Raw genomic sequence first — 98,683 nt, 5'->3', positions numbered from 1 at the left:
CCTTCCTTGACCGCACGTTCGAACCAGGGTTGGGCTTCGACGAAGCGGCCACTTTCAATCAGGGCGTTGCCGATGATTTTCCCCTTCCGTGCCGAAAGGTCGTGCTCGGGCGTGGCCCAGCGATCGCAGGTTGGACGGTAGGCCATCAGGAGGGCCACTCGGTCGGGCTGGTTGGGGTTGTTGGCAATGCCTTTGCCGATCGCGAGCAGTTGGCGGGCGAAGGCGGGGGCGAGGGCGGAAAGAGGTTCCTGGAAGGGAGCAGCGGCGACGGAATCGCGTAGGAAGGCGGCGAACAACTGGTGCATGCGCAAGGCACGCTCACCGGGCTGTATCAGGTGCCGGTCAAAGGTGGCACCCAGGGCGTCCCTGAATGTTGCGTCGGACCACTGGCACGCGGTGACCAAGCCTTGGCGAAGGTCGTTTTCCGGCAGGTGTTGGGGGTCGAAAAACTGGGAGGCGACGTGTAGCAGCAGGCGCGCGTCGGGATCCAGCTTGTCATACACGCCTTGAAAACTGAGGCGTGCGGGATCGCATATTCCGTCCCGCTCGGCCCGGCCCAGGCGGCCGCGCTGCTGGTCGGCCTTCAGGCTGGCCGCCACGGGCACGATCTGAACCGGTAGCCCTTCGGCCTGTCTGGCAAGGGGGGTGCCAAACTGGTTGGCGACTTCCTCGCCCGCGATTTCCCGCACCAGGGAGACGGCATCGGCCTCGGTCAGGGGGGGAACGTCGATTGCCTCACCCAGAAAATTCCAACGCTCGAATGTCGAGGTGATCAAGATGTGTGCCGGATTCCGGGACCCGGGCAGCCAGGGGCGCACGCTGTCTTCGTCTGGTGCATTGTCGTAAATCAACAACACCGGCCGGTCGGTCAACCGGGGCAGAATGAAATGGGCTTGGTCTTTGATCGGCAGGTCGGCGGGGGCGCTCAGGCTGGCCCCGTCGCGGGCCTGACGGACAAGATCAAGGGCGAGAGCGTCGGGCGTGGCTGCATCCAGGAAAAAGGTGCCCCCGGGGTAGCGGTCTCCATGCCGACGCCCGTATTCCCGGGCCAGTTCGCTTTTGCCCACCCCCGGCGGGCCGTGCAGGATAACCACGGTTTGGGTGTGCGGAGCGTTCAAGCGTTCACTCAGGGTTTTCAGAAGGGCCTCACGCCCCACGAAGGGCAGGGTCCCGCGCGACGGGATGGTACTGCCGCGCCGTTCCGTGGACGGGGCCGGATTCGGCGGCGGGGACGAAGGGGGATCCGGCGGGGTGGGGCGTTCCTCCTCCCAGAGGGTAAAAATCCTGGTGCCGCTGGCGGAGTGGGGGAACAGGCCGGGGTCGTGGCGCCATGTCGGGCGCGAGTCGTCGGTGTAGCGGAGGGGAAAAACCTCCACGCCGTTGCCTTCCAGGCGGCCGTACAGGGCGGTATTGGGCCACTGTCGGGTTTGATAGGAAGCCCCGGCCCCCAGGCGCAGGAAGGTGCTGGTGCCATCCCCACCCTGGAAGGCCTTGTTCTTGTGCAGGTGGCCGTGCAGAAGCACATCGATGCTGTCGAGCAACGCGGCCTCAATGGCGTTGGCTTCCTCGTCGTGCAGCCACTCCAGCGGGTGATGAAGCAGGGCAATCCGCAGCACCCGCGCGACCCCTTGCGCCTTCAGGGCCTCGGTTTTCTGGATCAGGGTTTGCGTGGCATCGTCCAGGCAGCGCCGGCCGATCCACAGTTTGCCGTGGTCGTCGTCCCCCTTGCAGAACAAGGCGCTGTTGAGAGGCAGCACGACAATTCCGTGATCGCCCACGCGCAGGCTTTCAACCGGGCCACAGGTGGAGTCGGTCGGGTGCGCGCGCACGCCCTGGAAATAACGGTTGTACCACTCAAGGAACGCCCCTTGCTTGCTGGTCAGGTGCGGCTTGGGATGACCGGGCTTGAAATAGCCGACGGAGTCGGTTTCCGAGGCCAGGGTCCGCGCCAGTCCGAGGCCGAGGGAGCGGTTGACATCGTGGTTGCCGGGCACGACGAACAGCCGCTCCTTGCCGATCCCGGCCGCCTTCAGCAGGGCATCCAGAAACCCATTCACCGCCTCATACTCGGGGCGGGTGCCGGTGCTGGCGATGTCGCCGGTGGCGAAGATCAGGTCGGGCTGAAGTCCCTTTTCCTTGATATGCCAGGCAACCGAGTCGACCAGGGCGTTTAAAACGACATCGCGATCATACGAATCGCCGCCCTTGAAGTGAAAATCCGACACATGCAGCCAGGTCAGGGTCATCGCAACCGCTTTCGTCCCGCTGAAAGGCAAGGGGTCCGGGGCCCGTGGCCCCGGCGGGGAGCGGGGCAGAGCCCCGCACTTTTTGGAGTATTTTCCGCTCTTTTTCCCTTGTCGAGACTTTTGCACGCCCAAGGGACGGCCCACCGTGCCACGGGGCAGGGCGGGGGGTGCCAGCCCCACCATCGGGCGAACAAGCGTGGCCCGCGTACCATGAGGGGTTGGCCGGGGCCGGGAAATCGGGTACGTTTTACGCATGCGGATACCAATTAACGTCCGCGTTAACGAAACCGGGGTCAACCCCGGGCCTGAACAGGGAACAACGGTGATGAGCGAAACGGAAAAGCGCCTGCGCGAGGCCTTGCCGCGCCTGGATCGTCTGGGCGCGGTGGTGCGTCTGGATCTGGGGGCGGCGGGGTGCTGGCGGGTGGATGCCCGCGCCAACGCGCAGATGCGCGAGGAAGACGAGGCCGACGAAGACGACCTCGACGGCGTGGCCTGCACCGTGCGTTTGTCGGCCGATACGTTGGAACGGGTGATGGAAGGGCGTCTTGATCCGGTGCTGGGGTACACCCTGGGCAAGATCAAGGTCGCGGGCTCGCGCGGGGTGGCGCTGAAGCTGGTGGGGGCGCTCGCCTGAGCCTTTCCAGGCGCCCGGACTGGTTCGGTTCGTCCGGGTTCCTGGCCTCCATCGAAGGACGCGGCCGGACGCGTGTCCGCATATTTCAGCGAACGTAAACGTCATGTCGTTGACGTTCGCGTAATCAGAGGGTAGGATCATCCACAACAAACGGTGACCCTCGACAAGAAGGGCACCAAGGGAGGACGGACGATGACCACGGACCCAATGCGCGCGGCCTCGGGCCGGCAGGGGGGCGGTGTGCCCTGGGGGAAGACGGCGGGGCTGCTGGCGGCCGGGTTGCTGGCCTGGGCCGGCGAGGCCGAGGCGTCGGGCTTCCAGCTGCGCGAGCAAAGCTCGGAAGGCCTGGGCAACGCCTTCGCCGGTTCCACGGCCAAGGCCTATAATCTTTCCACGATTTTCTACAATCCCGCCGGCATGACCCGGCTTTCAGGCAACCAGACAGCCGGCTCGGCGACCTGGATTGCCCCGGTGGCCCACTTCAGCGGCCAGAACATCCGGGGTGGGGTGGCGACCTCGGGCGGCATGGGGGGCGATGCCATCCAGGATGCGGCCGTGGGCGCCTCCTATCTGATGTGGGACGCGCACCCCGACTTCAAGATGGGCCTGGCCCTGACCGCGCCGTTCGGTCTGCGCTCGGAGTACGACAAGGATTGGGTGGGGCGCTATCATGCCCTGCAAAGCGATGTGACCAACATCAACCTGAGCCCGTCGCTGGCCTACCGGGTGAACGAGCACCTGTCGGTGGGTGGCGCGGTTCAGCTGGCCTACACCGAGGCCACCTTGTCGCAGGCTCTCAATCTTTCGGCGCTGGGCATGGCCGACGGGCGGGCCACGGTCAAGGGCCACGACGTGGCCCCGGGCTTTGATATCGGCCTGTTGTACGAGTTCACCCCGGCCACCCGCGTGGGCGTCAACTGGCGCTCGCAGATGAGCTATACCCTGGAAGGCAAGGCCAAGTACCGGGTGCCGGCGGCGCTGGCCGCGGCGGTCCCCACCTTGCGCACCGTGGATGCCAAGGCCGACCTGACCACCCCCGACACGGTGTCGATGGGCATTTATCACGAGGTCACGCCCGACTGGGCGGTGATGTCGGATATCGCCTGGACCAACTGGTCGACGTTCGACGAACTGCGCGTGAAGTACGAGGACGGCCGCCCCGACAGCGTGACCGATGAAAGCTGGCATGACACCTGGTTTTTCTCGCTGGGCACCACCTACCGGGTGGCGGAAGCGCACAAGGTGCACTTTGGTGTCGCCTACGACCAGACTCCGGTGTACGACAAGTACCGCACGGCGCGCATTCCGGACTCGGATCGGTATTGGATCTCGGCCGGCTATACCTACGACATGGGCAACGATAACAACGTGAACGTGGGCTACACCCACATTTTCGCCGACACCGCCAAGATCAACGAAAGCAGCAGCACCGCGGGCACCCTGTCGGGCAAATACGAAAGCCACGTTGACATCTTCAGCGCCAGTTTTGTGTGGAAGTTCTGATCAATACGGGTCATCCGATCATAAATCTGGATTCGTACACGAAATAAGGAAGGGGGAGGGGAGGGTGTTTTCTCCCCTTTCACCCGACCGGTTTCTTGCTTCTTCTCGCCCCTTCGGGGAAAGCCCCGCCCCTTGACGAGGTGCCCGTGAGATGATCGCCTTTCCAGCCGCCTCTTCCGTTTCGCCACTGGCGCCGTTTCGCACCGTGGATGCCCTGTTCGACGAGGCCGCGCGCGCCTTTCCCGAGCAGCCGGCCATCGATTTCCTGGGTCGGCACTACACCTACCGCGAAACCGCAACCTTGATTGCCCGCATCGCGCAGGGCTTGCAGCACCTGGGGGTGCGCAAGGGCGTGCGCGTGGGGCTGTGCCTGCCCAACACGCCTTATTACGTGGCCTTTTACTACGCGATCTTGAAGATCGGCGGCATCGTCGTGAACTACAACCCGCTGTATGTCGAGCGGGAGTTGCGCCACCAGATCGAGGATTCCGGCACCACCATCATGGTGACCCTGGACCTGCGCCAGATCTACCCCAAGGTCGCCGCCTTGCTCGACGAGACGTGCCTGGAACGGATCGTTGTGTGCCCGATGAGCGGAATTTTGCCGTCGGTCAAGGGGTTGCTGTTCTCGGTTTTCAAGCGCTCGGAGCTGGCCGACATCCCGTCGGACCTGCGCCATGTGGTGTTTGACCGCCTGATCGCCAACGAGGGCCAGCCGCGCCCGGTGGCGGTGGATCCCCTTAACGACGTGGCGGTGCTGCAATACACCGGGGGCACCACCGGCGTGCCCAAGGGCGCCACCTTGACCCACGCCAACCTGAGCGCCAACACCGAGCAACTGTTTCGCTGGATCCCCTCGGTGGACGCCGGACACGAGCGCATGCTGGTCGTGCTGCCCCTCTTCCATGTGTTCGCCATGACCGTGGCCTTGAACCTGGGGGTGCGGGTGGGGGCCGAGTTGATCCTGGTGCCGCGCTTCGACCTTGAGCAGGTCATGAAGCTGATCGCGCGCCGGCGGCCCACCTTGTTCCCCGGCGTGCCCACCTTGTACACCGCCATCAACGGCGCCATGGGCTCGGGTACCTGGGATCTGTCGTCGCTGAAGGTGTGCATTTCCGGAGGCGCCCCCCTGCCGGTCGAGGTGCGCAAGCAGTTCGAGGCGCAAAGCGGCTGTTCCCTGGTCGAGGGCTACGGCCTCTCGGAGGCCTCGCCGGTGGTCACCTGCAATCCCCTGGATGGCGAGGCCCGCACCGCTTCCATCGGGTTGCCCCTGCCCGAAACCGAGGTCGAGATCCGCGACCCCGACGCGCTCGGCCGTCGCCTGGGCCCCAACGAAAAGGGCGAGCTGTGCACGCGCGGGCCCCAGGTCATGCAAGGCTACTGGCAGCGTCCGGCCGAAACCCGCGATGTCCTGACCGAGGACGGCTGGTTGCGTACCGGCGACATCGGGTATTACGACCAAGACGGGTTTTTCTATCTTGTTGATCGCATCAAGGACGTGATCTTGTGCGGGGGCTACAACGTCTATCCGCGCATCATCGAGGAAGCCCTGTACCGGCACCCGTCGGTGGCCGAGGTGGTGGTAATCGGTATTCCGGATCCCTATCGCGGCCAGGCCCCCAAGGCTTTCGTGCGGCTGCGCGACGGCAAGGAGGCCACGCCCACCAGCCTGCGCGAATTCCTGAACGATCAGCTTTCGCGCATCGAAATGCCCAAAACCATCGAGATCCGCGACAGCCTGCCCAAGACCATGGTCGGCAAGCTGTCGAAGAAGGATCTGGTGGCCGAGGAAAAGGCCCGCGCCGCCGGGGAGCCCCTGTAAGGCGGGCGTCCTTTCCCCCCCCATCCTTCCGGATCTCATGCTTTCGATCGACGGAGATCGTCCATGACGACTAGGCCGCCTTCGTTTTTCCATGGTATCAAGGTGACGTGCAGGGAAGTTTTCTTCCCTGAAGGTCAAGGCACGACGGAAACTCGAAAGACACGGGCGCATGGACAAACTGGTTTCGATCACCGAGCTGGCCCAGGAGTTGGGGGTTACGGCGCGCACCATCCGCTTTTACGAGGACCAGGGGTTGCTTTCCCCGCAACGGGTGGGAGGCACGCGGATTTATGGCCCGCGCGACCGGGCGCGCATGATCTTGATCCTGCGCGGCAAACGGTTGGGCTTTTCGCTCAAGGACATCAAGGAATACCTGGATCTGTACGACTCCGACGCCACGCAGGTGGGGCAGTTGCGCGTGCTGCTGGCCAAGGTGCAAGACCGGATCGGGCAGCTGGAAGAACAATTGCAGACGGTGCAAACGACCCTCGACGAGCTGCGCGACATCGAACGGGCCAGCCTGGACGCGCTGGAAGCCAAGGGGATCCTGGCGGACAGCGACGCCTAAAGCCCCTTGCGTTAAAAAACGGGGTCTGGGGCCCCCCGGCCCCAGCGGGGACTGGGGCAGAGCCCCAGGGAAGAAACACCCCTCCCTTGCCCCGGAAAAACCGGGCAAGGACCCGCCCTCTTTGCGCAAGCCGTCCTCGAACAACGCGCCCTTGGGGCCGTGCGCGCGGCTTTCGCCCTCTTTCCTTGAATCACAAAACAAAAACGGGGTCCCGGGATCTGTTCCGGGCCGGGCCGGACCGTGCGCCCAAAGGCCGGTGGCCGTCCGTTTTTCGTAATCCCCCGATGCCCTTCCGGGCTCAAGCAGTGGAGACGTGTCGATGACGAAGGTGGTTATCGCCGGGTACGTGCGTTCGCCGTTCACGCCCGCGAAAAAAGGCGACCTGGCCTCGGTTCGCCCCGACGATCTGGCCGCCCAGGTGATCGCGGCCCTGGTGGCGCGCTCGGGCCGCCCCGCGAGCGAGATCGAGGATCTTTGGCTGGGCTGCGCCTTCCCCGAGGGCGAACAGGGCCTCAACGTCGCCCGTCTGGTCGGGCTGCTGGCCGGTTTGCCGCAGTCGGTGGCGGCGATCACGGTCAACCGGTTCTGCGGCTCGTCGATGAGCGCGATCCATGGCGCGGCCGGCGCCATCGCCATGGGGGCGGGCGAGGCCTTCGTGTGCGCGGGTGTTGAAAGCATGAGCCGGGTGCCGATGATGGGCTTCAACCCGCTGCCCCATCCCGACCTGGCCCAGCGTCTGCCCGGAGCCTACATGGGCATGGGCGAAACGGCCGAGAACGTGGCCGAGCGCTGGTCGGTGTCGCGCGCCGACCAGGAGGCGTTCGCCGTGCGCTCCCACCAGCGCACCGCCAGCGCCCAGGCCGCCGGGCATTTCGACGACGAAATCGTGGCGATCGCCAGCAAGAAAGGCCCCGTGAGCAAGGACGGCTGCCTGCGCCCCGAAACCACGCAAGAAGGGCTCGCGGCCCTGGCGCCCGCCTTCCAGGCCGATGGGGTGGTCACCGCCGGCACCTCGTCGCCGCTGACCGATGGCGCGGCGGCCGTTCTGGTGTGCTCGGAGGACTACGCGCGCCGGCACGACCTGCCGATGCTGGCGGCGATCAAGGCGATTGCCGTGTGCGGCTGCGACCCCGAGGTGATGGGCATCGGCCCGGTGGGCGCGACCCGCAAGGTGCTGGCCCGTGCCGGACTCACCGCCGACCAGCTCGACGTGGTGGAACTGAACGAAGCCTTCGCCAGCCAGGCCCTGGCCTGCATGCGCGAGCTGGGCCTGTCGAGCGAGCGGGTCAACCTGGATGGAGGCGCGATCGCGCTCGGCCATCCCCTGGGGGCCACCGGCGCGCGCCTGGTTGGCAAGGCGGCCAGCCTGCTTAAGCGCGAAAAGGGTCGTTACGCCCTGGCGACCCAGTGCATTGGCGGCGGTCAGGGCATCGCCACGTTGCTGGAGGCCATGTAATGACCGAGATCCGCTCCGTTGCCGTTCTCGGGGCCGGGGTCATGGGGGCGGGGATCGCCGCCCAGGTGGCCAACGCCGGCATTCCCGTGATGCTGCTGGACATCGTGCCCGAAGGCGCCGCCCCCGAGCGGCGCAGCCAGTTGGCCGAGGATGCCCTGGCCCGGATGATGAAAACCGATCCCGCGCCCTTCATGAGCAAGGCGGCCGCGCGGCTGGTGACGCCGGGCAACATCGAAGACCACTTCGAGACGTTGTCGCAGGTTGATTGGATCGTCGAAGCGGTGATCGAGCGCCTGGACATCAAGCAGGCCCTGTATGCCCGCCTGGAAGCGGTGCGCAAGCCGGGCAGCGTGGTGTCGTCCAACACCTCGACCCTGCCGCTCGCCACCCTGGTCGAGGGGCTGCCGGCCTCGTTCGCCCGGGATTTCCTGATCACCCACTTCTTCAATCCGCCCCGCTACATGCGCCTCCTCGAGGTGGTGGCCGGACCCGACACCCGTCCCGAGGCGGTGGCGGCGGTCACCCGGGTGGCCGACCACGCGCTGGGCAAGAGCGTGGTCGCGGCCAAGGACCGGCCGGGGTTCATCGCAAACCGCCTGGGGGTGTACTGGTTGCAAGCGGCGGTGGTCGAGGCCGTGGACCAGGGCCTCGCGATCGAGGACGTGGACGCGGTGATCGGCAAGCCCATGGGCATTCCCAAGACCGGGGTGTTCGGGCTTCTGGACCTGGTGGGCCTGGACCTGATGCCCCACGTCACCAAGAGCCTGGCCGCCGCCCTTGATCCCCAGGACCCGTTCCATGCCCTCAACCGGCCCATGCCCGCGATCGAACGCCTGATCGCCGACGGCTACACCGGGCGCAAGGGGAAGGGGGGCTTCTATCGCCTGAACAAGGCGGAGGGCAAACGCAAGGAAGCCTTTGACTTCACCACCCAAACCTTCCGTCCGGCCCGCAAGGCCGACGTCCCGGCCCTTGCCAGCGCCGGCCGGTCGTTGAATGCCCTTTTGGAGCATCCGGGCCCCCACGGCACCTATGCCTGGCGGGTGATGGGGCGCACCCTGGCCTATGCCGCCGCCCTGCTGGGCGATGCCGCCGACACGGTGGACGCCATCGACGAGGCCATGCGCCTGGGGTACAACTGGAAGTATGGCCCCTTCGAGCTGATCGACCGCCTGGGCGCCGACTGGCTCCGGGGGCGCCTGGAAGCCGAGGGCTGGCCGGTGCCCGAGGCCCTGCGCGTGGCCGCCGGGCGCTCGTTCTACCGGGTGGAGGACGGCCGGCGCCAGCGCCTGGACCTTGACGGCCAGTATCGCGACGTGGTTCGCGCGCCCGGCGTCTTGTTGCTGCAAGACATCAAGCTGACCTCGCAACCCATTATGAAAAATGGGTCCGCCGCCCTTTGGGATATCGGCGACGGGGTGGCCTGCTTCGAGTTTACCAGCAAGATGAACAGCCTTGACGCCGACATCATGGACCTGTTGGGCAAGGCGCTGCGCCGGGTGAAGCGCGACTACAAGGCGCTGGTCATCTACAACGAAGGAACGAATTTTTCGGTGGGCGCCAACCTGGGGCTTGCCCTGTTCGCCGCCAACATCGCGGCCTGGAGCGAGATCGAGGCCCTGGTCGCCCAGGGGCAGGAAACCTACCAGGCGTTGCGCGAAGCCCCGTTCCCGGTGGTTGGCGCGCCCTCGGGCATGGCGCTTGGGGGTGGCTGCGAAATCCTGCTGCACTGCGACGCGGTCCAGGCTCACGCCGAAAGCTACATCGGGCTGGTGGAAGTGGGGGTGGGATTGATCCCGGCCTGGGGCGGGTGCGCCACCATGCTGGAACGCTGGGCCACCTTGGGCCGGCTGCCCAAGGGGCCGATGCCCGCGATTGCCCGGGTGTTCGAGATCGTGAGCACCGCCACGGTGGCCAAGTCGGCGGCCGAGGCCAAGGACCTTTTGTTCCTGCGCCCCACCGATGGCATCACCATGAACCGCGATCGCCTGCTGGCCGACGCCAAGGCCCGCGCCCTGGCCCTGGTCGAGGGCTACACCCCGCCCGAGGCGCCCAGCTACACCCTGCCCGGGCCGACGGCGCGCACCGCCATGGGGCTGGCCGTGACCAGCTTCCGGCGCCTGGGCAAGGCGACCCCCTACGACGAGGTGGTGGCGGGTGCCCTGGCGGCGGTGCTCTCGGGGGGCGATACCGACGTGTTGACGCCCCTGGACCGCGACGCGGTGCTGGCCCTGGAGCGCTCCCACTTCATGCGTTTGGTGCGCACGCCGGGCACGCTGGCCCGGCTGGAAAGCATGCTGATGACGCGCAAGCCCCTGCGCAACTAGGTCCCTTTATCAAGGACAGGAAACACACCCATGGCCAGCTACAGGGCTCCTTTGCGCGACATGCGCTACGTGTTGTACACCCTGATGGGCGGGGAAGAGCTGTCTTCCTTGCCCGGGTACGAGGAATTCACCCCCGATCTGATCGACCCGGTTCTGGAAGAGGCGGCCAAGCTGTGCGAGGGGGTCCTTCACCCCCTCAACCGCCCGGGCGACGAAGCGGGGTGCGTGTTTGAAAACGGGGTGGTGCGCACGCCCTCCGGTTTCCCCGAGGCCTACGCCACCTTCCGCGAAGGCGGCTGGACGGCGCTCAGCTGCGATCCCGCCTATGGCGGCCAGGGCGTGCCCCACATGGTCGCCACCTTGGTCGAGGAAATGATCTGCTCGGCCAACCTGTCGTTCGGCATGGTGCCGGGGCTCAGCTACGGCGCCTATGTCGCCTTGCATGAATTCGGCACCGAGGACCTCAAGGCCGCCTATCTGCCGGCCCTGGTCGATGGCACCTGGACCGGGACCATGTGCCTGACCGAACCCCAGTGCGGGACCGACCTGGGATTGGTGCGCACCCGCGCCGTGCCCCAGGAGGATGGCTCCTACCGGCTGACCGGCACCAAGATTTTCATTTCGGCCGGCGAGCACGACCTGGCCGAGAATATCGTCCATCTGGTTTTGGCCCGCCTGCCCGACGCCCCCAAGGGGGTGAAGGGCATCAGCCTGTTCCTGGTGCCCAAATTCCTGCCCGATGCCCAGGGCCGGCCGGGACCGCGCAACGGGGTGTCGTGCGGGGCGATCGAGCACAAGATGGGCATCAAGGCCTCGCCCACCTGCGTGATGAACTTCGACGACGCCACCGGCTGGCTGGTGGGCGAGCCCCACAAGGGCCTGCGCGCCATGTTCTCGATGATGAACGCCGAGCGTCTGTCGGTGGGCGTGCAGGGGCTGGGGCTGGCCGAGGCCGCCTACCAGGGGGCCGTGGCCTACGCCCGCGAGCGCGGGCAGGGGCGATCGCTCGCCGGAACCAAGAACCCCGACAAGGCGGCGGATGCCATCATCGTGCATCCCGACGTGCGCCGCATGCTGCTGATCCAACGCGCCACGGTGGAAGGCTGCCGCGCCCTGGCGCTGTGGACGGCGCGCCACCTTGACCTGAGCACCCATCACCCCGACCCGGTGGCGCGCGAGGAATCGGCGGATTTCGTCGCCCTGATGACCCCGGTGGTCAAGGCGCTGATGACCGACATGGGCTTTACCTCCACCAACCTCGGCGTGCAGGTGTTCGGGGGGCACGGGTACATTCGCGAGCACGGGATGGAGCAATACGTGCGCGATGCCCGCATTGCCCAGATCTACGAAGGCACCAACGGCATCCAGGCCCTGGATCTGGTCGGGCGCAAGCTGGGCGCCCACGCGGGGCGGTATCTGCGCCGCTTCTTCCACCCCGTGGGCGCCTATATCGAGGCCCACGGCGAGGAGGAGCGCCTGGCGCCCTTCGTCACCCCCCTGGCCAAGGCCTTCGTGCGCCTGCAACAAGCGACCGCCCAGGTGGCGCGCGCGGGTCTGCGCGATCCCGAGGAGGCGGCGGCGGTGGCGAGCGATTACCTGCGCCTGTTCGGCCTGACCGCGCTGGGCTTCTTGTGGGCGCGCATGGCCGAAACGGCGCTTGAGCACCAGGGCGACGATGCCGACGGCTTCCATGCCGCCAAGCTGGCCACCGCGCGCTTCTACATGGACAAGATGCTCCCTGAAACGGGGGCCTTGTTCTCGGTGATCATGGCCGGGGGCGCGTCCATTGGCGCCCTGGACGAAGCGGCCTTTTAACCACCGCCTCCCCACGCGGCCGGCCCTTCCTCCAACGAAGGGCCGGCGTTCGCGGCGGTTCCCACTTTTCGGGTCTCATTCTAGGAAAACGCGATGTCTCTCTGGCTGCGCCTGATTCGGGTTTTTCTTGCCGGCCTTGCCGGAAAATCCCTCGATTTGTACGGGCTATCATCCTTGTTTTTCAAGGTGATGCCAACCGATCTTGATGTAAACATTCACATGAATAACGCCCGCTATCTTGCCTTGATGGATCTGGGGCGGGTCGATCTGATCGTGCGCACGGGCCTGTGGCGCCTGGTCTGGCGCCAGCGTTGGCAGCCGGTGATCGGGGGGGCGGTGGTCCGCTTCAAGCGCCCCTTGCGGCCCTTCCAGCGTTTTCGCCTGGAAAGCCGCCTGCTGTCGTGGGACGAGAAGTGGATTTACATTGAGCACCGGGTTTTGACCGACGCCGGCCTTGCCTGCCAGGCGGTGGTGCGGGCCGGGTTTGTCGGCGCCAAGGGGCTGGTGGCGCCGGCCGAGGTGGCCCGGGCCCTGGGCCAGGAGGCTCCGCCGCCGCCGCTTCCCCAGTGGGCCGGCTCGTGGCGCGACCTGGACGCCAGCATGAACGCCACCGCCGCCTGAGTGCCCGCGCCGCCTGAGTGCCCGCGTCCCCTTAGCCTGGAAGCCTCAGGGCCCGCCGTTCTTGGGCATGGCCTTGAGATGGGTCCCCACCTTCATGTCCTCGCGCAGGATATGGCGCATCAACCAGTCTGAAACGAAATCGAACATTTCAAGCAGATTGAAGGTGTCGGGCGCTTCCTGGAAACGGGCCTCGAATTCGCGCAGCCGGCGGGCCAGGCCATCATGCATGGCCTTGTGGCGCTCCATGTCCGGGAAACGGGACAGGCGCATCAGGCGTTCCTCGGTTGCGAAGTGGTATTCGGTGTACTCGATCAAGTCACGGAACAACGTGGGCATCGACTCGCGGGGCGTGTTGCCCCGAACCACGTCATGCAAGGCATTGAGCCGGTCGAGCAGGGTGCGATGGTCTCCATCAATAGTGGCGTTTCCCACGCTCATCTTATCGGACCAGGTAATCAGCGCCATCGAACACCACCCTTATGTCTGTCGAAATCAACCAGACTCACCCCTTCTCATCAAGGGTACAGCAAAACATAAACCCTATAAATCGTCGACGACGGACTATTTACATCTTTTGAGTGAATCAACCTTGGCTTATGCAAAAAAGGTCTTTACAGAGCCACGCCGATGCGCGACATTGTGCATCGCAGCATGGCAAGTACGCAGGTCCTTGCGGCCATGTTGGCTTTCTTGGACGTTTCCTCCCTAGACTCGGGCCGCGCTTCGGCGCGGCCTTTTTTTGTCCGGGCAAAGGGAGGAAGGCAAGACCCTTCCGACGTATTTCAGGGACATTGAAGACCCGCTTCGGGGAGCGCCGGAGCCGGGACAGAGTGGCTTGATAGGATGCGATATAGGGTGCACACTCCATGGGTTTCCAGACCCATGGGCGTCCTTTTGCGATGGGATGTCGCGGGGTCGGGCGGTCACGGTCCAGGTGCCTGAAAAAAGAGCTCTGTTTCCAGGAGTGGCGTTTTCCTGCGCTTCCGGGGGCAGGGAAGGGATGCGTTTTTTTGCGCGTGGATCGAAAAGGCATTATAGTGTCCGCTTGCGGCGCAGATCGGGCGATGTCCGGACCAGAACGGTGACGGCACACGGCGGAAGGAAGCACTCTCCCCATGGTTTGGAACGACGATAACATCGAGCAGCTCAAGCGGCTGTGGGCCGAGGGCCTGACCACCGGCGAGATCGGCAAGGAGCTTGGCGTCTCGAAAAACGCCGTTGTGGGCAAGGCGCATCGCCTGGGCCTGAAAAGCCGCCCTTCCCCCATCAAGCGCGGTGCGAAAGAGGCGAAGCCCGAACCGAAAATTCGCTCCCTGGTGGATCTGTCCGCCCACACCTGCCGCTGGCCCATTGGGGATCCACGCGATCCGGGCTTTCATTTTTGTGGAAAGCCGACGCTTCCGGGCAAGCCCTATTGTGCCGAGCACGCCGCCATTGCCTATGTGAGTTCCAACCGGTCCAAGGATGAAGACGCCGCCTGAGGGCGTGCCCTCCTTGGTGCTCCCCTTGTCCTTTCGCGCCTCCCCGTAAAAGGGGAGGGGGCCTTTTCCCGTGAGGGATGCGCGCACGTCCGCTTGCGGACGAAACGGCCAGTCGGATACAATAGAGAACCTTGGTCTTTATCGAAGCGTCTCCCGAGGGGAGGCGTCCTTCATGCCAACCTCACGATTCTTCCTCCTGTCGAAGGCGCCGACGACCCCTCGTCGCCCCTGGTCTGCTAGCGAAGGCACTACAACGGATGTCAATGTTCGGACGCAAGCCCGAGGATCGGGCCGAGGCACCGCCGGGAGACACCCTTTCCTCGCCGTCAGAAAGCGGCGCGGCCCAGCCTTTCAAGCCCTTGACCCCCCATGTCCCCGCCTTCGACCCTTCCGTGGCCCCGGTGTTCACCCCGGCCGCATCCCTGACCGCATCCATCGTGCCGCCGCTTTCCCCTCTCACGCCGTCTCGTCCGCTGCCCGCGCCCGCTCCTTCGTCTGTTCCAGGATCGGGACAGACGGGGCCTGTTTCGGGCGGGGCGCCCCCCCTGGCGGGCCCTCCTTCGGTTCTTCCGCCGTCGGTCCCCCTGCCACCGGGACCGGGAGGCGAGGCGACGGCCGCACCGCTCAAGCCGTTTTCCAAACGAGGCATACCCATGGCGACCCGCCCCACTCCCCCTTCACACAAGCAGCCCGAGGTTCCGCGCCGGGTGCTCGACCTCGCGGGCCCTGGCGCGCGGCGGAGCGACTCGGCGGCGGACGATGGCAAGCGGCTGGTGGTAGGCCGGGAAATCCGGGTCTCGGGGGAAATTTCCGCCTGCGATCATCTGGTGGTCGAAGGGAGCGTTCAGGCCAACCTGAACAACGCCGATATTCTTGAGGTCGCCGAAGGTGGTGAATTCAAGGGATCGGTCAACATCGGCGAGGCGATCATCAGCGGCCGCTTCGAAGGCGAGATGATCGCCCAGCGCCGGGTGGTCTTGCACAGCACCGGCGAGATCCTGGGCAAGGTGCAGACCGTGGCCCTGGTCGTGGAGGAAGGCGGCCGCCTGAAGGGCGCCGTCAGCCCCCTGGAAGGCTCCGACGCGTCCTGACGCCACGGAAGTCCGGCCTTCCCTTCGACCCGGGAAGACGGCTCCACGCAGTGAACGAACCAGAAGCGGGGCGTCCGGCCCCGCTTTTTTTGCGCCGGCGTTTTTGTCAAGCGACCGCCTTGGCGTCGAAAAGGCACACATCGGCGATCACGCATCCGGCGCAAGCCGGGGCGCGGGCCTTGCACACGTAGCGGCCGTGCAAGATCAGCCAGTGGTGGGCGTGGCGCAGGCGGGCAGGGGGAACCACCTTTTCCAAGATGGCCTCAACGGCCAGGGGCGTGCGCCCGGGGGCGAGGCCGGTTCGGTTGCACACCCGCAGCACATGGGTGTCCACCGCGATGGTCGGCTGGTCAAAGGCGATGTTAAGCACCACGTTCGCCGTCTTGCGCCCCACCCCGGGCAGGGCCTCCAGGGCGGCGCGATCGGCGGGCACCTGGCCCTGGTGGCGCTCGATCAGCAGGCGCGACAGGGCCATGACGTTCTGGGCCTTGGTGTTGAAGAGGCCAATGGTGCGAATGTGCTCGCGCAAGCCCTCCTCGCCCAGGGCCAGCATGTGCTCGGGCGTGTCGGCCACGGCGAACAGGCCGCGCGTGGCCTTGTTCACGCCCTTGTCGGTCGCCTGGGCCGACAGCACGACGGCCACCAGCAAGGTAAACGGCGTCGTCCAGTCCAGTTCGCCCCGGGGGTCGGGCCGGGCCTCGGCCAGGCGGTCGAACAAGGTGGCGATCTGGTCGGGCGACAGGCGCGTATCGGTCATGGGTCCTCCCCTGGGCGGGAACGGGCGGATAGGGTACTATTTTTTCTTACACCAGGATCGGATCGGGGGAATACACCATGCACGCCAGCCCTGCACCGGCGCCGCTCGGGGAAGAAGGTCTCGCGCCCCAGCCGCTGCACGATCTCGTCGCCTTGCGCGATCCGGCCGACGAGCCACGCGCCCCCTTTGCCTTGCTCGTGGGCGAGCATGAAACGCCGTTCGGGCGGTGCCTGCTGGCCTTGAACGGGCAAGGGGTCCTGTGTCATCTGAGTTTTCTCTTCTCGGGGGGCCCGCTGCCCGATGGCGAGGCGGCGCGGGCCGCCTTGCGGGCCCGCTGGCCCCGGGCCACCGTGCACGAAGCGCCCGAGGCCACGGCACCGGTTGCCGCCGGCCTGTTCCATGCCCCGCCGGGGGCGCCGGGGACCCGCCGGCGGGTGGCGGTGGATGGCACGCCCTTCCAGCGCCGGGTGTGGGAAGCCCTGGCCCGTATTCCTCCGGGGTGCCGGGTTTCCTATCAGACCATCGCCAACGCGATTGGCCAGCCCGCCGCCGTCCGCGCCGTGGGGCAGGCGGTGGGGGCCAATCCCGTGACCCTGGTCATTCCCTGCCACCGGGTGGTGCGGGCGTCGGGCGACCTGGGGGGGTATTACTGGGGGCCCGCGCTCAAGCAGGCGCTGCTGGCGTGGGAAGAGGGCCAGCAGGGGGCGTGATCCAGCCGCCGCCCATCATCCAGGCGCCCGTGTCCTCGTCGGGGCCGTAGAACACCGCCGCCTGTCCCGGGGCCACGCCAAAGGCCGGGGTTTCCAGGTCCACCCGCGCGTCCAGGCCGCCCGCGCTCCCGGCGGGCAGGGGGTGGACGGTGGCCGCCACCGGTGGCGCCGCGTTGCGGATCTTGACCCGGACAGGGGTGCCGTTCAGAGCCGGCCCCGGCCCCGGGCCCAGCCAGTTGAGGGCGCGGAGCCCGAACGAGCGGCAGGCCAGCGCCTCGCGCGGGCCCACCACCACCCGCCGGCCCTCGGGCTCCAGGGCAACCACGTACAAGGGCGGACCGCCGCCCAGCCCCAAACCCCGGCGCTGGCCCACCGTGTGGTGAATCAGGCCCCGGTGCTCCCCCAGGACCCGCCCCGTGGTGTCCACGATCGGGCCGGGCTGGCTTGCGTCGGGGCGCAGCCGCGCCACCAGGCTGGCGTGATCGCCCTGGGGGCAGAAGCACAGGTCCTGACTGTCGGGCTTGCGCTCGACCGGCAGGCCCAGGCGTCCGGCCAGGGCCCGGGTTTCGTCCTTGCCCGGCATCGCCCCCAGGGGAAAGCGCAAGGACCCCAGCACGGCGCGGGGCAGGGCGAACAGGAAATAGCTCTGGTCGCGGTGGGTATCGAGGGCCCGGCGCAGGCACGGCCCCTCGGGGCCGTCGCTCAGGCGCACGTAGTGCCCGGTGGCGAGAAGATCGGCTCCCTTGTCGCGCGCGGCCTCCAGAAGGGTGCCGAACTTCACCTCGCGATTGCATACGGCGCAGGGCAGTGGCGTTTGCCCCTCGGCATAGCTGTCGGCGAACGGGCCGACAACGGATTCCTGAAAGCGGGCGGCCAGGTTCAGAACGTGGTGTTCCAGGCCCAGGTGATCGCAGATGCGCCGGGCATCGCGCACCGCGCCGGCGCTGGCCGGGCCCAGGTCCATGGTCAAGGCGATGACATCGAAGCCTTCGGCGTGCAGCAAGGCGGCGGTGACGGCGCTGTCAACGCCGCCCGACAGGGCGACGGCAACCCGGCGGCGGGACGAGGGGGAAGACATGGGGGCAAGGCTCTCCAGGCCAGGGGGGGGCATTCATCCGCTCCCGGACGAAGCCACCGGTCGGGGGGACCACCGCAAGAAAGGCCTCCGGCATGGCCGGGCGCCTCCCCCCGCGGCGACGAAACCATCCCCCCGAAAAAAAGCGGACCAGGGGCGGCCGGGCCCTGGGTCGGTGCCCGGCCGCGGGCGTCCCTCAGTCGGCGCGATCGAGGCTCATCCGCCAGAAATCGGCCTCCAGGCGGGTGGCCTCGCGGAAGGTGCGGATCAGGTCCGGCATCCGCCCCACGCCGCCGCGCCGGGCCATCAGATCGTCGAGGGTGGCCACCGAGGCCCGGGCCACATCCCCGTAGGCCTCGCCGGCGTACTGGTCGATCCATTCCCGGTAGGGATGATCGGGACCGGACAGGGGCTTGAGGGCCAGACCGATTTCCGCGTACCCCACCATGCACGGGCTCAAGGCCACGTACAGGTCCAGAAGATCCCCGGAGAGCCCTTTTTCAAGGACATAGCGGGTGTAGGCCAGGGTGGCGCGTGATTCGGGCAGCGCCTCCAGCTCGCTGGCGCCCAGGCCCCAGCGTCGGCAAAAGTCAACGTGCAGGCCCATTTCGTCGAGAATCGAGGCCATGCCCAGACCGGCCGCGCGCAGGGTTTCCAGGTTCTCGGCCTTGAAGGCGGCAAGCCCGTAGGCGCGCGCGAAGTGAATCAGGAACAGGTAATCCTGTCCCAGATAATGACGGAAGCACTCCTCGCGCAAGGTGCCCTCGCCCATCTGGCGCACGAAGGCGTGGTCGATGTACGCGGTCCATTCGGTCAGGCAGGCGGCGCGCAGGCGGGCGAACAGGCTGCCGGCCGGGGCAAGCCCCGGCACTTCCTCTCCTGGATAGCGTTTCATGGCAAAGACATCCTCTCGCGTGAAAGCAAACGCGACCGGCCGGGGCCTTGGGGGTCAGGAACGGCTGTCGCGGGTTTCGGCGGGCAGACGCACGGTCAGGCCGTCCAGTTCCTCGGTCATGCGGATCTGGCAGCCCAGGCGCGAGGTCCGGGTCAGGCCGAAGGCCAGGTCCAGCATGTCTTCTTCTTCCTCGCGGGCCTCGGGCAGGCGGTCGATCCATTCGGGATCGACGATGACGTGGCACGTCGAGCAGGCAAGCGACCCTTCGCAGGCCCCTTCCAGGGGAATCTCGTTGCCGTGCGCCGCTTCCAGGACCGACAGTCCGACCGGCACCTCGACCTCGGTGCGCGAAGAGCCATCGGGGCTGATGAAAATAACCTTGGGCATGCCTGTTCCTTTTCGGGTGGGGGAAAACCGGGGGGTGCGTGGCGCACGCTATAGCGCCCCCGGCCGGCCCGGGCAAGAGGACCGCACAAGGGGAGGCGGGGCAGGGGTTTGACCCAAGGGCCTTTTCGCAAGGAAGGCGCGGGCGGAGGGGCAAAGAGCGCGACGGCCCGTTCACCCCAGCACGGTATCAAGGACCATCATCAACGCAAAACCCAGCATCAGGCCCAAGGTGGCCGGGGTCTGGTGGCCGTTGCGGTGGGTTTCGGGAATCACCTCGTGCGAAACGACAAACAGCATGGCACCGGCCGCCAGCCCCAGGCCCACGGGATAGGCGATGGCAAGACCACTGGACAGGCCCAGGCCGACCAGGGCGCCGGCGGGTTCCATCAGGCCCGTTGCCCCGGCCAGCAAGGCGGCCTTGAACACGCCAATGCCCGCCGAGCGCAGGGCCATGGCCACGGCCAGCCCCTCGGGAATGTCCTGGATGGCGATGGCGCTGGTCAGGGGCAGGCCCACGCCCAGGTCGCCGCCCGCGAAGCTGACGCCAATGGCCATGCCCTCGGGCAGATTGTGCAAGGTGATGGCCATCACGAACAGCCAGACCCGGTTCAGCCGCTCGGGCGCGGCGCCACACGGGCCGGTCTGCGGGTGGGCGTGGGGGGTCAGGGTATCAAGGCCCATCATCAAGGCCGCGCCCAGGCCCAGGCCCAGGACCACGGTCAGGGCCCCCAGCCAGTCGTTGCCGGTCAGGCGTCCGGCCGCTTCCAGCCCCGGCAGGATCAGGGAGAAGGAACTGGCGGCCAGCATCATGCCGGCGGCGAAGCCCAGCATGCTGTCCTCGGCCAGGGTGGAAAGACGGCGCAAGACGACCGCCCCCAGGGCACCCAGGGACGTTGCCACGAACCCGGCTCCCCCGCCCAGCAGCCCCCAGGCGGGCATGCCGTCCCCGGTGGCGCGCACCAGGTCCCAGACACTGCTGATCATCAAGACGATGATCGCCAGCATCGCGAGGGCCAGGGCCAGCGAGGTCAGGGGGTGGGCCAGGGCCTGGCGGCCAAGGGCCACGCGAAAGGAAGAGGGGGTGGGGGCGGAGGCTTCCATGCACTCGACTCGCTCAAGTTCTCTTAAAGGGCGCCCCCAGGCGGGGCCATCACCATCCTAGCGCGGTGTTCAGGCGGGGGAAACAACGCCGGATCTGCTTGCCATCTGGTCAGGGGCGCCGCCGGCGATTATGAATGCGCCAGGGGCCCGTCGTGGCCGGGGATTTCCCCTTGCCCGCTCCCCCCCCGTCCTTTTTTTCGCTTCTTCCCGTGGCAGAGTGTGACCTTGCGCATGGATCAATCACGACCCGCCCCGGCCCCCGGGCCCCATCGCCTGGCCCTGGAGGGCATCGTCAAGCGCTTTGCCGGCGCCGTCCTGGCCAATGACCATATCGACCTGGCCCTGAGGCCGGGTGAAATCCATGCGCTGCTGGGCGAGAACGGCGCGGGAAAAAGTACCCTGGTCAAGATCATCTACGGCGTTCTTCACGCGGACGAGGGTCGCGTGCTCTGGGAAGGCCAGCCGGTGACCATCTCCAGCCCGGCCCGGGCCCGGGCCTTGGGAATCGGCATGGTGTTCCAGCATTTTTCCCTGTTCGAGTCCCTGACCGTCACCGAAAACGTTCAACTGGCCCTGGATGGCCGGCAGGGCGAGAACCTGGCCCAGGCCATCGACGAAGTGGCCGGCCGCTACGGCCTGGCGCTCGATCCCAAGCAGCGCATCTGCGACCTGTCGGTCGGCGAACGCCAGCGCGTGGAAATCGTGCGCTGCCTGCTTCAGAACCCCCGCCTTCTGATCATGGACGAGCCCACCAGCGTGCTGACCCCGAGCGAGGTTGAAAGCCTGTTCGTGACCTTGCGCCGGCTGGCCGGGGAGGGGGTTTCGATTTTGTACATCTCGCACAAGCTCGACGAAATCCGGGCCTTGTGCCATCGGGCCACCATCTTGCGCGCGGGGCGCGTGGTGGGGGCGTGCGACCCCGCCACCACCAGCACCCGCGACCTGGCCCGCCTGATGATTGGCGAGGACCCCGGAGCCCTGGAGCGCCGCGATCCCCCGGTCTGGCCCCACGCCGCCGGCGACGAAGCGCCCCGCCTGGAGCTGGAGCGTCTGTCGATGGATGCCGAGTCGCCTTTCGCGCCCCCACTGACCGACGTGTCGCTCAAGGTCCGCTCCGGCGAGATCGTGGGCATTGCCGGCGTGGCCGGCAACGGCCAGGGGACCTTGCTCGCCGCCCTGTCGGGCGAGCACCGCGCCCCTCGGCCCGAGGCGGTGCGGGTGGATGGCGTGGCCGTGGGCCACCTGGGGCCGGCGGCCCGGCGCGATCTGGGGCTGGCCGTGGTGCCCGAGGAACGTCTGGGCCGGGGCGCGGTGCCCGAGCTGTCGCTGGCCGAGAACGCCTTGCTTTCCAGCTACCGCTCCGGGGCCCTGGTCCGGCGTGGTCTCATCGACCGCACGCGCGCCCATGGCCTGGCGCGGACCATCATCGAGCGCTTCGGCGTGCGGGCCGGGGGCTCGCGCGCGGCCGCCGGCAGCCTTTCGGGCGGCAATCTTCAGAAGTTCATCATCGGCCGCGAGTTGCTGCAAAAGCCCCGGCTGCTGATCGCCAGTCAACCGACCTGGGGCGTGGATGCCGGCGCGGCGGCGGCCATTCACCGCGCCTTGCTTGAGCTGCGCAACCAAGGGGGCGCGTTGTTGATCATCAGTCAGGATCTGGACGAACTGTTCGCCATCGCCGATCGCATCGCCGTGTTGTGCGCCGGGCGCCTGTCCGCCACCCGCCCGGTGCACGAGGTAAGCCTGGAACAGGTCGGCCTGATGATGGGCGGCCTGTTCGATGATGTCCCAACGCCCGCTCCGGAGGCCCGCTCATGAAGATGTTCTTGCATCTGGAAGCGCGGGGCGAGCCATCGCGCCTGTGGATCTGGGCCGCCCCCCTGATGGCGGTTTTCCTGACCCTCGCGGTGGGGTCGGCATTGTTCGCGGCCCTGGGCAAGGATCCCCTGCAGGCGCTGAACGGCTTTTTCATCATGCCGGTCAGCACGTTGTATGGCGCGACCGAGCTTTTGGTGAAGGCTGCGCCGCTCGCCTTGATCGCGGTGGGGCTGGCGGTCGGCTTTCGTGGCGGGGTGTGGAACATCGGCGCCGAGGGCCAGCTGACCCTGGGCGCCATCACCGGCGGCGGGCTGGCCCTGGCCTTGGGCGCGGTGGACAGCCCCCTGGTGCTGCCGGCGGTGTTGCTGGCGGGCGTGCTGGGCGGCATGGCCTGGGCCGCCATCCCCGCCTTGCTGCGCACCCGCTTCCACGCCAACGAGATCCTGACCAGCCTCATGCTGACCTACGTGGCCCAGCTGCTGCTGGGCTGGCTGGTGCATGGGCCGTGGCGCGATCCCCATGGCTTCAATTTTCCGGAAACCGCGCCCTTCAGCCCCCACGCCATCTTGCCCGTGCTGCTGGAAGGCACCCGCCTGCACCTCGGCATTCCCCTGGCCGGGGTGGTGATCCTCGCGGTCTGGGCCCTGCTGGCGCGGGGGTTCATCGGCTTTCAGATCAAGGTCATGGGGCTGGCGCCCCGGGCCGGGGCCTATGCCGGATTCCGCCAGAACCGGCTGGTGTGGTTTTCGCTCCTGCTCTCGGGGGGGCTCGCGGGGCTGGCCGGCTTTTCCGAGGCCGCCGGCCCCATCGGCCAGCTTCAGCCGGCGTTGTCGCCCGGCTATGGCTTCACCGCCATCATCGTGGCCTTCCTGGGCCGCCTGCACCCGGTGGGCATCGTGCTGGCCGCCTTGTTCATGGCCCTGACCTACCTGGGCGGCGAAACCGTGCAGCTGTTCATGGGCCTGCCGCTGGCCGTCACCGGGGTGTTCCAGGGCCTGATCTTGTTTTTCCTGCTGGCCTGTGACGTCCTCATTCTTTACCGCGTGCGGGTGGGGCGGCGCCCTGCTCCGGGAGTCTCCTGACCATGGAACCCACGCTTGCTTCCTCCCTGGCCGAGGCCGGGGCCGCCGCCACCGCCCTGATCGGGGCCATGGCCCGCGCCGCCACGCCCCTGGCCCTGGCCGCCACCGGCGAGCTGGTCACCGAAAAGGCCGGTGTCTTGAACCTCGGCGTCGAGGGCATGATGCTGATGGGCGCGGTCAGCGCCTTTGCCGTCACCGTTGCCACCGGCTCCCCCGTTCTGGGCCTTGGCGCCGCGATCGGGGCCGGCATGCTGATGGGGCTGGTGTTCGCCGGCCTCACCTTGTCGCTGCGCACCAACCAGGTGGCCACGGGGCTGGCCCTGACCTTGTTCGGGGTCGGGCTTTCCGCCTTTGTCGGGCGGGATTTCGTGGGCACGCCGCTCACCGCCCTGCCGGGTCTGTCGATTCCGGGGCTTTCCGATCTGCCGGTGCTGGGGCCCTTGCTGTTCGGCCACGATCCCCTGGTCTACCTCTCGGTGGCCCTGATTGCCCTGGTGTCGTGGTTCCTGGGCCGGACTCGAGGCGGGCTGATCGTGCGCGCGGTCGGCGAAAACCACGATGCCGCCCACAGCCTTGGCCACGACGTGCTTCTGGTCCGCTATGGGGCCGTGCTGTTCGGGGGCGCCCTGTGCGGTCTGGCGGGGGCTTACCTGTCGCTGGTCTACACGCCCATGTGGGTGGAAAACATGACTGCCGGGCGGGGATGGATCGCGCTGGCCCTGGTGGTGTTCGCGACCTGGAAGCCCTGGCGCGTGCTGCTGGGGGCGTGGCTGTTCGGGGGCGTGACCATCTTGCAGCTTCACGCCCAGGGGCTGGGGGTCCAGATCCCGAGCCAGTTCCTGTCCATGCTGCCGTACCTCGCCACCATCCTGGTTCTTGTCCTGATCTCGCGCGACGCCATGCGCGTGCGCCTGAGCGCGCCCGCGTGCCTGGGCAAGGCCTTCCATCCGGAGCACTAACCCGTCCCGGGGGCGGGGATCTTGTTCGGACCCCCCCGCCCGCCGGAGGCTTGCAACAAAGGGGAACGCCTGTGAAAAAAACTCTCGTTGGCCTGATGAGCGCGGCCGCCGTGGCCGTGGGCCTTGCCGCCGCCGGGGGGGCAAGCCCGGCCGTGGCCGCCGACCCCCTCAAGGTCGGCTTCGTTTACGTGGGACCCGCCAGCGATTTCGGTTGGTCCTATCAGCACGACGTGGGCCGCAAGGCGGTCGAGGAAGCCTTCGGCGACAAGGTGCAAACCGCCTTTGTCGAGAACGTGCAGGAAGGCGCCGACGCCGAACGGGTGATCCGCCAGTTCGCCGCCTCGGGCTTCGATCTGGTGTTCACAACCTCGTTCGGGTTCATGAACCCCACCTTGAAGGTGGCCCAGCAGTTTCCCAAGGTGAAGTTCGAGCACGCGACCGGCTACAAGCGCGCCGACAACGTGGCCACCTACGCCGCCCGTTTCTATGAAGGGCGCTACGTGATCGGCGTCATCGCCGGCCTGATGACCAAGTCCAACACCATCGGCTATGTTGCCTCGTTCCCGATTCCCGAGGTGGTCAGCGGCATCAACGCCTTCACCCAGGGCCTGCGCAGCGTCAACCCCAATGCCCAGGTCAAGGTGATCTGGGTCAACTCGTGGTACGATCCGCCCCGGGAACGCGAGGCGGCCGAGACCCTGGTGGCGCAGGGCGCCGATGTCTTGTCGCAGCACACCGACAGCCCGGCCCCGATCCAGGTGGCCGAGGAAAAGGGCATTCATGCCTTTGGTCAGTCCACCGACATGCTGCGCTTTGGCCCCCATGCCCAGTTGACCGCGATCGTCGATAACTGGAGCGACTACTACAAGAACCGGATCCAGATGGTGATGGATGGGGCCTGGAAATCGGAAGACACCTGGGGCGGCCTGGCGAGCGACATGGTTCACCTGAGCCCCTACAACACCAACGAACTGTCGCCCGAGATCGTGGCCAAGGCCGAGGAAGCGCGCACGGCGATCGTCAACGGGACCTTGCACCCCTTCGATGGTCCGCTGGTCAACCAGGCCGGCGAAACGGTGCTGCCTGCCGGCCAGTCCCTGCCCGACGAAAAAATCCTGTCCATGGACTGGTACGTGCAAGGGGTGCAAGGCGAGCTGCCGAAGTAACCCCCAGGGCCATCGGGGGAACCGATTGCCCTGGCGTTTTTTCGCTGCCCTCAAGCGCTGGCCGCGCACTTCGTGCGCTTGATTCGCGCGGCGGGAGCCGCGGCGGACGGGAGGAAGGGAGCTTCCTCCCGTTTTTTTTCGCGGGCATGGGGCCCTTTGGTTTTTGTTGCGACCCTGGGCGCGGCGGGGTCATGATGGCCCCATGCTCCGACTGGATCCCGATCGTGTCAGCGCCCTGATTCGCGAAGTGGTCGATGCCGAGGTTCTGCCCCGGTTTCGTCACCTGGGGCCCGATGACATCCACACCAAAACCTCGCCCACCGACCTGGTGACCGAGGCCGACCTGCAAGCCGAGGCGGTCCTGACCCGCCGGCTGGCCGATCTGCTGCCCGGCTCGCGCGTGGTCGGCGAGGAAGCCATCCACGCCGACCCGGCCGGCCTCGACGTGCTCGACGGATCCGACCCGGTTTGGATCATTGATCCGGTGGACGGGACCGGCAACTTCACCCGGGGCAATCCGCTGTTTGCCTGCATCGTGGCCCTGGCCTGGCGCGGCGAAACCGTGATGGGCTGGATCGATCATTGCGTGGAACGGCGCACGGTTCGGGCCGAGCGGGGAGCCGGGGTGCGCTCCGGCACCGATCCCACGCCCGTGCGTCTTGCTGAGTCGACGCCGTCCCGTCTTGCTGATTCCGCGCCGTCCCGGCTTGCTGAGTCGATGCCGTCCCGGCTGGCCACCTTGCGCGGGCAGGGGGGCGGGCGGCCGGTGCTGGCCGCGCTGGCGCCCCATGTGGCCCGGATCGACCGGACCGGCAGCGCCGCCCACACCTATCTCAGCCTGCTGGCCGGGCGGGCGGACTTCGCGGTTTTCACCCGCCTCAAGGTTTGGGACCATGCCGCCGGGGTTTTGATGTACCGGGAAGCGGGCGGGGTGGCGCGTCTGGTTTCGGGGGAAACCTATGTCCCCACATGGCGCGCCGGCATGCCCTTGATGGCCCCCGACGACGCCACATGGCAGGCGCTGGCCGCCCTGATCCCGGCCCCGTTGCGGGTTCCCGCCGCCAGAACGTGAAAAAGCGTCAGCGCTCTTCCTTGGGCGGCAGGGCCATGTGGGTCATGTCGACTTCCAGGACCGGGCGTTCGCTTTGCAGGTTGATGTCCCAGTCGTAGATCCAGAACCGTTGAAAGCCGCGCGGTGTTGCGTTTTTGGGATTGCCGCGCAGGGGGCGGGCGTCGGTGACCACGCGCAGCTTGCCCGAGAAACTGAGCCCCGAAGCCAGGATCTGGTCGCGCTGGGACGGGCGCAGGGGCTGACTGCGGACCATGGCCCGTCCGTCCTCGAAGGTTTCCAGGATGATCAGGGCATCGGTGCGGCGCAAAAAGATAACCTGCTCGCGTTCGCCCAGATGGCCAACCTTTTCATAGCGGACCTTGAAACGGCCGCCGCCCACGGACTGGATTTCCTTGAACCCCTCATCCCGGCTGAGATCGCGTTTCAGGACCTCGATTTTTTGCGCGAGCTCGGGGCCCGAGAGCCCCTTGTCGCGGATCTCCTGGGCCAGCGGCGCCCAAAGCAGATCGCCCTTGTAGGAAAGGGCGTAGTCGCCATTGCGGGCCAGCCGGACCTCGGCCAGGAACTGGTCGGGCATCCAGCACGAGGCGAGAACCAGCACGGCCATCAGCGCCCCGGCCAGGCGGGCCAGCCGGGCAGGGGGGCTTGATCTCATCCTCAGGCCAGACCGGTCGTGGGGCTGCGCTCCCGGCGCTTGGCATCCCGCCATAGGTCTTCCATCTCCTCCATGGTGGCGGTGGCGGGGGTCTGGCCCCGGGCCGCCAGTCCGGCCTCGATATGGCTGAAACGGCGTTCAAACTTCGCGTTGGCGTGGCGCAGGGCCGTTTCCGGTTCAATGCCGATCTTGCGGGACAACTGGACAACCACGAACAGCAGATCGCCCATTTCGTCTTGAACCCGATCGGGAGTCGCCCCGTTGGTCAGCTCATCTTGAAGTTCTTGCACCTCCTCGTCCAGCTTTTCAAGGACAGCGGCCGGGGTGGGCCAGTCGAAGCCGACCCGGGCCGCCCGCTGCCCCAGTTTGTGGGCCCGGGTCAGCGCGGGCAAGGTGCTGGCGATGCCCGCCAGCGCGCTCACGGGGGCGTCCCCGTCGCCCTGCGCGCGGGCCTTGCGCTCCCTGGCCTTGAGGTTTTCCCACGCCCTGGTCTGGGCCGCGGCATCGGGGACGGCCGCGTCGGGATCGTCGCCGAACACATGGGGATGGCGGCGGATCAGCTTGGCGCCGATGGCCTCGGCCACGGCGTCGAAGTCGAACAGACCCGCTTCCTCGGCCATGCGGGCGTGGTAGATGACCTGCAACAGAAGATCGCCGAGTTCGTCGCGCAGCTCGTCGGGCGAGCCGCGCTCGATGGCCTCGACCACTTCATAGGCTTCTTCCAAGGTGTGGGGGGCAATGCTCTGGAAGGTTTGGGCCACGTCCCAGGGACAACCGCCCTGGGGATCACGCAACCGGGCGAGAATGGCCCGCAGGCGTTCGACGGGAGACGACGTCATGAATCCTGGCCTTGTGCGTATTCGGAAGAACGAAGCGGTCGGCGCAGCCGGAGCGAACGAAGGGCATCCTTCCGGCCGGGAGCGAAGGACGGGGGAGGGGGCCTCGCGCGCTCACCCCCGCGAACGACGCCCCCAAGAAAGGAGTTTCCTGCTTTACGGGGCCAGGGTGGGGCCCGGGGTGGTGATGTAGGCGGGCAGGGCGAAGGCGGCCGCGTGCAAGGCGGGCGTATAGTAGCGGCAGGTCAGTCCGGCGGCCTCGACGCGCCGGGTCAGGACCTCGGCCGGCGGCACGCGCCGGGTGTCGTCGTCGCTGGCCCAGCCCAGGGTCATCACGCCCCCCACGTAGGTGGGCACGCCCAGGACATAGGCGCTGGCGTGGGCAAAACTTTCGCGCATGTTGGCCTGAACCCGCCCCAGTTCCCCGGGCTGGACAAAGGGCACCCCGGCCTGGACCACCAGGATTCCCCCGGGGGTCAGGCAGCGCTTGCATCCGGCGTAGAACGACGCGGTGAACAGCCCCTCGGCGGGGCCGGCGGGATCGGTGGAATCGACCAGGATCACGTCGTAGCGCTGGTCGGTTTCGGCGACGTGGCGAATGCCATCCGCGATGATCAGACGGGTACGCGGATCGTCGAAGGCCCCCGCGCTGACCATGGGCATGTATTCCAGGCCGCGATCGACCACGGCGCGATCGATTTCCACCATGGTGGCTTCCTCGACCGAGGCATGGCGCAAAACCTCGCGCAAGGTGCCCCCGTCGCCGCCGCCGATGATCAGCACCCGGCGCGCGGCCCCGTGGCCGAACAAGGGCACGTGGGCCATCATCTCGTGGTAGACGAATTCGTCGCGCTCGGTCAGCTGGGTGACGCCGTCCAGCATCATGACCCGCCCGAAGGTGGGGTTCTCGAAAATCACCAGGTCCTGCACATCGGTCTTTTCGCGGTACAGCACGCGGGTGACCTTGAAGCCTTGGCGCCAGGAGGGATGGAGGGTTTCGTTTTGCCAGTCGTCGGTCATGGCGCGGGCTGTCCTTGTTCTCGATGCCAGGAAGGAAGGGAAAACCGGAAGGACCCGAAAAACGGGCGGGTAAAGCGGGAATCGTCAAAAGCCCGGCCCGTGAGGGCCCATCCAAGGGGGAGGAAACCCCAAGCGGCGGTCCGGCGCAACCCCGCACGCGTCCTTGAGCATGGGGTGAGGCCGGAACGCAAGACGGGTTCTCTTCATGACAATTTCCCTCAAGGTCTCAAAAGGCCTTGCGTCGCTCTCAAAAAGGGGTAAGGTCCCCGTCCGTAGACAGCGCACCTGACCCGGGATGATCATTGGGGGGTGCGTTTGTTTTTAGTTCAACCAATCACGAGGCTTGTTCCGCACGAAACAAGACCCTTCGGGTTCAACGCTGGTTAGAGGGATCGGTATCATGCGTAATGCATCCCCCCAATTGGCGGTGAATACTGAAGCAGAGGCCCGCGAAGCCCGAGCAGAGGTAAGATCCGTTCCGTCCGTCTCCCTCAAGGTCGTCTCCGACGCCGTTCCCTTGAGCGATGAGAGGTTAGACCATTTTATTTCCGAAAATGGCCTGACATTCGCGGGTAGACATCTCATCTTGGACCTGTGGCATGCCACCGGCCTGGATGATATTGATCTCATCGAACGTACCATGCGCGAAGCCGTCGAGGTGGCCGAGGCGACCTTGCTGCATATCCACCTGCACCATTTTTCGCCCAATGGCGGGGTGTCGGGGGTGGCGGTTCTCGCGGAATCGCACATCAGCATCCACACCTGGCCGGAGTGTGGATACGCGGCACTTGACCTGTTCATGTGCGGCAACGCCCAGCCCGAAAAAGCGGTGCCGGTGTTCCGCCAGGCCTTCAAGGCTGGTCACGCCAATCTTTCCGAGCACAAGCGCGGCATGATGTAAGCGACCGTTCGCGGTCGCGCGCGTCTCGCGTCGTTCTGTTTTCGTTGAGCGACCCCGGTGCAGGGGGGCCATGCGGTCCACCCTGTCCGCCGCTTCTTCCCTTATTGCTCTTCCGGCACCTCTCGCGCCGACCGGTGCTCCCTGCTTGGGGCCGGCGACCGGAGACCGGGCTTCCCTAGTGGAGAGTCCGATGCGTTCCCATGCCTTGCGTGTCGAACCGCCGTCCGTGGCGGTCCCGTCGTGCTGCGCGCCGCTCCCCGGCGCCCTGGTCGAACCCACCGCGCTGAGCGACGAACGTTGCGCGGCCCCGACCTTGTCCCTGGTGTCGGCGCCGCCCCAGTGGGTGGCCCCGGGAATGACCGAAAAAATGGCGGCTTTCCTGGCCCAGGAGCCGGAAACGCCCTGCCTGGTGGTTGATCTCGACGTGATCGAGGACAACTATCGTCGCCTGCGCGGCGCCTTGCCCGCCGCCGAGGTCTACTACGCGGTCAAGGCCAACCCCGCCTTGCCGCTGCTGGCCCGCCTGGTGGGGCTGGGCTCCAGCTTCGATACCGCGAGCCTGCCGGAAATCGACATGTGCCTTGATGTCGGGGCCGATCCCGCGCGCCTGTCGTTTGGCAATACCATCAAGAAGGCCCGCGACATCGCCGCCGCCTACGAGCGGGGCGTGCGTCTGTTTGCCTTCGACGCCGAGGAAGAGCTGGAAAAGATCGCCCGCCACGCGCCGGGCTCGCAGGTGTTCTGCCGCCTGTTCGTGGACAACAAGGGCGCCCAGTGGCCGCTCTCGCGCAAGTTCGGGTGTTCGGCGACCATGGCCCGCGACCTGCTGCGCAAGGCCGACCGCCTGGGGCTCGACGCGCATGGGGTGTCGTTCCATGTCGGCTCGCAGCAAAACGATCCCGGCCAGTGGGACGTGGCGCTGGCGCAGGTGGCCGACCTGTTCACGGCCCTGGCCGCCGACGGCGTGAGCCTGGGCATGGTCAATCTGGGCGGCGGACTGCCCACGCCCTACGGCGCGCCGGTCATGGATGTGAACGCCTACGGCACCCGGGTGATGGCCGCCGTCGAGCGTCTGTTCGGGGGGCAGACCCCGCGTCTGATCGTCGAACCCGGCCGGTACATGGGCGGCAACGCCGGCATCCTGGAAACCGAGGTGGTCTTGGTGTCGCGCAAGGACGACGCCGACGATCGGCGTTGGGTGTACATTGATGCCGGGCGCTTCAATGGCCTGGCCGAGACCGAGGGCGAAGCGATCCGCTATCCCATCGTCACCAGCCGCGACGGCGATCCGGAAGGGCCGGTGATCCTGGCCGGACCGACCTGCGACAGCGTCGATATCCTGTACGACAAGAGCGGCTGTCGACTGCCCTTGTCGCTGAAGGCCGGCGACCGCCTGCGCCTGTTGTCGGCCGGAGCCTACACCACCACCTATGCGTCGGTGGGCTTCAATGGGTTCGCGCCGATTCGCGCACACTACCTGTAGCGCCTCCTTTTCTCGTCAACAAGCCGACGGCACACCCGTCCAAATTGCCTCATTGAAGGCCCAAATCCTCAAGCGGTGCTCCCGGCTTTCCTTTCCAAAAGGGTCCGGGCGCACCGCTTCTTCATTTTTGGCCCTGTCTTCTTGTTGCCGTTCTCCCCCCCTCCCATCATCATGGACGGGGGTGGGATGTTCGTGTCACCCAACGGACACTTGACCGCCCACTTCTGAACCCGACCCGAATCGGGAATGTTTCCAACAAATAATGAAAATCTGGGAGGGACTCCATCAATGGGGGAGGCGATCACCGTGACGAATGGATTTGGCCACCTGGACGGGGACGACGAATACGAGGCCCTTCGCGAGTTTCACGGGTTGGACCAGAATGTCGTCCGGACGCTCAAGGAAATTGGCCGATCCCTGGAACCCCGCCTGGAAGGGCTGGCTCAGTCGTTTTACCGCCGCTTGCAGGAAAACCCCACCATGGCGGCCAAGATCGAAAAGGCCGGTGGGCTCGAACGCCTGATGAAAATCCAGCAGGACCACTGGCAGGCCCTGTTTTCCGATCCCGTGGGGCCGGAGCAACGCGAGCGCGCCCAGCACATCGGGCGCGTGCATGAACGCATTGGCTTGGGAACCGAATGGTTCATCGGCGCGGCCCTTGTCCAGGCGGAATTATTCCTGGGAGCTCTCCTGGAACGGACCCGCCGTCCGGCCGAGGCGCGCACGGCGATGGACGCGGTTTTGCGCATGCTGTTTTTCGACCTGGGGCAGTCGGTCAGTGCCTACGAGCACCGGGGAGTGGCGTCCCTGTTCGAAAGTGAAATTCTTACCATTTCCGACATGCTGGAACGCGAGGCGATCAGCACCGTGGGTGAAATTGCCCATAAGTCGGCGCGTTTCAACCAGATTGCCCGTCAGGTTGCGATGCGCTCCCAGGAACTGGACCACATCGCCGCGGATCTGGCCCGGACGGCCACCGAGGTTGCCTCGGAAATTCAGGTCATCGCCTCGGCGGCCAGCCAGATGCAAACGTTGGGCAGCGCGATCGGGGTCCAGATCGACGCCTCGTCGGAAGCCTCGCAACGGATGCTGGAAAGCGCCCACCGCGCTTCGGATACCGTGTCGGGCCTCAGCGAGGCGGCCAACCAGATCGCCGACGTGGTGCAACTGATCCGTACCATCGCCGCCCAGACCAAACTGTTGTCCCTGAACGCCACCATCGAGGCCGCCCGGGCCGGGGAAGCGGGCAAGGGGTTCGCGGTGGTGGCCCAGGAAGTCAAAAGCCTGGCCACGCAGACCGACGCCAGCATCGGCGATGTGTCGGCCCGGGCTTCGGAAATCCGCCAGGGAACCTTGTCCACCGCCGAGCGTATCGCCGAGGTTTCGGGCTCGATCGCCGACATGGAGCGGGCCGCCTCCGACATCGCGCAGGCCGCCCGCGAGCAGCGGGCCGCCGCCGAGGAAGTCGCGGCCTGCATGGCGGGCGCGGCGAGGGGAGCCGGCACGGTGGCCGAGCGCATGCGCGATGTCGCGCGCCAGGCCGAGGCCAACAACGGCAGCTCCGAGGTTCTGGAAGACATGTCGGCGGCCTTGAACCAGGACATGCTGCAAATGCGCGACCGGATCCAGGGGATCGTGCGCACCTCGACCGTGCACGGGGCCCATGTCCGGGTCCCCGTCGCCATGCCGGCCCGGATCGGGGGAGGTGCTCCGCTCGATACCGACGCCTTGCCGGTGATGGTCATCGATTTGTCCACCGCCGGCGCCTTGATTCGTCCCCCCAACACGCACGAGGTCAAGGCCTGGCCCATGGGCACGATCCTGGCCCTGGAGATCGCTCCGCTTTCTTCGCTGGGCCTCATTGAATGCCGGGTTCTGATGCCCTCGGGCGCGGCCACGCATGTGCAGTTCACCAGCCTGACCCCGGCGCAACGCCAGGACCTGGGCCAGGCGCTTCAGGTGATCAAAACCCGCGACGAGCGCATGGCCGCCCTGGGGCGCGAGGTCGCGGCCGAGGTGATCCGTCGCTTCGAGGAAGGGCTGGCCCGCAAGACCCTGGACCGCGACGATCTTTTCGACGAGGCCTACCAGGCGGTGCCAGGGAGCGATCCGCCCCAGGTCACCACCCGGTTCTGCTCGTTCACCGATCGGGTGTTGCCCGATCTCCTGGACGGAACCTTGACCCGGGGCGAGGATATCGTGTTTTGCTGCGTGTGCGATCGCAACGCCTATATTCCCACGCACAACAGCGTGTACAGCAAGCCGCAACGGCCCGGTGATCCTGTCTGGAACACCGCCAACAGCCGCAACCGGCGCATTTTCGACGACCGGGCGGGCCTGCTCGCCGCCCACAACCGGGAACCGATGTTCTTCCAGACCTATGAGCGCAACATGGGGGGCGGCAAGATCGTCTATCTCAAGGAAGTGGACATGCCCATCATGGTGGGGGGCGAGCATTGGGGCTCCGTGCGCCTGGCCTATCGCGGATGAAAAGGGGATCCAAGAACCCTTGATTCAGCGTTCGCCACGGAAAAGGGGGCTCGCTTTTCTTGAAACGATAAACCCGGGCAAAGGAATCCAGGGTCTGTCCGCTTCAACGTGAAACGGACAGATTCCAGGGTTTCTTTGCCGCGCAACAGAGCGTTGGAAAGGAAGGGACCCGACCGCCTGTGTCAGCCCCGGGGCGGATACCGAGTTTTAACGATCCCGGTTTAAACAAGGCCAAGCCCCTCGACAGAGGGCCTTCCGGTTTCTTTATTTTCTTCCTTGGCGCCACAAAGGCCGTTGTCATCATGATGCCATCCCTTGCTATGCGCGTGCCGGGTGTTTTGGCCTTGATTCTCTGGGTCGGGATCGGCCCGCTTGGGGCCGCGCCCCCCGATGGTCAGGAGCCCGACGCCCTGAACCCGGACGATCTGGAAATCACCGTGACCAACGCGACCCCCCTGGATCTGATCGAGGTTCGGGTGGCGCCGGTGGGCAGTGGTGCCTGGGGTGATAATCTCCTTGAAGGCAGCCTGCTGCCCGGGGCCGGAACGGAAGCCCCCGTTGTCATCAAGGGGGGAGCCCCGGTTTGCGATTATGATGTTCGAGGGGTTTTCGAGGATCAAAGCGCGCAAGAAGAGCATGCCCTGGATCTGTGCGACCTCGGGGGATATACCTTCGAGTAGAAAACAAAAAAGCACCGGCGCGCGTTGCTCTCACGCCGCGCCCGCCTGGCCCCATCCCAGGCCGGCGGCAAGCGGCAGCGAAACCACGAAGGTGCATCCCGGCCCGTCTTCGTTGCCTCTCACTTCGATCGAACCGGATTGCTGTTCGATCAGTTTCTTGCAAACGGCGAGGCCCATTCCGGCTCCGGCGGCCCGCGCGGCGCCGGCTTGCAGGCGATAAAACATCGAAAAAACTTTCTTGCGGTCGGCGGCGTCGATGCCGATGCCGTTGTCCCGCACGGAAACCACGGCCATGCCCTGGCTTACCACGCACTTGATGTCGATCTTCAAGGGGCGGTCGCGGTCGCGGTACTTCACGGCGTTGCCGACCAGATTCTGAAAAACCCGTTCGAACGCCGATTCATTGCCCCAGATGCAGGGCAGGGGCCTGCGAATGAAAAGCTGCGCGTCGATCTCGGCCAGGGCCGGAGCCAGCACCCCCGCCACCCCCGTCAGCACGGTTTCCAAGGCAACCACCGCCGGCGTGCCCATCTCCCGGCCACAGCGGGCGTAATCCAGGAGATCCTCGATCAGGCGGTCCATGCGGTCGGCGCCCTGGGTGGCTTCCCGCACGAATTCACCGGCCTCGGTTCCCAGGCCATGCCCCATCCGACGCACAAGAAGCTGGAGATACGATTTCACCATGCGCAAGGGCTGGCGTAAATCATGGGAAATCGCGTAGGCAAACTGCTCCAGCTCATCGTTGATGGATTTTAATTGTGTTTCCTTGGCCTTGAGCGTGGAGATATCAGAGAAAAGGCCGACATAATAAACGAGATCATCTGATTTATCCCTGACCTCGTTAATGGTGATAAGCTCAGGATAAACTTCCCCTGATTTTCTCTTGTTCCACATTTCACCATGCCAGAAACCTCTGTTTTTTAGCGTATTCCAGAAATCCCGGTAAAAATCCTTGTCGTGATATCCCGAAGACAAAACGCGAGGTGTCTCGCCCACCACTTCCTCGGGCGTGAAGCCGGTCAGGGCGGTGAACGCGGGATTAACCCGGATGATGCGTTCATCGGCGGTGGTGACCAGAACCGCTTCGCCGCTCGCTTCCAAAACCGTATCGGCCAGCTGCGCCCGTTTTTCCGCCAGGATGCGCGAGGTGATGTTCAAGTGAGAGATCACCACCCCTTGGGAACCACGCCGCAACGGTGTGGCCTGCATCAGGAACCAGCGTTCCTCGGTGGGCGAATGGCAGGGGTATTCCCATTCAAAATAGGAAAGCCGGCCCTCCAGAACCGCCCGCAGACCGTCGCGCACGTGGTCGGCGTCGTTTTGATCGACTCCCTTGACCGACTTGCAGACCTCCAGGTAGTTAATGCCGCGCCAATCCAGATCCTTCGACCCACCGTTGGCGCACCCAAATTCAATCCAGGGCTGATTGACGTAAACAATGCGCCCTTCATTGGTGACGACGACCAGGCTTTCCGGGATCGCATCCAGGTATCCGGCCAGCCGCTCCGTTTCGGCGTTCGGCGCCACGCCGGGGGTGAACGTCACCGTAAGCCCGCCGGGGAGAAAGGGGAGGGGAGCGATCACCACCTGCACCCAGGTCTCGCTTTCGTCGGCCGCCCGAACCAGGCGCGCGCTGGTCTGGCCGGTTTCGCGAACCCAGGCGCAGGCCTCGGCAAACCCGGGATCATCCAGGCCCGCCGACGCTGCCCCCAGCCGGGATCCAGGCACAAGAGGGCCAAGCCATGACGGGGAAGACAGCACGTCTTCTCCGCCTTGAATGCGATCGTGTGCATCCACATAAACGACGCGGACCGACATGCAGGCCTGTTCTCCCGATTTACAGCCTTGGGCAAGAAAGACGGTTCCGGGCTTCCCCCGGGGATCCAACAGCCAATCGCGCCATTTTACCTCGTTCACTCTGACGAAGCATAGGGCGCGCGTCTTTTTCCTCAGGGCACGGGCCAAGGCCTTGAAAAGGCGTGTCGTGCCGTTTTCCGGGGGGCGTCACGTTGTCGCATAATGTATATTATGAATACCAAAGCCTTCGGCGCCGGCGAAGGCCGATCAAAAGGCCCGCATATAACTACCATGGCAAATGCATGCGTCGGCGGCACCGAATCCCTCCCGATCGCCTACCATGGTAGATGCAGGTTTTTCGAAGGAGGGCAACGGCAGAAACGACGGCAGACAGGCGTTGGCTGGAAAACCAACCCCGCAACACGGCATGCAGAGGAAAGCGACCCGTTCCGTGGCCCGTGGCCACAAACGGCGGTTCGGCGACGACTTCGTGTCATCCGTTCTTTTCACGGAACAGACCAGTCCGGCGGAATCGAGGGATCCCGCTTGTTGCCTGGTCCAGGGAGCAAGAACGCGCCCCCGTCGCCTCTGGCCGCCGATGAGACGCCTGCACATGTGGTTTCCGATGTGGGTTTCCGAGACCGGAGATCCAGGAAACCCAGGTTCGGGAAGCTCCTGGCCATCCCGACCGGAAAGGCGGTCTGGTCTTGGCCGCCCTTGTTGTTCCGTCTTCTTGTTCCGTCCGGCACGGATTGGGCAGACGGGAAGGGGTTCCCCCCCCTTTCCCGGCTGCCCTCCCCTCCCCTTTTTTCGACCAGAGCCCCTTTTCGGGTCTCACTCTGATCAGGGGGAATAAAGATCCCGGTCGCGCTGGTAGACCGATCGGTACAGATCGAGCAGACGGCGCACGTCTTGATTCAGGGCGGCATGCTGTTCCAGAGCCATGAGCATGAAGGTTGCAAATGTCACCGCCTCCCCCTTGCCTCGCAACCCCTCGCGTTCGGCAAGATGGGACAAGGAATCATGCACAAATGTGCGCGCCATGACGTTCAGCTGTCGTTTGATCGCGTGGTTTTTCTGGCGCCAGCGCATCTGACTTTCTTTTGAAGCCATTGATGCCCCCTTCCCGTTCTGGTGAAACCCTCCGCTTTTTGATCCTATCTTGACGTCCGTTAATAAAAGATCTCTACTATCCCGAAAACACCCCTTGAAGCGCTTTGCCGCCTTTGCGCACCAGCTGGACGTGCGGTTTTCCGGTCCTGCTTTTTCTCGTCAAAGGGGCGGGGCGCTTGAAGAAGCGCTGGCCTGCCGGACTTGGATGAAACCATGATCGAAAGGCGCCAGGACCCGGCCCCCTTTCCTTCCCTTCCCTGCATGGGCGGAACGCTTCCTGGTGGTAAGGCCGTTTTTGTTTTTCCCGTCGTGTCCGCAGGGGAATGCATGCGAAGGGCGGCGCGATGGCCGTTCCGGAAAACAAAAAGGGGATCGTTCCTTGTTGGGGCGTAGTGGGGACTATTCTTTAGGGATTTTTTATATAAAAACAATCAAAACGTCCGTGCATACACGATATGGATATGACGGAAAACGTCACACTCATGATATGGAATCAAGAAATGTCTCAAAAGCGATATTTTTAGATAAAGCAATCCTAGGTAAATAGTCGCTTCCGCCCCCGGCCTTGTAGCCGAAAGGGGCCGGGGCTTCCGGCCCCAGCGCTTTTCCGGTCCGTCGAAGGGAAGTCAAACGCGGCAGCCAGGCGGCAGCCGGCCGACGTCGGCCGGATCCAGACGCACGCGCACATGGGCCCGGGTTTCGTCGTCCCGGCGCGCCAGAACTTCGCCCTTGCGATAGAGCCAGGCCAGGGTTGCCCCGTCTTCCAGCGCAATCGCGACATCCACTTCCACGCGGGCCTCGGCCAGGCGGGCGTCGATTCGGGCCAGCAGAGCCTCGACCCCCTCCCCGCTCACGGCGGAAAGCAGGACACAGTCGGGGGTCGCCCGCACCGAGTCCCACATGGCGGCCCGCGCCTCGGGCCCAAGCCGATCGATTTTGTTAATGGCCTCGATCAGACCGCGCTCGACCGAAGCATCCAGATCCATGCCGCGCAGAACCGCTTCGACGTCGGCCTTCTGGGCTTCGGTGTCGGATCCCGAGCCATCCCGAACATGAACAATGACGTCGGCGGCTTGCACCTCTTCCAAGGTCGCGCGGAACGCCGCCACCAGTTCGTGCGGCAGGTCGGAAACGAATCCCACCGTGTCCGACAAGATCACCCGACGCCCGGACGGCAGATCCAGGGCCCGCATGGTGGGGTCCAAGGTAGCGAAAAGCATATCCTTGGCCAGGACCCCGCCCTCGGTCAGGCGATTGAACAAGGTCGATTTGCCGGCATTGGTATAGCCAACCAGGGCGACCACGGGATAGGGCACCCGCTGGCGCGCGGCGCGATGCAGGCCCCGGGTGCGGCGGACTTCTTCCAGTTCGCGTTTCAAGCGGACGATGCGCTCGTCGATCAGGCGCCGGTCCAGCTCGATCTGGGTTTCTCCGGGGCCACCCAGGAAGCCACCCCCCCCGCGCTGGCGTTCCAGGTGCGTCCAGCTGCGCACAAGCCGCGAGCGTTGATAGGAGAGATGTGCCAGTTCAACTTGCAACTTGCCTTCGGCGGTGCGGGCCCGTTCGCCAAAAATTTCCAAAATCAGGCCGGTGCGGTCGATCACCTTGCACGACCATTCCCGCTCCAGATTGCGCTGCTGGACGGGAGAAAGCTGGGTATCGACCACCACCAGCCCGATTTCGTCGGCCTCGACCCGTTCACGCAGGCGCTCGACCGCGCCACCGCCCAGGCAGGTGGCGGGCACGATCCGGGTCAGGGGGACCAGCTCGGTTGCGACAATTTCCAGATTGATGGCCAGCGCCAGGGCGGCCGCCTCCGCGAGGCGTTCCTCGGGCGCGCGTCGCCCGGGCGGAGCCTTGCGGGGATAAGGGTGAACGACGACCGCCCGCATGGCGGGCGGCGGTCCTTCATATTCAAAGGCTGGATGAGACACCCGGATCAGACCCCGGCCTCGGCCTCGTCCCGGGTAGGTTCAAACAACTGCACCGGAGCCGATGGCATGATGGTTGAAATAGCATGTTTGTAGACAAGCTGAGTGTGCCCGTCGCGGCGCAGCAACAAAGAAAAATTATCAAACCAGGTCACGATTCCCTGAAGTTTGACACCATTGACCAGGAATATGGTGACCGGAGCCTTATTCTTGCGGATATGGTTCAGAAACACATCCTGAACATTCTGGTTTTTTTCGGCCGGCATGGAACGCCCTCTCATGCTCTCGTTATTGTCCCAAGGGGGTTCCCCCTCCGGGATTGTCGCAATGCGGCAAAAGCCGCCGGTCCCTGTGGTATCACCGTTTGACTGGTTTGCAAACGGTTCCGGTCCAGGGGCCGGCGGGAAAAAAGGATCAACCTCCTCGCCCGTCCCCCCTTCAAAACACTCTCACCGATCGGGAGAAGAAGAGGACGGGAGCGGTTCCCCCGTGCCCAGACGATCGAGCAGGGCCCGCAACGCCCCGCACCCATTCACATGCGCATGAGGAGGGGTATCGGCAAACTCACCCGGACGGGGCGGCTCGGGACGCACGAGGATTCCCGTGCAGCCCAGGGCCGCCGCGCACGCCAGGTCCACGTCGCTGTCGCCCACGAACCAGACCGTCGGCCCGGGGGCAAGCCCCGAGGGCGCCAGGGCCATGTACCCGGGATCGGGCGCCGGTTTGTCGCGGGGCGCGTCGCCGGCCCCCACCAGGGCATCGAACACGGAGGTCAGGCCCAGCTGGGCCGCCTCGATCCGCAGGAAATCACCGGTTTTGTTGGAAACCACGGCCAGGCGCACGCCCTGCCCGGCCAGGGTTTCCAGCAACGCCCGGGCGTTGGGAGTCAAAGCCAGGCGCTCCAGGTGGATGGCCTTGAAGCGGGCGAAAAAGATGTCGCGCGCCTCCTCCCAGCGGTCCTTGAACAGCTGCGGGAAGGCATCGCGCATCGAAAGGCCCACCCGTTCCCGGGTTTCCTCCAGCGACCATGCGGCCTGCCCCATCGCCACCAAGGTGGTGTTGAGGGCATCGTGGATGCACGGCCAGCTGTCCACCAAGGTGTTATCCCAATCGAACAAGATCGCCTTGGGCTTCTCCAACACCCCAGCCGGGGGCTCAGTGACCATACCACTTCGGTCCGCTGAGGGAATCGAGGTATTCAATGTAACAGGCGCGCAGGGCCTTGGCCAGGGGGCCCGGCCGGCCGTCGCCAATCACCGCGTCGTCCACCCGGACCACCGGCATGCAAAACGAGCTGGTCGAGGTCAGGAAGACTTCCCGCGCCGTCTTCGCTTCGTCGAGGGTGAAGGAACGCTCCTCGACCGGATAGCCGCGTTCAACCGCGAGGTCGCGCAAGCGATGACGGGTAATGCCGGGCAGGATGTCCTGCCCCAGGGGGCGCGTCACCAGGGCGCCGGCCGCCGAAACGATCCAGGCGTTGGCCGAGGAACACTCGCTGACCAGGCCGTTGGCGTCCACCAGCAGCGCCTCGAAGCCTCCCAGTTCGTGGGCCTTTTCCTTGGCCAGCACGTTGGGGAGCAGGGAAACCGACTTGATGTCGCGCCGGCCCCAGCGGATATCGGGCTGGCTGACCACCGACACCCCGCGTTCGGCCACCTCGGGACGCGGCCCCAGGCCGGCGCGCGCGGTCATGACCAGGGCCGGCGGCGTGCCGTCGGGGGGGAAGAGGTGGTTGCGCGGCGCCACCCCCCGGGTGACCTGGACGTACACGGTGCCATTGGTGATGCGATTGCGGAAAACCACCTGGCGCGCGATGAAGTCAAGGGCGGCCCTGCTCATGGGCGCGTCGATTTCCAGTTCGGCCAACGAGCGTTCCAGGCGCATCCAGTGCCCTTCGGCATCAACGGGACGCCCCTTGTAGATGGCCATGACCTCGTAGACGCCATCGGAAAACTGGTAGCCCCGATCCTCCACGTGAACCATGGCCTGGCCGTGCGGCACGTACTGGCCATTGACATAGGCAATGCGCGACATGGGCGCGGACTCCTCTTGTGACCTGACGGTGAAGCGTTCGGGCAACCGGGTTCCCTCGCCGTCGCGCTTCGATTCGTGATCCCGACACATCCTTACGAACCACGGACCCGGATGGTTCGCCCCGCCCCCGCTCCGCTGGAGAGCGGCGAGGTCCTGTTTTTTAGAAAAATTCCAGGCGAACCGAAAACAGCTTTTCCACCTTTTTGATGGCCGCCGCCGTGGCGAACAAAATGATGCGGTCCCCGGCCTGGACAACCGTGTTGCCGCGCGGACTGATCACCGCGTCGCCGCGCACCACGGCGCCCAGAAGCACCCCCGTGGGCAGGTTGATGTCCTTGAGCGGCTTGCCAACCAGGGGGGATGTTTCCAAGGCGTCGGCTTCGATCAGTTCGCCAAACCCTTCATGCAGGGAATGCACCGAGTGGATACGCCCCCGGCGCACGTGCTGCAGGATCTTGGAAACCGTGATGGCCCGGGGATTGACCACCACATCGACCCCCAGCGAGCTGACCAGGGTATTGTAGGTGCTTTTGTTGATCAGGGTAATGGCGCGCTGGCAGCCATAGCGCTTGGCCAGGAGCGAGGCCAGCACGTTGGTTTCGTCCTCGTTGGTCACCGCGATGACCGCTTCGGTCTGTCCGACCCCGGCTTCCTCCAGAAGCTCGGGATCCAGGCCGTCGCCCACCAGAACCGTGGTGCGACCGGTCAGCGTGCTGGCCACCAGGTGCGAGCGCTCGCGGTTGATCTCGATCACCTTGGCGGCAACCTGGGGAAAGTCCCGCTCCAGGGCCTGGGCCAAGAACAGGCCAATGTTGCCGCCGCCCAGGATCAGGATGCGCCGGGCCGCGCCCTCCTCGTGGCCAAAGGCGGACAAGGCGCGCTCGGTCCGGTCCGAGGCCACCACGAAGTAAACCTCGTCGCCCGGCAGCATCTGGTCGTCGGCGCTGGGCACGTTGGCGCGGTCGTTGCGCACGATGCCCACGACCACGATGTTGAGATCGGGAAACAGCTGGGTGAGCTGGCGCAAGGGTGTGTGCACCACCGGGGTACGCTCCGTGCACCGAACCCCCATCAGGCGCACCCGGTCGTTGGCCAGGGGAATGACATCCATGGCCCCGGGCACCAGCAGGCGCCGGGTCACCGCCCGGGCAACCTCGATTTCCGGGCTGATGATCACGTCAATGGGCATGTTCTCGCGCGAGAAGAGATTGGCCCAATGCGGCTGAAGGTAGCTCTGGTTGCGCACGCGCGCCATCTTGGTGGGCACGTTGAACAACGAGTGCGCCACCTGGCAGGCGACCATGTTGACCTCATCGGCGTGGGTCACCGCGATCAGCATGTCCGCGTCCTCGGCCCCCGCCTGCTCCAGGACCGTGGGCAGCGAGGCGTGGCCGACGATTGCCTGAACGTCCAAGGCGTCGGTCACGCTGCGGATCAGGTCCGCGCGCTGGTCGATGATGGTCACGTCGTTGTTCTCGGCCGCCAGATAACGCCCGATGGAAAACCCCACCTGACCCGCGCCGCAGATGATGACCTTCATCGCTTTCCTTTCCCTGCCCTTTTTTTCGGATCCTTGGGCCCCGGGCCGTGCCGGGCCCGTCCACAAGACGCGCGCGCAGGTACCGCACGCCCTTTATCCGGATGAGAGGAGACCCCCGCCGGGATCCATGGGCCTTCCCGATCCCTGGTTCGATAAGGCGGGGTCGATCGGACGACAAGAGATACCATTATATAGGGGAGGACGGGCCGAGCCAAAGGGCCCGCCGGTCCCGTGCCCTATCCCCGGGGCCGGTCGATTCCGGCAACCCCCAGGGTCTTGAGTTTACGATGCAGCGCCGAGCGCTCCATGCCGATGAATTCAGCCGTGCGCGACACATTGCCGCCAAAGCGGGTGACCTGGGCAATCAGGTAATCCCGCTCGAACATCTCGCGTGCCTCGCGCAGGGGCAAGGCCATGATCTCGCCCGAACGGTCCAGGCGCAGGGAATCCGGGGCCACGGCGGTGATCTCGACCGGCAGCATGTCGGCCCGCACCGGCTCGCGCGGATCCCCGGGCGCCATGATGATCAGCCAGTCCATGACGTTGCGCAACTGCCTCACATTGCCCGGCCAGTCATAGGCCTGCATGGCGGCCAGGGCATCCTCGCCCAGGGGCCGCGGCACCAGTCCCGCGGCCGAGGCGGCCCGCTCCATGAAGTGGGTGGCCAGGAGCCCGATATCCTCGCGGCGCTCGCGCAAGGCCGGCAGGCGCAAGGGCACCACGTTCAGGCGGTAGAACAGATCCTCGCGAAAACGCCCTTCGTTGATTTCGCGCTGCAAATCCCGGTTGGTGCTCGCGATCACGCGCACATCGACCCGGACCCGCCGCCCGCCGCCCAGGCGCTCGAAGGTCTGGTCTTGCAAGATGCGCACGATCTTGCCCTGGGTTTCCAGGGGCATGTCGGCAACCTCGTCAAGCAGCAAGGTGCCGCCGTCGGCCTGCTCGAACAAGCCGATCTTGCGCGGGCCGTCGCCGTCGCCCCACTCGGTGCCCAGCAGCTCGGCTTCCATGCGGTCGGGGTGCATGGCCGCGCAGTTGACCACGACCAGGGGGCTGGCGGCCCGGGGCGAGCGGGCATGGATCATGCGCGCCACCACTTCCTTGCCCGTGCCCGGTCCCCCGGACACCAGCACCCGCGAGCCCGTGGGCGCCACCTTGTTGACGGTCTGGATCACCTGCTGCATGGCCGCCGAGGTGCCGATCAGCGACGTTTCCGGTCCGGCGCGCAGGCGCAATTCGGCGTTTTCCCGCTTGAGCCGGGCGGTTTCGATGGCGCGCTGCACGATCAGCAACAGGCGATCGGCCTTGAAGGGCTTTTCGATGAAATCAAAGGCGCCTTGCTTGATGGCGCTCACCGCCGTTTCGATGGTGCCGTGGCCGCTGATCATGACCACGGGCAGCAGCGGGAAATCGCGCTTGAGGAGCTTCAGCACCTCCAGCCCGTCCAGACGGCTGCCTTGCATCCAGATGTCCAGGACGACGACCGAGGGCACGCGCTCGTCGATGGCGCGCAGGCAGGAATCGGCGTCCAGGGCCTCGCGGGTTTCGAACCCCTCGTCCTCCAGGATGCCGGCCAGCATCATTCGGATGTCTTCCTCGTCGTCGACGATCAGAATATCATGGGCCATGGACGGACAGGGTTTGCGCGGACACGGAAGCAGCCTCCGGCCCTCTCTCGGACGAGACGGCGGGCGGGGCGGACGGAACGGTTTCTGGCGGCAAGGACCGCGACAACGGCAAGGTCATCGCGATGGCGGCGCCGCCCCCGGGAGCGTTCTCCAGTATCAGATCTCCTCCATGGTCTTCCAGGATTTTCTTCACAATGGCAAGGCCCAGCCCGGTTCCCTTCGAGCGGGTGGTAACATACGGTTCGGTCAGACGGTGCGGCTCCATGTCGGGAGGAAGACCACGCCCGTTGTCGATCAAGATGACCGTCGCCCAGTCCCCCGAAACACTCAGCAGGACCCGCACCACCCCCGGCACCAGCGGCGGCCCGCCCTCGGCCGGACGGTCGCGTCCCTCGATGGCCTCGACCGCGTTTTTCAGGAGATTGGTCAGCGCCTGGGTGATCTGGCGGCTGTCGCAGGCCACCCAGACCGGGGTATCGGGCAATTCCGTTTCAAAACTGATGCGGCCATAGGCGGTGTGCTGAAGGAAAACGGCCTGTGACACGATGTCCACCAGGTCGGCCGTGCGAATTTCGGGGGCGGGCATGCGGGCAAAGGCGCTGAATTCATCCACCATCTGGCCGATGTCGCTGACATGGCGGACAATGATGTCGGTGCATCGCGCGAAGGTTTCCGGATCCTCGGTGATCTGGCGCAGGTACTTGCGCTTCAGGCGTTCGGCCGACAGCTGAATGGGGGTCAGGGGGTTGCGGATCTCGTGGGCAATGCGCCGGGCCACGTCGGCCCATGCCGCCTTGCGCTGCGCGGCCTGCAGTTCGGTGATGTCGTCGAAGGTGAAGACAAACCCGGTCACCCCGCTGTCGGCGTGCTCGGCCGCCACCCGCACCAGCAAGGTGGCGTGGCGCCGGGTGGCGGTGGTCACCTCGATTTCCTGTTCCACCGGACGGTCGGGGCGCTGCCCCGCGTCGTTCAGCAGGTCCCCGAAAGCGGGCAGAATGGCGCCGATCGGATGGCCGATCCACAAGTCCAGGTCTTCGTCCAGCAAGGCCTTGGCCGACGGATTGGGCAAATTGATGCGCCCGGCGGCATCCACCCCGATCACCCCGGCCGAAACCCCGGCCAGCACGGTTTCGGTGAAGCGCCGGCGCTCGTCCAGTTCCTCGTAGGCGGCCATCAGGCGCCGGTGCTGGCTTTCCAGGCGCACGGTCATGCGGTTGAAGGCCCGGCCCAGCAAGGCCACCTCGTCGCTGGCGATGATTTCCGGCACCCGGACCGCCAGATTGCCCTCGCGCACCTTCTCGGCCGCGTCGATCAGTTGCATGATCGGACGGGCCAGCCGGTTGGCGATGCTCATGCCCACCCACATCGCCCCCAGCAGCAAAAGCAGCGACACCACCACGGTGCTGAGAAAATAGAGGATTTGCAGCTGCGCGCTCTGGTCCTTGAAGGTCATGTACTCGCGCACGGCCGCGTCGGCCTTTTCGATGTGATCGCTGACCGTGGGATCGACAAAGCGCCCGACATATAAATAGGTGGAAGGCTGGGCCAGCTCGACCAGGGCCCGCACCCGGTCATTGGCCTGCCCCGGCAGCACCACCACCTCGCCCTTGTTCGCCTGTTCGATCAGGAACGAAGGCACCTGCTCGAAGCGCAGCGAAATCGTGTAGCCCGCCCGCCCGATCACCGTGCCATCCCCGGTGAAAACCACGACTTCCGACAGGTTGCGCAACACCGACTGCGTGCCCAGGAACTGGTTGAGCACCTGTTGATTGGGAAGCCGCCGCCAGGCCCGGTTGAGGTCATTGGCCATCAACGCGGCATCGCCGGCGATGGCATTCATGTGGGCCTTCAAGAAAGCCTCGGCAACCTCCTGGGATTCCTCGACGGCCGTCGACACCTTGTCGTCGAACCAGCTTTCAAACCCCACCTGGAAGACCAGGGCGGAAAACACCGCGAGCACGATGGCCGGCACGATGGCCACCGCGCTGAACAGCACCGTCACGCGCACATGCAAACGCGAGCCCGCCGCCCCGGTGCGCCGTTCGCTCCACAGCCGCACGCCGGCCCGGACCACCAGGACCCCCAGTATCAGGAAAATAACCAGGTCCAGGTTCAGCAAGGTCAGCAGGGTGATCGAGGTGGGCTCGGGGGTGGACAGAAAGTAGAAGGTCCCTCCCCCGCTGGCCAGCGCCGCCAGGAACAGCACCAGGGCAAGGCGGCGCCCCAGATGCTTGCGCCTGGCCCACACGGCCAGACGCTGCAGCCGGCGCTTCAGGCGCAAGCGGCGCCGGCGCTTCGAGGCCGGCTCGCTTTTGTCCGGGGTAGGGATCCGAACCTCCCTTGTGTTTGTTCAAGATCTGCGTGCCCATGGGTCAAGCACAAGACAAGTGTAGGGCAACCCCGGGCCCGAAGCCAAGCCTTGAAAAACCATCGCCCGGAGCCGTGTGCTACCCTTTCATGCCCCGAACCACCTGGATATCCAGGTCCCGGATTTTCTTGCGCAACGTATTCCGGTTCAGCCCGAGAAGATGAGCCGCCTTGATCTGGTTGCCCCGGGTTGCTTCCAGGCACAGGGCGATCAAGGGCCGTTCCATTTCGCGGGTGATACGGTCGTGCAGGCCCGGCGGAGGCAGGGCGTCGCCATGGGCCGCGAAATAGTGGCGCAAATGACGTTCGACCATGGCCGAAAGTCCCTCGGCGGTGGCTTCGTCGTCGCTGCCCGGGGCCGGGGTGGCCTGGGACAGCTCGGCCTCGATCACGTCCACCCCGATCACTTCCTGGGAGTACAAGGCCGCCAGGCGCCGCACCAGGTTTTCCAGCTCGCGCACGTTGCCAGGCCAGCGGTGACGCTTGAGGCGTTCGATCGCCGCCGGCTCCAGGATCTTGACCGGCAGCCCCTCGCTGCCCGCCGCCTGGGCAAAGAAATGGCGGATCAGCTCGGGGATGTCCTCGGTGCGTTCGCGCAAGGGGGGCAGGCGCAGGGGCACCACGTTCAGGCGATAGTAGAGGTCCTCGCGAAACAGGCCCTGATTGATCAACTGGCGCAGGTCGCGGTGCGTGGCGGCAACGATGCGCAGGTTGACCCGGATGGCCCGCTGTCCGCCCACGCTCGTGTATTCACTTTCCTGCAAGACGCGCAGCAGACGGGTTTGCGCCTCAAGGGGCATGTCGCCGATTTCGTCCAGGAACAAGGTCCCGCCGTCGGCCTGCTCGAAGCGCCCGGGCACGCGGGTGTGGGCGCCGGTGAACGCACCCCGTTCATGGCCGAACAGCTCGCTTTCGATCAGATCGCGGGGGATGGCGGCCATGTTGACGGCGACGAACGGCCCGTTGCGCCGCTTGCCGTAGTCGTGCAGGGCCCGGGCCACCAGTTCCTTGCCCGTGCCCGACTCCCCGTTGATCATCACCGTGAGGTCGGTGTTCATCAACCGCGCCAAGGTCCGGTAGGTTTCCTGCATGGCGGGCGAGCGCCCGATCAGGGGCAGGCGTTCCTCCTCCTCGACCTCGTCGGGATCGGCGCCCACCGCCGCCCCCTTGGGCAGCGACAGGGCCCGGCGCACGACGTTGACCACCTCGTTCAGGTCAAAGGGCTTGGGCAGGTACTCAAACGCGCCGCGCTCGGTCGCCTTGACCGCCGTCAGCAAGGTATTCTGGGCGCTCATGACCACGATGCGCAGGTCGGGGCGGATTTTCTTGATCCGGGGAATCAGGTCCAGGCCGTTTTCATCGGGCATGACCACATCGGTGATGACCAGATCCCCCTGCCCGTCCGCCACCCACGTCCACAAGGTCGAGGCGGTTCCGGTGCTGCGCACCTCGTGCCCGGCCCGGGTCAGGGCCTGGCTGAGGACGGTACGGATTCCACGGTCATCATCGGCAACAAGAATTACAGACATGCGTCTTCACTTTCCGGTCAGGCTTCATGCGGGGGGCGGGGCCGCTTCTCAGGCCAGCGCCGCCGGCTCCCGCGCCATGGGCAAGATAATGGTGAACACCGTGCGCCCTGGCTGGCTGTCGAACTCGATGATTCCCCCGTGGTCGTTGACGATCTTGGCGACCAGAGGCAGCCCCAGGCCACTGCCCTTGGGCTTGGTGGTGACAAACGGATCGAACAGATTGCCGCGAATGTCGTCGGGGATGCCCTCGGTGCCGTTGTCACGCACGCTGATGACCAGGGGCAGGTCGGTCACCTCGCCCCCTGGCACGCGCAGGCGCAAGCCGTGCTGGTAGGCGGTCGAGAGCGTGATCTCGCCGCCCATGCGGGGCGTCGCCTCGGCGGCGTTCTTGACCAGGTTCAAAAACACCTGCACCAGCTGGTCGCGATGGCCAAACACCGCCGGCAGCGACGGATCATACGATTCAATAAAGCGCACATGGCGGGCAAAGCCATTTTCGGCCACCATGCGCACGTGTTCCAGCACCCGGTGAATGTTGACCGCCTCGCGGTCCAGTGGCCGGTTCTCGGAGAAAACCTCCATGCGATCGACCAGGGCCACGATGCGGTCGGTTTCGTCCAAGATCAGGCGCAGCAGCTGGCAGTCCTCGGGCGGGCGGCCGGTTTCCAGAAGCTGGGCGGCCCCGCGAATGCCCGAGAGCGGGTTCTTGACCTCGTGGGCCAGCAGGGCGGCCATGGCGGTGACCGACCGGGCCGCGTTGCGATGGCTCATCTGCTGGCCGATCTTGAGCGCCATCGATAGTTCATTGAGGGTCAGGGCCACCCATCCGTCGTGTTCCACGATGGGGGAGACCTGAACGGTCAAGGTGCGCGGCCCCGTGCGCGGGGTATCCAGCGGCACCCCGTACTCGGAAAACGGAGAATGATTGCGCCGGACCTTTTCCACCAGCCCGAACAAGGGGTTATCGGCGGGAATGAGGTCGCGCAGCGGCAGGCCCAGCAGGTGGGGCGACGTGGCCTCGAACATCTGTTCGCCGGCGGCGTTGACAAAGACCACCGTGTCGCGGTCGTCGATCACAAGGATGACGGCGGCCACGGCGTTGAGAACCGCGCCGGGATCGATGCCCGGAAGGCTTGGGCGCGGGCTGGCTTTACGGCGAAGGGGGGAGGACTTCACCATGATCAGCGTCCCTTTTCCTGGCGCAAGGCGGACCGGGCCGGGGCTTGCAATCCTTCTCGCGGTTGGAAGCCCTCTTGCAGCTGCGCAAGGCAGTCCAGGGCCTGGTCGGGGGTGCGCGCGTTCATGTAGGACGCCCGCCAGCCTTCCGCCCCCAGGAACGAGGCCGTGTACCAGATCATATGCTTGCGCGAAACCCGCACCCCCAGGTCGGGCCCGTAATGGGCCACCAGGGCGTGCAGATGATCGCGCATGAGAGCCAGGCGCTCTTCCAGGGCGGGCGGGGCGGGCTCGTCGGTCCGGCCCTCGGCCAGGTGACGGGCGATGGCGCCCGGCAGCCAGGGGGCCCCCAGGGCGGCCCGGCCGATCATGACCGCGTCGGCGCCCGACACGGCGAGGGCCTGGCGCGCATGAGCCACCGAGCCGATATCGCCGTTCACAATGACCGGCAGGCGCACGGCCTCCTTGACCGGACGCACCGCCGCCCAGTCGGCGCGCCCCTCGAAACGCTGGGCGCGGGTCCGGGCGTGCACCGTCACCCAGGCCGCCCCGGCCGCTTCCGCCAGACGCGCCAGGCGGGGGGCGTTGCGGCTTTCGTCGTCCCAGCCCAGGCGCATCTTGACCGTGACCGGCACCGAAACCGCGCCCACGACGGCTTCCATCAGGCGCCCGGCCAGGGCCTCGTCGCGCATCAGGGCCGCGCCGCCCAGGCCGCCCACCACCTTGCGGGCCGGACAGCCCATGTTGAGGTCGATCACCCGGGCCCCCCGGGCCTCGGCCACCCGCGCGGCCTCGGCCAGGATGGCGGGATCACGGCCCAGGAGCTGGACGGCCAGGGGCTCGTCCTCGTCATCCATGGGGGGAACGCGCGAAGACGTGGCGCGGCAGGCGGTTCGTGCCGGGGGGGTGTCTTCCACCGGGGCGCGGAACAGCCCGCGATCGCGCCCGCGCAGCAGTTCGCCGCCGGCCACCATTTCCGTCCAGGCCAGCGGGCAGCCGAAACGGCGGGCCAGGCACCGGAAGGGGCGGTCCGTGATGCCGGCCATCGGGGCCAGCGAGACAAGGGGAACGGAGGGGGAGAGGATCTCGGACAACGCTACCATGTGCGGACCACCCTTACGGAACTCTGATCATTCCGTAGGCAATTGCACAAATCCCTGTCGCCGTCCAGGGATCAGGAGGGGCAAAGGGGCCTGCACAGCCCCTTAAAGCACAAAGTCGGTGAGAAACTTGATCCCCGGGAAGGCAAGCGTTAGCAAAAGGTAGGCAAGCATCAGCACATGGGCGCCCAGCCGCCCCCGCACGCCCCAGCGGGCCCGGGCGAACAGTAATCCCGCGATCAGGGCAAAAACCGAGAAAGACAAGACCGTCTTGTGGTCAAAGACCACCAGATGACCACTTTCCACGTACTGAAGGCCCATGCCGGTCACCAGCCCCAGGGCCAGGACTCCCTCGCTGGACAGCAACAGAAGATTACCCAGATCATCGGCCTCGGCCGCCGCTGGCAGGCGCCGGGTCAGCTCGGTGGGGCGCTTGGCCTTCAAGGCGCGCTCCTGGATCAGGCCCGAGACCGAGGCCATGGCCGCGTTGGTCAGCAGGCCATAGGTGATCAGGGCCACGGCGATGTGCAGCATGGTCCAAAAGGGTGGCGCGGCCGTGACAACCATCACCCGGGCGTTTTCGGCGCCGGCCCACACATTGGCCATCAGCCCCAGGCCCATCAGGTAGGGCAGCAAGATGGGAACCATGCGCCAGGCGGCGGTCCTGATCACGCACAAGGCAAGGTAAAGCGTGAGCGCCGTTGCGATGCTTGCCCATAACGCATTGGAAAATCCCGTGTTCCATCCCCCATTGAGCGTGGCGGGCACCAGGGCGACGCTCAAGGCGCCGACGGTCGCCAAGATCAGGGCAAGCCAGAACACCCCGTCGCGCCGGGGTGGGCGGCGCAAGGGCGTGAGAGCCGCCGGCACCAGGCTGGCGAGGGCGGCGACGTGCAAAAGGGCGATGAATCCGTTCATGCCCCAGACTATACAGCCGCCGCGAGGCCAAAAACAATCGCCTGCCCTTGGCGGGGCTGCTAGGGTGGCCCCCCCGCAGGAGACGGGAACGACACGAAAACACGGGCGAGGACAGGAGAAGACCCGATGGTCAAGGTAGCGGCGCTGATCGTGGCGGCCGGACGCGGCACGCGGTTCGGGGGCGACTTGCCCAAACAGTATCTGACCTTGGGCGGCCGGCCCGTCTTGCGCCATTCACTGGCCCGATTCGCCGCCCACCCCGATGTCGCCGTGACTCGAGCCGTGATTCATCCCGACGACCGTGATTTGTACGATCAGGCGGCCCAGGGTCTTGCAACCCTCCTTGAGCCGGTTCCCGGCGGGGCCGAGCGCCAGGATTCGGTGCGCCTGGGCCTGGAAAGCCTGGTTGAGCACACTCCCGACGTGGTTTTGATCCATGACGGCGCGCGCCCTCTCATCGACGGCGCGCTGATTGACCGCGTGATCGCGGCCCTGGCCGAACACCCGGGCGCCATTCCCGCCTTGCCGGTGGCCGATACCTTGAAGCGCGGCGCCGGGGGACGGGTGGGGGAAACCGTCGATCGCTCGGGACTGTGGCGCGCCCAAACCCCGCAAGGCTTCCGCTATCCCGACCTGCTGGCCGCCCACCGCGCCGCCGCCGGACGCACCTTGACCGACGATGCCGCCGTCCTGGAAGCAGCCGGGGGCACGGTGGCCCTGGTCGAGGGGGCCGAGGAAAACGTCAAGATCACCACCCCGATCGATCTGTCCCGGGCCGAGGCCCTGTTCCGGGGGCCGGGCGAACCGCGCATCGGATCGGGCTTCGATGTCCACCGCCTGGGGCCGGGCTCGTTCGTCACCCTGTGCGGGCTGGAGATTCCCCACGATCACGGCCTGGTTGGCCATTCCGACGCCGACGTGCCCATGCACGCGTTGACCGACGCGCTGCTGGGCACCATCAACGCCGGCGACATCGGGCGCCATTTCCCGCCGTCGGACATGCGCTGGAAGGGCGCGGATTCGGCCATTTTCCTGGCCCATGCCGGAGCCCTGATCACCGCCCTGGGCGGGCGCATCGTCAACGTGGACATCACCATCATGTGTGAGCGCCCCAAGATCGGGCCCCACCGCGCGCGCATGGCCACCCGCCTGGGCGACATCCTGGGCCTGTCCGCGAGCCGGATCTCGGTCAAGGCGACCACCACCGAAACCCTGGGCTTCACCGGTCGCGAGGAAGGCATCGCCGCCCAGGCCACCGCCCTGGTCATGCTGCCTTTCTAAAGTTTGTCCGGGAAACGCGGACGGCCCTGAAACGCATCACGCACGAGGAAAGGGAAAGGGAAGAGGGGCCGACTCCCCTTCCCTTTCCTTCCCGCCGCCTGTCTTGCCGGGCAGGACAAGACGGAGACGACCTCAATGCCCCCATTCAACGGTGCGCACCGTGCCACCGGTGGCCGTGGGATGGCGGGTAAACACCAAGGTGGCGCCGCCCGCGACCGGTTCATGGACCGGCGTGGTGGCCTTCAGCTTGGTTTCCCGCCATTCCCGGCACCACGTTTCCAGGCGGTCGCGGGCCTGGGTGAAATGGCCGGTGGCGGCGCAGGTGCGCAGCAGCTCAAGGAAGGTATGCCCGGGCACCAGCCCTTCGGCACTGCCCGGAAGGAAGGTTGCGGTGCGCTCGTTGGCGATGACCAGACGGTCCTCGGCATCGAACACCATCAGGCCAACCGGAAGGGCATCGATTGAATCGTTGAGAATTGCCAGCATGCGCAAGGCAAGCTGGTGGCTTTGGTGTTCGTCGGTGATGTCCGAGGCCACGCCGCGATAGCCCAGGAACACCCCTTGGGCGGAAAATACCGGCTTGCCGCTCACCCGGAGGTGGCGCCCCGGCGCGAACGCGACCTGGTAGAGGAAATCCTTGAACGGCAGGTGCTGGGCCATCTGCTCGTCCAGCCAGGCGAGCCGGACCGGGTCGATTTCGGGCGCGGCGATGTCGCGCCGCGTGCGGCCCAAGAGCTGTTCCGGCGCCACCCCCAGGCATTGGCGCACCCGGTCCGAGACCCAGATGAAGCGGTGTTCGGGGTCGGATTCCCAGAACCAATCCCCGGCGACTTCGGCGAAATCGCGAAAGCGGGCTTCGCTTTGCGCCAGTTTCTCGGTCACCTGGTAGCGCTCCAGGGCGAAAACCACCGCGTTGACAATATGGCGGCGTTTATCCACTCCCTTGATCAGGTAATCCTGGGCGCCGGCCGCCATGGCCTGCTGCGCCTGCTCCAGGGTATCGGTGCCGGTCAGCACGACCACGGGACGCTTGAAGCGGGCCATCAGCGCCCGGACCGTCTCGGTCCCGCCGGAGTCGGGAACGTTGAGGTCGGAAAGCACCAGATCGACGGCGTCGGGGGAAACCGCCAGGGCCTCGGCCAGGGTTCCGGTCACCTGACAGCTGAGCCGGGGCGCGGTGTTGCGCACCAGAAAGGTGGTGATGAGCGACGCGAAAACCGGATCGTCTTCCAAGACCAGGATTCGCAAAGCAGGGGCCGATGGGTCGGGGACGGACATCTCGCGAACTCTCCTCACGCCTTGCGGTAGATGACGGTCGAGGGGCCCCACTGGGCCTTGAACAAATTGGGGTCGTCCGGCACGTCGGTGGGCCCGAACACGGCGTATCCGCCGGGTCGCAGGGCGTGGCAGATCAGCCGGTAGGCGTGGTTCTTGCCCCATGCATTGAAGTAGATCAGAACGTTCCGGCAAAAGACAAGATCAACGCCTTCGATCGCTGGTTGGGGTGAAAGCAGGTTGAACTGGCGAAAGCGCACCAGGGAACGGATATCGTCGCGCACCCGCCATGAGTTCACGCCGACCAACGGCCCCTCGCTGCGCGGCAGGGCCACGAAGTAGCGCCACAGGCCCGTGGGCAGATTGCGAAACGCGCCCATGCCGTGGTCCTGGTAGACGCCCTCCTGGGCGCGGCGGACCGCCTGGCGCGACAGGTCGGTGCCCAGGACATCAATGCTCCAGCGCCGGGGAGCGCGCACGGTGCCGTCGGGTTCCAGGGAAGCCTCGCCGGCGTCGGCCAGGGCGAGCAAGGCCAGAATGGCCAGGGTGTAGGCCTCCTCGCCCGTGGAGCAGGCGGCCGACCACAACCGCAATCGCGGTGCCGGGACGCGGCGCTGGCTTTCGATGACCTCGGCGAACGCGGTGCGCCGGGCGAAATCGATCTGGTTGGGATCACGCATGAAGTAGGTTTCGTGAACCGTCAGCATCTCGACCAGCGACAGCCATTCGGGATCACTGGCGTCCTTGTGCAGCAGGCGATCCGCCCACTCCCTGAGGGCCGGGGGCGGAATGGGCGCGACGACCGCCGCGAGTTTGGCGCGCACCGAATCATTCACGGCGATTCCCACCCGCCGGCACACTTCCGCCGCCAGCCAGTCGACGAAGCCTCCCACCGACTGGGCCGTTGTCGTCGTGCCCGCTCTCCCGTCCGCCGGCAGGGGCGGCAGGACAGGGGAAATCGGGCGAGGTGGTGGCGCCGGGACGGAGGGCTGCAAGGCGCCCCGCATCAAGGCGAGTTTTTCTTCCAGGCGACGGGAGGGCGAATCATTCATGGCTGGCTCTCCCCCCCGTCCTCGGCGCGGGACAGTGCCACCCCGACCTTGAGACACAAGGCTCCGGGCACGCCCTCCTCGTTGACCGCCACGCCGTCGAACCAGTCGGCCACGGAGTCGGGAAGGCCCCCGGGCAGGGGATGAAGGGTTTCCTCGTCCAGGCACACGAGGGGACCGACGTGGCTGGGCGCCAGGATGCCCGAATGCCCCGTGAAGTCGTCCATGACCAGGGCGCAACTCTCCCGGGGGCAGTCGGAAGCCGGCTTTTCCCCCAGGATCCGGGCCAGGTCGATCAGAGGCAAGATCCGCCCGCGCCACAGGGTATGCCCCCTGGCCCAGACGTCCGCCGGCAAGGCCACGACGGCTTGCACCTGGCGCGCGTCCACGAGCACCTTGTATCGTCCCGCCGTGACCTGAAGGTATTCGCGCATCCCGTTTTCCTTGTTCGGGGGCCGCCGGACGATGCCGGCAACCCGGTCAAAGCGGATCAGGCTGGATGTCCAATGCCCTCTGTTTGTTGTGTTTTTCCCTTATCTCCTTTGCGAATGCCGGTCTCGGCGCGTCCCTCGGCCAAACGGAAGAGATCATCCCCGTCCAAGATCAGCACCACGGTTCCATCCCCCGCGATCGAGGCCCCGCCGATGCCCGGAATCGCGGCAAGAACGGGGGGGATCTCCTTGACGAACAAGTCCTGACGCCGGTGCAGGCGATCGACGGCCAGGCCCAGCCGGTGACGCCCGTTGTGCAGGATGACCAGGGGCCGTTGCGAGAAGGATCCCGGCGTGGTGGCTGTCTCGCTGGAAAACCCCAGAAGGTCGGACAAGGAAAAAATGGGCATGGTGGCCTGACGCAACAAGATCGCGGGGCGCCCGCGCACGGTTTGCGTTTCCTCCGGGCGGATCTGGTGGATCTCGGCCAGGAAGCGCTCGGGAATGGCCAGGGTTCGCCCCCCCGCTTCCACCAGCAGAACCTTCTGGATCGCCGCCGACAGGGGCAGGACCAGGATAAAGGTGCTGCCCTGCCCGGCCCGGGTCTCGATGGTCATCGTGCCCCCCAGGCGCTGCACGTTGGAGCGCACCACGTCCATGCCCACGCCGCGCCCCGACAGGGCACTGACCGTTTCGGCGGTTGAAAAACCGGGGTCGAAAATAAAGGCACTCACGGCCTCGTCATCCAGGTGCGGCGCATCGGCGGCGCTGACCAGGCCGCGCTCGACGGCGCGTTCCCGGATCCGAGCCAGATCAAGGCCTCTGCCATCATCGGTGATCCGGATTTCCACCCGGTTGCCCCGGCTGAGCGCGCTCAAGCGCACCGTCGCCGGCACGGGCTTGCCCCGGGCGGCCCGTTCGTCGGGGCGTTCGATGCCGTGGTCAATGGCGTTGCGGACCATGTGCATCAGGGGGTCCATCAACAAATCCAGCATGCCCTTGTCGATGCGAACCTCGGCGCCCTCGGTTTCCAGGCGGACCTGCTTGCCGCAGGACTGGGCAACGTCACGCACCACCCGGGGAAACCGGTTGAACACCGTTTCCAAGGCCACCACCCGCAGGTCCAAGGTGGCCTCCTCCAGACGGACCACCGCGCTGCCCAGCTGCTCCTCGCACGCCTCCAGGCCCGCCCAGGCGCCTTCCAGGGTTTCCAGCCAGCCCAGGGCCGGCCCGCCCGCCAGGGAGGACGCGCGGATGGCCTCGCCCAGGCGGCGCAGGGCCTGGGCGGCCCCGGCGCCCCGGGTCGCCGTGCGCATCATGTTGCCCAGGGTGACCAGCTCGCCGACCTGGGCCATCAGGTGATCAACGGTTTCTCCGCGCACCCGCATGACCCCGGCGGCGCGGCCACTGGGCTGGGCGGCGGGAGCCTCCTCGGGAGGGCGGGCGGCGGGTCTGGCGGCGGCGGTGGCCGCGGGCGCCTCGGGACGGATCAGGCAAGGACGGATGCGCAGGCGCCGGCCCTCGGGATCCAGGGCCTTGATCCCTTCCTCCACCGCCGGCGGGGGCGCGCTGGACACCACCAGGAACTCGAACCAGGTGCCTTCGCCCTTGAACACCGTGCGGTTGGTGATGGGGGTGCACTGGGCTTTCAGCCACTCCACGAAGGCCATCGCCAGGCGCTCGTCGCCTTCGAGATCGGCCAGGATCTCGTAAATCTGATGGCGGCCCTGTTCCACCGCGCTCACCAGATCGTGAATATTCTGGACGGAGAGGATTTCCACCAGGCTGTCGTTGATATCGTATTGGGCCAGAACCGCTTTCAGGGCCATGACCGGTGGCGTGTCCTCGCCGGCCCGGGTGCTGGCCAGCAGGGATTCGCGAAACCGGGCCAGCAGGCCGTCAACCACCTGGTCGGGAAAATCGCCCGAACGCCCCGTGTCGTCGGCGAGTTCGGTGACCCGCTGGAAAACCTCGTTGGTCAGGGCCAGAATCTCGGGATGAACGAACAGTTCGCTGCGCGCGACCCGCGTGTACACATCCTCGACCATCAGCAAGAGCTTGGCCGCCTGGGAAAGGTCGAGGAACAGGAAAAAAGTGCAGACGGAACGGGCGAGACGGGCCATTTCCTCGGCCAGGACATCATCGCTTTCCGGCGCGAGGCCGGCCCCGCCATCGCCGGGAGCCTCGCCCGGGCCACCGGCCCCAAAGCGGGCCAGCACCCCCAGCGCCCCCTCGACCAGGGAATGCAGCTCGGTTTGCAGGGCAATGCGCAGACGCTCGGCCAGGGCCTGCGACGGGGCTCCACCGCCCGGCATCTCGCGCGCGATCAGCTCCAGGTGGGCCCGGATGTGGCCCAGGGAGTCGGTGAGAAGATGACGGTCCGGGGCCGGGGTCGGGGCGGCCAGCACCGCGCGCATGTCGGCCAGATGCCCGGCCGTCCCCTCGAAGCCCATGGCCAGCGAGGCGTGATGCAAGACCTCAATGGATTCCAGGGCCCGCGCGCGCGCCTCGGCGTCCCCGCCGGCATTGACCACGGCCCGGGCCAGAACCGGCAGATGCTCTTCCATCATCTCGGCGTAGAAGGTGAGCATCTCGGGATCGGCCCCCAGCGCCAGGGGCGCCTCGGCCGGAGGATCGGGCGGCACCGGAGGCGGCGCCGCCGCCGGCGCGGGCGCGGCGGGAGCGGCCTGGGAGGGAACGGAGGCCGGGGCGGCCGGCGCGGCCGGCGCGGGTGTCGTGGGAGCGCCCCCCTCGCACGCTCGCGCCAGCTCTTCCACCAGGTCGGACGGCGGGGGCGCGTCGGCCCGGCTGGTGATGGCGGTTTCACGCAAGACCTTGAGCGCGTCCAGGGCGGCCAGCAGCAAGGCGATGGCGGGGCCGTCCAGGGGGCGTTGACCTTCCCGCACCAGCCCCAGCAGATCCTCGGCCACATGGGCCAGCCGCTCCATCCCCGCCAGATCCATGGCCCGCGACAGGCCCTTGACCGAATGGAACGAGCGGAACAATTGCGCGATTTCGTCGCCGGTCACGGGACGGGAATCCGCCGCCACCAGAAGCGGTTCGATCAGCTCGAAATGCTCCTCGGTCTCGACCCCGAATTCCTGCCATAGCATATCGGCCATGTCGCTCATGTCTGGGTTCCCCCTGCCGCCCGAACGTGTGTGCTTACGCGGGCAACCCCGCCGCCTTGCGCACGGCCCTCACGATTTCGCTGCCCCGTTTTTCCTTCAGGTCCAGGCTCATGGCGCCCGAGGGCTTGGCGATCACGTCGAAGGCGCCCAGGCGGCGGGCTTCCATCGCCTGCGGGGAGCCCACCTGGGCCACCGACGACACGATGATCACCTTGGCCCGGCTCGCGAGCTTAAGACGCTTCAGGGTTTCCAGGCCGTCCATCACCGGCATTTCGATGTCCAGCAACACGACATCGGGCGCGAACCCGGCCACGCGGTCCATCGCGGTTTTTCCATTGTCGGCGTCGCCCACGACACTCAGGTCCGGATCCGCCTTGACTACGTCGGCGATCAGCATGCGCATCATGAAAGAATCATCTACAATCATCACCTTGACAGCCATTTCCTTATCCTTTTTCTTAAAGTCCTCGTTCCGGGTCCGGTGCCGGACGAGAGGCGCCGGGAGAACACCACTCCTGCAAGGTCGCGCCCAGCCGGGCGACGGGAAAGACATGGGAGGCGTGCCCGGCCTCCAGAACCGAGAACGGCATGCCGGCCACCACGCATTCCCCGGGTTCTTGAACCACCACCGGCAAGGCGCGCCGCGCGAAGGCGCCCGCGCCTTGGGTGCCGTCGCGCCCCATCCCGGTCAGGACGACCGCCACCGGCGTTTTCGCGACCCCCAGGGCCGTTTCGAACAAATGATCCACGCTTGGATGAATGCTTGCGCTGGCCAGCACGCGCAGCGTCAGAACCCAGGTGGACCCCAGCCCCGGGGTCAGGCCTCCATCCTGGCCCCCCGGCAGCACGGTCACGGTTCCCGGAGCCAGCACCGTGCCCTCGCTGCCTTCGCTGACCTCAAGGCCGGTGTCCTGGCGCAGGTGCATGGCGAGGCTGGCGGTGTACTGGGGGGGCATGTGCTGGGCCACGACCATGGGGCACGCCAGCCGGCCGCAGGCCTTGAGGAAGGCGGGCAACATGCGCGGGCCCCCGGTGGACACGCCCACCACGACCAGATCAACCTCCCCCGGCCGCCGGCAGGCCCGCAAGGCCGGCAAGGAAGCGGTCGGGGCCGCCTGGGCCCGGGCGGTGGCGGGCTGCCCCGGCGCAGGCCGGGCCAGGGGGTGACGGCCCCAGTAGCGGATCTTCTCGCGCAGTTCCTTGTCGATGCCCACGATATCGAGCTGCACGAAAGACGATGACTTCGATATGAAATCAACCGCCCCCGCCTCCAGGGCCTGCACGGTGGTCTGGGCCCCTTTCTGGGTCAGGCTGCTCAGCATGATGATCGGCAAGGGACGCCGGCGCATGATGGCGCGGGTCGTGGCCAGGCCATCGAGGTTGGGCATCTCGACATCCATGGTGATCACGTCGGGCCGGACGCTTTCAAGCAACGACAAGGCGGCCTCGCCGTCGCGGGCCTCGCCCACCACCTCGATATCCTTTTCGCCTTCCACCATCTTGCGCACGGCCAGACGCATGAAACCGGAATCGTCAACGATCATCAGGCGGATGGGCCGGATCAGGGGAGACAAGGCGCTCATGAGGGTGGGCTCCCCCGCAAGGCGCCCACGTCCAGGAGCGAGATCAAGGTCCCGTCAACCTGACCCACGCCGCGCACGACGCCCGAGCCCCCCTCGTCGCGCACGGTGCCCGCCGGCAGGTCAACAAGGCGCGACACGGCGCTGGTGGCCAGCGCCCAGGTTTCTCCCCGGGCCGGGTTGACCTGAACCACCACGTAGACCGAGCGCGGCCCATCCAGGGCTTCGCCTTCCACCAGCTGGGGCAGATCGGCCACGGGCAGGATTCGCCCGCCCACCGCCGTGACCCCGACCTGATCGCCCAGGGCATCGGGAAGTCCGCTCGGCGCGACCCACGGCACGATGCGCTCGATCCGGGCAATGTCGAGGGCACAGGTTTCACGCCCGGCCTTGAGCAGCAACACGCGCCGGCGGGGCGGCGGGGCCTTGCCGGGGCCAAGATCGCCCCCGGCCTCCACGGGGGGCGCGGTGTCGGGCAGGAAGCGACGGATCATCCGCGCGCGTCCCGGACCCAGCAGGCGTTCAAGCGACAAAAGACAGGTAACCTTGCCCTGGGCATCGGTCAGGTAGGCTTCCAGCACATCGGCCTGGGTCCGTTCGCGCCTGTCCTCGGAGAAGCGGCGCAACCCCACCAGTTCCGGGCAGGCGAACAGCAGGGAAACGTCGTTGTGTTCGATCGCGACCAGAACGCTGTCGGGCCTGGGGTCGGAAAGTCCCAGCAACGCGGCCAGTGAAAGCACGAGGCGGGGCTGGGCGCGCAGCACGGCCAGGCCCGCCACCTCGGGGGGGGCGCCGGGAAGCGGGGTGAGGGTTCCCACCGGGGCGACCTCCCGCACCCGTTCAATGGGAAAAGCGTAGGATTCACCCGCGACATTCACCACCAGGACGCCAAACGACGCGGCGGGGGCGGAGGCCCTGCGCGCCGGAGCCGCCGCCACGTGCAGGCCTCCGCCCCCGAAACCAGCACCGCCGGGCGCGCCGCGTCCAACGCCCTCAAGGGCATCCAGGCCCAGGACATCCGCGTCAAGCAGCAGCACGCTTTCATCCCGCAGCCGGAACTGGCCCTTCACCGCCTTGGAAAGAAGGGGGGGAGTCCGCTCCCGCTGTTCCTCGCCCCCCTCCTCGAAGCGGACTTCCTCCCGCGCGTTTTCCTGTTCCTCGTGTTTCTCCGGCGCAGGCCCGGGGGACCCGACCGGCACCAGATCGCGAGAGGGAACATCGACCATGCGCCGGACCCGGTCCACGGCCAGCAGCAACAGCCCCCCTTGCGCCGTCACCAGCAGCCGCTGGCCGGCACCGGGATCCGTCGATCCCAAGGCTTCCAGGCCCAGGCGCACGGAAAGCCGGATCTGGGGGACAATCCGCCCGTCCACCGCGCCCACGCCTTCCAGCCAGTCGGGAACAAAGGGCACCGGCGTGACCACCCCGGGATTCACCACCTGGCCGACAACCTCGATCGGAAGGGCATAAGGGCGCTGGCCAACGTCGAAAACCATGACCCGCATTGACAAGGTTCCCTCTCGTTCCTGGAAAGGATCCGATCACACCCAAACGAAGGAAAATGACCTTCCTAATAGATGAACCGTTCCACGTCGGTGCGGGTCTGGTCGGCAAGGCGGGACAGTTCCACCATCGTCGCCGTGACTTCCTCCGAGGCCGAGGCATTGGTGGTGCCGATGCGCCCCAGATCCTCGATGCTGGCGCGAATCTGTTCCATGGCGGCCGACTGCTGTTCCACCGCCGCCGCGATGGCTCCGGCCATGCGGTCGGTCTCGCCCACGCCGTTGGCGATCTGTTCAATGCTGTCGCCCACCGCACGGGCCAGATCAACCCCGCAAGTGGATTCCAAGCCGGCCTTTTCAACCATGGAGTCGATTTCTCCCACCGATCGCCCGGAATGCTCGGCCAGCTTGCCCACTTCCTCGGCGACGACGGCAAAGCCCTTGCCCGCCTCGCCGGCGCGGGCCGCCTCGATGGCGGCATTCAGCGACAGCATGTTGGTTTGGGCGGCGATCTGACCGATCACCCCGGTAATCTTGGAAATCTCGCGGGCATTGCCGGCAATCGCGGTCATGGCCGCGCTCATTTCCGCGATGCGGGTCCGGCCGGTGGCGGTGAGGGCGGAAGCCTCGCGCGCATGGCGGCTGGAGGCCTGGGCGTTGTTGGCGATGTCCTCCACCGCGCCCGCCGACTGGCGAATGCCGATGCCAATCTGGCGAATGGCGTTCAACTGGCCTTGCGCCCCGTCGGAAATCTGCCCGATGGCGGCACTGGCCTGCCCCGTGGCCACGGCAACTTGCCGGATATTCCCCAGCACCCCGCGCATGGTGCCCGACAAGGCTTCCAGCGACCGGTTGAGGTTCTGCCCCAGGCGGGCCATGTCGCCCTTGCCCGAAACCGCGACCCGCCCCGCAAGATCATTGGCGGCCAGACGATCCACCACCGCGCTGATTCCGGCCACGACCTGGGCCAGTTCCTCCATCAACCGGTTGAAGGCGCCGGCGGTCTGCCCGACCTCGTCGTTCGAGCGCACCACCAGACGCCGGCTCAGGTCGCCCGAGTGCTCGATCTCGCTCATCACCTTCTGGACTTCGATCAGGGGACCGGTGACGGAGCGGATAATCCAGAACGCCAGCCCGGCACCCACGCCCACCGCGACCAGGAAGCCGATCACCGACACCCACCACGCAACGGTGTAGTCCGCCGACGCCTCGGCATGCTTGGTTCCGGCAATCTCAAGCTGAAGGTCGATCAGGCGCGAGATTTCATCGGAAACCGGATCAATGGCCGGATACAACGACACGATGGTGAACCGGGTCAGTTCATCGGGAAGGCCGGATTGCAAGATCCCCACCAGCCGGGCAACCTCGCCATCCGCTTTTTTCATCAAGGGCGTCAGGGATTCGATGATGGCCTTTTCCCGGGGGGCCAGGTACGTGCCCAGGTAGCGGTTCCAGGTGTCGCCAATGGTTTTCTGGGCGGCGGCGATCCGCGACAGGGCCTCGGTTCCCGTGATGTTGCCGTTGCGCGTTTTGTGCGCCGTGTCCACGATGTTCACGGCATACATGTCGGCGATCACCTTGAGATCGCGCAAGGGCACCACCCGATCGACGTACACCGTGTCAAGGGCCTGTTTTATATGCTGCATCTGGATCATGGCGTGGCCCGACAAGGCCGCCATGCATCCCAGCAAGAACACCGTGAGAAGAAGCAGGCGCGTCCGCACCCGAAGGTTTGCAAACATCACGTTTCATCCTCGCCCCAGGCCGCCGCCCCCGGGCAGGGAACGGGGATCATGCCGACGAGAAGCCCCAAGGTTGCTTCTCCCCTCACAACGTGGGATGCCTTGAGATATGGAGCAATGGCTGGATAAAAAAGTATTGGCGAAAAAAGCCGGGGATCAGATCAGAACGGGAAAAACCAACTTGAATTATTGGCTTTTCCCGTCCTTGCGAAAAAAGGGGAACACCCTTAAAAAGAGAAAAAAGACAAAGCAGGCGTCAAGAGTCCCCCTCCGAAGCGCCGCCCAGGCTTTTTTCGAACGACGCTCCCCCCTTCATGACCGAGCGGGTCAGGTGGGCGTCCTCCTGCCCCGGTTCCCGCCGCTTCAGATCCAAGGCGAGCAGGCGCTGAAGGAGCGGCTCTTCCACGGCAACGCCCAGGCGGGCTTCGGGAGCCCAGGTCAAGGTGCCCAGGCGCCACGCGCTATGCGGCCAGGGCAGCCCGCCTTGCGAAATCTGAACGGATTCCATCGTGGGCCCCACCCCGTCCAGGGAATGATAGGTCGAGGCCACCGCCGATAGCATCATGAGCGCGATCTGGCGCAGGCCCGCGCCATCGGCATTCCGCCCGGTGAGATCGAACAGGAAGCGGGCGCAAGGCGCGTCGAACGCCAGCAGAAAAGCCCCCTCCTCGCCGTCCTCGAACACGAAACGGACCTGGGCCACCACCCGCTCGCCAAACAGGTCGAACATTTCTTCCCGGCCCGGGGAGGAATTGAGGCCGGATTCCCCGGCCGTTCCAACGCGCCCCCGGTCCTTGGGCGTGGCCGGCCTGCGGGGATCGGGCATCAATCCCGCCACTGCCAGGACGGCGTGCCAATAGGCCTCGATCTTGTCCGTTCCCGCCCTGCCCTCTTGCTCATGCGTCGTCACGTCCGCGTTCTCCCCAAGCGTGTCTTCCGTTCGCAGGCTGTCTTGTTCACCATGGCCCACGTCTGGTTGCCCACGCAACGCCCCCCCCGAAAAGAGGGCGGCGAGCACGCAAGACAAGGAGCCGCCGCCAAAGGCGCCCCCTCTTTGGCGTGAAAATCATCAAAGAATATTCTCATATTACATGTAGTGCGACGCAGCATCGCTGCGAGTCGACAGTGCCATCGAATGATCCACCCAGGACAGGAGAAGGAAAAAACCCTTTCCCAGATTACGCGTAATTGGAGAACAGCTTAAACCTTTGATACCCACCTTCCAATCCATCAACTGGAAGCCTTATTGCATTTCGCATCGCTCGCCCGAGAGGCCCCCCTTTTTATGAATGGGTTATTAAGCGCCCCCAATTCGATCCGCGATCCCTTGTTGTGGCCGGAAGCGATCGTTACCCTGGTTTCGATCCAGTCTTCGAGGGTTGAATGTCCGTGTCGTCTTCCATGGCTAGCCTTGCCGACCTCATCGACAGCGTTGGGGACCTGCGCCCCCACCTGAGCATCGCCCACCATATTCCCGGGCGCGTTCGTCTGAAAATCGGGATCGGGGCGCTGGGGGTGCTCAAGGCGGGCGCCGCCGGAGGCCCTTCGCTTCAGCTTGAGGATCTGTGCCGGATCCAGGGCATCCAGTCCGTGCGCCTCAACGCCGGCGCGCAATCGGTCGTGGTAAGCTACGATCCGGCCGTGATCCCCCCCTCTTTCTGGCAAGACTGCCTGAGCCTGCCCGAGGATCGTTTGCGCGCCATGCTCGCGGCAACCCTGCCTCCGGGCAAGGCCTCCCTGGAGGAGGACGCTCCCCGATCCGACCCCCGAGGGCTTTCATGACTCCCGGCCCCGCGACGGGATCTTCGGGAACACGGCCCCAGCGTGGGGTGCGACCCCAGCGTGGGGTGCGGCCCCAGCGCGGGGCATCGAAACCAAGGAATGCCAGCCATGTCCCATGAACCGGTCCCCTTTCAGCAGGAGGGTTCCATGACACCCAGCTTTCCCCATTCGCTTGCCCACCCCACCGCCCATTCCTTCGCCGAGACCCTGATCCGCGCTGGTGCCCTGGGCGCCCTGGTGGGGGGCACGGCGGCCCTGGCCGGTACGGCCCGTCATCTCAAGGATGGCAGCGTCAGCCGGGACCAGGCCACGCGTGACGTGTTGGGCACGGCGGCGAAAACCGGCCTCGCCACCGGGCTGGGCGCCGTTGTCGCCGCCAGCCTGAAGGGCGGGCCACTGTTGACCACCGCCGCCATGATCGCCACCGGTGCCGCCGCCCTTTACGTGATGGACGGCAAGGCCAGGCCTGCCGCTCCGGAGAGCAAGGCCCTGGAAGACAAGGGAGAGTCGTAACATGTCCCACACCCCTGTCCCCCCGTCCGCGCCCGGCGCCCCCGAGGCGGCCCCGGCGGAAAGCTGTTCGTGCGCCGGCGCCGCGCCGGTTTCCCCGGGCGCGGCCCCCGCGGCCGGTCCCCACACCCCGCCAACGGCCCCCCATCCGCCCTTGCACATGCCCCCCCAGGCCCATCCCGGGCCCTTTGGCATCCCCTACACGGCGCCGTGGGGCGGGCCGCCGCCGGCGCCCCCCCATCCGGGCATGGGCTACCCGCCGCCCCCGCCTCCGCCGCCCATGGATCCGCACGCCGCCCAGCATGCCTACGCTCTTGCCGCCGCCCATGGGATGGCGCCCGGCATGGCGCCTCCCCCTTCCCAGCCCGGTGCCCCCCTGCCGCCTCCGTGGGGCGCTCCCCCGGCATGGGGTGCCCCCCCGGCGTGGGGCGCGGGCCCGTATGGGCAACAGCAAGCTCAGTCGCCCTACGGGTACGCGACCCCGGCCGCCGCCGGCACGCCCTTTGGCGGGCTGATGAACGCAAGCTGGACCACGGGGTGGGTTGATTTCCAAAACCCGGCCTACGTCAAGGGGATGGTCGTCGGCGCGCTGGCCGCCGTGGTGCTGGCCAATCCGGCCGTGCAGAAGAAAACCCTGAGTTCGCTCGCGTCCTTGTGGGGGGTTTTCCAAGGCGGCATGGAGGAGATCAAGGAGCGCTTCCGCGACGCCGAGGCGGAAATGCAGGCGGCCGCGCGCGGCGCCGTGCCCACGGGCGAGGACGAACCGCCGGCCGCCTGAGGCCCCCGGCCCACGCTTTTCGTTTCGATGTCTTGATTTCTGGTCCCCGGACCGGGCCCTCCCGCGCCATGCGGGGGGCCCTGTCCGGTCTCATGCCCCGGGGGAACTCATGGCCCGTCTTGTTCACCAGATCCCCGGCCGGTCGCGCTTCAAGATGGCCTGCCTGCGCGATCGTCGCTTGGATCAGCGCTATTTGCGCGGCTACCTGGAAGGCCTGGAAGGCGTGCGACGGGTGCGCCTGAACCCCAATGCGCTCAGCGTGGTGATCGAGCACGACACCACGCCCACCACGGCCGGGCGGGTAGAGGAAGCCGTGCGCGCCTTGGATCGCACCGCCCTGCCCCGCACCCGCGACATCGATCAGGGCGCGCCGTTTTCCGACACCAGCCCCCTGGTTCTGGGCGGGCTGCTGTGCCTGGCCCAGCCCTTGATTCCGCGCCCCGTGGTCGCCACGCTAACGGCGCTTCATGTTTCCGACACCGTGCGCAAGGGCGTTGCCACCTTGCTCACCGAAGGCCTGCGGGTCGAGGTGCTCGACGCCACCGCCGTGGGCCTGGCCACGCTCAGGGGCGAATTCGGAACCGCGAACATCACCCAGTGGCTGCTCAACCTCGCCGGCCTGATCGAGGACTCAACCCGGCGAGCCTCCGACGACCTGGTCTTGCGCCTGCTCACCCCCGAGGTGGATACGGTGTGGGTCGAGGACGAGGATGGCACCGTCCGCGCGCAGCCCTTCGCCACCTTGGAGGCGGGCGCGCGCCTGCGCGTTCAAGCCGGCGAAACCATCGCCGTGGATGGCCTGGTGGTGGATGGCGCGGCCACGGTCAACCAGTCGGCGGTCACGGGCGAAAGCCTGCCGGTCCCGCGCGAGGCCGGCGATCTGGTGCTGTCGGGCTCGGTGATCGAGGAAGGGCGGCTCAGCATCGTCGCCGAGCGGGTGGGCGATGCCACGACCACGGCCCGCATTGCCCAGTTCCTGCAACGCGCCCTGGCCGAGGAAGCCATCACCCAGTCCAAGGCCGACGAACTGGCCGACCGGCGCATTCTCATTACCCTGGCCTCGGGGGCCGCCGTCTTCGCCCTTACCCGCTCGTTGCGCCGGCTGGAATCCGTGTTCCTGATCGATTTTTCGTGTGCCGGCAAGCTGGGCACCTCGATGGCGATCAAATCGGCCATGGTGCGCGCGGCCCGCCTCGGCGCCCTGGTCAAGGGCGGCCGCGCCCTGGAAAAGCTGGCCGAGGCCGATACCATCGTGTTCGACAAGACCGGCACCCTGACCCACAACGAGCTGGAGGTCACCCGCATTCAGTGCCTGGACGCCACCACCTGCACCAGTGAAAACGCCCTGCTGGCCCTGGTGGCGTCGGTGGCCGAGCACTCGCGCCACCCGGTTTCGGCGGCGGTGGTCGATGTCGCGCGCAAGCGCCGGCTGGAGCACATCGGCCACGAGGAGGTGGACTTCTTCATCGGCCATGGCCTTGCCACCACCGTGGGCGATACCACGGTGCGCATCGGCAGCCGCCATTACCTGGAAGAGCACGAAAACATCGATTTCACGCCCTACGAGGACATCCTCGCCGAACTGACCGCGCGGGGAGGCTCGTTGCTGTTCGTGGGCGCCGACGGCAAGCCGCACGGGGTCATCGCGCTGCGCGACCGGGTGCGGCCCGAGGCGCGGGAAATCCTGGGCCGCCTGCGCGCGAGCGGCATCACCCGGCTGGTGATGATCACGGGCGACACGCCCGACACCGCCCACGCCCTGGGCGAGCACCTGGGGCTCGACGAAGTCCACGCCCGCATCGCCCCCGAGGACAAGGCGCGCCTGATCCAGACCCTGCAAGCGCAAGGGCGCAAGGTCGCCTACGTGGGCGACGGGGTGAACGACGCCCCGGCCCTGATGGTCGCCGACGTGGGCCTCGCCATGCCCCGGGGCGCCGACGTGGCCCGGGCCACCGCCGACGTGGTGCTGATGCGCGACGCCCTCGACGGGGTCGCCCACATCCATGCCCTGGCCCGCAAGACCCTGGGCATCATCGACAAGAACTTCAAGGCGGCGGCCACCGTCAACACGGGGCTGTTGCTCGCGGCCTCGGCGGGACGCCTCGCCCCGGTGCCCGCCGCCCTTCTGCACAACGGCACCACCCTGGCCGTGCTCGGCAACGCCTTCCTGGGCGGCGACTTTTCCCGCGAGGGCCTGCGCCTTGCCCTCGCCGACCTGCGCGCCCTGGCCGACGGCTGACGGCTCCTGAGGCGCGCGGCCTCTCCCCGAACAAAGGCCCCCGCCAGGCACCAAAACCCCGTCCCGGGCCTTCCCCGGGGGCCCGTTTCCCGGGACCCCGGGGGCATCCGCGTCGCGCAAAGACACGCCCGACGCGCGGGCGACTCCGTGACGGCCTCTCCCTTCGTCGCCGACTTCCGAAGGGTTATGACGTGGGGCTTGTGTCTTGGCGGCCGTGTGCGCACCCGGAATTTCCCGGATCCTGGCCCGGGGAAGGTGAAATAAACAAATTAAATCAATCTATTACCAGACCTGCTTTGCGGGCGCGGCTCGCTTTGCAATTGACTGTGATAATCATTTCCATTACCAAAAACCGGTTTTTTCACTCTCCCGGGGGACCTTGATCGCCCACTTTCCCCAGGCCCCCCAGGCCCCTGACGACCTCGCACCAGGACAAGCCGATGTCTGTTCCCCTGCCCGTTCCCCGGTTGGTCACCCTTCGTCACAGCATCCCCGGCCGGGTACGGCTTCGCGTGCGTCCCCGTCGTCTGGTCCGCCGCCTGGGCGCGCTGTGCGAGATCACCCCCGGAGTCCGCCACGCGCGGGTGAATCCCGGGTGCGGCGCCCTTGTTCTTGAGTACGATCCGGGCCAGACGGACGCGCCGCGCCTGCTGGCCGCCGTGGGTGCCGCGATCGAAACCCTCCTGCCCGTGCCGGACGCGCCGCGCCGGGAGCCCTCCCCTTCGGCCCCGGCGGCGTGTGCCTGCCTGGAGCCCCGGCCCCGGGGAACGGCGGCTCCCTCGCACCTGGTGCGTTTCCTGGCCCTGTCGGGCGTGATGGCCTTCGTGTTCGTGCGCAAGCTGGCGGGGGCGGCCGCTCTTTCCGAGGCCGCCTTGTCGCCCCTGGGCCTGATCGCCCTGGCCGCCGCCGTGCCGGTGGCCCGCGAGGGCATGCGCCACGCCCGCGAGAAGCGGTTTACCCTGGAAGGCTTCCTGGCGGCGGGATGCGCGGCCGCCACCGTGTCGGGTCAGGCGTTGACCGCGTTGGAAATCCTATGGGTTCAAAGCGGCGCCGAGTCCTTGAAGGCCTGGGTGTCGGACCGCTCGCGCCAGTCGATTTCGGCCATCTTGGACCTGACGGCCAAGAACACCTTCATCCTGGCCGGCGATGTCGAGGTGGAGGTGCCCGTTTCGGGCGTCAAGCCGCGCGACATCGTGGTCTTGCACACGGGCGAGAAAATCTCGGTCGATGGCCACGTCATCGCCGGCGAGGCCCTTGTGGATGATTCCCCCATTACCGGGCGGGCCGAGCTGGCGCACGTGCTGACCGGCACCCGGGTGTTCGCCGGGGCCTATGTGCGCCAGGGCCTGATCCATGTCCGGGTCGAAAACGTGGGCGACCGCACCTACCTTGCCCGCATCATGCGCCAGGTCGAGGACACGCTGGAAAACAAGGCCCCCATTGAATCGGTGGCCGATGCCCTGGCCCGTTCCATGGTGCGCCTGGGGGTGGCGGGCACGATCCTGACCCTGATCGCCACGGCCAACCCCTGGCGGGCGTTCACGGTGATGCTGGTCATGGCCTGCCCGTGCGCCACCGTGCTGTCGGCGCAAACGGCCGTGTCGGCGGCGATCGCCGCCGCCGCCAGACGGGGCATCCTGATCAAGGGCGGCCGCTATCTGGAGGAGGTGGGCAAGGCCGATGCGATCTGCTTCGACAAAACCGGAACCCTGACCAGCAACCAGCCCCGGATCGAGGTGATCCGCAATTACTCGGATCTGGATGAAACCGCGTTGCTGCGCTGGGCCTATTCGGCCGAGATGCACAACCACCACCCCCTCGCGCTCGCCATCCGCACCGAGGCCCAGGCCCGCGACATCGATCCGGTTTCGCATGTTGAATGTGATTTCACCCTGGGCAAGGGGGTGCGCGCCCTCATCGGGCCGGATGTCGTGCGCCTGGGCAGCCCGGCTTATTTCGAGGAAGCGGGCTTCGACACCCGCGCACGGGCTTCTGATATCGCGCCCTTGCTGGACCGGGGGCTCACGGTGATTTTCATGGCCCGCAACGACGTGATCCTGGCCGCCTTCGCCTTTGCCAACGAACCCCGCCCCGAGGCCCGCGAGACCGTGACCGCCCTGATCCGCTCGGGCGTGTCGCACCTCAGCCTGGTCACCGGAGACGCGGAAAAAACCGCCCTGGATCTCGCCCGGCAGCTGGGGATTCCCCAATGCCATCACTCCATCCTTCCCGAACGCAAGGGAGAAATCGTCAGCCGCCTGCGCGAGGGAGGGCACAAGGTGATCATGGTGGGAGATGGCATCAACGACGCCCTGGCCCTGGCCGAGGCCGACATCGGCATTGCCATGGGCATCGGCGGCGCCGACGTGGCGATCGAGGCGGCGGATATCGCCCTGGTCCGCGATGACCTGGCCGACATTTTATACGTCCGCGCGCTCAGCCAGAAAACGCTCGGGATCGCGCGGCAAAACTTCTGGATCGCGACCTCGACCAACATCGGCGGGGCCCTGGCTGGCGCGCTGGGACTCATGTCTCCGGTGGCGGCGGGCCTGCTCCACATCGTCCATACCCTGGGCGTGCTGGCCAACTCGTCGCGGCTTCTGCTGCCCGCGTCTTCCGCGCCTCCCCTTCCCGTCTCGCCTGAAAAGGGCCCATCCGGTCAATAATGGAAATAATTTGCTTGTGAAAAATTCCATGTCCGGATGATGGGTTGACATATTTATTATTTTTTCTGGTCGATTTTCCTTTTTCAGGTAATCGAAACTTGGACTTTTCTATACAACCAAAGATATAAAGAAATCAAGTAAAAACCTTGAGCGCGCTCCAACTTTTTGATTCCTCGTGTTTCCCAACCATTGAAACGTGACCATTTCCGACTAAAAATTCCCTAATCCATTCATCTTCTTATTGGTTCGCTCCCGGTACCATCCGGGGAAGGACGTCTCCAATTCATAACCAAAATAAAATTCTGGGGCAAGTATAGTGAAATAAAGGAAGGAGAGGCAGTTCCACGGCGTTGGGACCAGCAGCGGCTCCAGGGCGTTGGAAGCAGGACCGGTTCCAGGGGGATGCCACGCGATTCCTTTCACGCCAAACACAGTTGCCCCAATAGGTTTTTTTCTACAAAAAATATCTACTTAGGAGATTTTTTCGGCCAAATCAGCACTTTCATCTTGGATTTGGGGCGAAGGCAATCACAAAAACAAGTCCTTTGGAATGAAATTCGCTGGTTCACCAGGGCCCTTCGTGACGATCGGGCGGCGAACCGAGCTTCGCACGAAACAGGAGAACAACATCTTATGGCATTACTTTAATTCAATAAATTACCAACCGACAATGTAGCGACCGCCTTTGAATCCGCTGCGCCCGCATCGATTCCATTTTTTTGATTGCGTGGATTGCCGGGAAAACCAGACCGTTCCCTTTGCGCAAAAAATGAAACCTGTAATTTACTCCCCTTCGGCTTGGCGTGCTTTATATCTGATGAATACTCAAAAAATCTGGACACCAGTTAGTTTCAGGGGATACTCTATCCGGACCAATCAGTTCGTTACACTTCCGTGGAGGATGGAGCCATGATGGGTAGCGATGCGATCGCATGCCACGGGAAGGTTTGATCTCCCGATTTTTGAATAAGGTCATCCTCGGGCGATGGGATCCACGCCTCCCGAAAAAAAGGTTAAAGTGATCCAAGAATGAAGAAGGGGCATTAGGAATACCTTTTCCAAATGGTATCTTGGTGACCCAAGGCATGCTTGGCGGGCCTGGCGGCAGGACAGGCAACTCAGATGGTTCTCTGCACCTCCAGCCGTGGATACCGCCCGTGCATTGTGTTGGTTAAAAGCAAGGAGTCCAAGCTGGTCATGCCCCCTGATCTTGCTGACACCTCGTCTTCCCTGGTGCGCGCCCCGACGCCCCCGACGCCAACCGACTCCACCCGAACCCTTGTGTTCAGGGGTCCTTGCACCATCGCGCAGGCCGAGGCGATGCGCGAAACCTTGCTGGAAGCCCTGGCCGATCCTTCCGTGACCCGCCTCGATCTCGCGTGCGAGGAGGCCACCGAAGTTGATCTGACCTTTTTACAGATTCTGATTGCCGCGCGGCGCAGCGGCGAAAACGCCGGGAAGGGAGTTTTTCTAAAGACACCCGCCCAGGGTGTTCTTGCGCGCGCCTTGGTTTCCGCCGGCCTTGCCCATCCGGGAGGCATGGATCACGGCTGGCTCAACCCATTCTGGGCAGGGGAGTAAGGCATTCATGGGAAAGACGATCCTGACAGTCGATGATTCCGCCAGTATCCGCCAGATGGTGGCCTTCACCTTGGAGTCGGCCGGGTATTCCGTGACCACGGCCGTCGATGGCAAGGACGCCCTCGCCAAACTGGGCAGCGGGACCGCCGACATGATCATCACCGACTTGAACATGCCGAACATGGATGGGCTGCAGCTCATCACCGAGGTTCGCAAGCTCCCGGCGCACAAATTCTCGCCCATTGTTTTCCTGACCACCGAATCCGAGGAATCGAAAAAGGCCCAGGCCAAGGCCGCCGGTGCCTCCGGATGGATTGTCAAGCCTTTCCAGCAAGAACAGCTTCTCGCCGTCGTCAAGAAATTTCTTGGGTGAAAGGGCGCGCCATGAACGCCGGCCCCTCCTCGCATGCCGATGTCTATCTCGCCGAGGCGGAAGACCTCCTGGCGGACATGGAAGCCGGTTTGTTGGACCTGGAAGGCAACCCAAGGGACGCCGACCAGATCAACCGGGTTTTCCGCGCCTTGCACACCATCAAGGGCTCGGGGGCGGTCTTCGGCTTCACGCAGGTGGCGGATTTCACCCACCACGTTGAAAGCGCCTTCCAGCGGGCCCGCGACGGGGAAATCCCCGTTTCCCCCGGGTTGCTGGAAGTCACCCTCGCGGCGCTGGACCACATCCGGGATCTGCTTGACGGCAAGGAGGACCGGGCGCGGGAAAAAAGCCTTCTGGCCCGGCTGGCCACCCACGTGCCCCAGGGCGGCGCGGCCTCCTCCAGGCCCGACAAGAAAGCCAAGCCCCCCCGCCCCGAGCCCGAGAGCCCCCGCCACTGGCGGATCCGCCTCAAGCTGGGCCCCCAGGTCATGGCGTTCGGGACCAACTGCCTGCGCCTGCTCGATGAACTGCGTGCCCTGGGCGACGCGGTCATCATCGCCCTTCCCGAGGGCATTCCTCCTTTGGAACACATGGATCCGGTGGCCTGCTACATGGAGTGGGACATCATCCTGACCACGGAACAGCCACGCTCGGCGATCGAGGATGTTTTCATGTTCGTGGCCGAAGACGCCACGATTGGCATCGAACCCATTGCCTATGAAAAGGACGACTCCAAGCGGTTGGGCGAAATCCTGGTCGAGCGCGGGGACATCGATCTCGACAACCTGATGGGCGCCTTGCGCCAGCAGCGCCCGGTGGGCGAACTCCTGGTCCAGGCGGGGCAGGTTTCGCCGGAAAAAATCGTCTCGGCCCTGGTCGAGCAATCCAAGGCCCGCGAGGAACCCAAGACCCCCATGGGGGTGGATGCCGGGCATGGCAGCCTGCGCGTCCAGGCGGAACGTCTCGACAGCCTGATGGATCAGGTGGGCGAACTGGTGATCGCCCAGGCTCGTCTGCGTCAGCTCGTCGCCGATAGCGAGGATCTCAACCTGCGCGCGGTCGCCGAGGAGATCGAACGCCTGTCGTCGGACCTGCGTGAAACCACCATGGGCATCCGGATGGTGCCCATCGGCACGCTGTTCGGCCGCTTCCGGCGCGTGGTGCGCGATGTTTCGCGTTCACTCGGCAAGACGGTCGAGCTGACCATGGACGGCGAGGACTCCGAACTCGACAAGACCGTCATTGAACGGCTCAACGACCCGCTGGTTCACCTGGTTCGCAACTGCATCGACCACGGCCTGGAAACGACCGAGGAAAGGGTCCGCGAAGGCAAACCCGAGGCGGGGCGCGTCCATCTGTCGGCGGCGCACTCCGGCGCGCAGGTGCTGATCAGCATCACCGACGACGGACGGGGCATGAACCGATCCGCCATCCGGGCCAAGGCCGAGGAGCGCGGTCTTCTCGCTCCCGACGCCCAGATCCCCGACGGCGACCTGCTGGCCTTTGTCTTCCATCCCGGCTTTTCCACGGCGCGCGAGGTCAGCGCGGTTTCGGGGCGTGGCGTGGGCATGGACGTGGTCAAGCGCACCATTGATGCCCTGCGGGGCACGATCGAGATTGGCAGCACGCCCGGCGAAGGCACCACCATTACCCTGAAACTTCCTTTGACCCTGGCCATCATTGACGGCCTTCTGGTGCGCGTGGGCAAGGGCCTTTATGTCCTGCCCCTGTCGACCGTCGAGGAATGCGTGGAACTCTCGGACGACGCCCGGAAGGATCAGAGGGGATGTGACTTTCTCAACATCCGGGGGGCGCTGGTGCCATTCCTGCGCCTGCGCGAGCGCTTCAAGGTTTCGACACCGCCCGACCCGTTTCAAAAAGTGGTGGTGGTATCCTCGGGCACCTCGCGCGTGGGCCTGGTCGTTGACCAGGTGGTGGGCCAGCACCAGACCGTCATCAAAAGCCTGGGCAAGCTGATGGCCGACGTGCGGGAGTTCTCGGGCGCGACCATCCTGGGCGATGGCACCGTGGCGCTGATCATGGACGTGCCGCGTCTGATTGAAATGGGCCAGACCGGCGCGGACGATCGCCGTTTGCAATCCGGTGTGGACGACCGTCACCTGATCGCCGGGGAGACGCGCTAATGACCGGTTCCACCACTTCCCTGCCCGTTCCGGCCGCCGGCCGGGCCCTGGTTGCCTCCGCCCCGAAGGGGGAGAGCGAGTGCGTTCTTTCCATGGCCCTGGCAGGCAACGTGTTCGCCCTGGAAGCGGCGATTGTCCTTGAAATCCTGGACGTTGTCCCGCTGACCGAAGTGCCCAACAGCAGCCCGTTCATCAAGGGGCTGCTCAACGTCCGCGGCAAGGTCGTTCCCGTCGTTGATCTCAAGGTTCGCCTGGGGCTCGCGACCCAGGACGAAACCACGCTTGATTCGCGGATTGTTGTTTTGTCGATCCAGCTCGACAACGAGGAATGCCTGGTCGGCATCCTGGCCGACAAGGTTTTTGGCGTGATGGAAATCGACGGCTCCACCTTGGAAGAAGCGCCCTCGGTGGGCATCGCGTGGCGTCTTGAATTCATCAGAAGCATCGGGAAATCCGATCAGGGTTTTATTGTCATACTCGACATGGACCGCGTTTTCTCCAACACCGACCGGAACGGAGCCTGATTTCTCCAGGCTTCGTTGTGTTGCGACCGTTTCCTTGACCGGCTCAAAGGTCCAGGACCGTCTAAAAAAAGGTGGGATGATCATGCGTATCACGATCAAGACAAAGCTGGCGGCATCGTTCGCCCTCGTGATTCTTCTCGCGGGCGCATCGTCTGTTATTGGCCTGATGGCCATGTCGGACATGAATTCGCGAACGGATTTCATTGTCGAAGATTCTGTTCAAAAAACAAATATTTCATTTCGGATGAAAGCAGAGTTTCTCAATGCGACCCGTGTACTCAGGAATTTTTTTCTGACGGAAGACGAAGGGGAAATGCGTGATTATATCGACCGGATACGCAAAAGTCAGGCCTCCCTGGAAGAAAGCCTGAGTCAAATCTCAAAATTAAGCCGTTCCAGCAAGGACGTGGAAATTGAAGGACGTTTCAGAAAAGGACTTCAGGAATACACAAGCGTAATCAACCAAATCGAGGAGATAGGATTAAAAAACACAAACAAGAAAGCAGAAATTTTATCCGATACAAAGCTCAAGCAGGCAGGTGACGCATTCCTTGCTTCACTGGATGGGATTGAGCAAGGGGCTCAATCCCTTGACAATACAAGGCTTGTTAGCGAATCAAACAGGATTCGTGCCTTGTACTACAGGTTGAGATCAATAGAAAAAGAAATGATCATTTCCACAAACGCCCAGGATTTGGCAGAGCTGGAGCGTGAAGCCCAAAGCGTTGTGGGCATGATCGACGAGAATATCGAATCTCTTCGCGCCAGTACGGTTGGAATAACGGCGTCGACGTATCAGTCCCTCAAAAAAATTTCCTCGACCTATTTGGCGCTTTCCCAGGAACTTCGGGTCCTGGCGAGCCAAAATAGTCGCAATAGTGCCCTTGCAATCATAAAGGCGCAAGGCGCGGCGATTCGAAGCGGTATTGAGGATCCCCTGGAAGACCTGGTCATGGCCAGCCAGGAGGACATGGCCCAGGCCGTTGCCCAGAACGCCGAGGCCTATCGTTCGGTGACCTTCTTGATGATCGGGCTTCTGATCGTCACCATCGTGGTCAGCGTGAGCGTCGCCACCTGGATTGCCTTGTCCATCAGCCGGGGTCTGACCAAGGCGGTGAGCCTGGCCAACGCGGTGTCCCTGGGGGATCTGAGCAACAAGATTTCGGTGAGCAGCCAAGACGAGATCCGGGACCTGATCGACGCCCTCAACACCATGACGGCCAATCTCAACACCATGGCCCAGGTGGCGGACGACATCGCCCAGGGCAACCTGACCGTGACCGCCAAGCGGCAATCCGAAAAGGATGTGCTGGGGATCGCCCTCGAAACCATGCTGGAGCGTTTGCGCACGGTGGTGAGCGAGGCGTTGAGCGCGGCCAACCAGGTTTCCTCGGGCAGTCAGCAGCTTTCCTCGACTTCCGAGGAAATGGCCCAGGGCGCGACCGAGCAGGCCTCGGCCGCCGAGGAGGCTTCCTCGTCAATGGAAGAGATGGTTTCAACCATCAAGCAAAGCGCGGACAACGCCAGCGAAACCGAAAAGATCGCCCGCCAGTCGGCGACCGATGCCGAACTGAGCGGTCAATCCGTTTCCAAGGCGGTCGATGCCATGCGGACCATCGCCCAGAAGATTAACATCGTCCAGGAAATCGCCCGGCAGACCGATCTTCTCGCCCTCAATGCCGCCATAGAGGCCGCGCGGGCCGGCGAGCACGGCAAGGGGTTTGCCGTGGTGGCCTCGGAGGTGCGCAAGCTGGCCGAACGCAGCCAGGCGGCCGCCTCGGAAATCATGGTGCTGTCCTCGGATACCCTGGAAATCTCCGCCGAGGCCGGGCAGATGCTGACCAAGCTGGTGCCCGACATCCGCCGCACGGCGGAACTGGTCGAGGAAATCAGCGCGGCCGCCCGCGAGCAAAACACGGGCGCGGAACAGATCAACACCGCCATTCGCCAGCTTGACCAGGTCACGCAGCAAAACGCCAGCGCCTCCGAGGAAATGTCGGCGACCTCCGAGGAACTGGCCGCCCAGGCCGAGCAGCTGGAAGCCACGATGGCCTTCTTCCGGATCGAAAACAGCGCCACGATTGCCCCGCAACGGGCCAAACCGCGCTTCACCCCGAAATCCATCCCATCCCCCTCGGAAAAGTCCGCGAAGGCGTCCCAGGGACGGGAAAATTCTTCCGGGGCCACCAAGGGAATCAAACTTGCTCTCGAAGACAGCGACAACGAGGACGAGCATTATCAACGCTATTGATCCGCGCCTCCCTCCTTTTGTCTTGTGGCGAAAGGAGGGAATGACGGATGGCACCTGGCTCCCCTCCCCTGTTTTTCCCCGGCCCCCGTCGCTTGCCGGTCAAAAAAGCTAACGCTGGATAGGTCAAAAACGAACCTGGAGTGAGACCCGAAAAGGGGGAGCCGCTTTTCGGATAGGTCGAACGTCAAAACAAAAAGTGAGAGCGCCGTGTCCGGATCCGGGTGAACGCACGGTGCTCTGGGTTCAGGATCGTTCTCTTGACACGATGGAGATCAGGACGAAGAATAATCCAAGATACAGCCTTGTTGCGGTATTCGGGCATTTTTCTGTAAAGATGGATCGAATGCCCTATCCCGCCGCTTTCAAAATTCATTCGTGGCACGCTGGAGTGAAAGGATGAGCGCAACACGTCTTGATTCAGGGGAGGCCCTGGATTCGGCACCTCCCCTTCCCTCCCTGGAGCGTTCCTATGTAACGGTTGGGATCGACCAGGAGATTTTCGCTCTCGACGTCGCGCATGTTCGCGAAATTCTGGATCCCCAACCGTTTACCCGCCTGCCCGACATGCCGCCTTCCCTCCGCGGGCTGATTGATGTGCGAGGCCAGGGGATTCCCGTTTTTGATTTACGCATCAAATTCGGTTTGCCGCCGGGCGAGGGAACACCTCACACCCGGATCGTGGTGCTGGAGATTCCCCGCGCGCAAGGAGCGGTCGTGCTGGGAGCCCTGACCGACCGGGTGTTCGAGGTCGCGGCCCTGGATGACACCGGGATCGAGCGCCCGGCCGAACTGGGAACACGCTGGCGTTCGGAAGCCGTGGCGGGGTTGGGACGGCGCAACGGACGTCTGGTTATCATCCTCGACATTGCCCATGTATTCACTTTGAAGGACCTGACTGCCGCTTCCTCCAATCAATCCGGGAGCGATTTTTCGCTGGATTAAACCTGGACCGGAAGAAGCCCACGCTGTGCGGTCGTTGATGTTTCGCGGGATCCGGGGGCGGGCTGACCCTGTCCGGAACCACCTTGAAACACCGACGTTTTTTATTGTGGCCGGCCCAGGCCGGGCCAGCTCCGTTTCGCCGGGATGCCCGCGCCTTTCCGCGGGAGGACTCATCTCGCCTCTGCCCGTCGTTCCGCGTCCTCGCGGGCGCCCCCAAAAGACGTAGGGGAAGACCATGCGCTTTACAATCAAGGCCAAACTCGCCATTTCCTTTGCCATTGTGATTATTCTGGCCGGCGCGTCCTCCCTTTTGGGAATTCGGGCGATGCAGAAAATGCACGATGGTACCGTATTTATTGTTGAAAACGCGGCTCGCAAGGCCTCGCTCACCATGGAGGCTCGGGAATCCTTTCTTGAGTTCAGCCGCGCGGTGCGCACGGCCCTTATCGCCGAGGACGAAGCCCAGGTTCAAAGGCAGCGAAATCTTGCCGCAGAAAAGATACACGCGACCGAGACAAGCCTGGAAGCCATTCGCCCGCTTCTTATTACGGAGGAAGGGCGCGAGCAGCTTCAGAACATCACTGATCTTCTTGAGCAATCCGGTGATCTGACCAAAAGGGTGATGGACCTTCTTTCCCAGGATACGATTGCGCACGCGTTGCAAATGATTGAAGGCAAGGGCCGGGATCTGTCACAGCAGATCGAGGGAACCCTTGAAGGGCTGGTCCAGCGCTCGGATTCCCTTGGCAACACCCGCACGGCTCTTGCCGCCCTTCGGGTTCAAGGCCTGTTTCGCCTGCTTGAGAAGCAAGAGCGCGTGCTGTTGATGAACAAGGACGAGAAGGCGCTGGCGGCGCTCAACGACGAGGCGGAGAAAACCCTGTCTTCCCTCATGGCGGCCGTGTCCGGCCTGGAGGAAGCCCTTTCCGGCCAGGCTTCCAACGACATGCGGATCTTGAGTTCAACGGTGTCTGCCTACGCCGACCTTTCCCGCCAGGCCCGCGCCCTTGCCCTGCAGAGCACCCGGCACAAGGCCATCACGCTGCTGGCGACGGAAGGGGCTCAGATCAACCAGAAAATCGAGACGCCGATCCAAAGCCTGGTCCAGGCCGCGAAGACCCAGATGGCCGAGGAGGCTCAGGCCAACGAACAGTCCTACAAGTCGATCAGCACGGTGATGCTCGTCATTCTCGTGGCCTCCGTTTTGATCAGCATCACGGTTGCCTTGCTCATCGCGATTTCCATCAGCCGGGGCCTGACCAAGGTGGTCGGGCTTGCCCATGTTGTATCCAATGGCGATCTTACCCAGAATGTTAGCGTGTCGGCCAACGACGAGATCAAGGATCTGGTCACCTCGCTGAACACCATGACCACCACGCTGCGGTCCATCGTTGGCGAGGCCCTGGGGGCCGCGCGGCAGGTGTCGGCGGGCAGTCAGCAACTGTCCTCGACCGCCGAGGAGATGGCGCAAGGGGCAACCGAGCAGGCCTCGGCGGCCGAGGAGGCTTCCTCGTCCATGGAGGAAATGGCCGCCACCATCAAGCAAAGCGCCGAAAACGCCAGCGAAACCGAAAAAATCGCCCGCCAGTCCGCATCCGATGCCGAAACGAGCGGCCAGGCCGTTTCCAAAGCCGTGGAAGCCATGCGCACCATCGCCGAGAAAATCATCATTGTGCAGGAGATCGCCCGCCAGACCGACCTTCTCGCGCTCAACGCGGCCATTGAGGCGGCGCGCGCCGGTGAGCATGGCAAGGGGTTTGCCGTGGTGGCCTCGGAGGTGCGCAAGCTGGCCGAACGCAGTCAGGCGGCGGCGTCGGAAATCATGGTGCTGTCGTCCGACACCTTGTCGATTTCGGCCGAGGCCGGGCAGATGCTGACCAAGCTGGTCCCCGACATCCGGCGCACCGCGGAACTGGTCGAGGAAATCAGCGCCGCGGTGCGTGAGCAGAACACGGGCGCCGCGCAAATCAACACCGCCATCCGCCAGCTTGACCAGGTTACTCAGCAAAACGCCAGCGCTTCCGAACAAATGTCGGCGACGTCCGAGGAACTGGCCGCCCAGGCAGAACAGCTGGATGGCACGATGAGCTTCTTCAAGATTGGTGGAGAGGAAGTCAAATCCTCTTCTTCTTTCCACGCCAGTCCCTCTCGGGGAACCCAGGCCCACCCCTCTCTTCCCGTCAAGCGCTTAAATAAGCCCCACAGCCAAGAGAAAAGCGCATCCCTCTCCAAAGGCATTTCGCTGACCCTTGACGAAGGAGATAAGGAAGACGAACAATACCAGCGTTATTAAAGTCTCGTCCCTATTGGAAGAAGGGGCCTTGCCTGGTCCCTTCCCTTCCAGCCGGCGGGCTTGTTTCGCGCGAAAGGGTGATGGCGATGAGCGCTACGCTGCCTGTTGCCGGACGAACAAGGGATGCGGTTCCGTCAACAACCGCGACAACCAGCGTGCCGGCCTCGGATCGCCCCTATGTCACGGTTGGCCTCGACCAGGAAACCTTTGCCCTGGACGTGACTCATGTCCGCGAGGTGCTGGATCCTCAACCCTTCATCCGCCTGCCCGACATGCCGCCCGCGATGCGAGGCATCATTGACGTGCGCGGGCATGGCATTCCCGTTTTCGATTTGCGGATGAAATTCGGCCTGCCACCGGTCGAGCAAACCGCCCATACCCGCATCGTCGTGTTTGAAATCCCCCGCGGCGGCCGGCCGGTCACCCTGGGGGCTCTCACCGACCGGGTGTTCGAAGTGACGGCCTTGGATGAAACAGGCATCGAGCGCCCGGCCGAGTTGGGAATGCGCTGGCGATCCGAAGCCGTCGCGGGCCTGGGGCGGCGCAAGGGGCGCCTGGTCATCATTCTGGATGTCACGCGTGTGTTCGACTTCAGCGAACTGTCCGTGGCGGCTTGCGATGCCTCGCCCCCGTGAGACCCTCTCTTCTTCCGCCTCGCTGTCGGACGACACCTTGCCTCCCAAGGTGTTTCGTTCCCTCGCGGAATTGATCGAAGAAGAAATCGGGATTCGCCTGCCCGAATCAAAAAAGACCCTTGTTGAAAGCCGGCTGCGCAGACGACTTCGCCCCTTGGGATTGCAGAATCTAAAGGAGTACGCGAGCCAGTATCTGGAAACAGACCTCCTTTACGTTGAATTTCCCGACCTTATCAACGCGCTGACCACGAACAAGACTGATTTTTTCAGGGAAAAATCCCATTTCGACCTTCTTTCGGAAAAGGTCATTCCTTCTTTTTTGCACGAAGGGATGGGACGGCTGCGTCCGTTACGGATTTGGAGTGTGGCGTGCTCGATCGGAGCCGAACCGTATACCCTTGCCATGGTCCTGGCCGAGCACGCCCGTCTCACCCCTGGGTTCCAATATACCATCCGAGGGTTTGACATCGATTCCGAGGCGCTGTTCAAAGCCCGCCGCGCGATCTACGACCTGAACTACCTCGACCCGATTCCCGAGACCTTGCGATCGCGCTATCTCCTGCGGGCCCGGGCGGCCAACAACCACACTTTTCGCATCGCCCCCGAGCTACGCCGGAAGGTTCAATTTTTCCCCCTGAACGTGCTGACCCCCGAATGGCCGGATGAAGAAACAGCCGATATCATCTTTTGCCGGAACGTGCTCATATACTTTAATAGACCAAAGCAACAGCGAGCCCTGGAAGGCCTCTGCGCGCGGTTGCGTTCGGGCGGGGTCTTGTTCGTGGGACATTCCGAGTCCCTGCAAGGGTTGACCCTGCCCGTGCGTCCGTTCGCGTCCGCCGCCTACCAGCGCCTGTAACCCGCAAGGATCGCCCATGAGCAGCGTTCCCAAATCCCGGATCAAGGTTCTTGTGATCGACGATTCCGCGTCGGTCCGGCAAACCATGACCGATATCCTCACCGAGGACCCCGACATCGAAGTGGTGGGCACGGCGGGAGACCCCTACATCGCGGCGCGCCGGCTGAGCCAGGTGGTGCCCGATGTCATCACGCTGGACATCGAAATGCCGCGCATGGACGGCATCACCTTTTTGCACAAGCTGATGGACCAGCACCCGCTGCCCGTGGTGATCTGCTCCTCGCTGGCCGCCGATGGCACCCAGGCCCTGACCCAGGCCCTGGAGGCGGGGGCCGTGACCGTGATCGCCAAGCCGGTTACCGGAACGCGTCAGTTCCTCCTGGAATCAAGTATTAGTATCCGCGATGCCGTGAAGGCGGCGGCGCAGGCCGACGTGGCCCGGTTTCGGGCGTTGCGCCGCTCCCTGGCCGACGCCCCGGCGCCCAAGCTCACGGCCGACGTGATGGTTCCCCCGCCCCACGCCCGGGCGAAAATCGCGAAAACCACCGACAAGGTGGTTTGCGTGGGCGCCTCGACCGGGGGCACCGAAGCCCTGCGGATCTTGTTGCAGGACATGCCCCAGGACTGCCCCGGGGTGGTGATCGTGCAACACATGCCCGAGCATTTCACCCGCGCCTTCGCCGACCGGCTGAACAGCCTGTGCGCGATCGGGGTCAAGGAGGCCCGCGACGGGGATCCGGTTTTGCGCGGGCACGCGCTGATCGCGCCCGGCAATCACCACATGCTGCTGCGCCGCGATGGCGCGCGCTATTCGGTGCAGATCAAGGAGGGCCCCTTGGTGAGCCGTCACCGTCCTTCGGTGGATGTGCTGTTCCGCTCGGCGGCCAGCGCGGCGGGGGCGAATGCGATTGGCGTTATTTTAACCGGCATGGGCGACGATGGCGCGCGTGGTCTGCTGGAAATGCACGGCGCGGGCGCGTTGACCATGGCCGAGGATGAATCCACCTGCATTGTGTTTGGAATGCCCAAGGAGGCCATCGCCGCCGGAGCCGTTGATCGGGTTGTTCCGCTGAACCGGATGGCGCGTGAAATCATGCGCGGGTATGCCGAAATGAACGCCTCGCTGATCCACCCTCAGGAGATGCCCCGTTGAGGTCTCCCGATGGCACTGCGTGGATTCCGGAACCACTCGCGTCCGTGGAACAGCGCGTTCCCTCGCGCTTCATTGGACCGGGAGATGTGTATTGCAGCCGCATCCCCCATCTGGTCACCACCATTTTGGGATCATGCGTCGCGATTTGCCTGTATGATCCCGAACTGGGCATCGGGGGCATGAACCACTTCGTCCTCCCCTTCCACCCCAACGGCGAGGCCCCTTCCACGCGCCATGGCGATCACGCCACCGCCACCTTGATCCGTCGTCTCAGCACCCTGGGCGCCGATCCCAGCCGGCTTCACGCCAAGATTTTTGGTGGCAGCGTGATGTTGATCGGCAGGAATGATCAAAATCCTTCATCCTCCTTAAACGTGGGAGCGCGCAATGTTGCCCTGTCGCGGGCTCTTCTGGCTGAACGAGGCATCCCCATCAAACGCGAATGTGTGTTGGAACCCTCTGGATTAATGATCAAAATGCTCACGTCGTCGGGGGATGTCTGGGTCCGCAAGGTGGGAACGGCGTCCTTTTCCGCCAAATCCCGGGAGGCTTCTCCCTCCTGACCGATTTCCGTGGTCTCCTTTCGTCCCTTGCCCGTTTGAGGTCCCGTGATGAATCAGATGGCGTTGTCCTCCCCCTCTTCCGGTGTTCTTCATCCGGAGACGGGTTCCGCCGAAGAGGTCAACAACACGTGGTCCACGCGTATCGGGCAGGTCCGTGGCGAGCTTGATGCCCTGCGCGCCCCGTGCGAACAGAGCTTCCTGACCGTGGGCGAGGAACTGGCCGTGGCGCACCGCACTACCCGGTCCCTCGCGGAAGGCGCGGCCGACCTGAGCGAAGTCTTCAGCCAGGGCGAACTGATGGAGCAGGCCCGGCGTCTGGAAGGCGACCTCAGGGCCCTTGAGCAAACCCTGGCCACGTCCAGCAACGAAGCCGGCCTTTCCACCATCAACAAGGCGGCCCAGGGCATTGGCGGTTCGGTCGAGGCTCTGGGCAAGCTGCTGGTCCAGGTGCGCATGCTGGCCATGAACGCCCGCATCGAGGCGGCGCAGCTTTCCGGCCTGGGGATGGATTTCGCCGTGTTCACCCGCGAAATCGGACGGCTCGCCGATCGGGGCGAAAAAAGCATTGGCATCATCACCGGCACCTTGCGCACGTTGCGGGACTCTCTTGAACGAGCCCTTGAGCTTCAAAACACCATGGGAGAGCAGCACCGCAAGGACCTGGAAGGGATTCACGATCGTTTGCGCCTGGCCATCGACACCTTGCATCAGCGCCGGGAGGTGGCCCGCCAGACCCTGAGCCTGCTGCCATCCCACCTGGAAAAGGCCCGCCGTTCGGTGTCGGAGGTTGTGAGCGCCCTTCAGATCGCCGACATGACCCGCCAGCGCGTTGAACATGTTGAAGAAGCGCTCAACACGGTTTTGGAAGTCCTGGCCGAGCAACGGGCCGACGAGGACATGGGCGGACAGCGGCGCCACATCATGGTCAACGCCCTGTGCGATCTCCAGTCCCGGCAGCTTGCGGTGATCCGGGATGATTTCGAGGCCAAGGCGCGGATCATCGAAAGCAATCTGTTTGCCCTGGGCCATGGGGTCGAGGCGCTGCGCGGCGGCGTCACCCGCCTGCATGCCTCGGGACACGAGGAAGAAGGCGGCAAGGCCTTTCTCACCGACCTGGAACAGGATCTGGAAAGCGCCCAGGCCATCTTGGAGCGTTACCAGGCCGCCCGACGCGAAACCGAGGCCAGCATGGGCACCGTGGCGGCCATGACGGGAGAAATCGCCCAGACGGTGGCCGCCATTAATGAAATCGATGCCGAGATGCACCTGATCGGCCTCAACGCCTCGATCAAATGCGGCAACCTGGGCACCCGGGGACGGGTTCTAACCGTGATCGCCAGTGAGTTGCAGGCCTTTGCCCGACAGACCCGGGCGCTGGCCGTGGAAATCGGCGGGCGCCTGGGCGACATTTCCGAGGTGTCGGCAACCCTGGGCACCCCGGTCGCCGGAAACGAGGGCCAGGATCTGCTCACCGGGCTCGGGACGGCCATTCAGGCTTTCCTCGCCACCTTGACCCGGGTCATGGAGGAAACGGAACAGCGTCTTGCCGGACTTCAAGAGCAGACCGAGGCCCTGGAGCACTCTCTTGACAACACCTTGCGCAATTTCACCATCCGCCAGCGCATGACCGAGGTCTTTACCCGTGCCGCCACGCAACTCGACGGGATTGCCCAGGCCTGCCGTCCGGCCGTGAACGGCCCCGCCCTTGACGAAGCCCGCCGCGAGGTTCTGGAGTTTCTTCACCAGCATTACACGATGGTCAACGAGCGCGAGGTGCATGAAGCGTTGTTCGGCGCCTCGCCCGCCAGCGCGTCTTCTCCCCCCTCCCCGTCCGCCCCCTCCCCATCCGCCATGGCGCCTTCCCCGGCCGGATCGCCTCCGGCCGGGGAGCCGGATATTTCGGATTTTCTGTTTTAAAGCATCGTGCGTTGAACCGGGTCGGGGCGCGGCCTCGCTTCAAGCCTTTGTTTTTACGTCCGATTTATCCGAGAAGGCAAACTCGGGCAAAGGGATTGAGAGGCTTTGCGCCTCAAGCTGAAGCCAATGGATCCCCGGGTGCCTGGCCCGGGTGGACTTGCGAGTGCGTCGCATTTCTGGCATGACCTTTCCCAGACAAGGAGAGCCCCCCCGGCAGATCCCTTCCCCACGTCGCACCGGGAAAGGGGACAGGAAAATTCATGACCCTTCGCGCGCCCCCTCCCTCGCCCGCCGCGCCCGCCGCACCCGATCAGGCGGGTTTGTTCGACGACCTCCTGCGCCATTACGATGCGCTTTGGGAAACGCAAGAAGGGCCCTGTTCGTGCCGGGGGGACATGTCCTTGGACCTGGCGCCAGCGTTGGCCCACGGACGGGTCCAGGTCCACAGCCTGGGCAACGGGCTCACGGTCACGGTTTCCGATTATCACCTTCATCATGACCTGGAGGAATCCTACACGGTCCCCGGCCCCCCCCTTGGCTTCAGCATCCTGATCGATGGCGGGTTTGATCTCTCGCTGCCGGCGATGGACCTGAACCGGCGGGTGAACGCGGGCGACATCTGGGTACGGGCCGGCGCTCTTGGCGTCTTGCACACCCATACCTCCCGGGGGCAGCGCATGCGTGGTGTTTCCATCGACGTGCCGGCCTCGTACCTGGCGCGATGGCGCGAGGAAGCGCCGGGCGGACTCAATCCGGCCCTCGCCCCGGTCCTGGCCGGAGACGGCGCCGCGTGCCGGCCCTGCCCGTGCGCGGATCCGGCCGTCCTGGTTCTGGCGTGCCGGCTCGCGGCGTGCGACACCAACGGTGCGTGCGGACGCCTGCGCGCCGAGGCCCTGACCTTGGACCTGCTGGCCCATCTGCTTGCTCCCCCGGAAGCCGTCTCCCCGTGCGCCGTTCCCGCCAGGCGCCGCCGCGATGGCGCCCTGGATACCGCCTACGAGATCCTGCGCGCGGAATACCTGTCGCCCCCCACCATCCTGGAACTGGCCCGTCGGGTTGGTCTCAACGAGTGTTACCTCAAGGCCGGCTTTCGCGAACGCTTCGGCACGTCCATCGCTTCGTGCGTGCGCACCTTGCGCATGCAAGAAGCCCGACGCCTGATTGAAACCCAGGGCCATGGCGTCCAGCAAGCGGCCCTGGCCGTTGGCCTGTCCAACCCCGGCCATTTCTCGGCGGCCTTTCGCAAGGTTCATGGCTGCGTGCCTTCCAAGCTCCTCCCGTGAGGATCGGAGCTTGTGGTTTTTCCCGACCGGAGTGGTGTTCCTCCCGATCCGAGTAGCCCGACCCTCGGCGAGCGATTAAGAGTCGCTCGCAACATCTCCTTGAGAACGAGGGTTCCTTGATGTCCTTACGCCCTTGCGGTCCCCTCCCGCGTCCCTTTCGCGGACACCGCCCGCGCTGGCCGTCCCTGGCCTCGGCGGGGCTTTTGTCCCTGGGTACCGTGCCTTCTTCCCTGGCCTTCGCCGCCGGGGATGCGCCGGCTCCGGCCGACGAGACCATTGTTTTGGATTCCGTGAGGGTCACGGCGCGCCGGGCCGAGGAAGACGCCCGCGACGTTCCCTTCAGCTTGTCGGTTCTGGGCGGCGAGGCCATCGAGGCCAAGGGGAGCGGGTCCCTGGAATCCCTCCTCAGTGGAACCCCGGGGCTGGGCATCAGCACCTATGGCGACAGTAACAACGCCAACGTCAAGATTCGCGGCGTGGGCTCGCTCAACCGCGTGGGCGGCGATGACAGTTCGGTGGTTCTTTACCAGGACGGCATGCCCGATAGCGTGTCGGGCCTGTCCAGCCGCACCTTCGACATGGAGCGCATCGAGATCCTCAAGGGACCGCAAGGAACCTTGTACGGCCGCAATTCCGAGGCCGGCGCCATCACCTTGACCTCGCGCCGCCCCGGCGACACCCTGGAAGGCACCTTGCGCGCCGAGGGAGGCTCGCGCTTTTATCGCATGACCGAAGGCGCGGTGGGCGGCCCGCTGGTTGACGCCCTGAAGGGACGCCTGGCCTTTCGCTACAGCGGCCAGGACAGCTGGGTGGACAATGTCCAGACCGGCGAACCCCTTTCCGAGCCCACCGACCTCGGCGTGCGCGGCATCCTGGCCTGGGAACCGGGCCCGGACACCAGCCTGACCCTGATCGGTCAGCACGACCGTTTTTCCGGCAATATCGGGCTGATGATCCCGCGGCCCTATGGCGAGGACCCCACCGCCGATTATCCCGACGGCAGCGTGGACGAACGCAAGGATGCCACCCGTTTTTCCGCCGAGCTGACCCACACCTTTGGGGGCGCGGTGGCCACGCTGTTCAGCGGTTACACACGCAGCGACTACACGACCGAAAGCCCGCTCTACGAAGGCACCACCTATGGCCGGCTGATCGGCATGGTGCCGGACTCCAACCGCCGCTACATTCTGGGCCGGGATGCCTTCAATCAGGAAATCCGCCTGTCCTCGCGCCCGCAAGACAAGGTGTTCTGGGTGGCGGGGGCGAATTACTACAAGTCAACCCGCACTGTTGATACCCGCGACAGTTACGACAGCTTCTACCCCGGGAATCCCTTCAACGCCACCATCGACCGCGAGATCTCGGTGGACAGCGGCGCCGTGTTCGGCGAGGTCACCTATCCCCTGACCGAGGCCCTGAAACTGACGGCGGGCCTGCGCCAGACCTGGGAACACAAAAGCTATGAAAGCCGTTGGGTGGCCAATGCCAGCAACCCCAACCCCATCCGCAGCCATATCGACAGGCAAAGCCTTTCCGACAGCTACACCACCGGGCGCCTGGGCCTGGGCTATGACCTGAGCCCCGAGGTCACGGTTTATGGCCTGTACGCCCGGGGCTACAAATCGGGAGACTGGGGCGATTTCGGCACCAACGCACCCTTGGGCCTCGCCGACGATCCCTACAAGGCGGCCACGGTCGACAGTTACGAACTGGGCTTGAAGTCTTCGTTCCTGGACGGCCGCGCGACCCTCAACGTTGCCGGTTTCTTCAATCAAAGCAAGGATGACCACCTCATCCTCTTTGATACCGTGACCTACGCGACCCAGGCCAGGAACTTCGATACCCAAAGCATGGGCGTGGAAATGGAGGGATCCTGGCGCCTGGGCCACGGCTTCACCCTGGGGGGCAGCGCGGCCTACACCCATGCCACCATCACCAAGGTGCCCGGGTCCTCGAGCACCGCCGTGGCCCGGGGCAACAAGGTGCCGGAAACCCCGGCCTGGGGCTGGAGCCTTTCCCTGTCCCACGAACAGGATCTGCCCGATTTCCTGTTCTTCAAAAACCCCAGTTTGGTAACGTCCCTGCAAAACAAGCATGTGGGACAACGCGCGGCGGATCCCGAAAACAATTTCGATCTGCATGCCTACAACAAGGTCGATCTTCGGGTTGGCGTCAGCAGTGACGCGGCTGATTTCTACGTGCGGGCCGAAAACCTGCTCGATGAGCGCTACGATCTTTATGGCTATTACTACCCCGCGATGATGGCCGGGGGCGCGGATGCCACCATCGGCTGGCCCGCTCCCGGCCGCAGCATCATCGTTGGCGCCGCCTACCACTTCTAATCCGGAGCCTCCCCCATGACCGTCACGCCCTGCCCCCTCACCGGGGTGCCGGAAACCATGCTGTGGACCCTTCACAACCGGGCCAACGAGGCCGCGCGCCCCGATGGCGTGCTGAAGGACGAGATGGCCCGGCGCATTTACCGCAGCATCGACTATGACTACGAACGCTCCTTCGGCAAGGCCGACCCATCGCACGGCGTGCGCTCGGCGGTGTTCGACGCCGATCTGCGCGCCTTTCTCGCCCGGCACCCCGACGGGGTGATCGTCAACCTGGGGGAAGGCCTGGAAACCCAGCGCTTCCGGGTGGAAGGCGATCGGGCCTTGTGGATCTCGGTCGACGTGCCCGAGGCCATCGCGATCCGGGAACGGTTCATCACCCCCGACGAGACCCACCGTCACGTGCCCTTGAGCGTGCTTGATCCCGCCTGGTTCGACGCCGTGCCCCCGGGGCGCCCCGTCCGCCTCACGGCCCAGGGCCTGCTCATGTACTTCGAGCCCGACGATCTCGCCCGCCTGCTGCAAGGCATGGCCCATCGCTTCCCGGGCGCGTGGTTCATGTTCGACCACATTCCCCGCTGGTTCTCCAACCGGACCATGCGCGAGCGCGGCTATCGCAAGACCCCCCATTACACCGCGCCCCGCATGCCCTGGGGGATCAACCGCGACGAGATGGTCCCCACCTTGCGCGGCTGGGTGCCTGATCTGGCCGCGATTGAAACCGTGCCCTTTCCCTGGCCCCGGGGCCTCACGCGCTGGATCCTGCGCGCCTGGGAGATCACGCCCGGCCTCAGGAACCATTGCGCGGGCATCACCCGCCTTCGGTTCGCGGACGCCCCCCATGCGAACTAGCCCCACGATCAGCCCCCGGCCCGGCCGACCGCGCGTGCCCTGGGCGCTGCTGGGCAGCTTGTACATGACCCAGGCCCTGAGCCTGGGCTTCTTCTTCGTGGCGCTGGCCGCGATCTTGCGCTCGGGCGGTGCCTCGCTGGCTCAACTGGGGCTGATCAGCGCCCTGGGGCTGATGTGGGCGCTCAAGGTCTTGTGGGCGCCTTTGGTGGACCGCTGGGCGTGGGGGCGGCTGGGGCACGAACGCGGCTGGGTGATCGCGATGCAAGGGGCCATGCTCCTCACCTTGCTTGCGCTGATGCGCTTCGATCCCCTCGCGGATTTCGCCGTGGTTTACGCCCTGAGCCTGCTGCTCTCGGTCCTGGCGGCAACCCAGGACGTGGCCACCGACGCCCTGGCCTGCCGCCTGCTGCCCGCCGGCCAGCGCGGCCTGGGCAACGCGGTCCAGGTGGGGGGCGGCCTGGCCGGGCACATGCTGGGCGGCGGCGTGGTCTTGATGCTCTACCCGCTGGTGGGATGGGCCGGGGCCCTGGCCCTGGTCAGCGCGGGCGTGGCGCTCAGCCTGATCCAGGCCCTGGCCTGGCACGAGCCCGGACACGCCAGGGCCCCCGCGCCCCCCTTCAGCTGGCGCTTGTGGATCGCGCCGGGCGGCGGGCGCTGGTGGGCTCTGCTGGCCCTGTCGGGCGTGGGGCTTGGGGTGACCTGGGCTCTCGTTACCCCCTTGCTGGTGGACGCCGGATGGAGCCTGGAGCGCATCGGGCTGGTGATGAACGGGGTGGGTCCCCTGGTCGGGGTTGGCGCCGCCGCCGGAACCGGCCTGCTGATCCGGGCATGGGGGCGCGGGCCCGTGCTGGGGCTGATGGCGGCGGGCCAGGGCGTGGTGCTGCTGGGCCTGCTGGCCGCCACCACCCCCGCCTTCGCCGAGCCCGCTTTCCTGGTCGTGCTCCCGTTGCTGTTCGTCCTCTACGGCATTCAGATGACGGTTTTGTACACCGTGATGATGGATCACGCCGGTTCCGACGCGCCGGGCGCGGCCATGACCAGCCAATACGCCTTGCACTACCTGTTTACCACCCTGTGGGGCTGGGGGGGCTTGCAGGTGGCCGACCACGCCGGCTTTCCCATGGCTGTCGGGGCCGCGCTGGCGCTGGCCGGCCTGTTCGCCGCGCTGCTGCCGGTCTTGCTGGCGAGACCGCCTTCCCCCCTGATCCCGGAGACCCTGGAATGATCCCGCTTCGCCCCGGCCTGTGGGGCCTGATGGCACCCGTGCGTGGCCGCATCATCCTGGCCATGGCCCTGGCCGCCCTGGGCATGGCCTGTTCGATCACCGCCGTGGTGGCCCTGGCCGCTGTCCTTGACCTTGTGCGTGGCGGCACCCCCGACCTGCCTTTGTTGGACGCGGAGGCCAGCGCGCCCGCCCTGGGCTTTCTCGCCGCCGCCTTGATCCTGGCCGGGCTCAGCTTGCGCACCGTGTCGTTCATCGTGTCGCACCGCGCGGCCTTTGATCTGGAAGAGGGATTGCGCCTGGATCTGGCGGATCATCTGGCGCGCCTGCCCCTGGGGATCTTGATCACCACCGGCCCCGGCGCCCTGACCAAGATCATCCAGGGCGACGTGCGCGCCCTGCACGCCTTTGTCGCCGACAGCACGCCCCTGGTCGCGCGCAACGTGGCCGCCCCGGTGGTGTCGCTGGCGTGGCTGCTGGTGATCGATATCCGCCTGGCCCTGGTGGCGCTGGCCGTGTTCGCGGCGGGCATGATGGCGATGCGCCTTGCCATGAAGGACTACGCCACCTTGCGCCAGCGCTACGACCACGCCCGCGAGGCCATTCAAACGGCGGTGATCGAGTTCGTCCAGGCCATGCCGGTGGTCCGCCTGTTCGACGACGCCAGCACCTCGTTCGGACGCTACCAGCGGGCGCTGGAGGACTTTCGCCTCGTGTTCAAGGGCTGGGTTCAGGCCAGCGGGGTGGCGGGGCGCGTCGCGCTTTTGGTGCTCAGTCCGTTGCCCACCTTGATCACGGTGCTGGCGGTGGGCCTGGTTTTGATGGCCGGGGGCAGCCTGGGCTTTGCCGGGCTGGCGGCGGTGCTGATGCTCAGCACCGGGGTGGCCGACGCCTTGCTGCCGTTGATGTGGATGAGCGAGTTCATTCGCAAGTCACGGGCCGGGGCCTTGCGCATTCACGAACTGGCCCGCGAGCGTCCGTTGCCCGAACCGGCCGCGCCCCGGGTTCCCGCCGATGCCTCGCTGGTTTTCGACGCCGTGCGCTTCACCTACCCCGGGCGGGAAACCCCGGCCCTGGACGGGGTGGGCTTCAGCGTCGCGCCGGGCAGCGTGTGCGCCGTGGTCGGGCCCTCGGGGGCGGGCAAAAGCACGCTCGCCCGCCTGATCCCGCGCTTTTGGGACGTGGACAGCGGGGCGATCCGCGTGGGCGGGGTGGACGTGCGCGAGTGCGCCACCGACACCTTGATGAACCGGGTGTCGTTCGTGTTCCAGGAAACCTTCCTGTTTCACGGCTCGGTTCTTGAAAACATCCGCATGGGCCGCCCCGGGGCCAGCCTGGAGGATGTCCAGGCCGCCGCCCGCGCCGCCCAAATCCACACGTTCATCGAAAGCCTGCCCGAAGGCTACGACACCTTGGTGGGCGAGCGCGGGGCGCGGTTGTCGGGAGGGCAGCGCCAGCGCCTGACCATTGCCCGGGCCTTGCTGCGCGATGCCCCGATCCTGGTTCTCGACGAGGCCACGGCCTTTGCCGACGCCGAGAACGAAACCTTGCTGGTGCAGGCCCTGGCCACCCTGATGCGCGGGCGAACCGTGCTCATCATCGCCCATCGTCTTTCCACCATTCGCGATGCCGACCAGATCGTGGTCCTCGACCAGGGATGCCTGGTCGAACAGGGCCGCCACGACGACCTGCTGGCCCGAAACGGCCTGTACGCCCGCTTGTGGCAGACCCACCAGGCGGCCCGGTCGTGGACCCTTCGCCTTCCCTCTTCCGGAGTCCTGGCATGAGCGCGCCTTCGTCCCCCCTGCCCCGGTTTCGCGACACCTGGCGCCGCCTGCTGGCGGTGGCGGGAGCCGAGGCCCCGCGTTTTCGCCGTGCCGTGGCCTGGTTCAGCCTCGCCGCCGTGGCCCAGGGGCTGGCTTTTTCCTGCCTGTTTCCCCTGTTCGACGCCCTCTTGGGCCCGGCGCCCGACCCGGCGCCCGACTGGGGGCGGGTGGTGTTCTGGCTGCTGGCCATGGTGGCCCTGGCGGCGGCCGATCTTGTGTTGTCGTGGAAGGGGCACGGCTTTGAATACGATGGCACCATTGCCGACGTGACCCACGCCTTGCGCCTCGACCTCGGCCAGCGCCTGCGCGGCATGCCCATGGAGATCCTGGCCCGCCACCGCACGGGAACCCTCAGCGCGACCCTGGGCAGCCACATCGACGAAGTGGTGGTGCCCATGGGCACCTTGTCCCAGGTGATGATCCGCACCCTTGGCGTGCCGCTCACGGTGATCGGGGTCACGGCCCTGTGCATCGATGTTCGTCTGGCGTTGGCGCTGGCGTTGATCTTTCCCCTTGCCGTGCCGCTCTATCGCCATCAGCACCGCCTTGCCGCCCGGGAACGCCGGGACGGGGCCGCCGCCCATGCCCGCGTCGAAGCCGACCTGATCGAATATACCCAAGGGCTCGCGGTGCTGCGCGCCGTGGGCCAGACCGGCGCCCGCGCCCAACGCCTGCGCGCCAGCCTCGCCACCTTGCGGCAGGTTCAACGCGACGCGCTGATGGCCTCGTTGTGGCCGGCGTTGCTGATGTCGGGGCTGATGGAACTGGGGCTGCTGGCGGTTCTCGGCCTGGGCCTCCTGTGGGTTGGGGGGGGATCGCTGTCGCTGGCGGCGGTGGCGGCGTTGCTGATCATCGTCATGCGCCTCGGCGAGCCGCTGGCGCTGTTTTCCGAGCTGACCAAAACCTTCGTTCTCATGGAAGCGGCGCTGGAGCGCATCGAGGTCGTGCGCGCCGCCCGGCCCCTGCCCGTTCTGCCGGCATCCCCCCGGCCCGGCCCCAAGCCCGACGACGCGCCGGCCGTGGCCTTTGAAAACGTGAGCTTCACCTACGCCGGCACCGACACCCCCGCCCTGGTGGATGTCGGGTTTCGCCTGCCGGCCCGCACGCTCACGGCCCTGGTCGGGCCTTCGGGCTCGGGCAAGAGCACGCTCACCCGGTTGTTGCTGCGCCATGCCGACCCCCAGGCCGGAGTGATCCGCCTGCAAGGCGACGATATCCGCACCCTGGCCCCCGAGGCCCTGATGCGCCGGCTTTCGGTGGTGTTCCAGGACGTGCACCTGTTCAACGACACGATCCTGGAAAACATCCGCATGGGCCGGCCCGACGCCAGCGACGAGGCGGTGCGCGAGGCCGCGCGGGCCGCCCATTGCCTGGACTTCATCGACCGCCTGCCCCAGGGCCTGCACACCCCCGTGGGCGACATCGGCGGCAGTCTGTCGGGGGGCGAGCGCCAGCGCCTTAGCATCGCGCGCGCCATCCTCAAGGACGCCCCCCTGGTTCTCCTCGACGAGCCCACCGCCGCCCTGGATACGCAAAGCGAGCGCGTGGTTCAAACCGCGATCGATGCCCTGGTCCAGGACCGTACCGTGATCGTGATCGCCCACCGGCTTTCCACGGTGGTTGGAGCCGATACCGTGCTGGTGTTCGACCAGGGGCGGATCGTTGAACAGGGGGCCCACGCGGATCTTGTCGCCGCCAACGGCCCCTATGCCGCCTTGTGGCGCGCCCAGGAGGAGCGCAAGGCCTGGCATGCCTGAGGCTTTCCCCATGCCATGAAAAAGCGACAGAACAATCCGTTGGAAGCGCGTGCCAAGATCATGCCTCAAGAAGGCGCGCGTTCCGCCCCGCCGCCCGGGGTGTGTTCGATTCTCACTCGCACTTGCAATTTCAGCCGGAAGGTGGTTCCCTGACGCGGGTTAGGGGTTTTCTTCCCCCCGGGGGCGGCCGCCGCCCGCCCGGCGAGGCCGCCCCCCAAAAACCAATCCAACGAGCGCCCCCCGATGACCGACCCCTTGCCTTCCTCCGCCGCCACCCCCCCCGCCGAGGCCTTGCCCGGGCCCACGCCCCCCATGGCCACGCCACCCGGGGGGATCCCCGACGCCTTGCCTTCCGCCGCCACCGAGGCCCTGCCCCTGGCCGCGCCTGCGCCCGTGCCGCCGGGGGGGATCGATGCCGCCTTGCTGCCCCATGATCTTTCGCCGTGGGCGATGTTTCAGAATGCCGATCCCCTGGTGCAGGGGATCATGGTCGGGCTGGCCATCGCCTCGGTGCTGACCTGGACCATCGGGCTCGCCAAGGGGGTGGAACTGGTGCTGGCCCGCCGCCGGACCCGCCAGCTCAGCCGCGCCTTGATGGCCGGCGGCCCGCTGGCCGAGGCGCTGGAGCGCGTCTCGCGGGAGCGCGGACCGGAAACGGTGCTGGCCCACGCCGTGGCCGCCGAGTTGCGCTTGCTGCCGCCGCCCCCCGAGCGTCCGGCCCCGGCCGGGGTGCATCAGCGCATCGCCTCGCGCCTGGGGCGGCTGGAGGCGGCGGCCGGGCGGCGGATGGCGCTGGGCACCGGCCTTCTGGCCACCGTGGGCGCCACCGCGCCCTTCGTGGGGCTGTTTGGCACCGTGTGGGGGATCATGAACAGCTTCATCGGCATCAGCAGGGCGCAAACCACCAATCTGGCGGTGGTGGCGCCGGGCATCGCCGAGGCCCTGCTGGCCACGGCCCTGGGTCTGGCCGCCGCCATTCCGGCGGTGGTGATCTACAACCTGCTGGCCCGGGCGATCACCACCTACCGCGCCTTGTTGGCCGACGTGGTCGCCGACCTGCTGCGCCTGGTTTCGCGGGAGCTGGATCGCCCGGTTCGCGCCCTGGAAGAAAGGGTCTGAGCATGGCCGGTCCCCTTCATGATGGTTCCGAGCTTGGCGAGCTGCATGAAATCAACGTGACGCCGTTCATCGATGTCATGCTGGTTTTGCTGATCATTTTCATGGTCGCGGCCCCGCTGGCGACCGTGGATATCAAGGTTGACCTGCCCTCGTCGGCCGCGCCGCCCCAACCCCGGCCCGACAAGCCCCTGACCCTCACGGTTCAGGCCGACCTGACCTTGGCGGTGGGGGAAACCGTGGTGGCGCTCGACGCCCTGGCCCCGGCGCTGGTGGCGGCCACCGGCGGCGATCGCGAACAGCGGGTGTTCTTGCGCGCCGACAAAACCGTGGACTACGGCGACCTGATGGCGGTCATGGACTCCTTGCGCAGCGCCGGCTACCTGAAGGTGGCCCTGGTCACCCTGGAAGGTGGGGCCCGGCCATGAGCCCGGCGGCCTCGTCGCCGACGGTTGCCGTCCCCTTCGACGAACGGCCCCCGCTGGCATTGTGGGGGTTCAGCCTCGTGGTCGTGCTGGGCGCCCATGCCCTGGCGGCGCTCCCCGGCCCGTCGCCGCGCGTGCCGCCCCCGCCGGCCGAACCCCCGGCGGTTGTGATGCTGGAGCTTACCCCGGCTCCGGCCCCGGCCCCCGCCCCGCCAGAACCGGTTGAGGCGATCGAGGACCCCCCGCCGCCGGCTCCGCCCGAACCTCCTCCGCCCCCCGAACCACCGCCCCCCCCGCCGCCCGAGGCGGTGGCGCCGCCGGTTGTGCAGCCGCCTCCGCCGCCGGTTCCCCCCCGGGTCGAGCGGCCGCGCCCGCCCCGCCAGGAGCCTGTTCGCCACGAGCCGGTGCGCCGGGAGCCGGTTCGCTCCAGCCCGCCGCCCGTTGCCGCCGGCCCCGTCCCGCCTGCGCCCGCACCGGCGGCCGCAGCCGCTCCGGCCCGGGCCAGTCTTCCGGCGGCCTCGCCCAATGCCCTGGCCGCCTGGCAAGGCAAGCTCCTGGCCCACCTGGAGCGCCACAAGCGCTATCCCACGCGGGCACAGCGCCGCCATCAGGAAGGGGTGGCCACGGTTCGCTTTGTTCTCAACCGTCAAGGCGGGGTTGTTTCGTCGCGACTGGAGGCCTCAAGCGGCTACGAGGCCCTGGATGAGGAAAGCCAGGCCCTGCTGGAACGGGCCCAGCCCCTGCCCGTTCCCCCGCCCGACGTGGGCGGCGCGCGTTTGGAAGTGGTGGTGCCGATCCGCTTCTTTTTACGATAAGGCCCGCGCCGCGGCCCCGCCGCCCTGCCCTGACGTTTTTTCGATGCCCTCAAGCGCCGGGCG

Annotated in this window: 78 protein-coding genes and 2 pseudogenes; 48 read left to right on the top strand and 32 right to left on the bottom strand. The window is 65.9% G+C overall.

From position 1 onward, the window contains the following. The coding region (locus ROR02_RS00400; RefSeq protein WP_170244892.1) for a metallophosphoesterase at nucleotides 1–2,246 on the bottom strand (2,246 nt) is incomplete at its 3' end. Between the two features lie 325 nt (nucleotides 2,247–2,571). Here ROR02_RS00400 and ROR02_RS00395 point away from each other — a divergent pair. From ROR02_RS00395 to ROR02_RS00360, 8 genes are all read left to right on the top strand, one after another. Continuing rightward, complete coding sequence (locus tag ROR02_RS00395) at nucleotides 2,572–2,883, top strand: SCP2 sterol-binding domain-containing protein (RefSeq protein WP_147162017.1); 312 nt, start codon at nucleotides 2,572–2,574, stop codon at nucleotides 2,881–2,883. A gap of 192 nt (nucleotides 2,884–3,075) precedes the next feature. After that, on the top strand, nucleotides 3,076–4,386 hold the full coding sequence (locus ROR02_RS00390; RefSeq protein ID WP_246135322.1) for an OmpP1/FadL family transporter: 1,311 nt from the start codon (nucleotides 3,076–3,078) through the stop codon (nucleotides 4,384–4,386). 151 nt (nucleotides 4,387–4,537) lie between these two features. Further along, complete coding sequence (locus tag ROR02_RS00385) at nucleotides 4,538–6,208, top strand: long-chain-fatty-acid--CoA ligase (protein ID WP_147162016.1); 1,671 nt, start codon at nucleotides 4,538–4,540, stop codon at nucleotides 6,206–6,208. 169 nt (nucleotides 6,209–6,377) lie between these two features. Beyond that, entirely contained in the window at nucleotides 6,378–6,776 is a 399-nt protein-coding gene (locus ROR02_RS00380; protein WP_147162015.1) for a MerR family transcriptional regulator, read from the top strand. A gap of 319 nt (nucleotides 6,777–7,095) precedes the next feature. Next, entirely contained in the window at nucleotides 7,096–8,232 is a 1,137-nt protein-coding gene (locus ROR02_RS00375) for a thiolase family protein (RefSeq protein ID WP_147162014.1), read from the top strand. Beyond that, nucleotides 8,232–10,559: a 3-hydroxyacyl-CoA dehydrogenase/enoyl-CoA hydratase family protein gene (locus tag ROR02_RS00370; RefSeq protein ID WP_147162013.1), complete on the top strand. Its 2,328-nt coding sequence runs from the start codon at nucleotides 8,232–8,234 to the stop codon at nucleotides 10,557–10,559. The genes ROR02_RS00375 and ROR02_RS00370 overlap by 1 nt, the downstream gene beginning before the upstream one ends. 30 nt (nucleotides 10,560–10,589) lie before the next feature. Then, nucleotides 10,590–12,374: an acyl-CoA dehydrogenase C-terminal domain-containing protein gene (locus ROR02_RS00365; protein ID WP_147162012.1), complete on the top strand. Its 1,785-nt coding sequence runs from the start codon at nucleotides 10,590–10,592 to the stop codon at nucleotides 12,372–12,374. A gap of 93 nt (nucleotides 12,375–12,467) precedes the next feature. Further along, the gene (locus tag ROR02_RS00360; RefSeq protein WP_147162011.1) at nucleotides 12,468–12,995 is read left to right on the top strand and encodes a thioesterase family protein; all 528 of its coding nucleotides are present in this window, start codon (nucleotides 12,468–12,470) and stop codon (nucleotides 12,993–12,995) included. A gap of 45 nt (nucleotides 12,996–13,040) precedes the next feature. On the opposite strand, the gene ROR02_RS00355 is transcribed toward ROR02_RS00360, so the two are convergent. After that, entirely contained in the window at nucleotides 13,041–13,460 is a 420-nt protein-coding gene (locus ROR02_RS00355) for a bacteriohemerythrin (protein ID WP_147162010.1), read from the bottom strand. 650 nt (nucleotides 13,461–14,110) lie between these two features. Between ROR02_RS00355 and ROR02_RS00350 the strand changes: the two genes are divergently transcribed. Both ROR02_RS00350 and ROR02_RS00345 read left to right on the top strand, forming a co-directional pair. Then, complete coding sequence (locus ROR02_RS00350; RefSeq protein ID WP_147162009.1) at nucleotides 14,111–14,476, top strand: GcrA family cell cycle regulator; 366 nt, start codon at nucleotides 14,111–14,113, stop codon at nucleotides 14,474–14,476. Between the two features lie 653 nt (nucleotides 14,477–15,129). Further along, on the top strand, nucleotides 15,130–15,567 hold the full coding sequence (locus tag ROR02_RS00345) for a bactofilin family protein (RefSeq protein WP_147162008.1): 438 nt from the start codon (nucleotides 15,130–15,132) through the stop codon (nucleotides 15,565–15,567). Between the two features lie 106 nt (nucleotides 15,568–15,673). On the opposite strand, the gene nth is transcribed toward ROR02_RS00345, so the two are convergent. Next, nucleotides 15,674–16,324: an endonuclease III gene (gene nth, locus ROR02_RS00340; RefSeq protein WP_147162007.1), complete on the bottom strand. Its 651-nt coding sequence runs from the start codon at nucleotides 16,322–16,324 to the stop codon at nucleotides 15,674–15,676. Between the two features lie 77 nt (nucleotides 16,325–16,401). Between nth and ROR02_RS00335 the strand changes: the two genes are divergently transcribed. Further along, nucleotides 16,402–17,034: a methylated-DNA--[protein]-cysteine S-methyltransferase gene (locus ROR02_RS00335; RefSeq protein WP_147162006.1), complete on the top strand. Its 633-nt coding sequence runs from the start codon at nucleotides 16,402–16,404 to the stop codon at nucleotides 17,032–17,034. On the opposite strand, the gene mnmA is transcribed toward ROR02_RS00335, so the two are convergent. The 4 genes from mnmA to ROR02_RS00315 all read right to left on the bottom strand — a co-directional run bounded on the left by mnmA (nucleotide 16,988) and on the right by ROR02_RS00315 (nucleotide 20,492). Continuing rightward, on the bottom strand, nucleotides 16,988–18,145 hold the full coding sequence (mnmA, locus tag ROR02_RS00330) for a tRNA 2-thiouridine(34) synthase MnmA (RefSeq protein ID WP_147162005.1): 1,158 nt from the start codon (nucleotides 18,143–18,145) through the stop codon (nucleotides 16,988–16,990). The two genes, ROR02_RS00335 and mnmA, sit on opposite strands and share 47 nt — an antisense overlap. Before the next feature lie 160 nt (nucleotides 18,146–18,305). Further along, nucleotides 18,306–19,004, bottom strand: a complete 699-nt coding sequence (locus ROR02_RS00325) for a TenA family protein (protein WP_147162004.1) — start codon at nucleotides 19,002–19,004, stop codon at nucleotides 18,306–18,308. A gap of 54 nt (nucleotides 19,005–19,058) precedes the next feature. Next, nucleotides 19,059–19,391, bottom strand: coding sequence for a ferredoxin family 2Fe-2S iron-sulfur cluster binding protein (locus ROR02_RS00320; protein WP_147162003.1), 333 nt, complete (start codon nucleotides 19,389–19,391; stop codon nucleotides 19,059–19,061). A 171-nt stretch (nucleotides 19,392–19,562) separates the two neighbouring features. After that, nucleotides 19,563–20,492 carry a ZIP family metal transporter gene (locus ROR02_RS00315; RefSeq protein ID WP_147162002.1) on the bottom strand — a complete coding sequence of 310 codons (930 nt, stop codon included), beginning with the start codon at nucleotides 20,490–20,492 and terminating at the stop codon, nucleotides 19,563–19,565. 231 nt (nucleotides 20,493–20,723) lie between these two features. Here ROR02_RS00315 and ROR02_RS00310 point away from each other — a divergent pair, with 231 nt between their 5' ends. The 5 genes from ROR02_RS00310 to ROR02_RS00290 all read left to right on the top strand — a co-directional run bounded on the left by ROR02_RS00310 (nucleotide 20,724) and on the right by ROR02_RS00290 (nucleotide 26,586). Next, nucleotides 20,724–22,307, top strand: a complete 1,584-nt coding sequence (locus tag ROR02_RS00310) for an ABC transporter ATP-binding protein (RefSeq protein ID WP_147162001.1) — start codon at nucleotides 20,724–20,726, stop codon at nucleotides 22,305–22,307. Between the two features lie 2 nt (nucleotides 22,308–22,309). Then, the gene (locus ROR02_RS00305) at nucleotides 22,310–23,389 is read left to right on the top strand and encodes an ABC transporter permease (protein ID WP_170244894.1); all 1,080 of its coding nucleotides are present in this window, start codon (nucleotides 22,310–22,312) and stop codon (nucleotides 23,387–23,389) included. A 68-nt stretch (nucleotides 23,390–23,457) separates the two neighbouring features. Then, entirely contained in the window at nucleotides 23,458–24,348 is an 891-nt protein-coding gene (locus ROR02_RS00300; RefSeq protein ID WP_407672540.1) for an ABC transporter permease, read from the top strand. 71 nt (nucleotides 24,349–24,419) lie between these two features. Further along, nucleotides 24,420–25,514 carry a BMP family ABC transporter substrate-binding protein gene (locus tag ROR02_RS00295; RefSeq protein WP_147161998.1) on the top strand — a complete coding sequence of 365 codons (1,095 nt, stop codon included), beginning with the start codon at nucleotides 24,420–24,422 and terminating at the stop codon, nucleotides 25,512–25,514. 202 nt (nucleotides 25,515–25,716) lie between these two features. Further along, nucleotides 25,717–26,586: an inositol monophosphatase family protein gene (locus ROR02_RS00290; protein WP_170244891.1), complete on the top strand. Its 870-nt coding sequence runs from the start codon at nucleotides 25,717–25,719 to the stop codon at nucleotides 26,584–26,586. Nucleotides 26,587–26,593: 7 nt separating this feature from the next. Here the strand turns inward: ROR02_RS00290 and ROR02_RS00285 are convergent, their stop codons facing one another. From ROR02_RS00285 to speE, 3 genes are all read right to left on the bottom strand, one after another. Next, entirely contained in the window at nucleotides 26,594–27,241 is a 648-nt protein-coding gene (locus tag ROR02_RS00285; protein ID WP_246135320.1) for a hypothetical protein, read from the bottom strand. Nucleotides 27,242–27,243: 2 nt separating this feature from the next. Beyond that, nucleotides 27,244–28,080 (bottom strand): nucleoside triphosphate pyrophosphohydrolase, encoded by an 837-nt coding sequence (gene mazG, locus ROR02_RS00280; RefSeq protein ID WP_147161997.1) that lies wholly within the window; start codon nucleotides 28,078–28,080, stop codon nucleotides 27,244–27,246. A gap of 153 nt (nucleotides 28,081–28,233) precedes the next feature. After that, entirely contained in the window at nucleotides 28,234–29,097 is an 864-nt protein-coding gene (gene speE, locus ROR02_RS00275) for a polyamine aminopropyltransferase (RefSeq protein WP_147161996.1), read from the bottom strand. 400 nt (nucleotides 29,098–29,497) lie between these two features. Here speE and speD point away from each other — a divergent pair, with 400 nt between their 5' ends. From speD to ROR02_RS00255, 4 genes are all read left to right on the top strand, one after another. After that, the gene (gene speD / locus ROR02_RS17610) at nucleotides 29,498–29,998 is read left to right on the top strand and encodes an adenosylmethionine decarboxylase (RefSeq protein ID WP_147161995.1); all 501 of its coding nucleotides are present in this window, start codon (nucleotides 29,498–29,500) and stop codon (nucleotides 29,996–29,998) included. Between the two features lie 355 nt (nucleotides 29,999–30,353). Next, on the top strand, nucleotides 30,354–31,481 hold the full coding sequence (locus ROR02_RS00265; RefSeq protein ID WP_147162020.1) for a type III PLP-dependent enzyme: 1,128 nt from the start codon (nucleotides 30,354–30,356) through the stop codon (nucleotides 31,479–31,481). A gap of 288 nt (nucleotides 31,482–31,769) precedes the next feature. Further along, a complete protein-coding gene (locus ROR02_RS00260; RefSeq protein WP_170244890.1) occupies nucleotides 31,770–33,971 on the top strand; it encodes a methyl-accepting chemotaxis protein in 2,202 nt (733 codons plus the stop codon). Nucleotides 33,972–34,273: 302 nt separating this feature from the next. Further along, the gene (locus tag ROR02_RS00255; RefSeq protein ID WP_147161993.1) at nucleotides 34,274–34,651 is read left to right on the top strand and encodes a hypothetical protein; all 378 of its coding nucleotides are present in this window, start codon (nucleotides 34,274–34,276) and stop codon (nucleotides 34,649–34,651) included. Nucleotides 34,652–34,681: 30 nt separating this feature from the next. Here ROR02_RS00255 and ROR02_RS00250 read toward each other — a convergent pair whose 3' ends face one another. The 13 genes from ROR02_RS00250 to ROR02_RS00190 all read right to left on the bottom strand — a co-directional run bounded on the left by ROR02_RS00250 (nucleotide 34,682) and on the right by ROR02_RS00190 (nucleotide 51,784). Further along, a complete protein-coding gene (locus tag ROR02_RS00250) occupies nucleotides 34,682–36,469 on the bottom strand; it encodes a PAS domain-containing sensor histidine kinase (RefSeq protein WP_147161992.1) in 1,788 nt (595 codons plus the stop codon). 822 nt (nucleotides 36,470–37,291) lie between these two features. Next, nucleotides 37,292–37,561, bottom strand: a complete 270-nt coding sequence (locus tag ROR02_RS00245; RefSeq protein ID WP_147161991.1) for a hypothetical protein — start codon at nucleotides 37,559–37,561, stop codon at nucleotides 37,292–37,294. Nucleotides 37,562–38,187: 626 nt separating this feature from the next. Continuing rightward, nucleotides 38,188–39,453 carry a GTPase HflX gene (gene hflX / locus ROR02_RS00240; protein ID WP_147161990.1) on the bottom strand — a complete coding sequence of 422 codons (1,266 nt, stop codon included), beginning with the start codon at nucleotides 39,451–39,453 and terminating at the stop codon, nucleotides 38,188–38,190. A 47-nt stretch (nucleotides 39,454–39,500) separates the two neighbouring features. After that, nucleotides 39,501–39,758, bottom strand: coding sequence for an RNA chaperone Hfq (gene hfq / locus ROR02_RS00235; protein ID WP_147161989.1), 258 nt, complete (start codon nucleotides 39,756–39,758; stop codon nucleotides 39,501–39,503). Between the two features lie 183 nt (nucleotides 39,759–39,941). After that, nucleotides 39,942–40,658: an HAD family hydrolase gene (locus ROR02_RS00230; protein ID WP_147161988.1), complete on the bottom strand. Its 717-nt coding sequence runs from the start codon at nucleotides 40,656–40,658 to the stop codon at nucleotides 39,942–39,944. After that, a complete protein-coding gene (locus tag ROR02_RS00225) occupies nucleotides 40,648–41,526 on the bottom strand; it encodes a D-amino-acid transaminase (protein WP_147161987.1) in 879 nt (292 codons plus the stop codon). The genes ROR02_RS00230 and ROR02_RS00225 overlap by 11 nt, the downstream gene beginning before the upstream one ends. A gap of 160 nt (nucleotides 41,527–41,686) precedes the next feature. Next, nucleotides 41,687–43,066 (bottom strand): Trk system potassium transporter TrkA, encoded by a 1,380-nt coding sequence (trkA, locus tag ROR02_RS00220; protein WP_147161986.1) that lies wholly within the window; start codon nucleotides 43,064–43,066, stop codon nucleotides 41,687–41,689. A 236-nt stretch (nucleotides 43,067–43,302) separates the two neighbouring features. Next, nucleotides 43,303–44,694 carry a nitrogen assimilation response regulator NtrX gene (gene ntrX / locus ROR02_RS00215; protein ID WP_147161985.1) on the bottom strand — a complete coding sequence of 464 codons (1,392 nt, stop codon included), beginning with the start codon at nucleotides 44,692–44,694 and terminating at the stop codon, nucleotides 43,303–43,305. Next, nucleotides 44,684–46,975 (bottom strand): sensor histidine kinase NtrY-like, encoded by a 2,292-nt coding sequence (locus tag ROR02_RS00210; RefSeq protein WP_246135319.1) that lies wholly within the window; start codon nucleotides 46,973–46,975, stop codon nucleotides 44,684–44,686. The genes ntrX and ROR02_RS00210 overlap by 11 nt, the downstream gene beginning before the upstream one ends. A 166-nt stretch (nucleotides 46,976–47,141) precedes the next feature. Next, nucleotides 47,142–48,590, bottom strand: coding sequence for a nitrogen regulation protein NR(I) (ntrC, locus tag ROR02_RS00205; protein WP_147161983.1), 1,449 nt, complete (start codon nucleotides 48,588–48,590; stop codon nucleotides 47,142–47,144). Between the two features lie 48 nt (nucleotides 48,591–48,638). Then, a complete protein-coding gene (locus tag ROR02_RS00200; RefSeq protein WP_147161982.1) occupies nucleotides 48,639–49,769 on the bottom strand; it encodes a two-component system sensor histidine kinase NtrB in 1,131 nt (376 codons plus the stop codon). Nucleotides 49,770–49,771: 2 nt separating this feature from the next. Continuing rightward, nucleotides 49,772–50,869 (bottom strand): tRNA dihydrouridine synthase DusB, encoded by a 1,098-nt coding sequence (gene dusB / locus ROR02_RS00195; protein WP_147161981.1) that lies wholly within the window; start codon nucleotides 50,867–50,869, stop codon nucleotides 49,772–49,774. 102 nt (nucleotides 50,870–50,971) lie between these two features. Then, a complete protein-coding gene (locus ROR02_RS00190; protein ID WP_147161980.1) occupies nucleotides 50,972–51,784 on the bottom strand; it encodes a cytochrome C assembly family protein in 813 nt (270 codons plus the stop codon). Nucleotides 51,785–51,910: 126 nt separating this feature from the next. Here ROR02_RS00190 and ROR02_RS00185 point away from each other — a divergent pair, with 126 nt between their 5' ends. Continuing rightward, the gene (locus tag ROR02_RS00185) at nucleotides 51,911–53,065 is read left to right on the top strand and encodes a bifunctional 2-C-methyl-D-erythritol 4-phosphate cytidylyltransferase/2-C-methyl-D-erythritol 2,4-cyclodiphosphate synthase (protein ID WP_147161979.1); all 1,155 of its coding nucleotides are present in this window, start codon (nucleotides 51,911–51,913) and stop codon (nucleotides 53,063–53,065) included. Nucleotides 53,066–53,197: 132 nt separating this feature from the next. Here the strand turns inward: ROR02_RS00185 and ROR02_RS00180 are convergent, their stop codons facing one another. From ROR02_RS00180 to ROR02_RS00140, 9 genes are all read right to left on the bottom strand, one after another. Continuing rightward, the gene (locus tag ROR02_RS00180; RefSeq protein ID WP_170244889.1) at nucleotides 53,198–54,343 is read right to left on the bottom strand and encodes a response regulator; all 1,146 of its coding nucleotides are present in this window, start codon (nucleotides 54,341–54,343) and stop codon (nucleotides 53,198–53,200) included. Between the two features lie 14 nt (nucleotides 54,344–54,357). Beyond that, a complete protein-coding gene (locus ROR02_RS00175; protein WP_147161977.1) occupies nucleotides 54,358–55,392 on the bottom strand; it encodes a CheR family methyltransferase in 1,035 nt (344 codons plus the stop codon). Then, complete coding sequence (locus ROR02_RS00170; RefSeq protein WP_147161976.1) at nucleotides 55,389–55,823, bottom strand: chemotaxis protein CheW; 435 nt, start codon at nucleotides 55,821–55,823, stop codon at nucleotides 55,389–55,391. Before ROR02_RS00170 ends, ROR02_RS00175 begins: the two co-directional genes overlap by 4 nt. Nucleotides 55,824–55,879: 56 nt before the next feature. Next, the gene (locus tag ROR02_RS00165) at nucleotides 55,880–58,951 is read right to left on the bottom strand and encodes a chemotaxis protein CheA (protein WP_147161975.1); all 3,072 of its coding nucleotides are present in this window, start codon (nucleotides 58,949–58,951) and stop codon (nucleotides 55,880–55,882) included. 34 nt (nucleotides 58,952–58,985) lie between these two features. Continuing rightward, entirely contained in the window at nucleotides 58,986–59,393 is a 408-nt protein-coding gene (locus tag ROR02_RS00160; RefSeq protein ID WP_147161974.1) for a response regulator, read from the bottom strand. Nucleotides 59,394–59,409: 16 nt separating this feature from the next. After that, nucleotides 59,410–60,534 carry a chemotaxis-specific protein-glutamate methyltransferase CheB gene (gene cheB / locus ROR02_RS00155; protein ID WP_147161973.1) on the bottom strand — a complete coding sequence of 375 codons (1,125 nt, stop codon included), beginning with the start codon at nucleotides 60,532–60,534 and terminating at the stop codon, nucleotides 59,410–59,412. Then, nucleotides 60,531–62,036: a chemotaxis protein CheW gene (locus ROR02_RS00150; RefSeq protein WP_147161972.1), complete on the bottom strand. Its 1,506-nt coding sequence runs from the start codon at nucleotides 62,034–62,036 to the stop codon at nucleotides 60,531–60,533. The genes cheB and ROR02_RS00150 overlap by 4 nt, the downstream gene beginning before the upstream one ends. A gap of 65 nt (nucleotides 62,037–62,101) precedes the next feature. Next, a complete protein-coding gene (locus ROR02_RS00145) occupies nucleotides 62,102–63,775 on the bottom strand; it encodes a methyl-accepting chemotaxis protein (protein ID WP_147161971.1) in 1,674 nt (557 codons plus the stop codon). Nucleotides 63,776–64,031: 256 nt separating this feature from the next. Beyond that, entirely contained in the window at nucleotides 64,032–64,685 is a 654-nt protein-coding gene (locus ROR02_RS00140) for a hypothetical protein (protein ID WP_147161970.1), read from the bottom strand. Between the two features lie 473 nt (nucleotides 64,686–65,158). On the opposite strand from ROR02_RS00140, the gene ROR02_RS00135 reads away from it, so the two are divergent. The 27 genes and pseudogenes from ROR02_RS00135 (at nucleotide 65,159) to ROR02_RS17335 (ending at nucleotide 98,620) form a co-directional block, all read left to right on the top strand. Further along, nucleotides 65,159–65,557, top strand: a complete 399-nt coding sequence (locus ROR02_RS00135; RefSeq protein WP_174823003.1) for a heavy-metal-associated domain-containing protein — start codon at nucleotides 65,159–65,161, stop codon at nucleotides 65,555–65,557. A 147-nt stretch (nucleotides 65,558–65,704) separates the two neighbouring features. Further along, on the top strand, nucleotides 65,705–66,070 hold the full coding sequence (locus ROR02_RS00130; protein WP_147161969.1) for a magnetosome protein MamC: 366 nt from the start codon (nucleotides 65,705–65,707) through the stop codon (nucleotides 66,068–66,070). 1 nt (nucleotide 66,071) lies between these two features. Further along, nucleotides 66,072–66,845, top strand: a complete 774-nt coding sequence (locus tag ROR02_RS17340) for a hypothetical protein (RefSeq protein WP_281290978.1) — start codon at nucleotides 66,072–66,074, stop codon at nucleotides 66,843–66,845. A 109-nt stretch (nucleotides 66,846–66,954) separates the two neighbouring features. After that, nucleotides 66,955–69,084 (top strand): heavy metal translocating P-type ATPase, encoded by a 2,130-nt coding sequence (locus ROR02_RS00115; protein ID WP_147161968.1) that lies wholly within the window; start codon nucleotides 66,955–66,957, stop codon nucleotides 69,082–69,084. Nucleotides 69,085–69,524: 440 nt separating this feature from the next. Next, nucleotides 69,525–71,750 (top strand): heavy metal translocating P-type ATPase, encoded by a 2,226-nt coding sequence (locus tag ROR02_RS00110; protein ID WP_147161967.1) that lies wholly within the window; start codon nucleotides 69,525–69,527, stop codon nucleotides 71,748–71,750. A gap of 1,197 nt (nucleotides 71,751–72,947) precedes the next feature. Beyond that, on the top strand, nucleotides 72,948–73,331 hold the full coding sequence (locus ROR02_RS00105; RefSeq protein ID WP_170244888.1) for an STAS domain-containing protein: 384 nt from the start codon (nucleotides 72,948–72,950) through the stop codon (nucleotides 73,329–73,331). A gap of 7 nt (nucleotides 73,332–73,338) precedes the next feature. Further along, complete coding sequence (locus ROR02_RS00100; protein WP_147161965.1) at nucleotides 73,339–73,704, top strand: response regulator; 366 nt, start codon at nucleotides 73,339–73,341, stop codon at nucleotides 73,702–73,704. An 11-nt stretch (nucleotides 73,705–73,715) separates the two neighbouring features. Beyond that, on the top strand, nucleotides 73,716–75,848 hold the full coding sequence (locus ROR02_RS00095) for a chemotaxis protein CheA (RefSeq protein ID WP_147161964.1): 2,133 nt from the start codon (nucleotides 73,716–73,718) through the stop codon (nucleotides 75,846–75,848). Then, the gene (locus ROR02_RS00090; protein WP_147161963.1) at nucleotides 75,848–76,372 is read left to right on the top strand and encodes a chemotaxis protein CheW; all 525 of its coding nucleotides are present in this window, start codon (nucleotides 75,848–75,850) and stop codon (nucleotides 76,370–76,372) included. Before ROR02_RS00095 ends, ROR02_RS00090 begins: the two co-directional genes overlap by 1 nt. Before the next feature lie 82 nt (nucleotides 76,373–76,454). Next, nucleotides 76,455–78,623, top strand: a complete 2,169-nt coding sequence (locus ROR02_RS00085) for a HAMP domain-containing methyl-accepting chemotaxis protein (RefSeq protein ID WP_147161962.1) — start codon at nucleotides 76,455–76,457, stop codon at nucleotides 78,621–78,623. 396 nt (nucleotides 78,624–79,019) lie between these two features. Continuing rightward, nucleotides 79,020–79,565 (top strand): chemotaxis protein CheW, encoded by a 546-nt coding sequence (locus ROR02_RS00080; RefSeq protein WP_147161961.1) that lies wholly within the window; start codon nucleotides 79,020–79,022, stop codon nucleotides 79,563–79,565. A 235-nt stretch (nucleotides 79,566–79,800) separates the two neighbouring features. Further along, nucleotides 79,801–80,295, top strand: a pseudogene (locus ROR02_RS17520) (MCP four helix bundle domain-containing protein); the annotation flags it as partial. 468 nt (nucleotides 80,296–80,763) lie between these two features. After that, nucleotides 80,764–81,858 (top strand): annotated as a pseudogene (locus ROR02_RS17515) (methyl-accepting chemotaxis protein); the annotation flags it as partial. An 86-nt stretch (nucleotides 81,859–81,944) separates the two neighbouring features. Next, nucleotides 81,945–82,493, top strand: coding sequence for a chemotaxis protein CheW (locus ROR02_RS00070; RefSeq protein ID WP_147161959.1), 549 nt, complete (start codon nucleotides 81,945–81,947; stop codon nucleotides 82,491–82,493). After that, the gene (locus ROR02_RS00065) at nucleotides 82,429–83,352 is read left to right on the top strand and encodes a CheR family methyltransferase (RefSeq protein WP_147161958.1); all 924 of its coding nucleotides are present in this window, start codon (nucleotides 82,429–82,431) and stop codon (nucleotides 83,350–83,352) included. Before ROR02_RS00070 ends, ROR02_RS00065 begins: the two co-directional genes overlap by 65 nt. Nucleotides 83,353–83,368: 16 nt before the next feature. Next, a complete protein-coding gene (locus ROR02_RS00060) occupies nucleotides 83,369–84,505 on the top strand; it encodes a protein-glutamate methylesterase/protein-glutamine glutaminase (protein ID WP_147161957.1) in 1,137 nt (378 codons plus the stop codon). Nucleotides 84,506–84,549: 44 nt separating this feature from the next. Further along, on the top strand, nucleotides 84,550–85,068 hold the full coding sequence (locus ROR02_RS00055) for a chemotaxis protein CheD (protein ID WP_147161956.1): 519 nt from the start codon (nucleotides 84,550–84,552) through the stop codon (nucleotides 85,066–85,068). Between the two features lie 57 nt (nucleotides 85,069–85,125). After that, the gene (locus tag ROR02_RS00050) at nucleotides 85,126–86,985 is read left to right on the top strand and encodes a hypothetical protein (RefSeq protein ID WP_147161955.1); all 1,860 of its coding nucleotides are present in this window, start codon (nucleotides 85,126–85,128) and stop codon (nucleotides 86,983–86,985) included. 260 nt (nucleotides 86,986–87,245) lie between these two features. Continuing rightward, nucleotides 87,246–88,268 (top strand): helix-turn-helix transcriptional regulator, encoded by a 1,023-nt coding sequence (locus ROR02_RS00045; protein ID WP_147161954.1) that lies wholly within the window; start codon nucleotides 87,246–87,248, stop codon nucleotides 88,266–88,268. A 119-nt stretch (nucleotides 88,269–88,387) separates the two neighbouring features. Beyond that, nucleotides 88,388–90,610 (top strand): TonB-dependent receptor, encoded by a 2,223-nt coding sequence (locus tag ROR02_RS00040; RefSeq protein ID WP_147161953.1) that lies wholly within the window; start codon nucleotides 88,388–88,390, stop codon nucleotides 90,608–90,610. 15 nt (nucleotides 90,611–90,625) lie between these two features. Continuing rightward, nucleotides 90,626–91,459 (top strand): class I SAM-dependent methyltransferase, encoded by an 834-nt coding sequence (locus tag ROR02_RS00035; protein ID WP_147161952.1) that lies wholly within the window; start codon nucleotides 90,626–90,628, stop codon nucleotides 91,457–91,459. After that, a complete protein-coding gene (locus ROR02_RS00030; protein ID WP_147161951.1) occupies nucleotides 91,449–92,684 on the top strand; it encodes an MFS transporter in 1,236 nt (411 codons plus the stop codon). The genes ROR02_RS00035 and ROR02_RS00030 overlap by 11 nt, the downstream gene beginning before the upstream one ends. Next, nucleotides 92,681–94,468 (top strand): ABC transporter ATP-binding protein, encoded by a 1,788-nt coding sequence (locus tag ROR02_RS00025; RefSeq protein WP_147161950.1) that lies wholly within the window; start codon nucleotides 92,681–92,683, stop codon nucleotides 94,466–94,468. The genes ROR02_RS00030 and ROR02_RS00025 overlap by 4 nt, the downstream gene beginning before the upstream one ends. Next, complete coding sequence (locus ROR02_RS00020; protein ID WP_170244887.1) at nucleotides 94,465–96,264, top strand: ABC transporter ATP-binding protein; 1,800 nt, start codon at nucleotides 94,465–94,467, stop codon at nucleotides 96,262–96,264. Before ROR02_RS00025 ends, ROR02_RS00020 begins: the two co-directional genes overlap by 4 nt. 243 nt (nucleotides 96,265–96,507) lie before the next feature. Beyond that, the gene (gene exbB / locus ROR02_RS00015; RefSeq protein ID WP_281290976.1) at nucleotides 96,508–97,383 is read left to right on the top strand and encodes a tonB-system energizer ExbB; all 876 of its coding nucleotides are present in this window, start codon (nucleotides 96,508–96,510) and stop codon (nucleotides 97,381–97,383) included. 2 nt (nucleotides 97,384–97,385) lie between these two features. Next, the gene (gene exbD / locus ROR02_RS00010) at nucleotides 97,386–97,808 is read left to right on the top strand and encodes a TonB system transport protein ExbD (RefSeq protein ID WP_147161948.1); all 423 of its coding nucleotides are present in this window, start codon (nucleotides 97,386–97,388) and stop codon (nucleotides 97,806–97,808) included. After that, the gene (locus ROR02_RS17335; protein WP_147161947.1) at nucleotides 97,805–98,620 is read left to right on the top strand and encodes an energy transducer TonB family protein; all 816 of its coding nucleotides are present in this window, start codon (nucleotides 97,805–97,807) and stop codon (nucleotides 98,618–98,620) included. Before exbD ends, ROR02_RS17335 begins: the two co-directional genes overlap by 4 nt. Nucleotides 98,621–98,683 lie beyond the last annotated feature (63 nt).

Source organism: Pararhodospirillum oryzae, assembly GCF_007992075.1.
In the GTDB taxonomy this organism is placed as follows: domain Bacteria; phylum Pseudomonadota; class Alphaproteobacteria; order Rhodospirillales; family Rhodospirillaceae; genus Pararhodospirillum; species Pararhodospirillum oryzae.
The sequence above is the reverse complement of the archived record's forward strand: the minus strand, read 5'-3'. Positions and strand labels throughout refer to the sequence as shown.

What these genes read in the sequence shown, in the direction of transcription:
- ROR02_RS00370 (WP_147162013.1), top strand. Translation starts at nt 8,232, where the DNA reads ATGACCGAGATCCGCTCCGTTGCCGTTCTCGGGGCCGGGGTCATGGGG.
- ROR02_RS00290 (WP_170244891.1), top strand. Translation starts at nt 25,717, where the DNA reads ATGCTCCGACTGGATCCCGATCGTGTCAGCGCCCTGATTCGCGAAGTG.
- ROR02_RS00165 (WP_147161975.1), bottom strand. Translation starts at nt 58,951, where the DNA reads ATGAGCGACATGGCCGATATGCTATGGCAGGAATTCGGGGTCGAGACC.
- ROR02_RS00185 (WP_147161979.1), top strand. Translation starts at nt 51,911, where the DNA reads ATGGTCAAGGTAGCGGCGCTGATCGTGGCGGCCGGACGCGGCACGCGG.
- ROR02_RS00105 (WP_170244888.1), top strand. Translation starts at nt 72,948, where the DNA reads ATGCCCCCTGATCTTGCTGACACCTCGTCTTCCCTGGTGCGCGCCCCG.
- cheB (WP_147161973.1), bottom strand. Translation starts at nt 60,534, where the DNA reads ATGAGCGCCTTGTCTCCCCTGATCCGGCCCATCCGCCTGATGATCGTT.
- ROR02_RS00355 (WP_147162010.1), bottom strand. Translation starts at nt 13,460, where the DNA reads ATGGCGCTGATTACCTGGTCCGATAAGATGAGCGTGGGAAACGCCACT.
- ROR02_RS00150 (WP_147161972.1), bottom strand. Translation starts at nt 62,036, where the DNA reads ATGCGGGTCATGGTTTTCGACGTTGGCCAGCGCCCTTATGCCCTTCCG.
- ROR02_RS00035 (WP_147161952.1), top strand. Translation starts at nt 90,626, where the DNA reads ATGACCGTCACGCCCTGCCCCCTCACCGGGGTGCCGGAAACCATGCTG.
- ROR02_RS00250 (WP_147161992.1), bottom strand. Translation starts at nt 36,469, where the DNA reads ATGTCGGTCCGCGTCGTTTATGTGGATGCACACGATCGCATTCAAGGC.
- ROR02_RS00260 (WP_170244890.1), top strand. Translation starts at nt 31,770, where the DNA reads ATGGGGGAGGCGATCACCGTGACGAATGGATTTGGCCACCTGGACGGG.
- ROR02_RS00255 (WP_147161993.1), top strand. Translation starts at nt 34,274, where the DNA reads ATGATGCCATCCCTTGCTATGCGCGTGCCGGGTGTTTTGGCCTTGATT.
- ROR02_RS00085 (WP_147161962.1), top strand. Translation starts at nt 76,455, where the DNA reads ATGCGTATCACGATCAAGACAAAGCTGGCGGCATCGTTCGCCCTCGTG.
- ROR02_RS00190 (WP_147161980.1), bottom strand. Translation starts at nt 51,784, where the DNA reads ATGAACGGATTCATCGCCCTTTTGCACGTCGCCGCCCTCGCCAGCCTG.
- ROR02_RS00245 (WP_147161991.1), bottom strand. Translation starts at nt 37,561, where the DNA reads ATGGCTTCAAAAGAAAGTCAGATGCGCTGGCGCCAGAAAAACCACGCG.
- ROR02_RS00170 (WP_147161976.1), bottom strand. Translation starts at nt 55,823, where the DNA reads ATGCGCGAATACCTTCAGGTCACGGCGGGACGATACAAGGTGCTCGTG.
- ROR02_RS00100 (WP_147161965.1), top strand. Translation starts at nt 73,339, where the DNA reads ATGGGAAAGACGATCCTGACAGTCGATGATTCCGCCAGTATCCGCCAG.
- ROR02_RS00090 (WP_147161963.1), top strand. Translation starts at nt 75,848, where the DNA reads ATGACCGGTTCCACCACTTCCCTGCCCGTTCCGGCCGCCGGCCGGGCC.
- ROR02_RS17340 (WP_281290978.1), top strand. Translation starts at nt 66,072, where the DNA reads ATGTCCCACACCCCTGTCCCCCCGTCCGCGCCCGGCGCCCCCGAGGCG.
- ROR02_RS00365 (WP_147162012.1), top strand. Translation starts at nt 10,590, where the DNA reads ATGGCCAGCTACAGGGCTCCTTTGCGCGACATGCGCTACGTGTTGTAC.
- ROR02_RS00345 (WP_147162008.1), top strand. Translation starts at nt 15,130, where the DNA reads ATGGCGACCCGCCCCACTCCCCCTTCACACAAGCAGCCCGAGGTTCCG.
- ROR02_RS00130 (WP_147161969.1), top strand. Translation starts at nt 65,705, where the DNA reads ATGACACCCAGCTTTCCCCATTCGCTTGCCCACCCCACCGCCCATTCC.
- ROR02_RS00335 (WP_147162006.1), top strand. Translation starts at nt 16,402, where the DNA reads ATGCACGCCAGCCCTGCACCGGCGCCGCTCGGGGAAGAAGGTCTCGCG.
- ROR02_RS00225 (WP_147161987.1), bottom strand. Translation starts at nt 41,526, where the DNA reads ATGTCGCGCATTGCCTATGTCAATGGCCAGTACGTGCCGCACGGCCAG.
- ROR02_RS00045 (WP_147161954.1), top strand. Translation starts at nt 87,246, where the DNA reads ATGACCCTTCGCGCGCCCCCTCCCTCGCCCGCCGCGCCCGCCGCACCC.
- ROR02_RS00115 (WP_147161968.1), top strand. Translation starts at nt 66,955, where the DNA reads ATGGCCCGTCTTGTTCACCAGATCCCCGGCCGGTCGCGCTTCAAGATG.
- ROR02_RS00265 (WP_147162020.1), top strand. Translation starts at nt 30,354, where the DNA reads ATGACCGAAAAAATGGCGGCTTTCCTGGCCCAGGAGCCGGAAACGCCC.
- ROR02_RS00060 (WP_147161957.1), top strand. Translation starts at nt 83,369, where the DNA reads ATGAGCAGCGTTCCCAAATCCCGGATCAAGGTTCTTGTGATCGACGAT.
- ROR02_RS00180 (WP_170244889.1), bottom strand. Translation starts at nt 54,343, where the DNA reads ATGTCCGTCCCCGACCCATCGGCCCCTGCTTTGCGAATCCTGGTCTTG.
- hfq (WP_147161989.1), bottom strand. Translation starts at nt 39,758, where the DNA reads ATGCCGGCCGAAAAAAACCAGAATGTTCAGGATGTGTTTCTGAACCAT.
- ROR02_RS00380 (WP_147162015.1), top strand. Translation starts at nt 6,378, where the DNA reads ATGGACAAACTGGTTTCGATCACCGAGCTGGCCCAGGAGTTGGGGGTT.
- ROR02_RS17335 (WP_147161947.1), top strand. Translation starts at nt 97,805, where the DNA reads ATGAGCCCGGCGGCCTCGTCGCCGACGGTTGCCGTCCCCTTCGACGAA.
- ROR02_RS00040 (WP_147161953.1), top strand. Translation starts at nt 88,388, where the DNA reads ATGTCCTTACGCCCTTGCGGTCCCCTCCCGCGTCCCTTTCGCGGACAC.
- ROR02_RS00095 (WP_147161964.1), top strand. Translation starts at nt 73,716, where the DNA reads ATGAACGCCGGCCCCTCCTCGCATGCCGATGTCTATCTCGCCGAGGCG.
- ROR02_RS00360 (WP_147162011.1), top strand. Translation starts at nt 12,468, where the DNA reads ATGTCTCTCTGGCTGCGCCTGATTCGGGTTTTTCTTGCCGGCCTTGCC.
- ROR02_RS00320 (WP_147162003.1), bottom strand. Translation starts at nt 19,391, where the DNA reads ATGCCCAAGGTTATTTTCATCAGCCCCGATGGCTCTTCGCGCACCGAG.
- ROR02_RS00070 (WP_147161959.1), top strand. Translation starts at nt 81,945, where the DNA reads ATGAGCGCTACGCTGCCTGTTGCCGGACGAACAAGGGATGCGGTTCCG.
- hflX (WP_147161990.1), bottom strand. Translation starts at nt 39,453, where the DNA reads ATGCGGGCGGTCGTCGTTCACCCTTATCCCCGCAAGGCTCCGCCCGGG.
- ROR02_RS00285 (WP_246135320.1), bottom strand. Translation starts at nt 27,241, where the DNA reads ATGAGATCAAGCCCCCCTGCCCGGCTGGCCCGCCTGGCCGGGGCGCTG.
- ROR02_RS00080 (WP_147161961.1), top strand. Translation starts at nt 79,020, where the DNA reads ATGAGCGCAACACGTCTTGATTCAGGGGAGGCCCTGGATTCGGCACCT.
- ROR02_RS00325 (WP_147162004.1), bottom strand. Translation starts at nt 19,004, where the DNA reads ATGAAACGCTATCCAGGAGAGGAAGTGCCGGGGCTTGCCCCGGCCGGC.
- trkA (WP_147161986.1), bottom strand. Translation starts at nt 43,066, where the DNA reads ATGAAGGTCATCATCTGCGGCGCGGGTCAGGTGGGGTTTTCCATCGGG.
- mnmA (WP_147162005.1), bottom strand. Translation starts at nt 18,145, where the DNA reads ATGCCCCCCCCTGGCCTGGAGAGCCTTGCCCCCATGTCTTCCCCCTCG.
- ROR02_RS00315 (WP_147162002.1), bottom strand. Translation starts at nt 20,492, where the DNA reads ATGGAAGCCTCCGCCCCCACCCCCTCTTCCTTTCGCGTGGCCCTTGGC.
- ROR02_RS00135 (WP_174823003.1), top strand. Translation starts at nt 65,159, where the DNA reads ATGTCCGTGTCGTCTTCCATGGCTAGCCTTGCCGACCTCATCGACAGC.
- ROR02_RS00020 (WP_170244887.1), top strand. Translation starts at nt 94,465, where the DNA reads ATGAGCGCGCCTTCGTCCCCCCTGCCCCGGTTTCGCGACACCTGGCGC.
- speD (WP_147161995.1), top strand. Translation starts at nt 29,498, where the DNA reads ATGCGTAATGCATCCCCCCAATTGGCGGTGAATACTGAAGCAGAGGCC.
- exbD (WP_147161948.1), top strand. Translation starts at nt 97,386, where the DNA reads ATGGCCGGTCCCCTTCATGATGGTTCCGAGCTTGGCGAGCTGCATGAA.
- mazG (WP_147161997.1), bottom strand. Translation starts at nt 28,080, where the DNA reads ATGACGTCGTCTCCCGTCGAACGCCTGCGGGCCATTCTCGCCCGGTTG.
- ROR02_RS00065 (WP_147161958.1), top strand. Translation starts at nt 82,429, where the DNA reads ATGTCACGCGTGTGTTCGACTTCAGCGAACTGTCCGTGGCGGCTTGCG.
- ROR02_RS00395 (WP_147162017.1), top strand. Translation starts at nt 2,572, where the DNA reads ATGAGCGAAACGGAAAAGCGCCTGCGCGAGGCCTTGCCGCGCCTGGAT.
- nth (WP_147162007.1), bottom strand. Translation starts at nt 16,324, where the DNA reads ATGACCGATACGCGCCTGTCGCCCGACCAGATCGCCACCTTGTTCGAC.
- ROR02_RS00050 (WP_147161955.1), top strand. Translation starts at nt 85,126, where the DNA reads ATGGCGTTGTCCTCCCCCTCTTCCGGTGTTCTTCATCCGGAGACGGGT.
- ROR02_RS00175 (WP_147161977.1), bottom strand. Translation starts at nt 55,392, where the DNA reads ATGAATGATTCGCCCTCCCGTCGCCTGGAAGAAAAACTCGCCTTGATG.
- ROR02_RS00390 (WP_246135322.1), top strand. Translation starts at nt 3,076, where the DNA reads ATGACCACGGACCCAATGCGCGCGGCCTCGGGCCGGCAGGGGGGCGGT.
- ROR02_RS00385 (WP_147162016.1), top strand. Translation starts at nt 4,538, where the DNA reads ATGATCGCCTTTCCAGCCGCCTCTTCCGTTTCGCCACTGGCGCCGTTT.
- ROR02_RS00350 (WP_147162009.1), top strand. Translation starts at nt 14,111, where the DNA reads ATGGTTTGGAACGACGATAACATCGAGCAGCTCAAGCGGCTGTGGGCC.
- ROR02_RS00200 (WP_147161982.1), bottom strand. Translation starts at nt 49,769, where the DNA reads ATGGTGAAGTCCTCCCCCCTTCGCCGTAAAGCCAGCCCGCGCCCAAGC.
- ROR02_RS00160 (WP_147161974.1), bottom strand. Translation starts at nt 59,393, where the DNA reads ATGGCTGTCAAGGTGATGATTGTAGATGATTCTTTCATGATGCGCATG.
- ROR02_RS00030 (WP_147161951.1), top strand. Translation starts at nt 91,449, where the DNA reads ATGCGAACTAGCCCCACGATCAGCCCCCGGCCCGGCCGACCGCGCGTG.
- ROR02_RS00305 (WP_170244894.1), top strand. Translation starts at nt 22,310, where the DNA reads ATGTTCTTGCATCTGGAAGCGCGGGGCGAGCCATCGCGCCTGTGGATC.
- ROR02_RS00230 (WP_147161988.1), bottom strand. Translation starts at nt 40,658, where the DNA reads ATGGTCACTGAGCCCCCGGCTGGGGTGTTGGAGAAGCCCAAGGCGATC.
- ROR02_RS00375 (WP_147162014.1), top strand. Translation starts at nt 7,096, where the DNA reads ATGACGAAGGTGGTTATCGCCGGGTACGTGCGTTCGCCGTTCACGCCC.
- ROR02_RS00310 (WP_147162001.1), top strand. Translation starts at nt 20,724, where the DNA reads ATGGATCAATCACGACCCGCCCCGGCCCCCGGGCCCCATCGCCTGGCC.
- dusB (WP_147161981.1), bottom strand. Translation starts at nt 50,869, where the DNA reads ATGGTAGCGTTGTCCGAGATCCTCTCCCCCTCCGTTCCCCTTGTCTCG.
- speE (WP_147161996.1), bottom strand. Translation starts at nt 29,097, where the DNA reads ATGACCGACGACTGGCAAAACGAAACCCTCCATCCCTCCTGGCGCCAA.
- exbB (WP_281290976.1), top strand. Translation starts at nt 96,508, where the DNA reads ATGACCGACCCCTTGCCTTCCTCCGCCGCCACCCCCCCCGCCGAGGCC.
- ntrC (WP_147161983.1), bottom strand. Translation starts at nt 48,590, where the DNA reads ATGTCTGTAATTCTTGTTGCCGATGATGACCGTGGAATCCGTACCGTC.
- ROR02_RS00110 (WP_147161967.1), top strand. Translation starts at nt 69,525, where the DNA reads ATGTCTGTTCCCCTGCCCGTTCCCCGGTTGGTCACCCTTCGTCACAGC.
- ROR02_RS00300 (WP_407672540.1), top strand. Translation starts at nt 23,458, where the DNA reads ATGGCCCGCGCCGCCACGCCCCTGGCCCTGGCCGCCACCGGCGAGCTG.
- ROR02_RS00025 (WP_147161950.1), top strand. Translation starts at nt 92,681, where the DNA reads ATGATCCCGCTTCGCCCCGGCCTGTGGGGCCTGATGGCACCCGTGCGT.
- ROR02_RS00145 (WP_147161971.1), bottom strand. Translation starts at nt 63,775, where the DNA reads ATGTTTGCAAACCTTCGGGTGCGGACGCGCCTGCTTCTTCTCACGGTG.
- ntrX (WP_147161985.1), bottom strand. Translation starts at nt 44,694, where the DNA reads ATGGCCCATGATATTCTGATCGTCGACGACGAGGAAGACATCCGAATG.